Raw genomic sequence first — 93,711 nt, 5'->3', positions numbered from 1 at the left:
TCGGATCGCATCGTGAGATGCGATCCGGGTGAGGGGGATGAGCTCCATCGAGGAACCGTAACCCCTCACCCGGCGCTACGCGCCGACCTCTCCCTATGGGAGAGGTGAACAACCGCGATCACGCCGATTCAAACAATACTCATCATGCTCTAGCGCAGCGAATTCTCTGTCGACAACAGACCGGTGAAGAGGGGACGAACGTAGAGCCGAACTGCGTTCTCCGCCGTGATCGCTGGTGTCCACCGCTCCAACTCCGATGCAGCATTGACCATCGTCGACACGAGCTGCGCGGCAATGGAGGCGTCGAGCACGCGAACCTGACCCTGTTCCATTCCTTCGACGATGAACCTGCCGAAGCGTTCGGTGAGGCGGTTGAGCCCGGCCTGGGCATCCTTGCGCTGGCCGAGCGGGAGCGCACCCCAGGCGGTGATCCGCAGCAGGGGTCCCTGATCGGACAGTTGAAAGCGGACGAGCTCCCGCGCGCTCGTGCAGAGGCGGGCCCAGCCGGAGGGGCTGCGCTCGATGGCGAGCGACTGCATCCTCCGCACCACGTCAAAGGTCCGCTCGAAGCAGGCGATGATCAATTCGTCCTTGCTCGCGTAGTGATGATAGAACGATCCCTTGGTCAGGTTGAGGCTGCTCGCGATCCGCTCCAGCGATGCGCCGCGATAGCCCTGTTCATTCACCATCATGGTGGCCGCGCGCAAGAAGGCCTCTGGAACGACATCCCGTGCGGTCGCGGCTCGCGGCCAACCGAGCTCGGGCGCTGCGCCTTCCCGCCAGGACTTGGGCGAGCGGGCAAGGCCATCGATCAGGATCGCAGACATCCGTTCAGCCGCTGGCCGATAGTCGGACGGCTCATAGCGTGAGATCCACGCCCGCATCATATTAACGAGCGACAGCAGGAGGTGGGTCCGGGCATTTCGCGACAGGCGATCGTCCGCCGACTCGCCGGCGGGAAGGAGAGAGCGCACGTTGCGGAACAGATCGTTATAGGCGTCGAATACGCGACGCGCATGAGATCCGGTCAATGCGCGGATATCGTTGAAGAACACCAGCTCGTCCCGCGCGCCGGTGGCGATCTCCGCCAACAGATCGGCATAGCCGCATACGTAGCTGCGGAGTCTGTCTTCCGGCCGGTTCTCCCGTGCCGCGTCGAGGACCACGGTTTTGGTTGTCTCTATCGCCGCAAGCAGACAGGCCGCCGCGAGATCCTCCTTGCGGCGATAGTAATAGGTGATGCTGTGGGTCAGCAGCCCGACATCCCCAGCGATCTCGGCCAAAGTCGCGCCCTTCAGGCCATCGCGGTTGAACAGTCGCGCCGAGGTTCCGATGATCGCCTCGCGCCGCTTCAGGTATTTTTGCGTGTACGCAGCCGGATCACCGCGCCGCGTCGACCTCTCGGACGGCATTATTGTGCGGCCATGTCGTGCAGGTGGCAAGCCACGGCCCGACCGGCACCGAGGTCGCGCAACGCAGGGTCCTCGTGTCGGCAGCGATCGATCGCAAGCGGACAGCGCGTGTGGAAGCGGCAGCCGGACGGCGGATTCATCGCGCTCGGCACCTCGCCCGAGACCGGAACGCGCTTGCGGGTGGCCTCGACAACGGGATCGGCGACCGGCACGGCCGCCAGCAGCGCCTGGGTATAGGGATGGAGCGGCTTTCGATAGATCTCGTCCCGTGCCGCGATTTCGACGATCCGGCCAAGATACATCACGGCGATGCGGTCACTGACGTGGCGGACCACGGCGAGGTCGTGGGCGATGAAGAGATAGGCCATTCCGAGCCGCTGCTGCAGCTCGACGAAGACGTTCACGACCTGCGCCTGGATCGACACGTCAAGCGCGGAGACCGGCTCATCGCAGATAATCAGCGCGGGCTCGAGCGCCAGCGCGCGCGCGATGCCGATCCGCTGTCGCTGGCCGCCGGAGAATTCGTGTGGAAAGCGGTCGGCCATGTCAGGCAGCAGCCCGACCGTCCGCATCAGCTGCGCGATCCGTTGATCAAAGGCCTTTCTGTCGTTCGCGAGGCCATGAACCTCGAGCGGTTCGCCGATGATGTCGCGGACCTTCATCCGCGGATTGAGCGATCCGAAGGGGTCCTGATAGACCATCTGCATGCGCCGGCGCAGCGGACGCAGGCTGGACTTGTCGAAATGGGTGATGTCCTTGCCCTCGAACTCGATGCGCCCCCCAGACGGCTCCAGCATCCGGAGGATTGCAAGGCCCGTTGTCGACTTTCCGCAACCGCTTTCGCCGACAAGGCCAAGCGTTTCGCCGCGCTTCAACTGGAACGAGACGCCGTCGACGGCCTTTACCGTCGCCACCTGCTTGCGGAACACCGCGCCCTTGTGCACGGGAAAGTGCACCTGCAGATCATCGACGCGGAGGAGGACATCGGCCTCAGACATGTGCAGGTGTCTCCAGCCAGCAGGCGGTTTGGTGTTGCGGTCCGATTTCGGAAAGCGCCGGCCGCTCGCGGTGGCAAAGGTCGGTGGCCTGCTTGCAACGCGGCGCGAACGCGCATCCTGTCGGGAGCCGGGCGAGGTTGGGCGGCTGTCCGTCGATCGGCACCAGACGTTTATTGGTGTCGCCGTCGAGCCGCGGCACCGATGCCATCAAGCCGCGCGTATAAGGGTGGCGGGGATTGGCATAAAGCTCGCGCGCGGGCGCCTGTTCCACCACGCGCCCCGCATACATCACGACGACCCGGTCGGCATAGCGTGCGACCACTCCGAGGTCGTGCGTGATCAGGATCAGCGAGCAGCGAGAGCCTTGCGCGAGATCCTTCAACAGGTCGAGGATCTGCGCCTGAACCGTGACGTCGAGCGCCGTGGTCGGCTCGTCCGCGATGATCAGCCGCGGCTCGCAGGCCAGTGCCATCGCGATCATGGCGCGCTGGCGCATGCCGCCCGAGAACTGATGCGGATAGGCGCGGAGCCGCGATTCCGTATCCGACATCCGCACCCGGCCGAGCAGTTGTTTCGCGGTACCAAGCGCTGCATCCCAGGGCTTGCGTCGATGGACATTGATCGGTTCGGCAACCTGCAATCCCACCGTGAGCACCGGGTTGAGCGAGCTCATCGGCTCCTGAAAGATCATGGCGATTCGGTTGCCACGAATCTCCATGATCTCGCGCTCGGAAAGCTTGGTGAGATCGGTGCCTTCGAACAGGATCTCGCCGCTTTCGATCCGGCCGGGCGGCGAGGGAATCAGGCGCAGGATCGACAGCGCCGTCACGCTTTTGCCTGAGCCCGACTCGCCGACAACAGCCACCGTTTCTCCCACGCCGACATCGAAGGAGACATCATCGACGGCGGTCACCGCTCCCCGGCCGCGACCGAACCGGGTCACGAGGTTGCGTACGCTGAGGAGAGGTTTGGCTGCCGCCGTCATTTGCGAGGCCTCTAGTAACCAAGCTTCTTCTTGAGATCCTGATCGATCCAGAGTCGAGCATGGATCGGACCGGGTCGTTCGGAGCCGACACGCAGTTCGCCGCCATAGTTCTTCACCCACGGCCACCATGCCGTATAAAAGTAGTCGACGGGCAGCCAGATATAGGGGGCCTTGTCCACGATCTCGCGCGTCAGCGCCTTGATCATTTCCTGGCGCTTGGACTCGTCCCGCTCCAGGTAGACGTCGTTCATCTTCTTGTCGAATTCGGGATCGGAGTATTGCGACGGATTCCAGGTCTGCTTGGTGACGAAGCTCTTGCGGATCGAGGTCGTGGGATTGGTGTGGCCGTTGCGCATGAAATAGCCGGCGGCGTTGGTCTTCGTCGTCATGGCGGAGAGGAAGGCGCCATATTCCATCGGCTGGATCTCCAGCTTGACGCCGACTTTCTCCAGATAGGCCGCGACCAGCGGCAGCAAATCCATGTGATCCGGCGAGCAGGAGCAGACCTGGACCTTGAAGGAGAAGCCGTTGGGATAGCCGGCTTCCTTCAGCAGGGCCTTCGCCTTCTCCGGATTGTAGGTGAAGAGCTCCTTCACACTGTCGGGCATACTTTCCAGTGGCTCGTAGTAGCCGATGTAATCCGGATGCATGGGATAGGCGAACAGTTCGGCATTGCCATTATAATAGGAAGCCACGATCTCCTTCTTGTTGACCGCCATGTTCAGCGCGCGCCGCACGCGAATGTCGTCGAACGGCTTGGTGTCGACGCGCATGGCAAGGAAGGTGCCGCCGGTGCCGAGCGAACGCGACCACTGCAATTGGGGCGCACTCTTCTTCAATTCGTCTACGGCGGTCCATCTGATCGCTTCGAGAAGGTCGAGCTTGGCCGTGCGCAGCGCGGTGAGGAACGTGGCCTCATCCTTGATAGTGCGATAGACGATCTTGTCGACGAACGGGAGCTTGTACTCCTGGCCGGCGATCTTTTCCTTGTCCCAGTAGACCGGGTTCTTCGAGAATGTGACGGCGTTGCCCTGGATATAGTCCGTCAGCATGAACGGGCCGGTGCCGTTGGCGTTCTTCCAGTTGCCGGCGCCGGCGTCGACCACTTCCTTCGGCACGATGCCGGAATAGTAGCCCCAGCCGAAACGGTAATCCCACTCGGCGTGATAGTTGTTGAAGGTAAAGACAACCGTGTGCGGGTCCGTCGCCTCGACTTTCGCCACATGATCGAAATAGGTCGGGACCTTCTTCGGGCTCTTGTCGAGGCGGGTGTAGCTTTGCACGACGTCGTCGGCGACGAGCTCGCGTGAGGCCATTACGCCCGGCTTTTCGGGAAACATCACGCCTTTGCGGAGCTTGACCTCGACGCGGAGCGGATTTTCCTTCCATTCCCAGCTTTCCGCGAGTTCGCCCTTGACGGCGTCGCTCGGCAGCCAGGCATCCGGCACGAAGCTGTATTTGCCGCCGTTGCGCTTTGCCTTGGAAAGATCGCCGACAAAGAGCTGCTCGTACATCAGCCCGGTGTCCTGCTGGAATTTCCAGGTCCAGTCGGCGGGATCCCACGATAGCGGCGACAGCGTCACGTAGACCATGCCGATGTTGAGCGTGCCGCCGACTTGCGGCTTTTCGTCCGCCAGGGCAGGCGACTGCGACAGGCCAAGCGTAGCTGCGATGGCCAAACCTCGCGCGAGACTGCCGAACGTCGTCTTCCGATCCATGCTTCTCTCCCTCCTCTTTGTTTGTTTTGTATGCCCGCCGGCTATCGCGATCCGCGCATGCGCGGGTCGAGCAGATCGCGCAACGCATCGCCAAAGACGTTGGTGGCATAGACCACGATCGTCAGGCAGAGGCCCGGCGCCAGCGCCAGCCATGGACCCTGGAACATGTAGGTTCGGCCGCTGCCCGACAGCAGTCCGCCCCAGGTCGGCGCCGGCGGCGGAACGCCAAGCCCGAGGAACGACAGTCCGGACTCGACGAGGATCACGGCGCCGACGCGGGTGGTGAACAGCACGATGATCGGCGGCATGATGTTGGGCAGGATATGCCGCCAGAGGATGCGGCCGGTGGAGGCGCCGATCGACTGGCTGGCGTGCACATACATGTGCTCGCGCACGGAGACGACGGCGCCACGGATGATGCGCGAACCGGCGATGCCGAAGGCAAGGCTCAACACGCCGATGATTTGCGGCATGCCCGGACCGACCACGGAGACGACAGCGATCAGGATCACGAGTTCGGGAAAGGACATGTAGGCATCGACGAATCGCTGCGTGATCAGATCGAAGCGGCCGCCGAGATAGCCCGTCAGTGCGCCGATCAGCACCGAGATCACGGTTGCAAGAAACGCGGCCGAGAAACCGATGATCACCGAAAGGCGGGCGCCATACAGGCAGCGCGAGAACAGGTCCCGGCCGAGATTGTCGGTGCCGAAGAGATGCGCCCAGGACGGCGGCTTGAGCCGCTGTATGGGATTGATCTCGTTGAAGCCATAGGGCGCCAGCACATCCGCGAACAGGCCGGCAAAGACGAACAGCAGAAAGATGATCCCGGCCGCGGCACCAAACGGCTTCTCGCGGAACAGGCGGCCCAGAAACTCCAGTGCCGGGTTGCGTCTCGTCTCCTGACCGACGGAGGGATTGGCCTGTTCGATCGCCGTCATCTGGTCCTCACTCGCGGATCGAGCAGTCCGTAGCTGAGGTCGACCATGAGGTTGATGAGCATCACTGCGAGTCCCACCGTCAGGAACACGCCGGTGACGATCGGGTAGTCCCGCTGATTCACCGCCTCGAGCAGGAGAAGCCCCATGCCGGGGATGACGAAGATCTGCTCGATGATGATGGCGCCGCCGATCAGCAAGGGGGCCTGGAGACCCACCAGCGTAATCACCGGGATAAGCGCGTTGCGCAAGGCGTGGCGCATGATGACGAGGCGTTGGTTGAGACCCTTGGCGCGGGCGGTGCGGATGTAGTCCTGGCGCAGTACCTCCAGCATCATGGTGCGCGTCATGCGCATCGTGACGGCCGACAGGCTCGCGCCGAGAACCATGGCCGGCACGATGATCTGCTTGAGATTCTGGATCGGGTCGTCGGCGAACTTCACATAGTTCACTTCGGGCGACCAGCCCCACCAGATCGATGGGAACACCATGACCATGGTGCCCATCCAGAAGCTCGGCACGGCCAGTAAAAGAATCGAAAACGAGCGCGCGACGAAATCTCCCACCGTGTCCTGCCGGACGGCGGAGTAGACGCCGATCGGCAGCGCGATCACGAGACCCACCGCGAGCGCGATGACGCCGAGCTCAAAGGTGACGGGCAGGCGCTGCAGGACGAGTTCCAGGACCGGAGTCGATTGCCAGAGCGAGCGGCCGAAATCGCCTTTCAAGATGCCGGCGATCCAGATCAGGTATTGTTCGGCCATGGGCTTGTCGAGGCCGAGCGCTTGAACGAGCTGCTCGCGGCTCAGCTTGTCGGCCGCCAGATCGTTCTGGCTCAGCATCATGTCGATCACGTCGCCCGGAATCATCCGTACCGTGGCGAACACGATCAGACTCGCAAACAGCAGCGTGGGGATCAGCGCCAGCAGCCGGCGCACAATGTAGCCGTACAAGGGCCTACCCGCTGATCGTAGCAGCCATCAAGCATGCCGAAAGTTCGAAAAAAGTGTTCGCTGGCTTCACCTTGCAGTCCTCCCTCTTGCAATCGGTCTGTTGCCGATTTTTCGTGAGGAGAAATTTGCCGCTCAGCTTGCGTTGCAACGCGGCAATTTCAAGCGTTTCCCCACTATTGTTTGGATCGTATCACCGGCTAGCGCGCTTGCAACAGCTTCGTGGATGCGTCGACTGCTTCCGAGCACGCTGGCAGCTACCATACTCGGTTTTTGAAAATGCAGATGCGGCTCGTGGCCGCAGTGGAGACTCATAGCGCGTCATCATCACGCCAGAACCTGTCGCCGGGCGCGCCTTTGGCTAGCCCGGTGGGTGGGGCGTCTCGGAGAAGCGTAACAGGTGTGAAGTGGGATTGAAGCGCTATGGCTTTGCTTGAATCGGCGTGACGGCAGTTGTTCACCTCTCCCCGATGGGGAGAGGTGAGGCACCTTCGACCGGGCACCAACTCGAACCTGCCCTTATCACGCGCTAGCTCAACCGGAATATCGCCACGGCTACTCCGCGGCTTCCGCACCGCGTGACTCGTCCTTCCGCTCGAAAGGCGACTGCAACACGAGCATGGTCTGCGGTGGCCGGGCGATCTGGATGTTGAGCTCGTGGAAGCGCTTCTTCATGCGCCGGTAGAACTCGCGCTGCACCGGCCAGCGGCCGGAGTCCGTGCATTGGATCTGGCCGACGATGGTCGTCATGGTGGCATCGACCTTGTCGACACCCCAGAGGTCGAGATCGCCGCGGATCATGTGCTGGAATGCAGGATCCTTGCGCAGCTCGGCGCCGATCTCCTTCAGCACGGCGCCAACGCGATCCGGATCTTCCTTGTAATCCACGTTGACACTGACCGAGGCATTGCCGATGCCACGGTTGGTGTTGGTGACTGATGTCACCGAGCTGAAGGGGATGATGTGCACGGAGCCGTCGCCGGCCCGCAGCCGGATGGTGCGGATCGAGAGGTTCTCGACGACACCAGACAGGCCCGACACGGTGACGAAGTCGCCGACCTGCATCGCGTTCTCGAGCAGAAGGAACAGCCCGGTGATGACGTCCTGCACCAGTTTCTGCGAGCCGAAGCCGATGGCGATGCCGACGATGCCGGCGCCGGCGAGCAGCGGGGCGATGTTGACGCCGAGCTGGCTCAGCGCCGTCAGCGCGACGACGGTGAGGATGATCGACAGCAGCGTCGTGCGCAGCATCGGCAGGAAGGTACGCATCCGCGCCGCGCGGGCGTAGCGTCCTTCGCGCGAGAGCTGCAGCAGATGCTGCTCGATGGCGGCGTTGACCGCTTCCCAGATCGCAAGCGCGACCACGCCGGCGATCGCGACCGTGATCAGCGCCGATAGGAGGCGTCCGCCGATGTGATCGCTGGTGAACCATGCCGCCGCATCCAGGCCCCAGACCTCGAGCAGCGCGATCACGGTGATGACGGCGATCACGCCCGAGACGATGCTCCGCAATGCAGGGAAATACCGGTTGGCGCGTGCTTCGAGGCCCGGAAACTGGCGCGTGAATTCCGGGCTGATGCGGAACACGCGATCCAGCGCCGCCATCATCGCAATCTGTGCCAGCCGCGCGATCAGGAGCACGGCGACACTGGCGACGAAATAGCGGAACAGCAGCGCATAGCCGTTCTGCACCCGCAGCGCCCACACGGTCCATAGCGCGAGGTCGAGGACGATCGCGAGAATGTGCCAGACATCGGCGAAGCGGTTGCGCATCACCACCAGCGGGCCGCGCGCGCCCTCCGGCGCCCGGATCCAGTCGGCGACGCTGCGGCGGCATTGCAGGATGATGACGACCACGAACAGGTGCACCACCAGCATCACCAGCCGAACTACCGCGTGATAGGCCGGGCGGTACAGGCCGAGCAGCAGCGCGATGTTGGCGAGGGCGATGCCGAACACCGTGAAGGCGACGATCCGCCGCCACCAGATGTCGAGATAGGCGGCAGCCTCGTCGCGGATAATGAACAGGCTGGGCTGGCTGGAGGCCGGCGACATCACCGCCGCGGTGACGGCGAGGATGCTGCGGTAGATCACGTAAGCATTGACCATCGCCAGGATGACGACGCGGGGCGTCGGCGCCCGGCCGATGTCGGTTGCGAGCAGGAGATTGCCGATCGCCGCGAAGCAGACCACCGGCAGCAGGTCCAGGAACAGCCGTGCCAATGCAAAGGGAAGCCGGATGGCGAGTTGCCAGGCGTAGGTGAGCGTTGCATGCCAGCGCCGGACCGGCTGCGTTTCGTTGGCCGCACTCGGATCCCGTACGGTATCGACATGCCGCGCGCGTAATGGAATGTAGCGGTCGATGGCGTTGAGCGGACGCCGGATCGCGCGGCGAATGATCCATTCCGCCATGAAAGCGCAGGCGATGACGAGCACGAGCCGCCACGCTGTGTCGAGCAGCATCTGCTGCATGTACGGATTGGTGGTGAGATTGACCAGCCAGCCCCAGATCATCGGAAAATCGGACACCGCGCGGGCCGCGGTGGCGAGCTGGTCCGAGACGTCGCCGAACCAGTCCGAGACTTCGGCCAGAAGCTGCACGCCGAGATTATCGGTGAAGACCGGCGGCGACGCCGAACCTTGCGGCTGCGCTGGCGCGCCGGAGGAGGACGCTTTCGCAATGGTCTGCAGCGTCTGGATGAGCTGCGCCCGCTTGTGGTCGTCCTGCAGAATATCCAGGGTCGCTTGCGCCTGCGCCGCCGCTGTCGGCGGCTGCGGCGGAGGAGGCGGCGACGTGTTCGGGATCATCATCTGCGCTCGCGCAGGCGACATCAGCAGCAGACAGGTGAGCGCAATCGTGATGAGTCGGAGACAGTTGCTCGGCATGAAAACGCTGCGATGATGAGGGGTGGCGGGAATCGCGTGTATTTAACGCGGGTACGGCCATAGTTTGGCATGCCTGTGACAGGCGGCTCACTGCCTGCCAATGCATAGAGCGTTTTCGAGCGAAGCATGCCCTCGGACTTGATCCGAGGGTGGACACCGGTTCGCGTGAAGAAAACGCGTCAAAGCAAGAATCTAGAGCTTCGGTTCTGAAGCAATCAGAACCGAAAACGCTCTAGTCACAAGATGTTCCAGTACCCCTACGAAAATGCCGCTGCAGGAAGCCCTGCCACTACGCCGCCGCGAGCGTGGTTCCGTAGACGACGCCTTTTTCCTTCAGCCAGCGCCGGTATACCACGGAGGAGGCATCCGCCCGGGTCGGGATTTCCGCGCGCGGTTCCAGCGGCAACAGCCGCGGGCGCTGGTTTTCCAGGATGATGCGGTCCTGCAGGAAGATCATCTGCTGGAACTGGATGAGATCGGCGAGTTCTGAGGTGTCGTCGATCAGGAACCCCACCGGGTGGGCGCGGCAATGGTCGGGGTCGAGCGGCTGTACGAACAGGCAGATCACATCCAAGCGATCGGCGGCATTCGGGCAGGTCTTGTAGAGCAGCGTCGCGAAGGGGGCGGCGACCCGGTAGATATATTGCGTGACAATGCCGTCGCTTGCCGATAGCGCCGCCTGCGGCTGGAAGAATTCGCAGTCGGTGGCCCAGACCTCGTCGACGTCGCGGCGGATCTCGGTCGTGTAGTGGCGCACCTCGGTGTGCGGCTCGGCGCCGAGGATGTCGGTGTGGACGAACGGGAAATGCGCCATGTCCAGGAAGTTCTCGACGATGCGCAGGCCCGAAGAACGCACCGAGACCGCGCCGCAGATAACATGCCGCCGGTCCGCTTCGTCGGCTTCGGGAATCGGTAATACGTCGCGGTCGGGGTTTCCGAGCGTGGTCCAGAGGTAGCCGTAACGTTCGCGCACCGGCAGCGGATCGTCGCGATCTTCCGCCGAGACGATGATCGCGCTATCCGCGTCGCGGAACGTGGTCAGCTCAACGCCGAGCAGGCGATTGCGCCGCGGCGATGCCGAGATGTCGGTGAGCGCATCCAGCACATACCACTGGTTCAACGTGCCGGGGTCGATATTGCCATTCATGGTGCAAGCTCCGCTTCGTTGCGGTGGGGCTATTGCCGGTAGATTCGTTGCATGATCTTCGCGTGATCCGCAAGCGAGGCCTCGACGTCGTGATGCACAAATTCTCCGCGGCGGATGATGTTGCGCCCGTTGATGAAGGAATAGTCCACCTTGAACGGGCCGCACATGATCATCGCCGCCAGCGGATCGCGCTGGGTCCCGGAGAGCCCGAGCTGGTTCAATCTGATCGCGATGAAATCCGCGCTCATGCCGGGCGCGAGATAGCCGATGTCGTCGCGACCGAGCAATTTGGCACCGCCGCGCGTCGCCATGTCCAGCGCCTCGCGCGCGGACAGCGCTTTCGGGCTGCCACCAAATCCGCCGCGGCCGCCGGGCGCCTCGGAGAGATAGCGGTGCGGCGCGACGCGCTGCAGCATCTGCGCCAGCCGCGCTTCAAGGAACAGGTTCGAGGTGTCGTTGGAGGCGGAGCCGTCGACGCCGAGCCCGCACGTGACGCCGGCGTCCCGCATCTCGCGGATCTTTGCGATGCCCTGACCGCACCGCATGTTGGCGGAGGGGCAATGCACCATGCCGGTGCCGGTCTCGGCGAAGGTCTTGATCTCGTTGCCGTCGAGGAAGATGGCGTGCGCGAACCAGACGTCCGGCCCCAGCCAGTCGACCGAGCCGGCGAATTCCACTGGCCGCATGCCGTAGATATCGCGGCAATAAACCTCTTCGTCGAGGTCTTCGGCGAGATGCGCGTGCAGGTGCACGGCCTTGTGGCCGCGTGCAAGCTGAGCGGCTTCCTTCATCAGGCCCGGTGTCACCGAGAAGGGCGAGCAGGGCGCGAGCACGATCCGGCTCATCGCGTGCCGGCTCGGATCATGATAGGTCTGGATCAGCCGCTCGGCGTCTTTCAGGATATCCTCTTCCTTCTCGACGCAATTGTCCGGCGGCAGTCCGCCCTGGCTCTTGCCGCGGGACATCGCGCCGCGCGCGGCGTGGAAGCGCAGGCCCAGCTCCTGCGCCGCCTGGATCGTGCTGTCGAGCCGGACATTGTTGGGCTGGATGTAGAGATGGTCGGAGCTCGTAGTGCAGCCGGAGGCGATCAGTTCGGCCATCGCGACGCGGGCCGAGACATAGATCGCCTCGTCATCGAGCTCGGACCAGATCGGATAGAGCGTGGTCAGCCAGACGAACAATTCATCGTCCTGCACCATCACGCGCGTCAGGTTCTGGTACATGTGATGATGCGTGTTGACCATGCCCGGCATCACCAGATGTCCGGAAAGATCGAGCACCTCGTCGGCAGCAAGATGCGCCAGCTCCGCATTGCTGCCGACCGCCTCGATCACATTGTCGCGGACGAACAGCGCGCCACCCTTGATCTCGCGATTGGCGTCGTCGAACGTCGCGAGGTGATCGATGTTCTTTACAAGCAGCGTCGACATAAGCTCACCGCAGGTCACGATAATAGGGAATGCCGAGCGCGGCAGGTGCGGCCATCACCTGGCGCATGCGGTGCCAGGCGACAACGGGAACGACGATGAAGGCGATGGTGCCGAGATAGGGCAGCATCGAGAGAACGGGCGCGGCGATCGGCCAGTTGCGCGCCTGCCCGACGAAGCCGAGCGAGGTGATGACACCGAACAGCAGCGCCGCCAGCACCGCATTCAGCGGTCGGTAGCCGGCAAAGATCACCAGCGCCACCGCGATCCAGCCGCGGCCGGCGACGACGCCTTCCGACCATGACGGCACGAAGGCAAGCGTGAGATAGGCGCCGGCGCCGGCGGCGAGCGCCGCGCCCGCGGTTACATACCAGAAGCGAATCCGTTGCACGGCGATCCCTGCGGCGTCCGCCGCGGCCGGGTTCTCGCCGACGGCGCGCAGGTTGAGGCCGTGGCGAGTGCGGAACATCAGGACGTGCAGCATCACCGGCAGGATGATGTAGATCAGGTAGACCAGCACATTCTGCGTGAACAGCACCTGGCCGATCAGCGGGATCGAGCTGAGATAGGGGATCTCGACGCTCGTAAACGTCGCCGGCGCCGGGATTCCGGAATAGGCCTTGCCGACGGTCGCGGCAAAGCCCGTGCCCATCAAGGTCAATGCGAGTCCGCACAGCACCTGGTTGGCGCGCAGATAGACCGTGATCGCGGCAAACACCATGCCGACCACAAACCCCACCGCGAGCGCCAGCGCGAAACCGGCGGTCGGACTCCTGGTCGTGACGACGGCGGCAATCCCTGATATCGCGCCGAGCGCCATCAATCCTTCGACACCGAGATTGACCACGCCGACACGCTCGGCCAGCACCTCGCCGAGCGCGGCCAGCGCCAGCACGCCGCCGGCGAGCAGAGAGGTGTGCAGGATGCCCGCGATCAGATCCATCTTCAGGCCTCCGCCGGTTTGCTGCTGACGATGCGGAAATGCGCGAGTTCGTCGCCGACAGCGGTGAAGAACAGGATGAGCCCGGTGATGGCGAGTACAGTTGAGGTGTTAATGCCCTGGGTCTGCAGGATGATGCCGGAATTGAGGATCACGGCCATCAGCGCCGCACCGGCGATCACGCCGATGCAGGAGCCGCGCGCCAGCACCGCGACCATGATGCCGAGATAGCCGAAATTGTTTGATATGCCGCCCTGCAGGCGATGCACGGTGCCGGCGACCTCGAGCATGCCGGCGATGCCTGCGATCGCGCCGGAGAGCAGCATCACCACGATCAAATGGCGGCGGAACGGCATGCCGGCATATTTGGCGGTCTGCGGGTTGGAGCCCGCGATCCGTACCTCATAGCCCCAACGCGTGAAGCTGAAGGCGGCGGCCGTGATCACGGCCAGCAGGATCGCGATCGGAAAGCCCCAATGCACCATGCCGATGAATTCGGGGATGTCGTGCTTCAGTCGCGCGGTGGTCCCCAGCGCATGCCCGCCGGGATCGAGCCAGGGGCCGGTCGCGACATAATAGACCATCAGCGTGGCGACGAAGTTGAGCAGCAGCGTCGTGATGAGCTCGCTGACATCGGCATAGGCGCGCGCAAGCGTCGGGATCAAAATCCAGAGCAGCCCGCCGAGCGCGCCGGCGATGAACATCAGCGGCAGCATCACGACGGTGGGACCGGGGACGAACAGCGCCATGCCAGTCGCGGCAAAGGCGCCGGCATAGAACTGTCCTTCCGCGCCGATATTCCAGGCGCCGATTCTGAGCGCGACGGCGACAGAAAGCCCGGTGAGGATCAGCGGCGTTACCAGCAGGCCGACATCCTCAAGGCCAAAACCGGAGCCGAAGGTCGACTTCAACACCTGCTGCGCCAGCTTGAGCGGTTGCGCGCCGCTGGCCGCGAGCAGGAGACCGGCGATGACGAGCGCCATCAGGATCGCAATCGCGCGCGCCGCAAGCGCGATGGCAGGCGAGGCCGATGGCAGGCGTTGCAGACGGATCGCCATCGTCAATGCACCATCGCAGCCGCGCGCGCCGGTGTGGCCGCGCGCTGGCCGCCCATCATCAGGCCGATCTGTTCGATATCGGCGCCTGCGCTATCGACAATGCCCATGATCTCGCCGTGGAACATCACCGCAATGCGGTCGGAGAGGTTGAGCAGTTCCTCGAGCTCTTCGGAGATCACGACGATGCCGACGCCGGCGTCGCGCAGCTCGACGAAATAGCGCATCATGGTATTGATCGCGCCGACGTCGAGGCCGCGGCTCGGATAGGCGGCGACCAGAAGTTTCGTGGCGATCCGCATCTCGCGCCGCGCCACGAAGCGCTGCTGGTTGCCGCCGGAGAGGTTGCGGATCGGCATCGCATAGTTCGGCACCATCACGGCGGCGGCTTCTGCTATCTTGCGCGCCAGCGCCGCTGCCGCGCGCGGCCGGTACCACGGTCCGAGCGAGACCGGCGCGCGGTCATATTCGCGGATCACCGCGTTGTCGGTGACGCTGAGCGCGGGTGCCAGTCCGCTGCGCAGCCGGTCTTCCGGGATATGTCCGACGCCGAAATCGGCGAAGTCAGCAGCATCAGCGGTGGAGACATCGCGTCCGCCGAGCGTGATCTGTCCGGAGCTGGCCGCGCGCATTCCGGTCAGGAGCTCGCTCAACTCTTTCTGCCCATTGCCGGCTACCCCTGCGATGCCGAGGATCTCCCCGCCCGCGATATCGAGCGAGACCCTGTTCAGTACGGTATGGCCGGTGCTGTCCCGCGCCGTCACCTCGCGCAAGCTGACGACCGGCTCGTTGGCTTTGACGACTGCGTTCGGTCCCCGTGCGCGTAAATCGTCGAGCACGATCTCGTGCCCAACCATCAATTTCGCCAGCATCTTTTCGCTGCAGGCGCCGGTTGGTTCGGTCGCCACCTTGCGGCCGCCGCGCAGCACGGTGACGCGGTGGGAAATCTCCAGCACCTCGTCCAGCTTGTGGCTGATGAAGATCACGGCGTTGCCGCGTGCGACGAATTCCTTCAGCGCCTTGAACAATTCGCGCGCTTCCGACGGCGTCAGCACAGCGGTCGGCTCGTCCAGGATCAATACCCGCGCTCTTCGCGCCAGGACGCGCAAGATCTCGACCCGCTGCTGCTCGCCGGTCGAGAGTTCGTCGATCCGCGCGCCCGGGCGGACCGCGAGATTGAGCGAGGCCGAGAGCTGCGCGGTGCGCGCTTCCAGTTCCTGCGCACTGATCGCGCGCGGCGTTTCCGACCAGCCGAGATGGATGTTCTCGGCGACGGTGAAGGCGCGCACCAGCTTGAAATGCTGGTGCACCATGCCGATGCCAGCCGCGATCGCTTCCACCGGCGAGGCAAAGCTTTTCAAGTAACCGTCGATGATGATCTCCCCGGCATCGGGCTGGTAGATGCCGGTCAGGATATTCATCAAGGTGGATTTCCCGGCGCCGTTCTCACCCAGCAGTGCGTGGATCTCGCCGGGCCATACTTCGAGGTCCACGTCCTGATTGGCAACGACGCCGGGAAAATACTTGGCGATGCCCCGGAGCTGCACCAGTGGGGGCGTGCCGGGAGGACGTTCGGTGACACCGGGCATCGCCATCACGGTCAGCTTCAGAGCCCGGAGATGCCGGCGATCGGCCAATCCCAGTTGTAGAGCTCGCTCTCGCTCATGCGTTTACCACTGGCGACCTTCACATTGCCCTTGGCGTCCTTGATCTCGCCGACGAAAGGCGACCAGCCGCCGAGGATCTTTTCGCGCACGGCGTCAGCCTGCTTGCGCACATCCTCTGGCACGCTCTCGCCCCAGGCGTCGCGGTCGACGCCGGCGCCCATCGGCAGGATGGTGCTGGAGGGCGTCCAGGTGCCTTCGAGCCGCTTCTTCACCTCGTCGACATAATATTGCTTGAAGTCGATGACGATCGAGCTGATGTAGGCCTTCGGCCCGTAGCGGCGGATATCCGTGTTCCACATTACCGCCTTGGCGCCGCGCTTCTCGGCGACCTGCAGATAGCCGGCCTCGTCCATGATGCCGAACAGGAGGTCGCAGCCATTGTCGAGCAGCGCGGTGCCGGCTTGGGTCGCGGCCTGCGGATCGAACCAGGAATTGATGGTGATCACCTGCATCGTCGCGTTCGGATTGACCGAGCGCGCACCCATCAGGAACGCGTTGGTGCCGGAGAACACCGACGGCACCGGGAAGGATGCGACATAGCCGAGCTTGCCGCTCTTGCTCATCAGGCCGGCGGCGACGCCGGTGACATAGGTCGGGTACCAGTGCCCGACATAATAGGTGCTGAGATTGTCGAGCGGGTTGCGGCCGTCGCATTCGTAGAACGCGACCTTGGGCGAGCGCTTCGCCACGTCGTAGAGGAAGTCGCCATAGTTCGAAGTCGCGAACACCATGCAGGCATTCTCGGAGACGAACTGCCGGTACGTGCGCGTCGCATCGGCGGAGTAGGGGATGCTCTCCACGAACACGGTCTTCACTTGCGGGAACGCAGCCTTCACCGCCTTCATCCCCTGGTCGTGACTCCAGGTCCAGCCTTCATCGGTGACGGGCCCGGTGTGGCCGAAGGCGATCACGGCATCCTTCTCGGCGATCGCCGGCAGCGGTGCCGCGGCATGCGCGGAGCGGATCAGGCCCGGCGGCAGCAGGAGCGAGGAGCCGGCGGCGGCGCCGAGGTTCAGGAAGCGCCGGCGGGACAGATGGCGGAGGTCTGACATGGTTGAGCTAAGCCTCGTGTTGGAGCCCGTGTTCTGTTGCGGATCGTTGCCGTGGCCAAACCAGCCGGAAACTCCGGGCAATGCCGATCGTCGACACAGCGTGTCGGCGCTCTGTTACCGAAAGATTTCCGTAGCAAGGTCCATGCCGCAGTCCGCGCATCGGCGGCATCACCGGCCCATCCCGCACGCTTGCGCATAGTCAGCGTGTCTGTCGCTGGCTGTTTCGCATAGGCGCTTTTTTTCGATTGCGGTGATCGATCCAGCGCAACATCGTTCGGCAACGATGCCTTAAAAAACAAGCAGATCGCTGCTTCTCTGCTCAAAGGATATGCATGGGCAATCTTTCCGCTTGCCCTGATCGCGGCACGCTCGAATAAATCGAACCACAGGGATGTGAGCGCATGCAGGGAGCAACCGTTATCGTCTTCGCAGGGCAGTTTCGCGTCGACAGCTTCGTCGAGTTCGTCAACCACCGCGCGCGGCGGTTGCAGCTCGACGCGGTGGTGGAGGCGGCGACGCCTGATTGCATCGAGGTGGCGGTTTCAGGACAGCCGGAGCTGGTCGATGCGTTCGAGATGGCATGCAGCCTCGGGCCGATCGACTGCCTGGTGCGGGATGTCTGGCGGAAGAAGGCCTCGGCGTAAGTCTTGCAGCGCGTTTGCCGGGTTCGCGATGGAGATGGGTTGATGGAAGCAGGGTGGTATCCGGTCGCGCTGGCGGAGGGGCTGGAGCGCGGCACTTCTACTGGCACGCGGCTGTTCGGCCGCGAGCTCGTGGTCTGGCGCGACAGCGCGGGCGCTTCACATGTCTGGGAAGATCGCTGCCCGCATCGTGGCATGCGCTTGAGTTTCGGCTTCGTGCGCGACAACCACATCGCCTGCCTCTATCACGGCTGGCAGTACGATACGGCGGCGCAATGCAGCTATATTCCGGCGCATCCCGATCTTGCCGTCCCCAGCACGATCCGGGTTGCGAGCTGTCCTTCGATCGAACGGCTGGGCATCGTCTGGGCCTACAACGAACTCGACAGCGACGCGCCGCAGGACATCGGGTTTGCCGAGCGCGCGCCGGTGACACCGGTGCGCAGCCTCTATGTCGATGCTTCGGCAGCCAAGATTTTCGACGCGCTCGTGCTGGCCGAATGCCCACTGTTGACGATTGCCGGCGGCCCGACGCAGCGGTCGCGAACCGATGCGCTGGTCTCGCTCAAGAGCGGCGGCGATGAAATCCTGGTCGCGGTGCAGCCGCTGTCTGACGTGGAAACCGCGCTCCATATTGTCATCGCGGGATCGCCGGATATCTGTTCCGGCGACAGCCAGAAGCGTGTGTCCGCCTGGGGTGAAGCCTTGCGGCGTGAGATCGAAGGGGCGGCGCGGTACACCGGCGAACTGCGTCACGGGGTGACGCCGTGAGCGAGATGACCCTCTACGACTTCGAGCTCGACGAAAATTGCTACAAGGTGCGGCTCGTCCTGTCTGTGCTCGGATTGTCCTACCGCAAGATCGCGGTCAACATGGTGCCGGGCCGTGAACATCTTGGGCCCGCGCTGATGGCACTCAATCCGCGCGGCGGCCTGCCGATCCTAACTGATGGCGAGATCGTGCTGAGCGAAGCGGAAGCGATCATGACCTATCTCGCCAGCGCTTATGACAACTGTAACGCGTGGCTGCCCGCCGAACCGAAGGCGCACGGCCTGGTCGCAGCGTGGCTGCAATTTGCCAGCCGCGATCTCCATGCCGCCTTCCTCGCGCGGCGGCTGGCGATGTTCGACGAACCAGGGGATGAGGTGGCGCTGGGCTTTGCCGCGCGGCGCGCCTTCCGCCTGATGGAGGATCACATGACGGCACGCGAATTTGATCGCGCCGCCTGGTTCGTTGGCGATAATCCATCGCTTGCCGATCTCGCGCTGTTCCCGGCAATCGCGCTGAGCCGCGATTTCGGCATCGAACATGAGGCCTATCCGGCACTGCGGCGCTGGATGCGCCGCGTGCGGACTACCCCGGGGTTCGTGACCATGCCGGGCATTCCCGACTATTATTGAGGCCGATCACGCACGCGCAACGTAAGAGGCCGCCATGACCAGGCTCACCCGCTTTTCCGTCCAGCCGCTCCACACCATGACCCGCCGTCTCGCCGACGTTGCCTCGGGACGGGCGGCGCCCGATCTCGTCATCACGGGCGCGCGCGTGCTCTCAACCTATTCGGAGCGGATCATCGACAACAGGGAGATCTGGATTGCAGGCGGGCGGATCGCCGCGGTGAAGCCGGCCGGCGCGCACAAGGCTGCCGGCGGCGGTGCCGCGATCAAGGACGTTGCTGGCGGCATCATCGCGCCAGGGCTGGTCGATCCGCACATCCATATCGAATCCTCGATGGTGACGGCCTGCGCCTATGCCGAAGCAGCGCTGCTCAACGGCACCACGACGATCTTCTGCGACAGCCATGAGATCGGCAATGTGATGGATGTCGCCGGCGTCGAGGCGATGCTGGAGGATGCGCGCGAGGCACCGCTCTCGATCTTCCTGACCGTGCCGAGCACGGTGCCCGCCACCTCGCCGGAACTCGAGACCGCCGGCGGCGATCTCACCGCGGAGAAGATCGCCGGCCTGTTCGACCGTTGGCCGGAGGCGGTGGCGCTCGGTGAGAAGATGGATTTCGTCCCCGTGACGCTCGGCGACGAGCGCAGCCACGCGATCCTTGCCGCGGCGCTCAAGCGCGGACGGCCGGTGTCGGGCCATGTCTATGGCCGCGAATTCGTTGCGGCCTATGCGGCAAGCGGTGTCACCGACACGCATGAGGCGATCGACCGCGATATCGCCGACGATCTCTTGGAAGCCGGCGTCTGGATCTTCCTGCGCGGCGGTCCGCCGACCACGCCATGGCACTCGCTGCCGCAGGCGATTCGAACAATCACCGAACTCGGCGCGTCGCATAAGCGCGTCGCCGTCTGCACCGATGATCGCGATGCCGATGATCTCCTGCAATTCGGTCTCGACTGGGTGGTGCGTGAGGCTGTGAAGGCCGGCATGTCGCCGGAACAGGCGTGGTCGATGGGGTCGCTGCATGGCGCCACGCGCTTCGGTGCCGAGGGCGAGATCGGCGGCCTCGGCGGCGGGCGGCGCGCCGATCTGGTGCTGCTCGACGACTCGCTCAAGCCGCGCGCCACCTGGTATGGCGGCGAATGCGTGGTCGAGAACGGCAAGATCACGCCACTGCTCGATGCCGCTTTGTCGAAGCGCTACCGCTATCCGCAAGCCGCTTATTCGACGGTGAAATTGCCTGACGAGGTGAAGCTGACGCCGGTGCTGCCGACCGAGGCCTGCACCGTCAATGCTATCCGAACCGCGCTGCCCGGCATCACCCTGATCCACGATCGTGTCACCATCGAACCCGCCAATGACTGGCAGCCGCTGTTCGAGCGCTACGGCCTCTGCTTCGTCGCCGTGGTGGAACGCCACGGCAAATCGGCCGGCAATGTTGCCCACGGTCTCCTCAAGGATTTCGGTCTCAAGCACGGCGCGGTGGCATCGAGCGTAGGGCATGACAGCCACAACATCATCATTGCCGGCACCAACGAAGATGACATGCAGCTCGCGCTTGCTGCGATCAGGGATCATCAAGGCGGCGTCTGCGTCGTTGCCGACGGCAAGGTGAAGGCGATGGTGCCGCTGCCGATCGCGGGCCTGCTTTCCGACAAGCGGGTGACCGAGGTCGCCGAACAGGTGCAGAAACTCAAGGTGGCATGGCAGGAAGCCGGCTGCACCATCCCCTATATGGGCTTCAACCTGATCCCGCTGTCGGTGATCCCCGAAATCCGCATCACCGACAAGGGGCTGGTGCTGGTGCCGGAAATGCGGCTCGCGCCGCTGTTCGAGTAGCAGATGGATCCACACCGGCTCGGCCTGATCTCGACGCGCCTGCATTATTTTCAGCTCGTCGCCCAGCTCGGCTCGATCCGGCAGGCCGCGCGCGTGCTCAATGTCGCGCCGTCCTCGATCAGTCGCGTGATCGGTCAGCTCGAGGACGAACTGCAGACGCCGCTGTTCGAGCGCATCCGCCAGCGGCTGAAACTCACCAGCGCCGGCGAAATCCTGCTCTACCGCACGCGCGCCAGCCAGGGCGAGATGACGCGCGCCTACACCGAGATCACCGACCTCCAGGGTCTTCGTCGCGGCACCGTCACGGTGGCGGTGGTGGAGAGCATCGCGCGCGGGTTGTTGCTCGACGTGATGTCGACGTTCTGGGAGAGCTATCCGGCGATCACCGTCGACATCAAGGTGATGGGATCGGAACATGCGTTCGACGCGGTGGCCGACGGCGAATGCGACATCGGCATCGCTTTCGACATCAAGACGCCGCGCAACGCGCAGCGGCTCGCCGGCACGGTGCTGAATATGGGGGCGCTGATGCATCCCGGGCACCGGCTCGCCGGCCGCAGCGAGCTCAGGCTGTTCGATCTCGCGGGCGAGCGCGTCGTGCTGTCGGATGCCAGCCTTTCGCTCGGTGCCTCGATCGAGGAAGCGCTGAACGGCTCCTCGATCGATTTCGGGCGGCGGGCGCTGACCAACTCCATCACCGTCATGGCCGATCTTGCCATGCGCGGCAATGGCGTTGCGCTGCAGACGCGAATCGGCGTGCAGCGCGAGATCAGGAGCGGGGCGATGGTGTTCGTGCCGCTGCGCGATCCCAAATTGCGGCCGCGCAAGCTGGTGCTGCTGTCGCGCGCCAAGTCCGGCATGTCGGAAGCGGCCTCAAGCCTCGCCACCATGCTGACGCGGGCGATCGAGGGCCTGTCCGGCGGCTGAGACATGTTGCGCATGGCGCATCAGGCTGGTGAGAAATCAGGGCCTATTCAGAACATCTCGCGCCTGAGATTTTGCCCGAAAAGGGAATCTGCATGAAGCCATCCGCCGTCGACGCCGTGATCCGCGGCTTGAAGAAAGCAGGTGTCAGCATCGTTTGCTATCTGCCGGACTCGCTATTCAAAGAGCTCTATCCGGCGCTCGACGCCGACCCGGATATCCGCACCATTCGAGTCACCAATGAAGGCGAGGGCGCCGCGATCTGCGGTGGGGTGTTCCTGTCGGGCAAGCGCGCGGCGCTGGTGATGGAGAATTCGGGCCTGCGCGCCTCGGTCGAGCCGCTGGCGCGGATGGGGCTCGGGGCCGGCATCCCGGTGGTGATGCTGATGAGCTATCGCGGCGAGCTCGGCGAGAACAATTGGTGGGCGATCCCGCACGGCATCACCATGGAGCCGGTGCTGAACGCGCTGCGCATTCCCTATCGCATCGTGACGGAAGAGGAGCGGATCGAGCGCGCCATCACCGATGCGTTCAGTTGGTCCTATTCGGCCTATTATCACTCGGCGGTCGCGCTGGGCGGGAGCGTGGTGCGATGAAGCGGTTCGACTGCATGAAGGCGCTGGCGCGCCGGCTCTCCGATGAGCTCGTGATCCTCTCGCTCGGTGCCAGCGTTGACGAATGGTACAACGCCGCTCCGCATATGCGCGATGCCAGCCTGTTCCAGCAGCAGCTTGGTTGCGTCAGCGCGCAGGCGTTTGGTCTTGCGGCAGGCCTGGCGCATCGGCGCATCGTCTCGCTCGATACTGACGGCGGCATGATGTTCAACCTCGGCATCCTCGCCACCATCGCCAACGAGCAGCCGAAGAATCTGTTCATCGTGGTCTGGGACAATGAATGCTACCAGTCGATCGGCGGCCCGCCGACGCATACGGCAAGCGGCCGCGTCGACATCGCCGCGATCGCGCGCGGCGCGGGCGTGACGCGGGCCTATACCGCGCGCACAATCGAGGAATTCGACAGCCATTGCGCGGACGGGCTGGCGGCGCAGGAGCCATATCTGGTCGTGGCAAAAGTGTCCGGCACGGTGCAGCCCGACATCAAGCGCAAGCACAGCGATGGGCGCGAGGACAAATACATCTTCGTCCGCCACGTCGAGCGCACCGAGAACATCGTCATCATGGGCCCGAGCGAGCATAATTAGCGGATGGTGAGATTGGATCGATCTGCAGCCGCGTGGCTTCTGCACCTCTCCCCATCGGGGAGAGGTCGGCGCGTAGCGCCGGGTGAGGGCGATCAGGTCCCACGAGAGAGCGAGACCCCTCACCCGGATCGCATCTTGCGATGCGATCCGACCTCTCCCACAAGGGGAGAGGTGAGGCGAGTGCGCGGCCAGACTGTCTTACCAACCAGTGTTGCGCGATGACCGCGCTCCTCCCCGCCTATGATTACATCGTGGTCGGTGGCGGGTCCGGCGGCGCGGTGGTGGCGCGGCGGCTGGCCGAACGCAGTGATGCGAGTGTGCTGCTGCTCGAAGCCGGACCGTTGGACGCCGGCATTGCCGCGATCGAGGATGCCGCGAACTGGACCGCGCTGCTCAGCGGCCCCTACGACTGGGGTTATCGCTACGCGCCGCAGCGCGAGTTGAACGATCGCAGCATCGCGATTCCGCGCGGCCGCGTGCTCGGGGGATCGTCGAGCCTCAACGCGATGCTGTGGTATCGCGGCCATCCCTCCGATTACGACGCCTGGGAGGCGGCGGGCGCTGTGGGATGGAATTTCCGTTCCGTGCTGCCTTACTTCCAGCGAGCTGAGGATTGGGAGGGCGGCGCCTCCGACTATCGCGGCGCCGGCGGTCCTTTGCGCATCGAGCGGCCGCGCGATCCGCATCCGATCGCGCTCGCCATGCTCGCGGGCGCCGCCGAGCTCGGCATCCCCGTGATCGACGATCCGAACGGCGCGAGCAATGAGGGCGCCAGCCTTCCCAATCTCAACGCTAGCTACGGCAAGCGCTGGAGCGCGGCGCGCGGTTATCTCCACTCGATGGCGGAGAGGAACAATCTCACCATCCGCACCAACGCGCTCGCGATCGGTCTTTCGTTCGAGGGCCGCCGCGCCCGCGCGGTGCGCGCGATCATCGACGGCGCCATCGTTGAGACGCGAGCGGACTCCGAGATCATCCTGGCGCTCGGAGCGATCGACACGCCGCGGCTGCTCCTCATGAGCGGCATCGGTCCGGCGGAGGAACTGGCGCGGCTCGGCGTATCGGTCATTGCCGACCTCGCAGGCGTCGGCGAGAATCTGCAGGACCATCCGCTGCTGATGGGTATGAATTTTCGCGCCAAGGCGCCGCTCGGGCCGGTCCGCGACAATGGCGGCGGCAGCATGATGAACTGGAAGAGCGCTGCCACGCTCGCCGCGCCCGATCTCCACGCTTTCGTCGTGCAGGGCCGTCACGCCAACGATGAGGTTGCCGCGGCTTACGATCTCTCCGGCGACATCTTCGCGATGTCGCCGGGCTTGATGGGCTCGGCCAGCATCGGCCGCATGCGGCTCAACAGCGCCGAGCCGGGTGCGGCGATCGAGCTGCAGCCGAACTTCCTCGCCGAGCCCGCCGACCTCGAGGCGCTGATCGCCGGCATCGACACCATCATGGAACTCTCTGCTACCAAGGCCTTCGCCGATCTCATCGCGGCGCCGGCCGCGCCCACCCGTCTGCTATCGCGCAGCGAGAAGATCGCGTTCATCCGCATGAGCTGCTCGACCTTCTTTCACACCTGCGGCACCTGCGCGATGGGCGTAGGCGAGCGCGCCGTGGTCGACCCGGAGTTGCGGGTGCGCGGCGTCGAGGGGCTGCGCATCGCGGATGCCTCGGTGATCCCGATCATCCCGTCCTGCAATACCCATGCGCCCGTGGTGATGATCGGCGAGCGCGCCGCCGATTTGATCACCGGCATGAAACCTGCAGAGCAGGCGGCATGAACGCAAAGGACCAGATCATCGCCGCCGACTTCGTTCTCACCATGGACGAAGCCAACCGTGTTATCTCCGACGGCGCGGTGCTGGTGCGCGGCGCCCGCATTGCTGCGGTGGGCAAGAGCAACGCGCTCTGCGCCGCCGAGCCGGCGGCCGAGGTCACTTACCTCAAGAACTGCCTGGTGATGCCGGGGCTGGTGAACTGCCACATGCATTCCGGCTTCCTGCGCGGCACCGCCGAGCACCTGCCGGTGTGGGACTGGTTGCGCCTGCACATCAATCCGATGCATCGCGTGCTCCGGCCGCACGAGGCGGAGGCCGCGTCCTATCTCTGCTACGCCGAGAGCGTGCTCTCCGGCACCACCACGACGGTCGACATGTGGCGCTTCATGGATGGCAGCGCACGCGCGGCCAGCGCCATCGGCAACCGCCTCGTCGCGGTGCCCTATGTCGGCGAGCATCCGGACTACAATTATTTCGACACGCTCGACGACAACGAACGGATGATCGAGAGCTGGCACGGCAAGGAGGACGGTCGCATCTCCGTCTGGGTCGGGCTCGAGCATCTCTTCTATGCCGACGAAGCCGCGCAACGCCGCGCGGTCGAAATGGCGAAACGCCAGCGCACTGGTTTCCACACCCATTGCAGCGAGGCTGGAATCGAGGTCGCCGAGTTCGAGAAGCGCTACGGCAAGCGGCCGATGTTCGTGCTCGACGATCTCGGCTTGTTCGAGACGCCGCGGGCGATGATCGCGCATGCGGTCTGGCTCGACGACGCCGAGATCGCGCTGCTCGCCCGCCGCGGCGTTTCGGTCGCGCACAATCCCGTCAGCAACATGAAGCTCGCCAGCGGCATCGCGCCGGTCGAGGCGATGCTGCAGGCTGGCCTCGCCGTCGGCCTCGGCACCGACGGTGAGAAGGAGAACAACAATCTCGACATGTTCGAGGAGATGAAGGCGGCCTCGCTGCTCGGCAAGCTGAAGTCGCTCAATGCCGCAGCGCTGGATTCCTGGACCGCGCTGCGGATGGGCACGATCCTGGGCGCGCGCGCCATCGGCCTCGACCACGAGATCGGCTCGCTCGAAATCGGCAAGAAGGCCGACCTGATCGCGGTGCGCACCGACACGCCGCGGATGACGCCGCTGTTCGGCGAGGGACCCTATTTCAACCTGCAGCACAATCTGGTGCACGCCGTGCGCGGCGGCGATGTCGCGCTGACAATGGTCGACGGCCGGATCGTCGTCGAGGACGGCCGGTTGAAGACAGCCGATCTGCGCGCGCTGATCGATCACGTTCACGAGGTGGCGCCGGGATTGTTCGCGCGCCGCGCCGCCTGGCTTGCCGAGCACGTCCATGGCTCGGTGCAGTGGACCGGCGCGGCTGGGGGAGGCGATGGCCAAGACCACTGATCCCGTCGCGCTGAACGAATGGTACGCGATCGAGACATTGTCCGAGGTGACGGCAACGCCGCGCCTCACGCGCCTGCTCGGCCAGGATCTGATCATCGACCGCGACGCCGATGGCGCCCCGCGCGTACGGGAAATCGTCGCGGGTACACCGGCCGCGCCGCTGCCGACGCGCGAGCGCTATGGCTGCCTCTGGACCACGCTCGGCCAGCCGCGGCGCGAGATCTTCGACATCGCCGAGGCCGCGGAGGAGGACCGCCGCTTCGTGATTTGCGGCTGGGTCAAGCTGCGCACCTCCGCGCCGCGGGTGATCGAGAATTTCCTCGACATGGCGCATTTCCCTTACGTCCATCACGACATCCTCGGCGCCGTGCCGCACACGGAGGTGCCGAGCTATGAGAGCGAAATCCGCCGCGACGTCGACGAGGTCTGGGCGAGCAATTGCCGCTTCTTCCAGCCGCGAATCGCAGTGACGGAATCATCAGGCGATTTCGTGCAGCTCACCTACCGCGTGCCGTCGCCGTTCACGGTGATGCTCTACCGGGTATGCCCCTCGGCCCCCTCGCGGCTCGATGCGATCGCGCTGTTCATCCAGCCGATCGAGGAGGAACTGTGCCGCGCCCAGCCGGTGATGTTCCTGGTCGATGCGCAGTCGGCCTACAACGACATGCTGAAGTTCGAGCAGGTGATCTTTTCGCAGGACCGCATCATCGTCGAGAACCAGCGTCCCCTGCGGCTGCCGCTCGAGCCGCGCGCGGAAATCCCGACCCGGGCCGACGGCTCCTCCGTCGCCTATCGCCGCTGGCTCAAGGAAAAGGGCCTGCGCTTCGGCATCATCGCCGGATCGCCATGATCTCCTGAGATCTCTATAGGCGGGCTACGGCACTGATTCGCCGGCCGCCTCGTCATGCTGTTGCCCTTCGGTCCACCGGGACAGGCCTTTTATGCCTTTATTCCGTGGAATGACAGGGCCGTTAACGGATGATTAACCATGGCTACCGATCATTAACCATTCGAAAAGGAGCTGAGTCGGTCGCGATGGACGCACCTGTGCAGTCAAACCGTCAACTGGTCCGCATGCGGGGCCGATCCTACGTTGCGTTCGTATTTACCCCCGTGGTCCCGATCATGAACTGGCTCGGGGAAATCGACGCGACGCTCGCCCGTTCACCCGGATTCTTCGTCGGCAAGCCGGTGGTGCTCGACCTCTCGGCGCTGGACCTCAGCCAGAGCGCGATCCAGCATCTCGTCGCCAACCTCGAGCAGCGCAACATCCGCGTGCTCGGCATCGAGGGCGTCAGCCCCGACCATCTCACGAGCAGCCTGCCGCCGCTGCTCACGGGCGGCCGGCCCTGCGGGCTCCCGCAGTCTGAGCCGCCAAAGCCGCAAGCCAAGCCGGCGAAGCCGAAACAGACATCGCTGCTGCTCGACCAGCCGGTGCGTTCCGGCCAGTCGATCGTGTTCACGGATGGCGATGTCACCGTGTTGGGCTCGGTCGGCTCGGGCGCCGAAATCGTCGCCGGCGGTTCCATTCATGTCTATGGAACGCTGCGCGGCCGGGCGATGGCCGGCATCAACGGCAATTCATCGGCACGGATCTTCTGCCAGAGGATCGAAGCCGAACTACTGGCCATCGATGGCTACTACCAGACCGCAGAGGACATCGGCGAAAGCCTGCGCAGCCGGCCGGCCCAGGCATGGCTCGAAGACGATTCCCTCAAAATCACAGCGCTGAATTGATCGACCAAAGGAGGAGAGAAAATGGCCAAGGTTTTGGTCGTGACGTCTGGGAAGGGAGGCGTCGGCAAGACGACGTCAACGGCTGCGCTCGGTGCGGCTCTTGCGCAAGCCGGACAAAGCGTTGTCGTGATCGACTTCGATGTCGGCTTGCGCAACCTCGACTTGGTGATGGGCGCGGAACGGCGGGTCGTGTTCGACCTCATCAACGTGGTGCAGGGCGTCGCCAAGCTCTCGCAGGCGCTGATCCGCGACAAGCGCCTGGAGAATCTGTGGCTGATTCCGGCGTCGCAAACCCGCGACAAGGACGCGCTCACGGATGAGGGCGTGCGGCGGGTCATCAACGAGCTCAGGACCAAGTTCGACTGGATCCTGTGCGACAGCCCGGCGGGTATCGAACGCGGCGCGACGCTGGCGATGCGCTATGCGGACGAGGCGGTCATCGTCACCAATCCCGAAGTCTCCTCGGTGCGCGACTCCGACCGCATCATCGGCATGCTGGATTCGAAAACCGCCAAAGCGGAGCGGGGCGAGCGGGTCGAGAAGCACCTCCTGGTCACCCGGTACGACGCCTCGCGCGCCTCGCGCGGCGAGATGCTCTCGATCGACGATATCCTGGAGATCCTTGCGACGCCGCTGCTCGGCATCATCCCCGAAAGCCAGGACGTGCTGCGCGCATCCAACGTCGGTTGCCCGGTCACGCTGAACAGCACGAACAGCGCGCCGTCCCGCGCCTATATGGACGCTGTACGCCGCCTGATGGGCGAGACGGTGCCCATGACGGTGCCGGTTGAACGCAAGGGACTGATGAACAGGCTATTACGACGGAGGGCGGCATGATGAATCTCCTGCGGCTTATGAGCGGCCGCTCCGGCTCCGCGCCGGTCGCGCGGGAACGGCTGCAGATCCTGCTCGCGCATGAACGCGGGGTGGGTGGCAGCGGCGCGCCCGAACTGTTGGAGCTGCTGCGGTCCGAAATCCTCGCCGTGGTTTCCAAGCATGTGGATCTCGATCCGGAGAAGGTCGTGGTCAAGCTGGATCGGGGCAAGTTTGTCTCGATGCTCGAGGTTGACATCGAAGTGCCCAATGCCGCGCAACGATCCAAGCTGGTGGCTGCAACATGACGGCGGACAGCGATAGCCATATTGCCTGGCAACGGGCGCAGGTCAGGAAGCACCGCGCTGCGCTCAAGGAATTGGAAATCGCCCGGTTCGGGGGGGCCGCTATCCCGACCTTCAACCGAAAAACCGAGCAAGCGATCAGCGAGCTGAAGCGGAAGATCATGGAAGCGGAGCGCTGCATCGGCGATTACGAGCGGCGAACCAAGCGGCCGCTGGCCACCGACGGGCGAAGCCTCGCCAGCGTGAGCTGGAGCCACTGGGACGCCAACGGCACCACGCCGCAGCGCCGCCGCGCCTGACGCTTCCGTAGCCTGATACTTTCGTAGCCCGGGTGAAGCGAAGCGCAACCCGGGACGCCTCTATCCTCGTTTGCGAGCGGTCCCCGGGTTACGCGTTCGCTCCACCCGGGCTACGATTGCGTGCGGCGTGATGCCGCGCAACGCGCACACGCGTGTGTGAACTGCCCCCGAACCGCTATGACAGAGCCAGGGCTTTGGCATAGGCTGCTGTTGCTCTGACCAGAGCGGCAGAGAAAATGCGCATGCGATCGAGGATCGTCATCGCACGGGTTCCGGAGGTCGCATGCAGCTCATCGTCAACGGCAGGACGCATGAGGTTGACGTCGAAGACGAGATGCCCCTGCTGTGGGTCTTGCGCGACGTGCTTGGCGTCACCGGTCCCAAATATGGCTGCGGCATTGCGATGTGCGGGGCCTGCACAGTGCATGTCGGTGGTGAGCCGGTGCGTTCCTGCTCACTGCCGGTCGGCGACGTCAAAGCCGACGTCATCACGATCGAAGGATTGGGCACACCGGCGGCGCTGCATGCGGTCCAAAAGGCGTGGGTCGAGCATCAGGTCGCGCAATGCGGCTACTGCCAATCCGGCCAGATCATGTCGGCCGCCGCGCTGCTCAGCGCGAACGGCAATCCGAGCGACGACGATATCGATGAGGCGATGTCCGGCAATCTGTGCCGCTGCGGTACTTATCCGCGCATCCGCGCCGCGATCAAGACCGCAGCGCGTGAACTCAAAGGCCGCCCGACATGAGCAGGGCCGGCACCATCGCGCGGCGCACCTTCCTGATCGGTACTGCTGTGATCGCAGGCGGCGTCGCGTTCGGCGTCTATGCCTATAAGCGCGAGCCGATCAATCCGCTGCTGAAGGAGCTTGGCGACGGACAAGCGGCGCTGACGCCTTACGTGCGCATCGACCAGGCCGGCGTCACCATCATCACGCCGCGCGCCGATCTCGGACAGGGTGTCGCGTCAGTGCTTGCGGCTTTGGTCGCCGAGGAGCTCGATATCGCCTGGAACGACATCAGGATCGATTTCGGACCGCCAAGCAGCGCGTACTATAACGGCATCGCCGCCGCCGAGGGCCTTCCCGTTCCGGCAACCGACGACAGCATCAAGGCGCGTTCGGCGCGCGTGGTGGGCGATGCCGTGAGCAAGTTCCTGGGGCTGCAGATCACCGGCGGATCGTCGTCGGTTGCCGATGCCTATGAGAAGATGCGCATTGCCGGCGCGGCCGCTCGCGAAGTCCTGTTGCAGGCGGCAGCGATGCAGACCGGAATTCCAAAGCACCAGTTGAAGACCAGGGACGGCAGCGTGATCACGCCGCGCGGCGAGGCGCTGAGCTACGCGTCGCTGGCAGCGGAAGCCGCCAAGATCGAACCGCCGCGCAAGGTCCGACTGAAGCCGGAGTCGGAGTGGCGCTATCTCGGCAAGCCGATGCAGCGCATCGACATCGTCGCGAAGTCGACCGGCACAGCCACGTTCGGCATCGATATCAGCATGCCCGGCATGGTCTACGCGACGGTTCGCGCCAATCCTTCCATCGGCGGCGGCATCAAGGGATATGACGCGAGCGCGGCGGAGAAGGCGAGGGGTGTCATTGCGGTCGTGCCGATCAGCGGCGGCGTCGGCGTGATCGCCGACAACACCTGGCGTGCCTTCCAGGCGGCGGAATTGATCAAATGCGATTGGGGCCCGCCGCCCTATCCTCCATCCAGCGCAGCGATGTTCGAGACGGTCGCGGCGTCCTTCACAGGCGAGCGCCAGGATAGCCGGCTCAAGGATGAGGGCGATGTCGAGACGGCGCTGCAGGGCGATGGCGCGATCGCGGCCGAATACAAGGTGCCATATCTCGCGCATGCGCCGCTCGAGCCGATGAACGCTGTGGTCCAGCTCAAGGACGGACGGCTCGATATCTGGACGGCCACGCAGATGCCGCTGTTCTTGGTGGCGGCGGCGGCCGAAGTCAGTGGGCTCGCACCTGACAAGATTCACCTTCATTCGCTGATGTCGGGCGGCAGCTTTGGCCGGCGCCTCGAGGACGATTATGTCCGCCAGGCGGTCGAACTCGCAAAGGCGCATCCCGGATCTCCGATCAAGATGACCTGGAGGCGCGAAGAGGACATGACCCACGACTTCCCGCGACCGCTCGGCATGGCGCGCATGCGCGGCGCGGTCAGGGATGGCAAGGTCGAAGCCTATGATCTGAAGGTTGCCTGTCCGTCGGTGACAGCCTCTCAGATCGGGCGGCTGCAGATGCCGACCTTCGGGCCGGATATCGCGATCGTGGCGGGGGCCTGGGACCAGCCGTTCCGGATTCCGCATTATCGCGTCACCGGCTATCGCGTGCCGGAGTTGGTGCCGGTGAGCTCCTGGCGCTCGGTCGGTGCGTCGGCGAACGGTTTCCTGCACAACTGCTTCCTCGATGAGTTGATCCACGCGGCGGGCGCTGATCCGCTCAAGGAGTTGATCCGGCTGTGCTGGCACGAGCCGTCGCGCAAGGTGCTTGAAGCCGTGGGCGAGATGTCGAAATGGGGCAGCGATCCCGGCAAGGACCGCGGCCGCGGCATCGCGTTCACGCTGTCATTCGGCGTGCCGGTGGCCGAGGTCGTGGAAGTCTCGAACACGCCGCGCGGCATCCGGATCGACAAGGTGTTCGTCGCCGCCGATGTCGGCAAGGTGCTGGACCCGACCAATTTCGAGAACCAGGTTCAGGGCGCAGTGATCTGGGGATTGGGCCACGCCGTCAATTGCGAACTGACCTTCAAGGACGGCGTCGCCGAGCAGACGAACTTCGACGCCTACCAGGGCTTGCGCCTCAATCAGGCGCCGGCGATCGAAGTGCGCGCCATCGACAACGGCAGCCCGATCCGCGGCATCGGCGAGCCCCCGGTTCCTCCCGCCGCGCCAGCACTCGCCAACGCCATCTTCGCCGCCACCGGCAAGCGCGTCCGCGAGTTGCCGCTGAACAAGCACATCGATTTCGTGTAGCCGCGCCTCGTTGTTCCGAACCCAGCCGAAGTCAGCATTCGCTCCGTCAATCAGAAACGGACCAAAGTGACGCCGAGAACGAGAAGGGCTGCACCGGCGAGCCGGACCGGGTTTGCTGAATGTTGCGGAATACCAAGAACGCCGAAATGATCGAAAGCCAGTGATCCGATCATTTGACCGACGACAATCAAGGCAAGCACTGTCGCGGCACCGAGGCGAGGCACCATAAGAATTGCGGTTCCGATGAAGATCGCACCGAAGATGCCGCCAGCCCATGAAATGAAGGAGGTGCGCGCGACCATGGCCGCCGACAGCCATGGTTGATCGGAGGTTGTAGCAGCCGCCAGCATGACTATCGTGCCGACGAGATAGCTGATGAACCCTGCCCACCAGGGGGAGTCCAGCTCTGTCCGGAGGTTCGTGTTGAGAACTTGCTGGAATGCGACGCTGACTCCCGCGCCCACCACCACGAGACAGAACAACACGTTGACATAGCCTCCTGGCATCGCACCACCTCATCAAATGGGTATGAGCCGGTGCCATGAGTGGCTATCGCCGCAGTCGAATGACTGGCTCCCCGCGCTCTATCGCGCCTCCATTAAGGGAGCCGGATCGGCGCGTCTGGAATGTTTGTGACAGGCTTAGCCCAAGCGGTATTGGCCCGGCGTAACGCCAAAGACCCGCCGGAACCATCGACCGAGATGGCTCTGGTCGGCGAATCCGGTTTCCGCCGCGACCGCGGCAATGGTCTCACCGGCACGCAGCAATTTGCGCGCCCGATTGAGCCTGCTCGCGAGCCTGAAGGCGTGAGGAGGCATACCGGCGCGCCGGGTGAACATGCGGGAAAAGCCTTCACGGCTCATTCCCATTCGCGCCGCGATCTCTCCGACGGGTTTATCGCAGATGGTGCGAACGGGCGCGGCAGGGCTGGCCAGCATCTCATCCTGGCGGTGTTCGCGGATCACTGAAATGAGGTCGTTCCATCGCACTTGATCGGATTTGCGCCACTGGCGTTCGATTTCCTTCAACATCGGGCCGACCGCATATCTCCCCGCGGGGACATAGGCGTTAAGGCAGACCACTCCGGCAGGTTCTGCGATGGAACGATGAGGAATGCCGGCAGGAATCAGCGTGCCCTGGCCAGCAGCAAGATCGATGACGTTGCCTTCAACGACAAATCTTCGCCTGCCGGAAAGAACGAACGTGATCTGGTTCTCGTCGTGGAAATGCGTCGGCAGACCTACCTCGCGACCGTGCAGGGTGCCCAGCTCTACAACGTGCTCCGCCATTGGGCGCCAATAGGTCCATCTGCCGCTGGACGTGGCTGGCACATCACTGTTGAGGAAAAGACGCTCCATATTGGTTCATCTACTGCCATTCGGTTCTGAGCGCCAACGTTTATGTGATCGGCCCGTTTGGCAGCCCTTCGGAATAAGACGCGCCTGCACGCGTCACACCCCCACAACCCAATCAATATGGAGGCCAGAATGCGTAGGCCATCGTTTCACGGCGCCGTGACGGCACTGTCAGGCATGCTTCCGAGACCAGGTCTAGGCACTGCGGTTCTTGGCGCGCGCCTTCTCATCGCCCTTTCTCTTCCGTCGCATGTGCTTGCGCACGAAGCCCACCAGCCTGCGCAGCCGGCAGTTGCCGCCGACGAGGCTCCGTTTTGGAAAGAGAACGAGGCTGCGATGACCAGGATGATGAACGACATGGAGATCAAGCCGACCGGCGATGTCGATCGCGATTTTGTGGCGATGATGTCCCCTCATCATCAAGGCGCGATCGACATGGCGATCAGCGAACTGCGCTACGGCAAGAACGAACAGTTACGGCGCATCGCGCAGGAGATCATCGTCCACATATGACGATGTGAATGCAGCGTCGTAGGGTGGGCTAAGCGCAGCATGCCTACCATTGCGAGCGGAGTGCTGATGGTGGGCACGCTGCGCTTTGCCCACCCTACGATCGTGCGTCTCTCGCGAGCGTGAGCGCGGATGTGTTAGCGGGCTAATACGTTTGACGCTCTCACCTGCATCCGCATCGCACACGTTCCTTGGCGCGCCGCACAAATTCAGAAGCGTCCAACCTGATCCGAAAAATCATCATTGCATTGCTGCTCGCGCGTGATGTGATGAGGGCTTGAGCATCGCGGCTGCTGTCGACAACGAACGGCAAGAGAAAAAACCACCCGCTGCAACGGAGTCATTGATTGCCTTGTTTTCGGCAGAGTTCCGGCGCTCATTTGCACCGGGTCTGAATTCAAGCTCGGTGTTACACCTCAACTCAAGATGGAACTCGAGATGCACCATCCAGACCAGACACGTCGTTCGCTTCTGAAGGTTCTTGCCACCGGCGCCTGCGTTGCGGCCGCCTCGCCTGTTGCGGCGCAAGAGGATCAGCCCGGCAGCAGCGATCGGCCGAAGAAGGGCGATCTCCTCGTTATCTCCGAAGGCGACCGCGCCGGCCAAGTCATCAAGTCCGACGACCTCAAGCTAGGCGGCCCTCCGGTACGCGCCTGGCCGAAGGATCCCGCCACCTCGGTGGTCCGCAAAGGTTCGCGTTTGAATGAAGTGCTCGTCATCAGGCTAAATCCCGATGAACTCGATGATGACACGCGCGCGCGTTCGGCCGACGGCATCGTCGCCTATTCAGTGATCTGCGCGCATGCCGGATGTCCGACCACCGGTTGGGTGAAGGCGGCCGAAAGCGACCAGAAGGTCCTCAAGTGTTTTTGCCACAATTCCGAATATGACCCGCGGCACAGCGCGGACGTCGTGTTCGGGCCGGCAACCCGTCGTCTGGCGGCGCTTCCGTTGGCTCTTACTGACGGTTCGCTCACAGTGTCTGCGGCGTTCGTAGGAAAGGTAGGTGTTTGAGGCAAAGGATCAGGCAACGCGATCGTACTGGACATATGCAACTAAAAGTTGCGAAAGATCGTAAATGAAAAACAGAGCAGGGAGGTAGCATCTAATGAGCAGGAAACAATGGCTTCTTACGAGTGCAGCGGCGTTCGCGTGCCTTGTCTCAACCGCCGCGGTGGCTGGCCCGATCGAGAATTACAGCCCAGTGACCTCGGCGCGTCTCGAAAATCCCGAGCCGAGCAACTGGATGCTGTATCGGCGGACCTATGACGGGCAGGGCTATAGCCCGCTCGAGCAGATCAACACCTCGAACGTCAAGAGCCTGACGCCGGTATGGACTTTCTCCACCGGCGTGATCGAAGGCCACGAGGCGCCGCCGATCGTCAACAACGGCGTGATGTTCGTTGCAACCCCGATGGGGCAGGTGATCGCGCTCAACGCCAAGACCGGTGACGAATATTGGCGATACAAGCGGCAGCTTCCCGAGGACCTGTTCCAGTTGCATCCGACCAGCCGCGGCGTCGGCCTGTGGCAGGACAAGCTCTATCTCGCCACGACGGATGACCATGTGGTCGCGCTCGATGCCAAGACCGGCAAGGTGGTCTGGGATACAAAGGTGCAGGATTACAAAAAGGGCCAGTACATGACCCTGATGCCGCTGATCGTCGACGGCAAGGTCATCGTCGGCGGCTCCGGCGGCGAATTCGGCGTCCGTGGTTATGTCGTCGCCTATGACGCCAACAGCGGCAAGGAGCTGTGGCGGACCTTCACTATTCCCGCCCCCGGCGAGCCCGGCAGCGAGACGTGGAGCGGCGACGACTGGAAGACCGGCGGCGGATCGGCCTGGATGACCGGCAATTACGACAAGGACACCAAGACGATCTATTGGGGCGTCGGCAACGCCGCACCATGGCCCGGCTCGGCGCACGCTGGCGACAACCTCTACACCAGCTCGGTGCTCGCGCTCGATCCGGACACCGGCAAGATCAAGACCCACTTCCAGTATCACCAGAACGATTCCTGGGACTGGGACGAGGTCGAAGCGCCGATCCTGGTCAACGTGGAACGGGAAGGCCGTCCGTTCAAGGCGCTCATTCACCCCGGGCGCGATGCGATCTTCTGGGTTCTCGAAGCAAAGCCCGATCGCATCAACTATGTGACCGGCTGGCCGTTCGTGTACACCAATGTCTGGAAGGGCATCGAGAAGGAGACCGGCAGGCCGATCGTCGATCCCGAGCACAAGCCGGTGCTTGGCAAGCGGGTCGAATTCTGTCCGTCGCTGTGGGGCGGCAAGGATTGGCCGTCGGCGGCCTATAGCCAGAAGACCAAGCTCGTCTACGTTCCCGCCAACGAGAACTTCTGCGGCGGCTTCTCCGGCGAGAAAACACCGCTGGTTCCCGGCCAGCTCTGGCTCGGCACCAAGCCGGAGGATATCGGTCTGACCGTGCGCCCCGGCGCCACTCACATGGGCGAGTTGCAGGCTTGGGATCCAGCCAGCGGCAAGAAGGTCTGGTCGCACACCTTCCCGAAATCGCAACTGTTCGGTTCGGTGCTCGCGACCGCGGGTGATCTGGTCTTTGCCGGAGGCACCAACGATCGCAACTTCCGCGCCTTCGATGCCAAGAGTGGCGAGCTGCTGTGGGAGCAGAAGACCAATTCCGGCATCATGGGCATGCCGATGTCCTATGAGGTCGACGGCACGCAATATATCGCCATCCAGTCGGGCTGGGGCGTCGACGCGCAGCGCATCCAGGATGCCTTGGCCACCCAGAATGTCGGCGTGGAGAACAACGTGCCTCAGGGCGGCGTTGTCTGGGTGTTCGCGGTCAAGAAATAGCGACGCGGCGGAGCGGGGAGACAAAGCGGCGGACCGAAAGGTCCGCCGTTCTTTATTAGGAACAGGAAATTACTTGCCTTTGTTGTCGACCTTCGCCTTCTCGTCCTCGTTCATCTTCTTGATCGTCGGGTCGCGGCTGGCTTCGCCCGTGGTCTGGTTGGTGGTCGCCGGTGGGGCGTTGTTCGGCAGGGAATTCTGCTCTGCGGGCGTCTTCGCCGGCCGTGTGGCAGTTGCAGGTGGTGACGTGTTCGCTTGTGCGTTCGCCGCCTGCGTATTCAAAAGAAAGGCGCCCGCCAGTAGCGACACCGCGAGCGCCGGGAAATTGTGTTTCATCGATCTGTCTCCTCTCCAGATCGATGAAACGGTTGGTGCGAGCTTGCGTTCCGCCTCATGCCTCCAGTTGCTTGCCGATCGGCATCGCCCGGATGCGTTTGCCGGTCGCGGCGAAGATCGCGTTGATCAGCGCCGGCGCGAACGGGGGGACGCCGGGTTCGCCGACGCCGCTCGGGGGCGTATCGGGGCTGGCGGGCGGCACGATGTAGACATTGGTCACGGCAGGGGATTCGTCGATCCGGATTACCGGGTAATCGTCGAAATTGCCCTGCTGCACCTTGCCGTCCTTGAAGGTGACCTCGCCATATTTGGCGAGGCTCAGGCCCATGATCGCCGCGCCCTCGATCTGCGACTGGATACGCTCGGGGTTGACATAGGTGCCGCAGTCGATCGCGGTGTCGACCCTTGGCACCGTCAGCTTGCCCTTGTCGTCGACAGCAACCTCGATGATGGTCGCGATGTAGCTGACGAAGCTCCTGTGTACCGCGATGCCGAGGCCATGGCCCTTGGGCACCGAGCGTCCCCAGCCGCCCTTGTCGGCAACCACTTCGACCACCTTGCGCAGCCGTGCGGTGTCGATCGGGTAGCTGTCATAGGGCTCGCCGTAGTTCCAGGGATCCTTCACCGAGGACAGATTGACGATCCGCGGCGAACCGATCAGCTCCAGCAGCATATCCTTCGGATCGCGGTTGGTGGCTTGGGCGATTTCGGCGACCATGGACTGCACCGCGAAGGCGCGCGGGATGTTCGAGACCGAACGGAACCAGCCGATGCGGGTATGCGCGGCCGCTTCCGGATTCTCGCACTGCAGGTTGGCGATCTCGAACGGATTGTCGATCAATCCCATGCCGAGCTCGAACGGCGCCTGGTGAACGGTCCCGGCGGCGAACGTCGAGGCGATCGATGGAGCCACGCTGCGATGGCGCCAGGCGATCACCTTGCCACTCTTGTCGAGACCGGCCTCGATCCGCTCGACCGAGACGGTGTGGAGGAAGTCGTGGCGCACATCGTCTTCGCGCGTCCACTGCACCTTCACGGGCACCCCGAGCTCCTTCGAGAGCAGCACGGCCTCAAGTGCGAAGTCGCATTTCGACTTGCGCCCGAAACCGCCGCCGAGCAGCGTGACGTTGACGGTCACGTTCTCCTCGGGAATGCCGAGCGTCTTGGCGACGTCCTCGCGCGTTCCGCCCGGGCTCTGCACGGGGGCCCAGACCTCCGCCTTGTCGCCCTTGACGTTGGCGACCGCGACCGGCGGTTCCATGCTGGCATGGGCGAAATGGGGCAGATAGTACTCGCCGACGATGACCTTGTCGGCGCTCTTTAACGCCGCCTCGACGTCGCCTTCCTTGCGTACGATGAGGCCTGGCTTGCGCGCGGCTGCCTCGAGCTCGGCACGATAGGCGACCGAGTCGTATTTGGCATTGGCGCCGTCCTCCCAGGTCACCTTCAGCGCGTTGCAGCCCTTGATCGCCGCGCCGGTGTTGCGTGCGATTACGGCCACCCCGCCGAGCGGCTGGAATTTCGACGGCCACGGCCATCCCCTCACTTCCATCACCTTCTCGACGCCGGAGACCTTCAGCGCGTCGGCGGGGTCGAAGGAGGCGAGCTTGCCGCCGGTCACCGGCGGACGCGCGATGACGGCATACTTCATGCCGGGCAGCCGCACGTCGGCGCCATAACGGGCCGCACCCGTCGTGATGTCGTGCAGGTCGACAATGCTGATCTCGCCCTTGCCGAGGTAGCGGAAGTCCTTTGGGTTCTTGAGCTTCAGGCCTTCGATGCTTGGAACCGACTCCTTTGCCGCATCGGCCGCCAGCTCGCCGAAGCCGAGCTTGCGCCCGCTTGCGCTGTGGACGACTTCGTGATTGGCGGCCTTCACCTCGCCCGCCGGCACGCCCCAGCGTTTCGCCGCGGCCTGCTCCAGCATGGTGCGAGCCGAGGCGCCGATCTGCCGCATCGGGATCAGATAGTGCCGCGTGCTGCGCGAGCCGTCGGTGTCCTGGTTGCCGAACTTGACCTCATCGCCATGCGCCTGCTGGACGCGGACGCGCGACCAGTCGGCTTCAAGCTCTTCGGCCACGATCAGCGGCAGGCTAGTGCGCACACCGGTTCCCATCTCGGAGCGGTGCGCGACGATCGTGACGATGCCGTCAGGCGCGATCGAGACGAAGACACGCGGGTCGACCACGACGCCGTGCGGCATCTTCCCCGCGCCGGTCTCGTAGGCAAAGCTCGGACGTATCATCACAGGTGCAGCGAGCACGAACCCGCCGGCCAGCCCTAAGGTCTTCAGGATGCTGCGGCGCGAAACGTTCTCGATCTTGATGTGCTTCTCGAAACCGCGAAGCTTGTTGGGATTGGTGAGGATATTCATGTCACACCCCCGTCGATGCGAGATGAACCGCGTTCTCGATCCGCTGGTAGCAGCCGCAGCGGCAGATGTTGCCGGACATGGCTTCGCGGATCTGGTCGTGCGATGGTTTTGGATTGTCCGCCAACAGCGCAGCGGCCTGCATGATCTGGCCGGCCTGGCAATAGCCGCATTGCGGCACGTTGACCTGCCGCCAGGCCTTCTGCACCGGGTGATCGCCGGTCGGGTGCAGGCCCTCGATGGTGGTGATCTCGCGGCCGGCCGCATCCGACACCGAGGTGATGCAGGCGCGCACCGCCTGCTTGTCTATGATCACGGTGCAGGAGCCGCACAGCGCCTGACCGCAACCGAATTTGGTGCCGGTGAGCCCGACTTCGTCACGGATGAACCAGAGTAGCGGAAGATCGGGATCGCCATCCCAATTCTGTTCCTGACCATTAATCTTCAACTTGACCATGATCGTCCCTCGCTCTTCTTAAGCTGTTGATGTCTGCAGGCCACGAGCGAGAACATATTTCTCCCTGCGCTCGCGACCACTTCTGGGTCTCGTGCGGCGGGCAGGTCCTTGGAGATGTTTAAGGGGAGCCCGTTGCACGATCGGTAGTCCGTGTCCGGCTGCTCCTTTGCTATGTTCAAATGAAATGCGCCGCCCGCGCGCATCGGGAAAAACAAATGTTATCAGAAACCGATGCGACAGTGACTTCACAGCCCGGTGTTCTGCATTTGCCGTTTGTCAAAAGCGGGGCCGACAGTCGGTGATGTTAGATCGTCAGGATATTTTTGCAAACGCGGCCGACGAAAAATTCACCGCCGCGAGACAGACGCGGATCGGGAAAAGGCGGAACTGACCGATTCACGGGAGCAATATGAAGGATGGGCGCGTGCAGCGGAAAATGCTGCGGTGCGGGCGCCGATGGGACCGCTGGCGGTCAAGCACCGCCAGCGGGAGCGCGGGCAAATCAGGCAGCCTTGTTAAGCAGCCCTATCAGGCAGCCTTGGATTTCGCCACGTGAGTCGCGATCGCATCCATCAGTGCCGGCGACAGGCAGTCATAGGGCTCGAGTCCCAATTCCTTCAGCCGGCCGCGGATCGCCGGCATATCCTCCGGCTTGGCGCCGGACTCGATCACCGACGAGACGAACGCAGCAAATCCCGGCGCCGCCGAGCCGCTTTCCTGGAAGAGTTCGGGATGGATGAAGTCAAGGCCGTAGAACGGATGCGCCTTGTTCTCGATCCGCCCATACATATGCGTGCCGCAATCCTTGCAGGCATAGCGTTGGATCACGGCCGCGGGGTCGACGATCTGCAGCTTGTCGCCGTTTTCCAGGACCGTCAGGTTCTGTCTCGGTACCACCGCAACGACCGAGAACATCGCCCCTTCCGGCTTCCAGCATTTGGTGCAGCCACAGGCGTGGTTGTGGGCAACGTCGCCCTTGATCTCGACCTTCACCGGTCGGTCCGAGCATTTGCAGACCAGCGTGCCACCGGCAAAGTTGCCCGAGCCTTTTTGGACGCCGTTGTCAATCGACGGGTGGAGATGAACAGTCATGGGTCAATCCTCCTGGTGTTTGACACGTTGATTCTGGAACGGGACATCGTGATCCCGTTCCACCTTTTGCTGGAGCATGACCCTTCCGGGGAGCCGGGTCCGCTTCCGCCGACCTGGCACTCCGATTCGGATCACGCCCTAGTAGACGACGACCGAACGGATCGACTTGCCCTCGTGCATCAAGTCGAATCCCTTGTTGATGTCCTCGAGCTTGAGCACGTGGGTGATCATCGGATCGATCTGGATCTTTCCGTTCATGTACCAGTCGACGATCTTCGGCGTGTCGGTGCGGCCGCGCGCGCCGCCGAAGGCCGTGCCCTTCCAGACCCGTCCGGTGACGAGCTGGAACGGCCGGGTCGCGATCTCCTTGCCGGATTCCGCAACGCCGATGATCACGGAGACGCCCCAGCCGCGGTGGCAGGCTTCCAGCGCCTGGCGCATCACATTGGTGTTGCCGGTGCAGTCGAAGGTGTAATCGGCGCCGCCATCGGTGAGTCCGACCAGGTGCTGGACGATATCGCCGCCGACTTTCGTCGGATTGACGAAATGCGTCATGCCGAAGCGGCGGCCCCAATCTTCCTTGGAGTCGTTGATGTCAACGCCGATGATCTTGTCCGCGCCGACCATCTTGGCGCCCTGGATCACGTTGAGCCCGATACCGCCGAGGCCGAACACCACGACGTTGGAGCCTGGCGTGACCTTGGCGGTGTTGACCACGGCGCCGACGCCGGTGGTCACGCCGCAGCCGACATAGCAGCTCTTGTCGAACGGAGCGTCCTCGCGGATCTTCGCCACCGCGATCTCCGGTAGCACCGTGTAGTTCGAGAAGGTCGAACAACCCATGTAGTGGTAGATGGTCTGGCCCTTGTAGCTGAAGCGCGAGGTGCCATCCGGCATCACGCCCTTGCCCTGAGTGGCGCGGATCGCGGTGCAGAGGTTGGTCTTCTGGCTCAGGCAGCTTTTGCACTGCCTGCATTCGGGCGTGTAGAGCGGGATCACGTGATCGCCCGGCTTCACCGAGGTCACGCCTGCACCGACCTCGCGGACGATGCCGGCGCCCTCATGGCCGAGGATGGAAGGGAAGATTCCCTCGCTGTCGAAGCCGTCAAGCGTGTAGGCATCGGTATGACAGATGCCGGTCGCCTTGATCTCGACCAGGACTTCACCGGCCTTCGGGCCTTCCAGGTCGAGCTCGACGATCTCAAGCGGCTTCTTGGCTTCGAATGCGACGGCAGCGCGTGTCTTCATGTTGATCTCTCCGTAAAGCGTGTTGTCGCCCGCGCTCCGCAGCTTCAGTTCTTGCCCATGCAGGACTCTTCCGCCTGCTTATAGGCGGCGGGCTTCTCTTCATGCTTTGCGGGGCGTACGCGCCCCACCGCGTCATTGGCGCGGGCGCGCAGGTAGACATAGAGGTCGTCCATGTAGCAGGCGACGTTTGGATTGTCACCGAACGCCGGCATGACATTTTCCTGTGCGGTACTGACGTTCTTGCGCCCGCTGGCGACGACGCCGAGGAAGTCGGCGTAACTCATGGTCTTCAGCGAACTCGCCAATGCCGGTGCATAGGTCGAACCCATGCCGTCCGGGCCATGGCAGACATGGCATTCGGAATGATACCGCCGATATCCGGAGTAGGTGTACCAATCCACCGTCCCGTCGGCTGCGACCTTGTAGGTCGGGTTACCTTCCTTATCCAGATATTTGCCGTTCTCTTCCTTGACGGCGGTCGGATCGACCGCATCGTCGGCAAAGGCGAATCCTCCAGATACGGCGACGATCATCGCCGCAACCACAAACCAGCTTTTACGCAAGAGCATGTCCTCGAGATCAGATACAGGCAAAACCGGCGCGTGGATGGTCCACGCGCCGGAACGACGTTCGGCTCACTGCGGGAGGGAGAACACGGTGAGCGTTCCGCCGAGGGCGGTATAGTTGCTCAGCGCCGCATAGCCGCCGACTGCGCCGAGACCGGCAGTCGGATCGGTCAGCCCTGCAGCAAGGCCGATGCCCGCCCAGCCGCCGACACCCGAGAGTATGGCCACATACTGCTTGCCGCCCTGCTCATAGGTCGTGACGTTGCCGATGATGCCGGAGGGAGTCTTGAACTTGTAGAGCTCCTTGCCGGTCTTGGCATCAACTGCCTTGAGATAGCCTTCGAGCGTGCCGTAGAACACCACGCCGCCGGCGGTCGCAAGCGCGCCTGACCAGACCGAGAACTGCTCCTTGTTCGACCAGACGATCTTTCCGGTCTTGTTGTCCCAGGCGATGAAGTTGCCCATGTGGGTTTCGCCGGGAGGCGGATACATCGAGAGCGTCGCGCCGACATAGGGCTGGCCCGCGGTGTAGCTCACCTTGAACGGTTCATAGTCCATGCAGACGTGGTTGGTCGGCACGTAGAACAGTTGCGTCTCCGGCGAATAGGCTGCCGGCTGCTCGTCCTTGCTGCCGAGCGCAGCCGGGCAGATGCCCTTGACGTTGACATCTTCGCCCTGCTTGTCGGTCGAATATTGGTCGAGGACCTTCGGCCGGCCGTAGGTCGGCGAGCTCTTGTTCATGTCGACGCCGCTGGTCCAGTTGACCTTCGGATCATACTTCTCGGCGACGAGCAGTTCGCCGTTGGTGCGATCGAGCGTATAGGCCAAGCCGTTACGATCGAAATGCGTCAGCAGCTTGCGCTCCTGGCCGTTGAAGGGCTGGTCGGTCAGGATCATCTCGTTGACGCCGTCATAGTCCCATTCGTCATGGGGCGTCATCTGATAGACCCACTTGGCCATGCCGTTATCCGGACTGCGCGCGAAGATGGTCATCGACCACTTGTTGTCGCCTGGACGCTGCTTTGGGTTCCAGGTCGAGGGATTGCCCGAACCGTAATAGACGAGGTCGAGCGTCGGGTCGTACGACAACCAGCCCCAGGTGCAGCCGCCGCCGGTCTTCCACTGGTCGCCCTGCCAGGTCTTGAGGCTCGAATCCTTGCCGACCGGCTTGCCAAGAGCGGTGGTCTTCTCGGGATCGATCTTGATCTGGTCGTCTGGCCCTTCGGAATAGGCGCGCCAGACCTGCTTGCCGCTCTTCGTGTCGTAGGCGGTCACGTGGCATTGCACGCCGAACTCACCGCCGGAGATGCCGACCAGCACCTTGTCCTTCACGACCAGCGGCGCGGATGTGCCGGTCTCGCCCTTGCCAGGATCGCCGTTCTTGGCCGTCCACTCCACCTTGCCGGTCTTGGCGTCGAGTGCCACCAGCGAGGTGTCGGCCTGGTGCAGGAAGATCTTGCCGTCGCCATAGGCCACGCCGCGATTCACCGTGTCGCAGCACATCACCGGGATCACGTTCGGATCCTGCTTCGGCTCGTACCTCCAGACAATCTTGTTGTCCTGCGACAGGTCAAGAGCATAGACCTTGTTCGGGAAGGGCGTGTGCACGTACATCATGTTGCCGATGATCAGCGGCCCGCCCTCATGGCCACGCAGCACGCCGGTCGAAAATGTCCAGGCGACCTGCAACTTTCCAACGTTCGAGGCGTTGATCTGATTCAGCTTTGAGTAGCGCGTATTGGCATAATCACCCGCGGGCATAACCCAGTCCTTCGGGTTCTGCGTCATTTTGCTGAGTTCTTCGTTGGCACTGGCAGCACCTCCGCCGAGCGCCGCCACGGCGCCGATAGAGGTCGCGATTAGCACCTTGCGCATAGTGATTTCCTCCCAATGATGACCTTCCGCTTTCAATCGAAACGGCCCATTTTTTTGGTTCCTCCTCCTATCCCCTTCGTCGACGCGCGACTTGCCCAAGAGAGAAGGGCGGCTTGCTCAGAAGTGAAGCTCGAAGAACTTTTTTGCTTGCGGTGCAGCGCGGTGGCGCGCGGGCGTGGCCCCGGTCGCGGGAGTAGGAGACTGATTTTCCTTGACGGCACTTGAAGTAAAGTCGAGGATTAAACCTCAAGGTTGTCAGGAGGAACGCTGCTCAGGGGTCAAAGACCGCATTAAGATTGAGGTAACGGTACTTCACGGTGACCAAAGCCTCTTGCGGCGAGCAGTCACGCTTTCATCTCGAATCGGTGGCTGGATATGCCCGATACCGTCCGTTCGCTCACTACCTCCGGATTGACGCCGAAGAAGCAGGTTCAATGTTGGACAGACGCACTGACCGATCTATGCGGCCGGTTTGATGTCGATCCGATGGACGCCTCCTCGCTCGAGGCACGGGTCAACTACACCACAGTCTCGCGGCTGAAACTGTGCCAGATCGAGGTGAGTCAGCACCGTATCGCACATGTGAACGCGCGCTCGAAACTGAGCGACCATCCCTATATCAAGATCCTGTTCCAGACCCACGGGGTCTCCTATTTCGAGCAGGATGGCCGCCATTTCGAGCTCGTTCCCGGCGATTGCCTCGCCTATGACGTTTCCAGCCCGCACACCATCATCAGCCCGTCGCTGACGCGGCATGAGGTCGTGATCGTGCCGAAGGCGCTGTTGCAGGAACGTGGTTTCCGTTCGGCACGGATGCCGGCCTGCAAGCTCTCCGCCCGCAGCGGCACCGGCCGCATCGCCTACGATTTCGTGCATGCGGCCTTTTCCGAGGCGAGCCGGCTGTCTCCCTACAATGCGATGGGCGTCGCCGATTCGTTGATCGATCTGTTGCTGTTGCCGCTGCGTGAAGCCGAGACGACGTTCAACCATGGCGGTGCGGAGGCGACCTATATCCGAGCCCAGTTCTTCATCCGCGAACACCTGCGCGATCCGGATCTCTGCATCGACCAGATCTCGACCGCGCTAGGCTGCACCAAGCGCTATCTCCACATGTTGTTCAGCGAGCGCGGCATGACCGTGAGCGACTATATCTGGCGCGCACGGCTGCAGCATTGCCGTGAGGAGCTGGAAGCGCAGCCCGGCAAGACCATCACCGACGTCGCATTCTCCTGGGGCTTTTCCAGCTCCTCGCATTTCAGCCGCGTGTTCCGGAAGTATTTCGGCATCGTGCCATCAGCCGTCCACCGGCAGCAGCAGGTCGGCTCCGCCGCGGAGTTTTCGGCGACTTCGGATTAGATCATAAAGCGCGCTGTGGGCGGCCGGCGTGCGCTCTGTCATCCATGCAAGCTTCTCTGCTGCCCTTGTCGTAGAGGCTCTGCCAAGGGAGATGAGAGATGAAATTGCGTGGTCTTTTTGTCTTGATATTAGCCGCTGCGGTGTTTTCGGCCCCGGCTCTGGCCGCGCCGAAACGCGCCGACCCGATCAAGACGTTCGACACCGACAATGATGGCACTCTCGATCTGGCCGAGGTGAAGAAGGCGGCATCGGCGCTGTTTACCAGACTGGACCGGGATCATGACGGCACGCTCGATGCGCGAGAATTGCGCGGCCGCCTCAGCGCCAAGGAACTGGCGGCTGCCGATCCTGACCACGACGGAACGCTGACGCAGGATGAATATCTTGCGGTCGTGGAGCAGCGCTTCAACGCGGCCAATCCGGACAAGGATGGAACGCTTGACGCCAAGGAACTGGAGTCGCCCGCCGGTCGCGCCCTGCTGCGGCTATTGCGATAGGATGACAGGGTCTTTGTTTGAGCATGCTCTTTTCGGAAAACCGGTTTCCACTTTTCCGGACCATGCTCTCTAGCTGGCAGGCCCGTGTGCGCAGGCTGCGGGCCGCGGCCTGGAGCCACGCTTGTCGGGCGGAACGTTGCAATTATCGATCCGCTGCTCGTCCATCCATTTCTTGCCGAGCCGTTCCTTGCCGGTCAGCGTCGCCGGCATCTGCGTCCGCCCAGGCTGAGGCCGTTCCTCGGCGGCGGCTGGCGACGCAACAGCGATCATGATGAATGGAACGAGTAAGAGGCGGGATGACGTTCTCATGCGAGCCCTCGAAAAGCGCTTGCAACTGATGCGGCGTGAACGGCGGCAGTGAACAGCATCGGATTTCACCTCGCCACCCGGAACCTGGGACGCGTGCTTCGGTTCTTCCGTGATCCCGGCGTGCAGGGGCACGCGCCGATTCGAGAAGGAGACGAGACATGAGCACAAGACGCACCATCTTTGCGGGTTGCTCCATCCTGGTGCTGAGCGCCGGCGCCGCGCTGGCAGGTCCCTGCAATACCCAAGGCCAAAGCGCCAATAAGGATGCGGGTTCTGGCCCGGCATCGACCAGCAGCCAGACCACAACGGGCATGGCGAGCGACAAGGAGCATCCGCCGACCAGCACGATGAATAGGGCTACCGGAGATGTCGCCACGTCCTCGCAGGATGTGCAGCGGCAGATGCAGGGCGAGCCCACGGCAGCACAGCAAGCCGAAGGAAAGAAGTCCGAAGGCCAGATGGCGAACAAAGACAACGATTGCTGAGCGCGTCACGCCTCACGCTGTGTCGTGCGATCGATCGTTGAAGCACTCGCGTGCGAGTGTGTGCCCAACGTGACAGGCTTTGCCCAAGAGGGAACTTGTTTGTCCAGGAGGGAACTATCGGCGCTCAACTGCGGCACGGATGCGCTCGCTGGTCGATCTTGTCCACTTGCGCCATGCGCGAGCTGGCCATAGGTTCGACCTTGGCGTGAACCTCGCGCCAAGCCATTTGGGAGGATCGAATGAGCTGGAAGACTCCGAAGATCGTCGAAGTGCAGGTCGGCATGGAAATCAACATGTACGCCTGCGCATCACGCAAGTAAGCGTCAAGCGCCTGCCCGGCTCGCGCAGCGCTATCTGCGCAAGCCGCGGCAGGCGAATTCGTCAGGCTCACATTTGTTGGGCCTCTGTGTGAGACGCCCTTAAACTTCCTTCGTATCGAAAATGTAGAGATCGGCGCCGCCATCGGCAAAGTTGGCGAGATCCGCGCCTGCCGCCTTTCCTTCCGCCGATCCCATGCCTGCCTTCAGCGCGTCGAGCGAGTCGAAATACAGCGTTGCCGCAAGGTGGACGTTGCTCTCGCCCGCTGGCGTCCTGAGCGGAGCCGTGCTGATGTCGTATTTCTTCAGTCCCGGGATCTTCTTGGCCAGCGGAATGTGCACCGATGCGTAATACTTGTCGAAGGCCTCGGCGTTTTTCGGCGTTTTATAAAGTACCAGAACTCGTGCCATTCGGTTTATTCTCCCTGAAGCGATTGTTCTTCCGCCGGCCCTTCCCGGGTCTTGCATTGCAGCCGAAATGGTCCTTGCAATCAAGCTTCCAATCGCTGCCGCTCGACTGGACGTTGTGATAGGAATGTTCTTGTCAGCGCTGCTGACGCTTTCGATTCGCTCTCGGGACGAGAATGTCTTTTCGCGCAACGATGCTCCGGGCGGCTGCCGTGTGCTTTTTCGCACTGCTTGCTGCCGTCGGCGCGCGTGCCGATGAAATCGATACTGAGCATCTGTTCGGCTTCCTGATCGGCACCGACGTCGGGCATGTCGGCGAGCGCGAATTCCAGACCGAGACCACGGGAAGCTTTTCCAGGAATGGTGGCAGCTATCGTGCCGTCGCCCAGGAGTTCGAACTCGAATTCGTGCCGGCCCGCGACATCCGCATCGAGCTCGGCGGCGCCTTTGTGGCGCACCAGATCTACGGCATTCCCGGCTTTGAAGATCGGCGTCAATTGACCTGGCAAGGTCTTTCTTTGGATGTCCGTTACCGATTTCTCGACCGCGAGACGGCGCCGTTCGGCCTGACTCTCGCAGTGGAAAGCCACTCCGACCGGATCGACGAGACCACAGCCGATCGCATCCGCAATTTCGGCACTGAATTGAGGTTGGCCTTCGATCGCGAGTTGGTACCGAACTTCCTGATCGCGGCACTCAATTTCATCTATCAGCCGGAATGGACGCGTTTTCTTGCCTCGCGCGCTGCGCAACAGGAGGCGACGGTTGGCGCGGCCGTCGGGCTGATGGCGCAGATCAGGCCCGGCGTTTTCGTTGGCGGCGAGGCGCGCTATCTCCGCCATTATGACGGGATCGGGCTGAACGAGTTCGAGGGGCAGGCCTTGTTCATCGGTCCGGTCGCCTATCTCCAGCTCTCGGAACGTTCGCGGCTGACCGCGGCCTGGAGCGTGCAGGCCTGGGGGCGTCCTGCCGGATCGGCTGCGGCGCTCGATCTGGTCAATTTCGAGCGCCATCAGGCGCGGCTTGTGTTTGGCATGAATTTCTAGGAACCTCCCGCAGTGGTTCCGGCTTTCACGGTGAGGCGAAACCTGGCCTCGCCGCCCACGTAGCTTGCTGTGCGTTACTTCACCGAAGCACCAGGGATTTGAGGCATGAATCCGATCGATCTCATCGTGACCGTCTGTGCCGTGCTGTCGCCCGCCACCTGCGAGGAGACCCATCTGGTGTTCTCCTTCAACGGTTCGCTGCGGCAATGTGCGATGGCGGCTCCGCCCTACATTGCGCAATGGATCGGCGAGCATCCGAAGTGGACCGCGGTCAAATGGCGCTGCGAATATCCGCACAGCAATGATCGAGCGGAAAAGACGGCGGCTCCGATCGCGGGCTGAGCCTATTTGTTGCAGTCCTTCAGATCCTTGTCAGAGATCGAGAACACCGCGTCGGCCTTGATCTCGATGTCGCGGACGAAGCACTGCCTGGCGCCGGCATAACTCACCTTGGCGTCGTAGCGTCCGGGCTCGACGCCAACGAGGCGCAGCCGCTCGTCGTGGTCGACCTCCTTGTCCTTGTCATTCAGGGTCTGATTGGGACCCCAATCGTTCTTACCGACCGGCGAAAGTTGGAAGCCGGAGATGGTCGACGTCGTGAGATTCCAGAGCCTGATGCCTTTACCTTTGGTCTGCGCGCTGAGTTCGCTGGGCAGTGCGAGCAGCAGGAGGGCGACAGCAATCGATCGGCGCGGCATCGTGAGCTCCCAATCTTTTCTCGATATAATTTTCTCAATATGAAGACCACGTCTCATATCTTTGCAAGCCGCCGCCGCACCAGGTCGGCCTTGATGTGGTTGATCTCGGCAGCGCTCCGTCGCGCGCGCGGTGTCGGGATCGGCACTTCCTGCAGAATCCTGGCCGGCCGCGCCGACAGCAGGAACAGCCGGTCGCCAAGATAAACGGCATCGTCGAGATTATGCGTGACCAGCAGCGTCATCATCGAGCGGCTTTCCACCAGCGTTGCGATCTGCTCGCGCAGGTGAGCGGCGAGCGCATCGTCGAGTGAAGCCAGTGGCTCGTCGAGAATGAGGAAATCCGGCTCGATCGCGAAGGCTCGCGCAAGCGCGACGCGGCGCGCGAGGCCAAGCGAGAGCTCGCCGGGGAAATGGCTGCGATGCTCCGTCAGTTCCAGAATGGCGAACAGTTCCGAGAGCCGTTTCTCGTCAATATGTGGCGCAGCGAGCCGGATATTGTCCTCGACCGACCGCCACGGCAAAAGCCGCGGCTCCTGAAACACCATCCCGAGCCGCGCCGCTGTTGGACGCGAGACCTTTCCCTGATAGTCGTGGTCGAGGCCGGCCAGGATCTTCAGCATTGTGCTCTTGCCGCAGCCGGAGGGGCCGACGAACACGCCGACTTCGCCGCCGTGAAGCGAGAACTTGACGCCCGCGAGCACGTCGTGCCGCTCGCCCGCCGCACTCTCGAAATGCTTACCGGTGATGTCGACCTCAAGCTGCACGGGGCCGCCACCGGGATGCGCGAAGTTCGAATGGCTGCACCAGCACCGTCTCGATCACCAGTACGACCGCGGCAAAGGTCAGCGAATAGGCGAGCAGCAGCGGAATATCGAACAACTGAAAGGCGACGCCGATCTCGAAGCCGACGCCGTTCGGACGTCCGAGATATTCCGCAACCAGCACGATCTTCCAGACCAGCGAGAGCCCCGATCGCGCGGCAGCCGCGATATAGGGCCCAAGCTGCGGCAGGATCACGTGCCGGAACGCTCTTCCGCGCGGGATCGCGAACACGCTTGCCATCTCGTCCAGCGAGCGGTCGAGCGCCCGCGCGCCCTCGCGCAGCGTAACGACCGCGGTCGGAAGCTTGTTGACGGCGATCGCCGCAATCGCGGCGACCTCGGTGAGCCCCGCCCAGATATAGGCGAGCACGATGACGACAAGTGCGGGCAGATTGAGCAGCAGGATCAGCCAGGGATCGCCGATCCTGTCGGCGAGCTTGACCCGGCCCATCAGGTAGCCGATGGCGGCGCCCAGCGCCATTGCGAGCGTGAAGGACAGGGCGACCCGCGCCAGCGTAACGCCGAGATTGATGAACAGCGCGCCGGATGCCGCTTCTCTTAGGATCACCGCCAGCACCGCCGGCGGCGCCGGGAGCTTCACGTCACCGGTCAGGAGCGCTGCGAGCCACCACGTCGCAAGGAACAGGAGGAAGGAGAGAAGGCGCACCACGGCTCAATCTCCCGGAATCGCGTGATAGAACGTGCCGGGGTCAAGCTCGGTTGCCGATCCCACCAGCTCGCCGCCGCCGATCTTGGCGAGCACCCGGTAGAGCACCCGTGCGTCGGCCTCTTCGTCCGCGATCGGGCGGCGCGGAATGCCTTCGCGATAGCGGTCGCGATAGGCGTGCAGCGTTGCGGCGTCCGGGGCACCGGTCAGGCGCGCGATCTTCTCCCATTCGTCGTCGGACTTCGTGAGGATCTCCTTGGCAGCACGGGTCATCGTGATGAAACGCTCGACCGCATCCCGGTTCGCGTTGGCCCAGCCTTCGTCGAAGACATAGCCGACCATCGCGATGCGACCCTTGGCGCCGAGTTTCGGCAGGATATCCTCAATGCCGGCGACGCGGCGAAAGCCCTTGGCTTCCAGCGCGGCGCAGAAATTCCAGTAGTTGACGACGGCATCGACCTCACCGCCCACGGCCTTGGCCGCAAGCAGCGGTGGCGCGCCATAGACGATGGTCGCCGCCGACTTCAGGTCGAGACCGTCCTGCTTCAGCGACGCCTGCAGCAGCAGCCAACTCTTGTCGATCGGTCCGCCGGCAACGGCAAGCTTGCGCCCCCGGAGATCGGTGAGCGAACGGATCGGCGAGGAGGTCGGCACCATCACTGCGCCCAGCGCGCTCGAATAGGGATAGAAGGCGAGCTTGGCGCCGAGCGTCCGCTCGCGAGACACCCACAGCCAATCGGAGACCATGACGTCGGCATTGCCGGCGCGGAGCGCGATCTTGCCCGCCTCCGGGCTTGCGAGCTCGGTGGCCTCGATCGCAAGATTGGCCTTCTTGTCGAGGCCATGCGCGCGGATCACCGCCAGTTCCCAGGCAAAGGTGCCGGTTTTCTGCACTGCAACGCGGATCGTGTCTGCGCCAAAGCAGGCGGCGAACGGCGTTACCGCAAGAACCGCGGCAGCCGCCAGCGTGCGAATGATGGCACTCATTTTGTTGAGCCGTTTCCTCGAACGTGTTCTTTTCTATCGCGTAGTCATAGCATAGCTTGCGCCATTGAAAGCGAGAGGATCGTCATGACGATTGCGGGACCGGTACGACCTATTGTCGCCGCTTTGATCGTATTCGCGGCAACCGCGGCGATCGCGCGCGGCGAGGAGGTCAACGATTATCCGACCGCCGCCCGCGCGGAATACGTGTTCGGCTGCCTGAAGGCGAATGGCGAGACACGGCACGCCATCGAGCAATGCTCGTGCTCGATCGACGTGGTCGCATCGCTGATTCCCTATGACCGCTATGTCACCGCTGAGACGGTGCTCAGCCTGTCCCAGGTGAGGGGCGATATGGGCTCGCCCTTCCGCACGTCCGAACAGGCGGCCAATGCCCTCAACGATCTCCGCCGCGCCCAGGCCGAAGCAGAAGTCAGGTGCTTCTGAAACCCTTCAACTATCCGAATCGATCTTCCATTCGTGCTCGAATACGTGGCCGTCGGTGTCCTTGGCCTCGGCGCGGAAACGCTTGGCGCCGTTCGAGACATAGGTGAAGCGGATATTGGGGTCCTCGGAGATCGAGATTCCGCCTTCCATCTTCAGCACCAGGCTGTCGTCCTGCCAGAGCTGCAGCCGGTCGACATAGAAGGCGGGAATATAGAGCTGCGTCACCTGGTCCATCTGCAGGCCGGAATTGTTGGGATGGCCGATCATGACCTGCGCCTCCCGGGCTCCGCTTGTGGAGCCTTCACCAGCTTTCGAAAGCTGCCGATATCGGATCTGGCCGAGCCTGGCCTTGGCCTCCTCGGCGTTCTTGAGTGCGGGCGCAGCGCAGCCGCCGGACGCCTTCACGTAAGTCTTCACCACATAGAGCTTGCCGTCGGTGAGTTCGGCTACGGCATGGACGTCGGTGTAGTTGTTGATGCGCACGCGGGTCGAGATTTCCGTGACGTTGGCGTCCGGCCCAAGCGCGAACTTGGCCGCCATCGGCGCCGGGTTCTGGTCGATGACGAGGGTGAGCGTCCGCACGCGGCGGGTGTCGTCGGGCGCGAGCTTGCTGCGCAGCGTCACCGGCACGATGGCAGCATCCTCCGCACGAGCCGGCATCTCGAGCGCGATCACGTTGCTGCCGTCGCTCATCGGGCGATTGTTGAAGATGTCCTGGACCAGGCCGGGCCAGGGATCATAGGCCTCCGCGCTCACCGCGGGCGCAAGGCGCGCGCCAAATGCGATGATGCCCAGGAGGCCGGCGATATAGACGAGACGGAAAGGTGCTCCGGACATAGTCGTTCTCCCCGCGGCGAGGATGGAAGCAACGCCTCTACTATATGGCCTCGCCAAACCTATTCCCACTCCAATTGCGAAAATGCTGCAGTTGCGTTCCGGGCGTTGTAGTCGTCGAACAGTTTCCAGCGCGGCCGCTCCGATGCCGCGGCAGTTTCGGCAGCAGCGGTGATCGGCTTGCCCTTCGCGATCAGCGCACGCACGTCGGCGGCCAGCGTCTCGAGATAGTGGCGCTCATCGGCCAGGGCTGCCGGCCATTCGCTCACGGGCCCGTGACCGGGAACTACACGCTGAGCGGGCAGGGCGGCAAGTTCGCCGAGGATGGCGAGCCAGCCTTTGATGCTGCCGTCGACAACAGGGATATGGGTGATGAATACGAGATCGCCGGCGAACAAGGTCCGGGTGTTCTCATCGAGCACGGTGAGGTCGTTATCGCTATGCGCGGTCGGCCATGCCCTTAGTGAAAGCGATCGTCCACCGAGATCGAGCGCGAGGTTGCCATCGACGAGCGTCGTGGGCGGCACGATGCGCACGTCGTCCATCAGTTTCGCGCCCATCGTCCGGCGGAAGGCCTCGAGATAGAATGGGCCGCGCGCGGTCAGCGCGTCGGGAAGCTTCTTGTGGCCCACGAAAACGGTTCCATCACCCGCAAACGCCGCGTTGCCGAAGGCATGATCGGGATGGGCGTGGGTGTTGATGACATAGCGGATCGGCTTGTCGGTGCGGGCGCGGATGGCGGCCAACAGTCGCCGTCCCTCGCGGACGCTGCCGCCGGTATCGATCACCGCGACGGCGCTGTCGCCGATGACGAATCCGATGTTGGCGATGGCGCCTTCGTTCTCGCCGGTCATCAGGGCGATCTCGCCGTTATGCACGAATATTCCCGGCGCGACTTCGCTCACAGGCAATTCTTGCTCCTGCGCCCGCGCTAGGGTCGATAGGCAGAGTGCAGCGACAAGCGCGATCAGCGAGACGATACGAGCCATGTTTCCGCCCAAGTTCATGCGCGAAGCGACATCGCCGTTTCGCACTCACGTCACGCCCGTTTGCGCTGCAGCACGCCGGCGAGATCATCACGAATCTGTTGCACGCCGTGACGCGCCGGGCAATCTATGGTTAGCCCCAAACAAGAAAGAGGAGGAAGCGCGATGGCGGGTGCCGGACAATATCGCCGCTTGTTGCCGGCGCTGCTTGCGATAGCCACGATGGCAATCGGGCATGGTGCCGCTTGCGCGCAGACCAATGAAAGCGGCGATCTCTCGATCGAATTGATCGATCCCAAGGTTCTGCGCGTCTGTGCCGACCCGCGGAACTTGCCGTTCTCCAACGAGAAGGGCGAAGGCTTTGAGAACAAGCTCGCCGAGCTGTTTGCACAGAAACTGCAGAAGAAGCTTGAGTTCACCTATTTTCCGCAGGCGACCGGCTTCGTGCGGATGACGCTCGGCTCGCATCGCTGCGACGTCATCATGGGCTTCCCGCAGGGCGACGAGCTGGCCCAGGGCACCAATCCCTATTATCGCACCGCCTATGCACTGGTGACGAAGCAAGGCAGCGGCCTCGACGATGTGACCACGCTCGAGGACGAGCGGCTGAAGGGCAAGCATATCGGCATCGTCGCCGGCACGCCGCCCGGCACCAATATGGCCGCGGCCGGCCTGATGGCGACTGCAAAATCCTATCCATTGATGATCGATACGCGCATCGACTCTTCCGCGGAGGCGATGATGAAAGATCTCGCCAAGGGCGAGATCGACGCGGGCGTGTTGTGGGGGCCTATGGCCGGCTTCTATGCCAAGGAGGCTAATCCGCCGCTGCACGTTACGCCGCTGGTGAAGGAGACGACGGGCCCAAAGCTTATCTATCGGATCGGCATGGGCGTGCGCCCGGCTGACCAGAACTGGAAACGCCAGCTCAACCGCCTGATCCAGGAGAACCAGGGCGAGATCAACAAGATCCTGCTCGACTACGGCGTGCCGCTCCTGGACGAGAACGATCGGCCGATCGGCCCGGACACGGCGGCGAAATCGCCATGAGGCGGTGGCTCACGAGCCTGGTCGTTGCCGCCGCGTCGCTCGTCGTCGCGGCCCACGCGCAGCAGCAGGTCGCCGAGCCGCAAGACTACCGCACGGAGAATTATCGCGCGCCGGTGCCCGCGACGCTTGCCGGTGCACGCGTGCTCTCCACCGCGGAAGCGGAGGCGATCTGGCGTCACAAGACCGGCGCTTTCGTCGACGTGCTGCCGCGTCCGCCTAAGCCCGCCAACCTGCCGGAAGGCACGGTGTGGCGTGACAAGCCGCGGCACAACATCCCCGGCAGCATCTGGCTGCCCGACACCGGCTACGGAAAACTCGCTGACGTCACCGAAGACTATCTTCGCCACGGCCTTGAGCGCGCCTCGGATGGCAACAAGGCGGCGCTGCTCGTGATCTATTGCCAGGAAAATTGCTGGATGTCGTGGAATGCAGCCAGGCGCGCGCAAACTTACGGCTATTCCAACATCGCCTGGTATCCCCTGGGATCCGATGGATGGGAGCGCGCAGGCCTACCACTCGTCGAAGCCAAGCCGGAGCCGCGGACGGGTGAAGAGAAATAACTCCTGCGACTACTTCACTCAGGCGAAGCTGAACCTCGGCCGCGAGGGCCGAGGTTCAGTGTGATGACACTACTGCTTCTTCAGGTCGGTGATGGTCTTGGTGCTGCCGCCTTCGGAGGCGGAGAAGTTCACCTTGTCGCCGGCGTGGAAGGGTTCAAGCTTGTTGGTGTCAGTCACCTTGAATTCCTGTATTGCGCCGCTGCCTGCGCCGACCGTGCCGCTCTGCGTTTGCTGGATCGAGATGGTGCTATTCAGCCGGTCGATCTTGGTGATGGTTCCCGTCATGTTTTGTTGAGCCGAAGCCGCGGTTGCAAAGATTCCGAGGGCCGTCGCGCCCGCCAAGATGATCGTCGTTGTTCTCATCAAAACTCTCCGGGTTTCGAGATGGCTTGAGCGACAAGACGCTGGAATCACGTTTGGTTCCGGCATTCAGTCGGCGGAACCGGACAAAAGGTGAGTTTTACTGACCTTTTTGCGCCGGAACCGGCGCTACTCCATCTCTTGCTGGATCGTACGGCCAAGCGCGAACAGGCGCTGGTCGATCGTTGTCGGTACTTCGCAGACAAATCTGACCACACGTTGGCGGTCCTCGAAGATCCGTGTTTCCCACAGGAGCTGGTTACTGAGTTCGTCGATCTTGGCCTGATCGGGCGAGGACGCGTTCTGCAGCGCCTGCAGCGCGAGCGTATCGGCGCGGACCTTCTCGGCCGCCTCGCGTTGCTTGCGTGTCACCCGCTCGATGCCGTTCATGACCGAGGAACGCTGGGCGTTGAGCGAATCGAACAAGCCGGCGAACAGCAGCTTGCCGGCGGTGGTCTTGTCGGACGCGGAAGCCGCAAGGAAGTCAGTGATCGCCTTTTCGGCATCATCAAGCGGCGTGCGCCGCGCGGCCAGCTTCTCCACCAGCGCGCTGATCTTGGGGTCCTCTTTCCATTTGTTCTGGACGTCGTCGAGCGGCGGTCCCGCCCAGACCGCCGCGAGCGAAATCTCCGGCACTTTGGCCTGCGCGCAGGGCCAGTCGGGATAGCGCGGATCCGCGGCACGACCGGCGCCGTCCGAGGCCACGAGGAAAAGCAATGCTGCGACCGCAGTTCGCCCGATCATGTCTCCCCTCCCGCAGGCCCGCGCCGCGCCAATCCGCGCGAGGGATCATAGGCCAGGATCGCGCCGATCATGAAGACCGCCGTGCAGCCGGCGACGACGCCGAGCGAAATCCAGTTGATCTGGCCATACAACGCAAAGCGGATCAATTCGACCGCGTGGGTGAATGGATTGAACTGGCAGACATAGTAAAGCATCGGGCTGCCTTCCTGCACCCGCCACAGCGGATACAGCGCGGATGAGGCAAAGAACATTGGAAAGATCACGAAGTTCATGACGCCGGCAAAATTCTCGAGCTGCTTGATCCCCGAGGAGATCAGCATGCCGAGCGCCCCCAACATCAGCCCTGACAGCACCAGCGCCGGCAGCACGGTGAGATAGCCGATCGGCGGCGGCGTGATGTCCCAGAGCCATGCGATGACGAGGAAGGCATAGACCTGCAACAGCGACACCGCGGTGCCCGCCAGCAATTTGCAGAATAACAGGTAGCCGCGCGGCAGCGGGCTCACCAGCAGCGTGCGCATATTGCCCATCTCGCGGTCATAGACCATCGAGAGCGAGGATTGCATGCCGTTGAAAAGCTGGATCATCGCCATCAGTCCCGGCGCGATATAGACCTCGTAGAGGATGTAGGTCTCGTAGGGCGGAATGATCGAGATGCCCAGCACCTGGCGGAAGCCGGCGGCGAAGATGAACAGCCATACCAGCGGCCTGACCAGCGCCGAGACGAAGCGTTCGCGCTGATGCAGAAAGCGCAGCGCCTCGCGCCACACGATGCCGTTCAGGCAGGTGAGGTATTCGCCGAACGAAAAACCGCGCCGTGACGGCGTGACGGTGATGGAGCTCATGATGCCTCGCTCCCGGCTTTCCCTGCAGCCCCGGTCAGGCGCATGAAGGCGGTGTTGATGTCCTGCGCGCCAGTGTCCGCGATCACGCGTGAGACCTGGCCGCGCGCCAGCACCTTGCCCTGGTGCAGCACCACGAGGTCATCGCTTGCCGTGATCTCGTCGAACAAATGCGTGGCCCAGAGCACGCCGATGCCTTGCTCGGAGACGAGCTGTCGGACGTGGTTAAGGATGTCTGAACGGGCCTTGACGTCGAGGCCGACCGTCGCCTCGTCCAGCAGCAACAGGCGCGGCCGGTGCAGCAGTGCACGCGCGATCTCCAGCCGGCGCATCTGGCCGCCGGAGAGATCGCGCACCTTGCTGCCGGCGCGGTCGGAGAGCGCAATACGCGCCAGCACCTCGCCTGAGCGCAGCCGCGCCTCGCGCCGGCCGATGCCGTGCAGGGCGGCGTGATAGAGCAGGTTCTGCGTCACCGACAGATCGAGGTCGAGCGTGCGCGGCTGGAATACGACGCCGAGCAGCCGCAGCGCCTCGCCCGGCGCGCGGCTGATGTCGTGGCCGAAAATGCCGATGCGACCTGCCTGGATGCCGAACAATCGCGTGATCAGCGAGAACAGCGTGCTCTTGCCGGCGCCGTTCAGGCCGAGCAGCGCGGTGAAGCTCGCCGGCGCGACGTCAAAGCTCACATCGATCAGCGCGCGGCGCGCGCCATAGGAATGGCTGACGCCGTCGATCGACAGAGCGGCAACGCCGGCAGGATCGTGCCGGGCCGACATGTCCGGCGATGATTTGTCAGCGATGGGTATCTCGGCTGCTGTCATTGCGGTGCAATCGTAACGCCCCAGGGAAGTTCGCCGACCTGGATGGTCTTGATCACCTTTTGCGCGGCGACGTCGATGACGGAGACGTCGTTGGACACGCCATTGGTCACCAGCAGGTATTTCTCGTCCGGCGTGAACGCCATGTGCCAGACGCGCTGCCCGACCAGGAGATATTTGGTCACCTTGTGATTGACGGCATCGACCACCGCGATGCGGTTGGCGGGACCGAGCGCGACGAAGGCGGTCTTGTCATCCTTGGTCATGCCGATGCCGACCGGCTGGATCGCCTCGCTGCGCAGGCCGGGAATGTTGAAGGTGACCTTGCCAGTCACCACGTGCTTGACGGGATCGACGATCGACACCGTGCCGCCGATCTCGGACGAGACCCACAATTCCGAGCCGTCATGCTTGAACTCGGCAAAGCGCGGCCGGGCGTCGACCAGCACGTTGGCGACGATCTGGCGCGTCGACGTGTCGATGAAATGCGCCATGTTGGTGGTCTCGGAGGTGTTGATCAGGATCTTGCCGTCAGGGCTGATCGTCATGCCCTCCGGCTCGACGCCGACCTGGACGTCGCCGATGCGGGCGCGCTTTTCGAGATCGATCACGGTCACCGTGTTGTCGTTCTCGTTGGCGACGTACATGATCTTGCCCGCGGCATCCTGGGTGAACAGTTCCGGATCGGGACCGGAGGGTAGGGTATCCACCACCTCCTGCTTCTTGGCGTCGATCACCTGGATGGTGTCGTCGTCGCCGACCGCGACCATCACGAACTTGCCGTCGCGGCTGAATTCGATGCCGCGCGGCCGCTGGCCGACCTTGATGGTTTTCGTCACCGTCCAGCTATCGGTGTCGATCACAGAGACGGTGTTGCCCTTCTCGTTCGAGACGTAAGCCATGAAGGCGGAAGCGGGGGCGGCGGCCGCGAGCCAAAGGACCGTTCCGGAAAGCAGACAGCGGCGCCACATGCGCGATCTCTCCCTCATTGCAGCTTGCATTTCGTCTCGGGACGGTCGACGCCGAGCGTGTCGAGCTCGGAGACCTGGTGCAGGAAACCTTCCTGCGGCGACACCGAGACGACCATGCGCCCATCGACCAGAAGAATCGGCTGGCGAAGCTGCAGGTTCCAGTCGCGCAGCGTCAGCCGCGTGCCCTTGAACGCCGCCACCGAAAAATCCGGTCCCTTGAGGAAAGCAAGCAGCTTCTTCGGGTCGCCCGAGTTCGTGCGCGAGGCGGCTTCGCCGATCATGCGCGCGGCGGTCCAGGCCTGCATGTCGAGCGCGGTCATGCGCCGCGAATTCAGTTTCACGAAGCGGTTCTGGATCTGGACCGCGCCCCACTGATCCTGCGCTGCGTCCCAGCTCGTCGGCACGAGCCCGGCCGAGCCCGCGACCGGCCGCGGGTCCCAGGTGCGATAGGGCAGATAGGACGCGAAGACCTCGCTTTCATCAGCGGCAACCAGCACGTCATAGGCCGGGATCTGCTGGGTGAAGACCGGCATCTGCCGCTGGATCAGCGTCACGCCGCTGTCGGTGCGGCGGGCGCCGCCGGTGTCCTCGAAGATCTTTTCCTGCACGATCTTGGCGCCGAACCGCGTCGCCGCGCGGCGCAGCGCATCGGCATAGAGCTTGTCCTTGTCGTGTGAGCCGACCACGAGGAACCAGCGCTTCCATTGCTTCCACACCAGATATTGCGCCAGCGCATCCGCCAGCATCGAGCGCGTCGGCGCGACGTGGATCACGTTGGCGCGGCAGTCCTGCTCACGCAGCCGGTCGTCGATCGCGCCGGCGTTCAAGAGCACCGTGCCGCGATTGCGCAGTGCGTCCGCCGCCTGCAGCAGCGCATCGGGCGGAAGATCGGCGATGATGGAGCCATTGCGATCGGCGAGCGCAGTCGCGGCCTTCGCTACGTCCTCGCCTTCCTTGAGACGGACCTCTTCCAGGTTAAAGCGCTGGTTGAGGAATTTTCCGGTGGTGTTGTTGTCCTCGACCGCAAGCCGCGCGCCGGCGATGCCGTCATTCTCGGCGGGCTGCTCGATCAGCGACAGTGTCTGCTGCACGCCGGCGCGGCCGAGATAGCCGATGCCGATCTCGATCGGCTCGGCGGCACGCACGGGCACCGTCATTGCGATCAGACCGATTGCGGCGACCAGCCATCGGACCATGTTTCCTCCGAACGCCTCCTCGCCTTGACCGGCGATGGAGCTACTTGTGGGCTGCAAGATGACTGAATTGTCCTGGCTTGCAACCCCGCATTTTGTCGTTGCGACGTCCTCGATTCCGCCCGATCACGATCATGAGAGCGCGGTCTGCCGTCGCGGCAATGATGTAAATGCCGCCGTACCCGTGGCCGCAATGGAGATGGTTCAGGCCGTCAGCCGCGCGGCGTGCCAGCGCAAGTGATCGCTCATGAAGGTGGAGATGAAATAATAGCTATGGTCGTAGCCTTCCTGGCGTCGGAGCAGGAGCGGGATATTTGCCTGCGCGCAGGCCTGTTGCAGCAGTTCCGGGCGAAGCTGTTCAGCAAGGAAGGAGTCGGCATCGCCGACGTCCACCAAGAGGTCGGAAAACCGCGCGCCGTCGTCGATCAGCGCCACCGCGTCATGCTTGCGCCATGCGCTTCTGTCATCGCCGAGATAGCCGCCGAGCGCCTTGATGCCCCAGGGCACCTGTGATGGCGCAACGATCGGCGCAAAAGCGCTCGCGGCGCGATAGCGGTTGGGATGGCGCAGCGCCACCGTCAGCGCGCCATGGCCGCCCATGGAGTGGCCCATGATCGACTGCCGCACGGGATCGACCGGGAAGTTTGCCGCGACCACCTGCGGCAATTCCTGCGTCACATAGCTCCACATCCGGTAGTTCTGCGCAAACGGCTCCTGCGTGGCGTCGACATAGAAACCGGCGCCAAGCCCGAAGTCATAGGCGCCGGCGGGGTCCCCGGGTACGCCCTCGCCGCGCGGGCTGGTGTCGGGCGCCACGAAGATCAGGCCGAGATCGGCGCAGGTGTCGCGGTATTCGCCCTTCTCGGTGACATTGGCATGGGTGCAGGTCAGGCCGGAGAGATAGTACACCACCGGCAGCTTCGCGCCCGCCGGATGCGGGGGGACATAAACCGAAAAGGTCATGTCGGTCTTGGTTTCGCGGCTGGCATGCTTGTACACGCCCTGGATGCCGCCATGGGATTTGTTGGTCGAAACGGTCTGAATCGTCATCTCCAGCACTCCGGCGCTCTTCTATGTCTGCGCATAATCTTTTCGGAAAACCGCTGCCTGCAATTCCGCATCATGCGTGCGCGATCTTCAGGCGACGCCGCTCTCGATCGCCAACCGCACCAGTTCGGCTGAGGTGCGCACGCCCAGTTTCTGGCGCATGATCGAGGAGGTGTTGGCGACGGTCTTGTAGGAAGAATGAACCAGCCAGGCGATCTCGGACAGCGTCTTGCCGGCACTCAATAGGCGCAGGATCTCCATCTCGCGCGGATTGAGCTTCGACAGCGGGCTCTGCGCCGCGGCGGGGCCGGCAAAGGCCACGCGCCGCGCGATCGCGGGCGGCAGATAGACGCCGCCATTGCCGACTTCGCGGATCGCCTCGACGAGATCGTTGGGATCGCCAGTCTTCGCCACATAACCCTTGGCGCCAATCTCGATGGCGCGGGCGGCGAACACCGGATCGTCGTTCATGCTGAACATGATGATGCGCGCCGAATAGTCCCGCGCCAGCATCCGCCGCGCCAGTTCGAAGCCGGAGACGGTCGGCAAGTTGATGTCGACCACGGAGATGTCGGGACGTTCGGCGACAAAGACGCGCTCGCCGCTTTCCGCGTCGCATGCCTCAAGCAATTCGATCTCCGGCTCGTCGGCGAACACGGTGCGGCAGCCGGAAGCGACGATCGGATGGTCGTCAACGATCAGCACGCGCATGCTCGAAGTCCCGGATAGCTGCGTCAGTCCGTTGCTGCACCGCATCAGAATGCACGAGCGCGGCTCGCCCGCAGGCTGGCTCATGCATCTCCAGCGCGATTGCTGTACCCTTCGATTAGACAGACGCGGTATTTGTCTGTCAACGCTCCTCTTGATTGAGGAACCGAACGCGGGTGATCGTGGGCAAAGGCGATGTGGCAGAAACTTTCCTTGCGCGGGCGGATCAACCTGCTGCTGGCGCTCGTCCTCGCGCTCGGTCTCGCCATCAACATCGCCCGGCTTGTCGTCGAGGCAGGGCCCCGGGTCCAGGCCGAGGACCAGAGCGTCATTCGTTTGGCGCGGGAATTCGTGACCACGATCGTTGCCGGATTGAACGAGGCGCCGGATCCTGACGCCCGGCTCGACCAGATCGTTCGCGATCTGAGCCGGCTGCGTCACGTCAGCATCATGCGGCAGGACGGCGCGACCGCAAAGTCCGGGCAGGACGAGGCGACCGACAGCCGCGAGGAAGCGCGATCGCCGCCGGCCTGGTTCGTCGCGCTCGTCCATCCGGAGACAACGTCCGTTAGCGTGCCGATCTCGATCCGCGGCAAATCGGAATCGCTCGTGATCACCTCGCATCCGAATGACGAGATGGCGGAGATCTGGGACGGCATCGTCACCCAGCTCGCGATCGGTTCCGCGATCGTCGTCGTGCTTTTCCTGATCATCAGGAGCGTTGTCGGCCGTGCGCTGGCGCCGCTCGAAGAGCTGTCGCAAGCCATGGAGAAGATCGAGGCCGGGCAATACGATGTTCGGGTGACGCCGGGCGGCGCGCCGGAGCTGGCTGCGATCTGTGGCCAGCTCAACCACCTCGCGGCCACGCTCGGCGAGGCGATCGAGGACAAGCGGCAGCTTGCCGAACGCGCGTTTTCGCTGCAGGACCGCGAGCGCAAGGAGATCGCGCGCGAATTGCACGACGAACTCGGCCCGCATTTGTTCGCGCTGCGCGCTCACGCAAGCGCGTTGATGCGGCTACCTGATGCGCGCGAGGCAAGTCCGGACCAGGTGCGAAAGCACGGCGGGGCGATGCTGGAGCAGGTCAATGCGCTGCAGCAGTTCACGCGCCGGATATTGGAGAAGCTGCGGCCGGTCGGGCTCGCTGAGCTCGGACTTCACGAGGCGCTCTCTGCCCTGTTCCGCCTGTGGAAGGAATCGCATCCGGAGGTCGCGATCGAAACAACCATTTCTCCTGCACTCGGCGAGACCGGGGAGACGGCCGATCTCACGATCTACCGCGTCGTCCAGGAAGCGCTGACCAATGCCTTCCGCCATGCCGGCGCGACCGCGGTCACGGTCACCGTCGAGCCGGCGGAGCAGCCGGACAGCGTGCGGGGAAATCGCTGTTGTGCGCGGGTGCGGGTCCGCGACAACGGCCGTGGCCTCAGCCCCGATCACCAATTCGGCTTCGGCCTCACCGGCATGCGCGAACGCCTGTTGGCATTGGGCGGCTCGCTGACGGTTTCGTCGTCTGATGGCGTGACGGTGGAGGCGCTAGTTCCTACGGGTGCGCGCGCCTAGTTCCATGAGATGAGGTCGAATTGTATCCGCCAAGGGTGCTGCTCTTCACCTCTCCCATAGGGAGAGGTCGGCGCATAGCGCCGGGTGAGGGGATCTGCTCTATCGAGGGACCGTAGCCCCTCACCCGCGCCTTCGGCGCGACCTCTCCCTTCGGGAGAGGTGAACTTGCGGCAGGCCGATTCAACCTAATGACATCATACTCTAGCTGGTTGTGCCGCCCCAGACGACGTGAGACCTACACGACGTGAAAGTTGGACACTGAATCGTTTGCGAGCTGGGCGACAAGGTGCAGCTCCCAATCGATATAGGCCTGCATCGCGGCCGCCGCATTGTCTGTCCCCTCATACGGGCGCTTGTAGACATCATCAGGGTGCGAGATCCAGGAATGCCGGTCCCGCTCCAGCGGCTGATTGCTGCCGGTCCAGGCGCGCGTTCCGCCTTTCAGCACGGCTACTTTGCGCTGCGTCGAAGCGGTTGCATCCGCAAACGCGAACAGGGCTTCGTCGCCGTCGGCGCTGGTGAGAACGATCGCTCCTTCGCCGGGCAGTCGCGGCAAATCATCGGTGAAGCGCGAGGCCAGCACGAAATACGCCCCGGGGATATGGCCCGCGGCGTAAGCGGGGCTGCGCGCGAGATCAATGACGGTCCAGCTATCGGGGTTTGCGATCAGGTCCGCCACGTCGATCGTAGGGACCGAGGCTGCCGGCACGGGACGGCGCGGTGGCCGAGTGCCGGCCTCGGTCGCCCCAATCACCTCCGGCCCGACGATGTGAGCCTCCCAGCCCATCTGGATCAACCAGGATGCGGCCATGCGTGCGCGAACGCCGTCGTCATCGAACAGCACGAGCCGCGATCCGCGCACGGCAACCCATTCGTCCGTCGCCTGGACGAGCTGCCCGCCAGGTGCGGAGGCGAAGCCGGGCGGATGTCCGCGCTCGTATTCCTCCGGCGTCCGCACATCAAGCAGATAGAGCGTGCGTTCGTTCGCCTGCGCGACAAAGCGATCGAATGTGCTGCGGTCAAGCGAGGGGACGCCGACGCGCTCGGCCCATTGCGTCGCGCTGGCGAGTGCTGTGGAATAAGTCGCTTCGGGGCGCTCCAGGAACCGGTCGGTCCTGTCACGTTCGACCTGATGTCCGGCCAAGGTCCAGCCGATCGTGCCGTTTCGCAGCGCGAAGACCTTGTTGGGAAGCCCGGCATTGATCAGCGACTGCGTGCCGATGATGCTGCGCGTTCGGCCGGCGCAATTGACGATGATGGTGGTGCCGGGCGCGGGCGCGATTTCCCTTGCGCGAAACGCGAGCTCACCGCCGGGAACGCTGACGCCGCGCGGAATGCTCATGGTCCGGTATTCCTCGAACCGGCGGGCGTCGAGCACGACCAGATCGGGCTCCGTCTCGATCAGGGCCTTGACCTCGTTTGCCGACAGGGACGGCGTGTGGCGGATCGCCTCGACGAGTTCGCCGAACGCCTTGCTCGGCACATTGACGTCGCGGAACACCTCGCCGACTGCGCGGTACGCCCCCAGGCCGCCGTCGAGGATCGAAACGTCCCTATAGCCGAGCGCTGAAATGCGTATCGCCGCCCGCTCGGCATATCCTTCGCCGTCGTCGTACACGACAATGGGGGCGCCAAGCCGCGGGATCAGATCGAGAACACGCAGCTCGATCTGCGAAAGCGGCAGGGAGACGGCGAAGAACGGATGCGCCAGCGAGTAGGGGCCTTCCTCGCGCACGTCGAGCAGCGCCACCTCCTCGCCGGCCCGCCAGCGCCGGCGCAATTCGGTGGGAGCAATGAGTGGCGCCGTATCAGAGCGCTTCGGCTGCGTGCCAGAGATTGGGAATGGCTTCATTGGAGTATCCAGAGATGAATTCGCGGGCCAACCCCGTCTGCCGGTCGAATGTAGAGCGTCGTATCGTCCCGATGTTGCCGCCATAGACATGGATGCTGATCGAGGGGGCGTCCGGGAGGCCGTTCGAGATCGCATGGATGTCACCGATCTGCGGCGACACCGCGGCTACGGCGCCTCTCGGCAGCCGCACGGGTGGTCCGGCCTGCAGCGAGCCATCCGGCCGTCGTTCATAGCTCACCGAAACTTCCTCTCCACGCAGTACGCCGACCAATCCCCAGACGCGGTGATCGTGGATCGGCGTACCCTGCCCAGGTCCCCAGACGAAGCTCACAATCGAGAAGCGGTCAAGGGGATCGGCATATAGCAGATACTGCTGATAGGCTTTGCCATCGGCGACCGCAAAGGCCAGCGGAAGCCAGTCGTCCGCGCTCACCAGTGCCGCCAGCTTGGGGCCGAGCTGCGTCAGGATGGAGCTTTCGCTCTGCTCGCTTTCGACAATGCGGGCGGTATCTGCGACGAAGGATCTCAGGCTGGAGATGCCGCTCATCGTGCGGCCCCGAATCGTTCTGGAAAAACGCCCTGCTGCACAAATTCGCCGAGGGGGGCGCGATTGCTCGGCTGCTCGCGTTGGAGCAGGGCGGGCGGCAACTGCGCGCCGTCACCCTTGCGGCCGATCGCAATGGCGATTTCGACCGCAAAGCCGTCGGGCACCCCCAGCGTTGTACGGGCTGCATCAACGTCGAACCCGCTCATCCCGTGTGCCGCCCATCCAGCAAGCGCGGCCTGGTTGGCGAAGTTGGCCCAGGCCGCGCCGGAATCGAAAGAATGGGTACGTGAGAATTGAGATGCGGTCTTGCCGGGCGGCGTGAACTCTTTGCTCGACACCAGGTAAATCAACGCCGCAGCGTGCTGCGCCCAGCCGCGGTTGAACTCGATCAGCGGCGCGAGAAACAATTCGAACTCCGGCTGCCCGCGCAAGGCGTAGAGGAAACGCCACGGCTGGGAATTATAGGCGGACGGCGCCCAACGCGCGGCCTCGAAGAAGGTGTACAATTCCGCTTCGGAAATCTCGTCCTGTGCGAATCCGCGCGGCGACCAGCGGTCGACAAAGATGCGCTCCGCTGGATGTTCGGGCACGCGGGCCGTAGGAACCGGCTTGTGAAAGGTCACTTTATATCTCCCTGGCTCTCGCCACGCTGAAGTCGTTCGCGCCGATGTCGGATGATGCCGTTGCGGCGACGAGACAATAGGGAGGCATCGCGTGTCGCATGTCTCCTTCGACGCGATGGCGCGTCGGTATCCCTCGGATATCACGCCCGAACCAGCCCACGACACGGCCAATTCGGCAATGAATCGATTTTGGTAAAATTGCGCCGGGCGGGCGTCGATATTGAGAAAGTCATTTTCACATCGGGTGCTCCGCAACCCATTCATTTCAGGCAGATGCCCGCATTTGGGTTCAGCCGATCGCGTCCTGGGACGACTCCGGGATCGATTTTCCTGATTGAACTCGATCTAGAATAGCCGGCAAGCGCGCCGATGGATGCCGGCCGCGACGCGCCGGGAATTTTCCCGAAACTTTCGGGAACACTTACAGGTAGCGTATGGCTCGTCCTGCGCTCTAGTATCGCTCGAACCGGCGACAACGGCCGGACGGTGGGTGGAACGGGTGGTAAATGGCGGGCGTGCGGGTGCTGCTTGTCGCATCGATTGCGACGGGTGCTGTCGTTGTCGTCGGGAACGAGACCGGATTCGCCCAGAGCGGGGGCCAGCAGGTCGAGACATTGCCGCCGGTGGAGGTGACGCCTGCAGACCGCGCCAGGCGCGGCCGTCCTACGATGGCTCCCGTGCGCGCGCGGACAAGAGCGCCAAGGGTCGTTTATGTCCCGACCGCGCCGACGCCGACCTCGGATTCGGCCGCCGCGGTCGAAGCGGACAAGATTCCGGCGGCCGTCAATGTCGTCGACAGCAGGGAAATCGCGCGAACCGATTCGCTCAATATCACGACCGCGCTCGACCAGCGCGTGCCGGGCGTCATCGTCAATGAGGTCGCCGGCAATCCCTTCCAGCCGGATGTCCAGTTCCGCGGCTTCGTGGCGTCTCCGGTGGCAGGCACGCCGCAGGGCCTTGCGGTCTACCAGAACGGGGTACGGATCAACGAAGCCTTCGGTGACACCGTCAACTGGGACCTGATTCCAACCAGTGCGGTCAGGTCCATCGATGTTGTGACCAACAATCCAGCCTTCGGTCTCAACGCGCTGGGCGGCGCAGTCGTCGTCCAGATGAAGGACGGCTTTTCCTATCAGGGCGCCGAGATCAACACCATGGGCGGCTCGTTCGGCCGCATCCAGGGCGCGGCACAATGGGGCAAGCAGATCGACAATTTTGCCGTCTATGGCGCGCTGGAAGGTCTGCACGACAACGGCTTTCGCAACTTCTCCCCTTCCGACGTCCGCCGCTTCTACGGCGATGTCGCCCACAAGAACGACGTCAGCGAATTCCATCTCAATATCGGCCTTGCCGACAACAAGTTCGGCGCCGCGGCGACCGTGCCTGTCGAACTGCTGCAGCGATATTGGGGCGCGACCTACACCACACCGCAAACCACGGCCAATAAGGTCGGCTACTTCAACCTGACAGGAAAGGTGGAGGCGACCCCGACCTGGACCATCGAGGGAGCCGCGCATCTGCGCTTCTACAAGCAGAAAACGCAAGACGGTAACCCCACAGCGACAGAGCCCTGCGAGGCCGATGCCGGATTATTGTGCTTCAATAGCGATGATGTCCCGGCAAACGGCCTGAACGGCGTCCAGCTCGCCAATCCGTTTCCGGCGGGCGCGGTGCTTGGCGAGAACGACCGCACCACGACGAAATCGACCACGGGGGGCATGCAACTGGCGGCGACGAACACGGATCAACTCTTCGGCCATGACAACCGCTTCACGATCGGTGCCAGCTTCGACACCAGCGTCTCGAACTTCACCGCGAGTGCGGAGCTCGGCACCATCGGCCAGAACTACGTCGTCAGCGGCAGCGGCATCTTTCTCGGCCAGTCCGGCGATCCCGTCTCGATCGGCCCGGTCTCGCTGCGCACCACCAATCAGTATACCGGCATCTATGCGCTCGACACCTTCGACGTCACGAATGCGTTCTCGATCACGGCGGGCGGCCGCTATAACGATGCGCGCATCAGGCTTGAGGACCAGATCGGCACCGCCCTGAACGGCTACAGTATCTATGACCGCTTCAACCCGATCATCGGCGGCACCTACAAGATCACACCGGAGCTGACCGCCTATGCCGGCTACTCCGAAGCCAATCGCGCGCCGACGCCGCTGGAGCTGGGCTGCGCCGATCCCGCGCGCCCCTGCATCGTTGGCGCCTTCCTGGTCTCCGATCCGCCACTGCAACAGGTGGTGTCGCGCACCGTCGAGGCCGGCCTGCGCGGCACCAAGGAATTGAACATCGGCACGCTGTCCTGGAAGGTCGGCGGCTTCCGCACCACCAACAACAACGACATTCTCGCGATCCCAAGCCCGGTGCTGCAGGGCTTCGGCTATTTCCAGAATGTCGGTTCGACGCGACGACAGGGCGTCGAGGCCGAAATCCAGGTGAAATCATCCGCGCTGCAGATGTATGCGAGCTATGCCTTCATCGACGCGCGGTTCCTGGATGCGCTGCAGGTCGGCTCCAACAGTCCCTTCGCCGATGAAAACGGCAATGTGCAGATCCTGCCCGGCAACCAGGTTCCTGCGGTTCCTCGCCATCGCATCAAGGCCGGCTTCGACTATGCGCTCACCGATCAGTTCAAGGTCGGCGCGGACGCGATCTACGTCAGCGGCCAGTATTTTGTCGGCGACGACTCCAACCAGGCGCCGAAGCTGGCGTCCTACGCTGTGTTCAATGCCCATGCCTCCTACCAGCTCACCAAGAACGTCCAGATCTATGGTCGTATCGATAACCTCCTCGACAGCCGATACGCGACCTACGGCACCTTCTTCGAGACGGACCAGGTGCCCAATTTCGCCGCCGGCGGGGTAGCGTTCACCGATCCGCGCTCGGTCAGCCCGGCCCGGCCGCGCGCCTTCTATGCGGGAGTTCGGGCGACGTTCTAACCCCAATACCTGTAGGCGGCCCAGCCAAGCGCCAGCGCCGCACTGATCCAGACGAGGATGATGACGGCCATCGCGGCACGACTGGCCGGAGGCGAGGCTTCACTCGCCTTGGCGCGGCACTCGACCATGATCTCCTTCGGAACCAGCGAGATCGCGAGCCAGATGCCGAGCGGCACCAGCACGAGATCGTCGAGATAGCCGATCACCGGAATGAAGTCGGGAATGAGGTCGATCGGCGAGAGCGCATGTCCCGCAACCGCAATGGCGAGTAGCTTCGCGTACCACGGCACCCGCGGGTCGCGGGCGGCCAGATAGACAGCGCGACTGTCGCGCTTGAGCGTGCGCGCCCAAGTCTTGATGGCCTCCAGCATCTGCTCTCTTTCCACCTCTCCCGCTTGACGGCCGTTCGCAGGGAAGTTGAGCGTAACCCACTGCCTCCTGCGCCTCAAACTCCGCCGTCATTGCGACCCAACGAATCGCGCGAACGCGCGCCCGATGACAGGCTCCGCGAAGCAATCCATTCCTCCGCGTGCGACGCTATGGATTGCTTCGCTTCGCTCGCAATGATGATGTGGCTGGTTTGGGTGCGACAAATCAACCCGACGGGCAAATACCAAAAGTCTGTCCAGCCCTCGCGCGAAAAACATTCCACTTTCGCCGTCGGGCAAATCAGTGATTTAACTCCGCGCGTCTCACGGCGGATGAGGGGCGGGTCGCGATCGTCACGAACGTTGCGGTGAGATGCGGTGGACGCGGGTGTTACGACTGACGAGCGTGATATTCGCGGACGGCGAAGTCGTGTGGTCCTGGCGCCCCGACGCTGGCGCTAAGCTTCTTGCGAAGTGACGGTGGCAAAAGAGCCCGGTCACCGGGGAGAGCACGAAGTAAGCCGTAAACCATCGCGCAGGGAAAGCCGGAATGCTTCGGTTGAACCTGTGGTCCTACCCCCGTGCTTTTTGTTGCACGGGACCCACGGGTGCAACCTGCACCCGGCTTTCCCTGCGCCCTCTGCCATCGAGGAGGGTAACGGTCACGCAAACCTCGGGCGCAGCGCGCCGCGAGAACGCGAACTCACATCTGCCGTTTGAATCAGACGTAGGATGGGTAGAGCGGAGCGAAACCCATCATTCGTGCCGCTTGCTCCTTCGCGATGGGTTTCGCTCCGCTCTACCCATCCTACAGGCCTGCTGGATCGCCCGATCGAGCCGGACAATGACAGCGGAGAGCTGTTTGACATTTGAATCAGAACTGTCCGCGCGCTCATTGCGAGCCACCGGGTCGGCGCGAAAGCGCCGCCCGATGACAGGCTCCGCGAAGCAATCCACGCCTCCCCGTGGAGGGGACTCGCGCATCCCCTTACAGATGGATCACCCCGCGCCGCGCCGCATGCGCCACCGCATCGGTGCGGCCGGTGGCGTCGAGCTTGTCGAGCAGCGAGCTGACGTGGAATTTGGCGGTGTGCACGGATATCCCCAGCTGCCGCGCAATCGCCTTGTTCGAGGCGCCCTCGGCCATCAGCGCCAGCACGTCGCGCTCGCGCGGCGTCAGCTCGATCTCCGATCGTTCGCCCGCTGGCTGATCTCTTGAGACCAGCGCGATGCTCGCCGCTTCGCCCGGCGCGGCAAGGCGCAAGCCTGCGACGCCGCCAAGCAGCGATGCGAGCCGGTCCGCCAGCGCGGGATCGCCGACGTCGATGGCGACGACGAGGGGAGGCGAGGTCTGTTCGCTCACGTCTCCGGCCTTTCCCCGACCGTCAGCTTGACCCGTACCGGCTCGCCGCCCCGCTGCACCGCGACGTCGACGGTGGCGCCGACGCTGTCGGGCCCGAGCGCCCTGAGCAGCGCCCGCACGCCGGAAATCTTCTCGTCGTTCCAGCCGACGATCACGTCGCCTTGCCGGATGCCGGCGGCCGCTGAGGGGCCGGCCTTGTCGACGCTCATCACCATCGCGCCGATGCCGTCGTCGAGCTTGACCGGCTGCAGGCCGAGCCCGAGATAGCCGCGCGCGATCCGGCCATGGGTCTCCAGCCGGCCCGCCACGCGCGCGATCGTCGCCGCCGGAATGGCAAGGACGCGCCGCGCGCCGAGCACGGCCATGCCGATGGCATCGCCGGAGCCATTGAGCGCGAGCCCACCCTCGTGACTTGGCCTCAGGCGGACGTCGAGCTCGATCCGCGCATCGATGTCGCCGCCGCGCAGGCTCCGCCAGGTGCCACCGACCAGCGATATCAGGCCGAGCGCCGCCGCGGGCACGCCACGCTCGGCGGCGACGACCAGCGCCAATGATCCGAGCGCCGGTACCGCCGATGAAAATTTGGTCGGCGCGATGTTGGAGGTCTCGACCCGCAACAACGCGACATCGGTGGTGTGATCGCGTCCGGCGATGGTTGCAGCCCGCTCCGTTCCGTCGGCAAAGCGGACGATGACCTCGCCTTCTTCGGCGAGCGCCTCATCGGCGGTGACGACCAGGCCCGCTTTCCAGACAAAGCCCGAGGCGCGCGAGCGGTGCGAGTGCACGGAGACGACGGCAGGTGCGGCGCGGGCGACGATGTCGGCCATCGCGCCGGAGAATGTGGCAAGCATTGAGGGATCGGACATGGTAAAACTCCGTTGGATTTTCTCCGATCTGGGCACGCTCCTGCGCCGTTGGAAACTGCCCGGGTGGGCAGGCGTGAACCGCCGCGCCGGAACGGTATCCTTCTTGCATCAGATGTGCATTGCGGCCCTCGATACGAGGCCCAGCTTCTCAATTCTCCTTCCTGACTGGAATTCCCGATATGACTGACCTCTTGATCCGAAATGCCCGCTTGCGGGGCCAGGGCGACGCGCTTGCGGACATCGCGATTTCGGACGGTGTCATTGCCGAGATAGCGCCGCGCCTCGGCGGCGATGCCCGCCTGACGCTGGATGCGGCCGGAAACCTGGTCACGCCTCCTTACGTCAACGCACATCTGCATCTTTGCAAGGTGTGGACGCTGCCGATGATGACGGAAGCAGCGCTTGAGGCCTATCACGGCGGCGGCATGAGCGAGGCCGCGAAGGCGATCGATCTCGCCGCCGCGGTGAAGGAGACATACGATGCGTCCTGGATCATCCCGAACGCCAGGCGCGCGGTCGCGCTGGCGGCGCTGCATGGCAATCTGCACATCCGTGCCTTTGCCGATGTCGACACCAAGGCGCGGCTCGAGGGCGTCAAGGCACTGCTGGCGGTGCGCGAGGAATTCCGCGGCATCGTCGATCTCCAGGTCGTGGCATTCGCGCAGGACGGGCTTGCGCGCGAGCCGGGTGCCGACCGATTGATGCGGGAGGCGATGGTGATGGGCGCTGACGTCGTCGGCGGTATTCCCTGGATCGAATCCAATGCCGACGACATGCAGGCCCACATCGATTTCTGTTTCGATCTCGCCGCCGAGTTCAACGCCGACATCTCGATGTTGCTGGACGACGTCGGCGATCCCAACATGAAGACGCTGGAATCGATGGCGCGCCAGGCGATCTCGCGCGGCTACCAGGGACGCGCGCTGGCGCATCATTGCCGGGCGATGGCCCTCTATCCCGAATCCTATTTCGGAGAATTGACCGAGCTGTTGCGGCAGGCGCGCGTCAGCATCGTCAGCGACCCCCATACCGGTCCGTTGCACGCACGGGTCAAGGAGCTCCTGCAACAGGACGTCAATGTCTGCCTCGGGCAGGACGATATTTCCGATGCCTACTATCCATTCGGCCGGAACAACATGCCCGAGGTGGCGTTCCTTGCCGCGCATCTGTTGTGGATGACGAAGGAGCGGGACATCAATACACTCTACGATATGATCACGTCACGACCGGCAGCGGCGATCAATCTGGCGAAGTACGGTATCGAGGTGGGGTATTCTGCCAACCTCGTCGTGCTTGATCATCCTGATGTTACCGACGTGCTTCGCTTTCACACGCCTCCGGCCGCAGTCGTCAGCCACGGACGCATGATCGATCTCGCGTACATGCGCGATGTCGCGCAGCTCAAGCGATGATGTTTCTCGATGCAATCGACGCTTGTATTTCAAGAATCATTCTTGGAATGATTCTTGAAAGTTCTAGAGGTGTTCTATTGGCGGTGGCCTCCACTCCTCGCCTAAGCGTGATCCCGCTGGCGCGCCGTGGTCATTCCCGGCGCGCAGGGGGCAAGCTGCAGTCGGGGTGGTGGATTGAAGGTTCTTCGTGGGTTGGCTGTCGCCGCGTCGGCGACGGCATCGTCTTTGGTATTGTTGCCCCAGGCAACATTCGCGCAATCGAGTTCTTCGCAAACGACGCAACCGCTACCGCCGGTCACGGTCCAGGCGCCAGAAGCGCGCCGTCGCGCGCAGCCTGTGGCGCAGCGCCGCGTTCAGCGCGCCACGCAGATCACGCCGCCGCGCCACGTGCAGCCGTCACGCGGCAATACGACGGTAGTTGAGAATCCGCGCGGCCCGATCGATGGTTATGTTGCCGGGCGCAGCATGGCTGGCACCAAGACCAACACGCCGATCATGGAAACGCCGCAGGCGATCTCGGTGATCGGCAGCGAGCAGATCCGCGACCAGAAGCCGGGCAAGCTCGACGAGATCCTGCGCTACGCGCCGGGAGTCGTGGCTGGTACCTTCGGCGCGGATGTCCGCAACGACTGGTTCCTGATCCGCGGCTTCAAGTCCGACGATATCGGCCTGTTCCTCGATGGCCTGCAACTGTTCTACACATCTTACGCGAGCTGGAAGCTGCAGCCGTTCAACCTGGAGCGGGTCGAAGTCCTGCGCGGGCCTTCAGCGGTGCTTTACGGCGGCTCAAGTCCGAGCGGCATTGTGAATGCCATCAGCAAGATGCCGCCGGCCGAACCGATCCGCTATCTTGAAACCGGCGTCAACAATTTCGGCAACGCCTATGTTGCTTTCGACTTCGGTGGGCCGGTGCAAACGCAGGCCAATAACGGCCAATTATTCTATCGCGTGGTAGGCCAGGTCCAAAATGGCGGTACGCAGGTCGACTTCACTCCCAACAACAATTACTTCATTGCGCCATCGGTGACGTGGAAGCCCGATGCCGACACCAGTTTCACCGTGCTCGCATCAGCCTCGTATAACCAGACGCGCAGCCAGAACTTTCTGCCTTACGTCGGCACCGTCGTCGACGCGCCGTTCGGCCGTATTCCGACTAGCCTGTTCGCCAGCGATCCCAGCATGGATACCTTCAAGCGCGAGCAGGAAATGCTCGGCTATCAGTTCGAGCGCAATCTCTCCGACAGCGTCACGTTCCGGCAGAATGCACGCTTCGCCCATGTCGACGTCACTCTGGCGACGCTATACGGCCTCGGCTATGCCACCACGCCTGCCGCAGCCAATCTCGCGCGCGGCAATTTCGTGACCCGGGGCATCGCCAACCAGGCTGATCTCGACAGCCAACTCGAATATCGTTTCGCCACCGGGCCGCTCCGCCACACCATGCTGTTCGGGCTCGACCTGAAGCATTACAGCCTGGCTGATTGGCAGGGTTTTGGTTCTGCGACGCCGCTCAACCTGGTCAACCCTGTCTACACGCCGACCGCACCCTTCAACGGAGCTCCTTACCAGGATGCGACGCTGACCCAGAAGCAGCTCGGCGCCTATATACAGGATCAGGTCAAGCTCGACCGCTTTACGCTTGTGCTGAGCGGCCGCAACGATTGGGTTTCAACCAACAACGACAATCGTATCGGCCCGGATCAGAACCGTGACGACAGCCGGTTCAGCGGCCGTGTCGGCCTGATCTATAATTTCGACAGCGGGGTCGCACCCTATGTCGCTTATGCGACCAGCTACAATCCGATTGTCGGCCGCAACGCCGCGAACCAGTTGCTCTTGCCCGAAACCGGCGAGCAGACCGAGATCGGCTTGAAGGTCCAGCCTCTCGGCTTCAACGGCCATTTCGGCGTCGCCTTGTTCGATCTGAAACGCCAGAATGCGCTGACGACAGATCCGAACAACACGCTGCTGCAGACCCAGAATGGTGAGGTCACCTCGCGCGGCGTCGAAGCCGAAATTGTGGCCAATGTCATGCCGGGTCTCAAGGTGACCGGCTCCTTCACGACCTACAATCTATTCATCAGCAAGGACCTGAACCCTGCTTTGATCGGCAAGGCGCCGACCAACACGCCACAGCAGGTGGCGTCGACCTGGGCGGACTATACGTTCCAGGATGGGCCGCTGCGCGGGTTTGGATTTGGCGGCGGTCTGCGTTACGTTGGTGAATCCTTTGCGGACACTGCCAACACGCTGACTGTGCCAGCCGTCTTCCTTGGCGACGCGACGGTTCACTATGAATGGCAGAACTGGCGGGCCGCCTTGAATGTCGTCAATATCTCCGACAAGATCTATGTCGCAAGCTGCTCATCGTCGACCGCCTGCTTCTACGGTGATCGACGCCGGATCACGGCGAGCCTTTCCTACAAATGGTAAAAGGAGTAAGAAGCTGAAGGCACGCACCGTCAGGCTTTGGTCGCTCGTCCATACCTGGACCAGCCTGGTTTCGACCCTGTTCCTGTTGCTGTTGTGTCTTACCGGCCTGCCGCTGATCTTTCACCACGAGATCGACGAGGCGCTTGGTTATGCGCGGCAGCCGCAAGCTGCTGCCGGCCAGCGGCCGGTGCCTCCGCAGCGGATCGTTGAAGCTGCGCTCGCCGCCGACTCCGGCCGGGTGATGCAGTACATCTCCTGGGACAAGGATGAGCCCGGGCTGGTGATGGCTTTCACCAACGATGCCGTTGACGGCAAGCCGGACAATGCGACGGTGCGCGCCTTCGACGCGGTTTCGACCAAGCTGCTTGGCCCGGTCGGCACCGGCCCGATGCTGATCGTGCTGAAGCTGCACACCGATATGTTCGCGGGCCAGGCCGGCAAGCTGTTCCTCGGCGGCATGGGGCTGTTGTTCGCGGTCGCGATTGTTTCAGGCGTCGTATTGTACTGGCCGTTCACGCGCCGTTTGAGCTTTGCGACAATTCGCAAGAACAGCTCGCGTCGCGTCGGTTGGCTCGACTGGCATAATCTGATCGGCGTCGTCACCATCGCCTGGGCGCTCGTGGTCGGCTTGACCGGCGTCGTCAACACCTGGGCGGAACTGATGCTGGCGCAGTGGAAGTCGACCGAGCTCGCCGCCATGGTGGCGCCCTATGCCGGCAAGCCGCCGCCGGCGCATCTCGCGTCGCTGGACGATGTTGTTGCGCAGGCGACCGAGGCTGCGCCGGGTATGTCGATTGCGTTCATCGCATATCCCGGCACGCCCTTCACCTCCTCGCATCATTTTGCCGCCTTCATGCGCGGCGATACGCCGCTGACCTCGCGCCTGTTGAAACCGGTGCTGCTCGACGGCGAGACTGCGGCGGTTGCCGATACCCGCGCGCTGCCGGCCTATCTCCAGGCGCTCTTGGTCTCGCAGCCGCTGCATTTCGGCGATTATGGCGGGATGCCGCTGAAGATCATCTGGGCGGCGCTCGATGTGCTGACGATCGTGGTCATCGGCAGCGGTCTCTATCTCTGGTTCGCGCGCCGCAGCAGGAAGGCGCATGCCGCTGCCGCGCGGGCGGAAGGTCCCATGGCGCTCGCGTCGCGATGACCAGTCGCGCTGACCGCTCGCCCCGTTGGCTCAGCGTATTCGGCGCGCCGATCCTTGTCGCCGTGTTGACGTTGATCGGGCTTTTGGCTGCACTGATGTGGGGCGATTTCGGCCGCTACCTCTCATGGGTGACTGTCGCCGTGCCGGTGATCATATGCCTGTGGACGTGGCTGCGCGTCCGGCCATGGCGCTGGAACCGAAGAACGCTTAGATAACTCCACCTGAACAGGCGAGGTGAATCGAATGAGCGATTTGCAGGAAGGTGCCATGCCGCGGTCGGCCGGCGAGATCGCGAGCTATCACGCCCATATCTACTACGATCCGGCGACAACGAGGCCGGAGGCCGCGCGCTTGAGGACATGGATCGGCGAGCGCTTTTCGGTCACGCTGGGCCGATGGCACGACGTCAAGGTCGGGCCGCACGATCAGGCCATGTACCAGGTGGCTTTCGCCGCGGAGGTCTTTGCCGAGTTCGTGCCGTGGCTGATGCTCAACCACGGCAGCCTCAGCATCCTCGTGCATCCGAACACGAGCAATCCGCGCCGCGATCATCTCGTCGATCCGCTTTGGATCGGCCGCCCGCTCACCGTGCACGGCGAGAAGCTGCCGGAAGAGAGCGAACTCGAGCAGGCACCCGCGCCGAATACGACGCCGCATCTTCGGCCGTGAACCGCCTCGGTTGAAGGGTGGCAAAGCGACTTCTGGCTGAAGCCTATCAACACGCGGCGGCGGAAGCGTGCCCACCGTTACGAGCGGAGCGCTTGATGGTGGGCACGGCGCTGACGCGCCTTTGCCCACCCTACAAGTTCACAACTCAATTCGCGCTGTCGATCAGGTTTTCGAGTAGCCGCTTCAATTCGTTGGTGGACTTGTTGCCGTAGTTCTCGACGATATGCGCTTCCTGGCTCATCGCGAGCGAGTTCAATCGCTGGCACAGAATTTTTCCGCGCTCGGAGCAGAACATCAGCACCTTGCGGCGGTCCTTCGGATCCTGGACGCGGTAGACCAGGGCATCCGACACCATGCGGTCGACGATCTTGGTCAGCGTCGGGTGGTTGAGCAGCACGGCTTCGGCGAGCTCGCCCATCGAACGGCCGTTGCCGTCGAACAGGACCTTCAGGATTCGCCACTGCTCGACCGGCACACCCTCCTTGGCCAGCCGCGATTCAAGCTGCCGGTTGATTTCCCGGTTGGCTTGCGCGAGCAGGTAGGCGAGATGTTCAGTGAGCGGGGTATCTTGGCTTGGCGGTTTGGCCACGATTGAAGACTTTGTTTTGACCCTGATGAGTGAATGACCGGCGCTGATTGCCCGTTCTATATGCATGGCAATTGTTGAAGTTTCAATATTTTCGCCTAGGATATTTGTCGAACGGGTGGGACAACCGGCGGCGCCGTGCATCGATGCACCGCGCGACAAGGGGCGAAGTGTCGGACAGGAGTGGGCGTGCTCTCAACAGTCAGCGTCAACAGCGGCGGCGCCCCCATGCCGCCCTTCGTGTTCAGAGGCCTGTCGGCGCCAACGACCGATCCCTCCTGGCATCCCGCTGATGTCGGCTTCAGCAAGCGAGGTGGCGCCCACAACAAATTGAGGGTCGCGAACTTCCTCACCTTCTCCGGCTCGCCGGGAATCTGGGGGCCGGCCACCACCAACGCGGTGTTGCTCGCGGTCTCCGAGATCAATCGTCGCGGCGGCATTTTGGGCCGCGAGATCGAATTGACGATGCTGGATGCCGGCGGCCCGATCGAGGATGTCGTCCGCCGTGCCGCCGAGGCGGTCGCCCTTGACGAGGTCGACGTGATCATGGGCTCGCATATCAGCGCGGTCCGCGTCGCGCTGCGCAAGGTCACCGGCGGCCGGGTGCCCTATATCTACACGCCGGTCTATGAGGGCGGCGAGCGCACGCCGGGGGTGATGGCGATCGGCGAGACGCCGCGCTGGCAGAGCCGGCCCGCGATCCACTGGCTCGCCGATGTCAAGAAGGCCTCGCGCTGGTATCTGATCGGTAGCGACTATGTCTGGCCGTGGCAATCGCATCGTGCGGTGAAGAAATATATCGCCGAGTCCGGCGGGCAGGTGGTCGGCGAGGAGTTCGTCCCCGTCGGCGAGGACAATCATTCCGCCCATCTCGACCGCATCCGTGCCGCGCGTCCCGATGTCGTACTGATCTCGCTGATCGGCACCGACAGCATCACCTTCAACCGCGCTTTTGCCGAGAGCGGCCTGGCGGCAACGACGCTCAGGCTGGCCGGCGCGATGGACGAGACCGTGCTGCTCGGTATCGGCGCCGACAACACCGAGAACCTGTTCTGCGCGTCCGGCTATTTCATCGGCATCGGCTCGCGCGCCAATGATGATTTTCTCAGTCAGTATCACGCCACGTTCGGCTCCACCGCACCGCCGATCGGTTCGGTCGCGCAATCCAACTACGAGGGTCTGCGCTTCCTGCAGGCGGCGGCCGAGCGCGCGGGCTCGCTGGCGTTCAAACCGCTGCTCACTGCGGGACGCAACATCGTCTATACCGGCGCCCGCGGGCCGATCACCATTCGCAGCGGCCGCGCGGAGATGCCGATGTATCTCGCCGAAGCCGACGGCCTCGATTTCAAGCTGATCAAGACGATCTGACGCACGCAAGGGATTGCGTCCGCGCGCGCCGTTCTGCAAAATAATTCTTGAAAAGGAAAATATTTCCGTCTGTAATACCCGGGCGGCCTCGGGTGGGACCGCGTCTTCGCATGCATTCCGCGGCCGCGCGCCATCATCAAGCTTCCAGGGAGAGTGTCTTGTCCGTCGTGCTTCCGACCCCAACGCAACTTCGCGCGGTCGCCGCGCAATGCGGCCTCGCGCTTTCCGACGAGGACGTCGCTTCGTTCCGCGGGCTGATGCAGAGCTCGGTCGACGCCTACAACCTCGTCGCCGCGATGCCGGACGAGGTGCCGCCCGTGAAATATCCGCGCACGCCCGGCTATCGGCCGAGCCCGGAAGAGAATCCGCGCAACGCCTGGTACCGCAAGGCGACGGTGAAGGGCGCAGATTCCGGCAAACTTAAGGGCAAGAAGGTCGCGCTGAAGGACAACATCATGCTGGCCGGCGTGCCCATGATGAACGGCTCGGCGACGCTCGAAGGTTTTGTGCCCGATTTCGATGCGACGATCGTGACGCGCATGCTGGATGCCGGCGCGGAGATCGCCGGCAAGGTGCATTGCGAATCCTTCTGCATCTCCGGCGGCAGCCACACCAATTCCACCGGGCCGGTGCATAACCCCTACAAGATGGGCTATTCGGCCGGCGGATCGTCATCGGGCAGCGGCGTCGTGGTGGCGCTTGGCGAGGTCGACATGGCGATCGGCGGCGACCAGGGCGGCTCGATCCGCATGCCGTCCTCGTTCTGCGGCACCTATGGCATGAAGCCGACCTGGGGCCTCGTGCCCTACACCGGCGTGATGCCGATCGAGGTCTTCGTCGATCACACCGGGCCGATGACGGCCACAGTGGAAGACAATGCCTTGTTGCTCGAAGTGCTCGCTGGCGACGACGGCTACGATCCCCGCATCAAGGCGCCCAAGGTCGATGAATATACCAAGGCGCTCGGCAAGGGTGTGAAGGGATTGAAGATCGGTGTGCTCAAGGAAGGGTTCGAGCAGGCCGGAGCGGAGCCCGCGGTGAACGAAAGCGTTCGCGAGGCGGCGAAGCGCTTCAAGGACCTCGGCGCATCCATCAGCGACGTTTCCATTCCGATGCATCTGCTCGGCCCCGCGATCTGGATGCCGATCGGCACCGAGGGCATGACGCAGACCATGATGTATGGCGACGGCTATGGCCTCAGCCGCTCCGACCTCTACTCGACCTCGCTGATGGATTTCCACCGCGGCTGGCGACGGCAGGCGGACTCGCTTTCCGAAACTACCAAGCTGTTGCTGCTGTTCGGCACCTACATCAACAACACGTTCGGCCCGCGCTATTACGGCAAGGCTGTAAATATCTCGCGCCGGCTGACGGCCGCCTATGACGCGGCATTCAAGGATTACGATCTGCTGCTGCTGCCGACCACGCCGATGAAGGCGACGCCGCTGCCGCCGGCCAATCCGGGCCGCGAGGATTATGTCGCGCGCGCGTTCGAGATGATCTCCAACACCGCGCCGTTCGACATCTCCCATCATCCGGCGATGTCGCTGCCGTGCGGCATGGTCGATGGCCTGCCGGTCGGCTTGATGCTGGTCGGCCGCCACTTCGAGGAATCCACTATCTACCGCGCCGCGCATGCCTTCGAGCAGTCCGGCGACTGGAAGAAGATGTGAGGAAGTTATCGTTGCACTTCGGCCGGATCGCGATGCATGGGTAGTGCATTCGTCGCCGCTTTCGAAATCCTGAGCTTCGGCGCGATCATCGTCCTGGTCGTGCTGGGGCTCGGGATCATCGCCAGCATGATGGGCATCTTCAATTTCGCGCAGGGCGAGTTCGTCCTGCTCGGTGCCTACGTCACCTATCTAGCCTATAGCCATGGCATCCCAGTCTGGGTCGGCATGGCGGCCGCGCCGTTTCTGGTCGGCGCGCTCGGCTTCGTGCTCGAGGCGCTGATCATCCGGCGCTTCTACGCGGCGCCGATCGTCGCGATGCTCGGCACCTATGCGCTCGGCCTGATCATCCGCGAATGCGTGCGCGGCCTGATCGGCGGGCTCTATCTCTCGGTGCCCGAGCCGATCGGCGGCTCGATCGATCTCGGCACCGTCCACATCTCGGCATGGCGCTTCACCATCATCGTGATCACGATCCTGGTGATGATCGGCTGCTATCTGCTGCTGTCGCGCACCACGTTCGGCCTGCGGGTGCGTGCCACGCTGGAGAATCCGGCGCTGGCGCGGGCCTCCGGCATTTCCACCGCTGCGATGTACGGCACCACCTTTGCCTTCGGTGCAGCGCTTGCAGGGCTCGCCGGCGCGCTGCTGGTGCCGGTGTTCAGCCTGTTCGCCGATCTCGGCATCCGCTTCCTGATCCAGGGCTTTGTCGCGGTCATGGTCGGCGGCGTCGGCTCGTTCATCGGCCCGGTCGCGGGCGCAGCCGTGATCGGCACGCTGAGCGCGGCGCTGCCATGGGTGATGGCGCCCGTGATCGCCGACATCCTCGTGTTCGTTCTCGCCATTGTTTTCATCAAATTCCGGCCGCAAGGCCTGCTTTCGGGAAAAGGGGTCTAGTCTCATGCGTAGCGATCACTTGAAGTTAAGCCGGCGTCGTTTCCTGCAGAACTTTGCCTTTGCCTCCACCGCGATCGCGACCGGCGTAGGAAGCTGGGTGATCCGTCCCGAATGGGCCAATGCCGCCGAAGGCCCGATCAAGGTCGGCATCGCCACCGACCTCACCGGCCCGATCGCCTATGCCGGCAACGCCGATGCCAACACGGCCAAGATGGTGGTCAAGGAGATCAACGATGCCGGCGGCCTGCTCGGCCGCCCCATCGAGCTTTTCATCGAGGACACCGCGTCCAACGAGTCGGTCGCGGTCGGCAACGTCCGCAAATTGATCCAGCGCGACAAGGTGGATCTCGTGCTCGGCGGCATCACGAGCTCGATGCGCAACGCGATCAAGGACCCGATCGTGGCCCGTGGCAAAACGCTCTACATCTATCCGCAGCTCTATGAGGGCAAGGAGTGCACGCCCTATCTGTTCTGCACCGGGCCGACGCCGGCGCAGCAATGCGACGAGTTCATCCCCTGGCTCATCAAGAACGGCGGCAAGCGCTTCGCACTGCCGAGCGCCAACTACGTTTGGCCGCATACACTGAACGTCTATGCGCGCAAGGTGATCGAAGCCAATGGCGGCGAGGTGATCTTCGAGGAATATTACCCGCTCGACCAGGTCGATTTCAGCGCCACCGTCAACCGCACCGTCTCCAACAAGGTCGACGTCGTCTTCAACACGGTGATCCCGCCCGGCGTCGGTCCGTTCTTCAAGCAGCTCTATGAAGCCGGCTTCCTGAAGAACGGCGGCCGGCTGTCCTGCGTCTACTATGACGAGAACACGCTCAACATTAATCAAGCCAACGAGATCGAAGGGCTCGCGAGCTGCCTCGATTATTTCAAGGTGCTGACCAAGGACGATCCGGTCAGCGCCAAGATCCAGGCGACCTATGAGAAGGAATTCCCCGGCAATTTCCTGTTCGCCGCCGGCAGCGCCGCGACCGGCACCTATCGCGGATTGAAGCTGTGGGCCGCCGCCGTGAAGGAAGCCGGCAAGGTCGATCGCGATTCCGTTGCTGCCGCGCTAGATCACGCCAAGATCGCAGAGGGGCCGGGCGGTCCTGCCGAGATGGTGCCGGGCCAGCGGCACTGCAAGATGAACATGTACACCGCGGTTGCCAAGGGCGGCGTGTACGAGATCGTGGCCCGCAGCAGCGGGCTCGTCGACCCCAAGGAATGCTGAGTTAAGAATGGGCGCAACCGACCAGGCGGTTCGTACGGGGATCGACGAACAGCCGGACACCACGACGGCTGAGCACGGCGCGGGCGCCGCGCTGGCGTCACAGGCCAAGACGTCGCGCCGGGTCCTGCCGATCGTGGAGATCCTGGTGCTGCTGGTCGCAGTCTTCCTGCCGCTGGTGCTGCAGGATTATCTGACCGTCTTCGCCACCCGCGTCATCATCCTTGCGCTGTTCGCACTGTCGTTCGATCTCGTCTGGGGTTATGCCGGCATCATGAGCTTCGGCCAAGCCCTGTTCTTCGGCTCGGCCGGCTACGGCGTGGCGCTGCTGGCGCGCGATCTCAACGTCACGTCGATCTTTCTGGTGCTGCCGGCGGCGATGCTGATCGGGCTGATATTCTCGCTCCTGCTCGGCTGCTTCCTGTTGCTCGGCCGGAATCCGTCGAGCATGATCTTCGTCGCGCTCGGCACGCTCACCGGGTCCTATGCCGCCGATCGCCTGGCGCGCGGCTGGTACTATCTCGGCGGGCAGAACGGCATTCCTTCGATCCCGCCGATGTCGCTCGGCAGCACCGATATCACGGAGGGGCCGGTCTATTACTACCTCGCGCTCGGCATCCTGCTGGTCGTCTATCTCCTGTGCCGATTCCTGGTGCGCTCGCAATTCGGTCTGGCGCTCGCAGGTCTGCGCGAGAACGAGCAGCGCATCGCCTTCTTCGGCTACAAGGCGCAGCATCTGAAGGCGATCGTCTTTACCGTCGGCGGCACCATCGCAGGGTTGGCCGGCGGGCTCTATGCATTTCACGAGGGTTTCGTCTGGCCCAACATGCTGGGCGTCGTGATCTCGACCCAGGTCGTGCTCTACGTCCTCTTTGGCGGATCGGGTACGCTGATCGGTGCCGTCATCGGTACCGTGATCATCGAGGGCGTCAGCTTCTGGCTATCGGACAATTACCGCGACATCTGGCCGATCATCCTCGGCGTGTTGCTGCTCCTGGTGATCCTGTTCCGCCCGCTCGGCCTGATCAGCTTCGTGCTGGGTGAGCGCGAGCGCGTCGGCAGCTTCGGCGGAAGGGCGAAGGGAAGCAGCCATGCCGCTCCTTGAAGCCACCGGCATCAAGAAGGTGTTCGGCAAGTTGACCGCGCTCGACGGAGCGGGGTTGACGGTCTCCGAGAACGAATTTCACGGCCTGATCGGCCCGAACGGCTCGGGCAAGAGCACGCTGATGAAATGCGTCGCCGGCGCCGAAACGCCGACCGAAGGTACCGTGCACTTTGCCGGCAGCGACATCACCGCGCTGTCGCCGACCGAGCGCGCCCGCGCCGGCATGAGCCTGAAGTTCCAGATCACCAGCGTGCTGCCGTCGCTGACGCTTTACGACAACATCCTGCTGGCGCTGCAGGCGCAATGCTCGCTGCTCGACCTCGTGCTGTCGCGCACCCGCGGCATATTACACGACCAGGTCATGGCGATGCTCACGCAATTCCGGCTCGCCGATCGCGCCCATGACGCGGCGGCGACGCTGTCGCACGGCCAGCAGCAATGGCTGGAGATCGCGATGGCGCTCGCGGGCAAGCCGCGGCTGTTGCTGCTCGACGAGCCGACCGGCGGCATGAGCCTGGAGGAGCGGCGCGTCACCGGCGAACTGCTGCAACCGATCAAGTCGCACTGCTCGCTCGTGATCGTCGAGCACGACCTAGATTTCATCCGCGACATCTGCGACCGCCTCACTGTGCTCGATCAGGGGAAAGTGCTGGAGAGCGGCACCGTCGCCGAGATCCAGGCGAGCCCGGAGGTACAGGAGATTTATCTGCGCCGTGCCTGACAGTCAGTTCCTCGATATCATCAATCTCGACGCCGGCTATGGCCGCAGCCAGGTCCTGTTCGACGTCAATATGGGCATTCCCTGGCGCGGCGGCGTCGCCGTGCTCGGCCGCAACGGCGCCGGCAAGACCACGCTGATGAAGACCATCGTCGGCGAACTCGGCCTGACCAGGGGCGAGCTCAAATTCAACGGCAAGGATATCGGCCGCAGCCCGACCGAGCAGCGTGTGCGGCTCGGCATCGGCTATGTGCCGCAGGAGCATTCGGTGTTCGCGCGGTTGTCGGTGCGCGACAATCTCGCGGTCGGCGCACTCTATAATCACGACGCCACCGCCATCGATCGGGTACTGGCGATCTTCCCGAAGTTGGCGCAGCGACTGGACCAGCCCGCCGGCACGTTATCGGGCGGCGAGCGCAAGATGCTGGCGATCGGCCGGGCGATGCTCGGCGACCCGAAACTGCTGCTGTTGGATGAACCGACCGAGGGCGTCTGGATCGGCGTGATCGAGGAGATCACCGAGCGCCTGATCGAACTGGCAAAGGACATCGCAGTCGTCATTGTCGAGCAGCACCTCGACCTTGCGCTGCGGGTGGCCGACTACGCCTATGTCCTCGATCGCGGCAGGGTCGCGCTGCAGGGCCCGGCCGCCGCAGTCAGGGACGACCCGGAACTGCTGCGGTATCTGGCTCCCTAAAGGGAGACTTGCGCGGGCCTTTCTGTCATCACTTTTCGGGGGTGACCGGCCATTTGGTCTCGATTGTGCCCAAGTCTTGTTCCGTGATATCCAAAGTCAATTCGGTGAATCCTTATCTGGAGCCCGTCAGAGGCTCCGATGCGCCGAACGGGGTTAGATGGGTCGTATTGGGACAGGTGCAGCCGAGCGCCCGCGGGGTGGTGCTCGATGGGTGGGCAAGGCGACATTTTCTGTCGCCTCGTTTGCGTTGGCGTCTGCCCTTGCCGCCTGGATCGCAGAGATTAACCCCTTGGATTTGCTGCGTGGTTCGGCCTTGGCGAACACGTCCGCGGCGATTTCCTTCAACGATCGGTTCGGGGCGCGCTCGACGCTCGATTCCGCCTTCATCTACTACCCCTCGCGCCCGATGCTTCGTGGCAGCCGCACCGATTTCAACGCGGAATTCGCCCATATCCAGGGTTCGCTGACCGAGCAGCTTCGGGACACCCAGACTGACGAACCCGCGCAAGCCAGCCCGCCGAGCCCGGCGCCGACTCCCGCAGTCGCCGCGATTCCGCTGCCGCGGTCGCGTCCGGTCGATGCCAACCTGCAGGCAAGGAACGATCTGCCCCCCGCGCCGGCACCTGTGGCGCAGGCGGAGGAACGCTCCATTTGGCAGAAGATCACCGACTGGGTGCCAGGACGGGTGCAACTGGCATCTCTGGAGCCGAATGGCGGAATCCTTCCCGGCACCGGGCCGAGTCTGACCACGCTTGGTTATGACAGCACCACCGCCGTCTATGACATCACGGCGCGCACCGTTTACATGCCTGACGGCACCAAGCTCGAGGCGCATTCGGGTCTCGGCGGCCTGATGGACGACCCCTCCCGCGTGAATACCCGCAACGCTGGTGCGACGCCGCCCGGCATCTACGAGATGAAGCCGCGCGAGAAGCTGTTCCATGGCGTGCCGGCGCTGCGCATGACCCCGGTCGATGGCACGGATACGTTCGGCCGCGCCGGCCTGCTGGCCCACCCCTACATGCTCGGCCCGAACGGCGATTCCAACGGCTGCGTCTCGATCAAGAACTACGACCATTTCCTGAAGGCCTACCGCAACGGCGAAATCAAGCGAATCGTCGTCGTGGTCCGGCTCAACGACCGCCCGCCGCAGGCCGCAGCCACGCGCTCAGCGTCGCAGTCGTAAGTTCCTTCCACCTCGCCCGCTTGCGGGAGAGGTCGGCGCGTGAGCGCCGGGTGAGGGCTCTCTCCACACATTCGGACAGAGTCAATCGCGGAGATACCCCCACCCCGGCCCTCCACCGCAAGCGGGAGAGGGGGCGCAGCATCCGACGTGGATGCAACTCGACTTAACCGCCGATCTCCTTCCGCACCAGCGCGGCGGCGTCGCACATCGCCTTCAGCTTTCCGAACGCGACGTGCCGCGGCATGTACTTCATGCCGCAATCGGGCGCGACCACCAGCCGTTCGGCGGGCACCTGCTTCAGGCCGTTGCGGATGCGTCCGGCGACCGTCTCCACGGACTCGATCTCGGGATTGCCGAGGTCGAGCACGCCAAGCATGATTTTCTTCGACGACAGCTCCTTGAGCACGCCGAGGTCGAGCTTCGGCTGCGCGGCCTCGATCGAGATCTGGTCGGCCGTGGTGTCGTTGAGCTCGCCGAGGAAGGAATAGCCGGCGGGCTTGTTCGAGCCCGGCACGACGGCGGCATAGCCGAAGCAGAGATGAACGACGGTCGGCACCGTGATGCCTTGAAGCGCGCGGTTGATCGCCTTCACGGCATAGCGCTTGGCGAGGTCTGGATTGTTGCGCACCCAGGGCTCGTCGAGTTGGATCACATCGGCGCCGGCCTTCTGCAGCTCGAGCGCCTCGGCGTTGACGGCCTCCGCGAACGCCATCGCGAGTTCCTCATCATCCTTGTAGAACTCGTTCTTGGCCTGCTGGCTCATGGTGAACGGGCCGGGCAGGGTGATCTTGGCCGCGCGGTCGGTGTTCTGCCGCAGGAACTGCATGTCATGTAGTTCGACGGCGCGCGTGCGTTTCACCGGGCCGACCACGCGCGGCACCGGCGTCTGTGTGCTGCCGGTCCGGGCGGTGATGATAGCAGGATTCTCGTCGTCGATGCCTTCGAGCGCGGTGGCAAAGCGGTTGGAATAGCTTTCGCGGCGGATTTCGCCGTCGGTGACGATATCGATGCCGGCGCGCTCCATGTCTCTGATGGCGACGACGGTGGCATCGTCCTGCGCTTCTTCCAGGTGCTCGGCCGGCAGCCGCCACATCGCATGCAGGCGGGTGCGAGGCACGACCTTCGACAGCATGGCGCGATCGACCAGCCATTCCGGCTGCGGGTAGCTGCCGACAACGGTGGTCGGCAAGAGATGCGTCGGGAGGTTCATGATAGTCTCCTTGTTGTTCTTGGTTCAGCGAATCGCGTCACGCCGCGCGGGTTGCTGCGGCTGCGACTTCGTCCTTCACGGGATTGCGCAGCATGCCGATGCCGGAAATCTCGACCTCGACGACATCGCCTTCCTTCATCCAGAGCGGCGGGGTGCGATAGGCGCCGACGCCGCCGGTGGTGCCGGTGACGATCACGTCGCCGGGCGCAAGCTCGGTGAAGGTCGAGCAATAGGCGATCAGGGCAGGGACGTCGAACACGAGGTCCGAGATCGGTGCCGCCTGCACCTCGACGCCGTTGAGGCGGGTGGCGATGCTCTGCTTGCTGACGTCGGGAAGCTCGTCCGTCGTCACCATCCAGGGGCCGAATGCGCCGGTACCGACGAAGTTCTTGCCCGGCGCAAATTGTGAGGTGTGGCGCTGCCAGTCGCGGATGCTGCCGTCATTGTAGCAGGCATAGCCCGCCACATGCGAAAGCGCAGCCTCGCGCGAAATCCTTCGGCCGGCCTTGCCGATGATGACGGCCATCTCGCCTTCATAATCGAAACGCTCGGACTCCAGCGGCCGGATCATCGGCTGGCCCGCGCCGACCTGGCTGTTGGCGAAGCGGGTGAAGATCATCGGATGCGGCGGTGTCGGATGGCCGCTCTCGGCAAGATGCGTGGCGTAGTTGACGCCGATGCAAAGGATCTTGTCGGGATCGGGCAGGGTCGGCAGCAGCTCGACATCCCTGAGCGCGTAGTCGGCGCGTTCGCCCTGCAGCTTCCTCAACTCGTCGAGCGAGCCCTTCGCAAGCAGCGCCTTCAGCGTGGGAAAATCCTTCAGCCGTTTGCCGGCGTCGATCACGCCGGAATCGGTGACGATGCCATAGCTTGCGACACCAGCCGCCTTGAAACTTGCGATCTTCATGATTTGACACTTTCTTCGATGGAGGAAACGTAGGCGTCGATAGGCAGCACGATCTCGCCCGCACGGATCGGGACGCAGTCGGGCGGGAATTCCTGGCGGAAGCCGGCGCCGTGGGCGGCGGCGCGATCGAGGAAATCCTCGAGATGGTCCATCGCGCCGGTCGGCAGATCGTGCAACACCATCAGCGTCCAGGGCTGCGAACGGCATTGATTGAGCGCGCGGTCGACCCAGCCGTCCGGATCGTCCCAGTCGCGCGGGATCGCATTCCAGAGCACACAGCTATGTTTGTTGTGGGTGAGGTAGTCGACGACGGATGGCTTGAGCAGCCGGTCGTCGAGATTGCCGCCGCCACCAAACGGCCGGAACCAGCGCTGTGGATGGGCGAGGGCGCCCATCGCTGCGTGCGTGCGGCCGATCTCGTTCTCCGCAGTATCCGTATCCGCCTGCTGGCCGAGCGGAATGCTGTGGGTGAAGGTGTGGTTGCCGATCCAGTGGCCGTCGTCATGAGCGCGGGCCGCAAGCTTGCGCCGCGCGGGATCGCGGAGCTTCTCGCCGATCACGAAGAACGTCGTCTTGATGTTGCGCTCGCGCAGGATGTCGAGCACGCGCGGCGTGACCTCCGGCTCGGGGCCATTGTCGAAACTCAATGTCAGGTCGAACACGCTGGCATCCTTTACGTCGCCGGCTGCACGGCGCCGGACCCGACGTCGTCGGCAGCGCTCTGGCCGGCGCGGGTGCCGGTCTGCCAGATCGCAGCCTTGCGCTCGATCCACTTGATCAAGGCGTTGAAGGCCATCGCCATGAACAGCACCAGCAGCACGCCGGCAAAGACGTGCGGGCTGTCCAGGATGGTGCGGTAGCGCGAGATCAGGTAGCCGATGCCGGCGGACGAGATCAGCATCTCTGACACCACCACGCCGACGATCACAAGCGCGCCGCCGACGCGCAGGCCCGACAGCACGGTCGGGATCGCGGCGGGAATGATAACGCGGACGAGGCGCTGGCTCATCGTTGCGCCCATGCTGCGCGCGGCCAGTATGAGCTGCGGGTCGATGGTCTGGATGCCGGCCGCGGTTGCGAGCATCGTCGGCAGGAAACCGTAGATCGAGGCGAAGGCGATCTTGGATTCCGTGCCGATGCCGAGCCACACCGTAAACACGGGATAGAGGATCACGAGCGGCACTGCATAGAGGCTCGAGACCATCGGCATGATCAGCACGCGCGGTCGCGGCAGGCTGCCGACGATGGCGCCGAGCAGGATGCCGCCGCCGCAGGCGAACGCCATCGAGATCGCGACCTCATAGAGTGTCACCGCCAGCGCGTGGCCATATTCCGGCGCCTCGTTCCATCCGGCCCTGAGCGTCGAGGACAGCGACGGCAGGAACAGTTCCGGAATAAGACCGGTGCGCGGCAGGATTTCCCACAGCGCGATCAGGCCGATCACGATCAGATGCCGCAGCGTCTTCGCGCTCATCGCAAGCCTCACGCCGATTTGCGGATGTGCCGCCAGATGCGGTCGCGCAGCGTGCCGAAGGCATCGCCGCTCAGCATCTCATAGGTGCGCGGCCGCGGCAGCGGCACCTGCAGATGGTCGACGATGCGGCCGGGCCGAGCCGACATCACGATCACTTCGTCGGCGAGGTAGACCGCTTCGGTCAGGCTGTGGGTGACGAACACCACGGTCTTGCCGGTCGCCGACCAGATGCGCAGCAGCTCGTCGCCCATGGTCATGCGGGTCTGCTCGTCGAGCGCGGCGAACGGCTCGTCCATCAGCAGCACCGGCGGATCCTGCACCAGGCCGCGCGCGATCGAGACGCGCTGCTTCATGCCGCCGGACAATTCATGCGGATGGCGCTTGCCGAAACCGTCGAGCCCGACCAGCTTCAGCGCCTCCTGCGCCTTGGCGCGACGCTCCGCTTTCGCCACGCCGCGCAGCGCCAGCGGAAACTCGACATTCTCTTCCGCGGTGAGCCATGGGAACAGGCTCGCCTCCTGGAACACCACACCGACGCGGTCCGGGTCAGGCTTCGGGATCGGCGCGCCGTTGATGGTGATGCTGCCCGTGGTCTGCTGACGCAGGCCCGCCATCATCATCAAAAGCGTCGACTTGCCGCAGCCGCTCGGGCCGACCAGCACGACGAAGCGGCCCGGCTTGATCTCGAGCGAGACGTTGTCGAGCGCGACGACGTCCTGCGTTGAGGTCTTGAAGACCTGGCCGACATTCTTGACCTCGATCGCGCCGGCGCGGGGCGGAGGCTTGAGCTGTGTCACGTTCGCCAATGACTGCATCGCGTTTCCACCCATCTGATCAGTTCGTTGAAGGTCATCGCGATCGCCGCGACCATCACCACACCTGCCAGCAATTGCTTCATCTGGAAGTTCTCGCCCCAGGTCGCGATCTGGTGGCCGATGCCGTCGCGCGAGGCATACATTTCGGCGAGGATCACGCCGGTGAGGTTGAAGATCATGGAGATACGCAACGCCTCCAGCAGCACCGGCAGCATGCTCGGCAGATAGACGCGGAACGCGGTCTGCGCGCGCGTCGCACCGTAGGAGCGGGCGACCGTCAAATGCTCCACCTTCACCGACTCCACAGCCGTCGTGGTCGACATGATCACGATGAAGATGGTCGAGAAGAAGCCGAACCCGACCTTCTGCGAGAAGCCGACGCCGAACACCAGGATGAACATCGGCAGGAAGATCGATTTCGGGATGCTGAAGGCGAAGAACAACAGCGGCTTTGCCACTTCCGCAAAGTAGCGGTTTTCCGCGATCAGGAACCCGATCAGTGCGCCTGAGGGGACCGCGAGCGCGAATGCGGCCAGCACTTCGGTCGCCGTCACCATCAGATCCTTGCGCACGGCGGCGCGCTGCAGGAGATCGCCGAGCGTCACGAGCGTGTCGGACGCCGACGGCAGCAGCCGCGGATTGACGATGCCGGTGCGCGACAGCAGTTCCCACAGCGCAAAGATCGCGACCACGATCGCGATCCGCGCCAGCTTTATGGCAAGCGCGCCCTGCATCTCAGAACTTCGTCGGGACCGGCTTGAACTTGGTGGAGA

The 93,711-nt window shown here is 63.6% G+C and carries 93 protein-coding genes and 1 pseudogene (1 of these 94 running past the window's edge); 42 read left to right on the top strand and 52 right to left on the bottom strand.

Translation table 11 applies throughout. The annotated features are described in order from the left end of the window. Window positions 1–149: 149 nt before the first annotated feature. From AC5ZG1_RS26685 to AC5ZG1_RS26625, 13 genes are all read right to left on the bottom strand, one after another. Window positions 150–1,412, bottom strand: a complete 1,263-nt coding sequence (locus tag AC5ZG1_RS26685; RefSeq protein WP_496134549.1) for a TetR/AcrR family transcriptional regulator — start codon at window positions 1,410–1,412, stop codon at window positions 150–152. Continuing rightward, window positions 1,412–2,410, bottom strand: coding sequence for an ABC transporter ATP-binding protein (locus AC5ZG1_RS26680; protein WP_496134548.1), 999 nt, complete (start codon window positions 2,408–2,410; stop codon window positions 1,412–1,414). Before AC5ZG1_RS26680 ends, AC5ZG1_RS26685 begins: the two co-directional genes overlap by 1 nt. Continuing rightward, window positions 2,403–3,395: an ABC transporter ATP-binding protein gene (locus AC5ZG1_RS26675; protein WP_464349753.1), complete on the bottom strand. Its 993-nt coding sequence runs from the start codon at window positions 3,393–3,395 to the stop codon at window positions 2,403–2,405. The genes AC5ZG1_RS26680 and AC5ZG1_RS26675 overlap by 8 nt, the downstream gene beginning before the upstream one ends. A gap of 11 nt (window positions 3,396–3,406) precedes the next feature. After that, complete coding sequence (locus AC5ZG1_RS26670) at window positions 3,407–5,113, bottom strand: ABC transporter substrate-binding protein (protein ID WP_496134547.1); 1,707 nt, start codon at window positions 5,111–5,113, stop codon at window positions 3,407–3,409. A 41-nt stretch (window positions 5,114–5,154) separates the two neighbouring features. Next, window positions 5,155–6,054 carry an ABC transporter permease gene (locus AC5ZG1_RS26665; RefSeq protein ID WP_496134546.1) on the bottom strand — a complete coding sequence of 300 codons (900 nt, stop codon included), beginning with the start codon at window positions 6,052–6,054 and terminating at the stop codon, window positions 5,155–5,157. Next, window positions 6,051–7,004, bottom strand: a complete 954-nt coding sequence (locus AC5ZG1_RS26660; RefSeq protein WP_028162678.1) for an ABC transporter permease — start codon at window positions 7,002–7,004, stop codon at window positions 6,051–6,053. Before AC5ZG1_RS26660 ends, AC5ZG1_RS26665 begins: the two co-directional genes overlap by 4 nt. A 552-nt stretch (window positions 7,005–7,556) precedes the next feature. After that, a complete protein-coding gene (locus AC5ZG1_RS26655) occupies window positions 7,557–9,887 on the bottom strand; it encodes a mechanosensitive ion channel domain-containing protein (RefSeq protein ID WP_496134545.1) in 2,331 nt (776 codons plus the stop codon). Window positions 9,888–10,176: 289 nt separating this feature from the next. After that, entirely contained in the window at window positions 10,177–11,034 is an 858-nt protein-coding gene (locus AC5ZG1_RS26650) for an aromatic ring-hydroxylating dioxygenase subunit alpha (protein ID WP_496134544.1), read from the bottom strand. A gap of 29 nt (window positions 11,035–11,063) precedes the next feature. Further along, the gene (locus AC5ZG1_RS26645) at window positions 11,064–12,464 is read right to left on the bottom strand and encodes an 8-oxoguanine deaminase (RefSeq protein ID WP_496134543.1); all 1,401 of its coding nucleotides are present in this window, start codon (window positions 12,462–12,464) and stop codon (window positions 11,064–11,066) included. A 4-nt stretch (window positions 12,465–12,468) separates the two neighbouring features. Then, window positions 12,469–13,404, bottom strand: coding sequence for an ABC transporter permease (locus AC5ZG1_RS26640; protein ID WP_456642571.1), 936 nt, complete (start codon window positions 13,402–13,404; stop codon window positions 12,469–12,471). A 2-nt stretch (window positions 13,405–13,406) separates the two neighbouring features. Next, window positions 13,407–14,459: an ABC transporter permease gene (locus tag AC5ZG1_RS26635; protein WP_496134542.1), complete on the bottom strand. Its 1,053-nt coding sequence runs from the start codon at window positions 14,457–14,459 to the stop codon at window positions 13,407–13,409. A gap of 2 nt (window positions 14,460–14,461) precedes the next feature. Further along, window positions 14,462–16,051, bottom strand: a complete 1,590-nt coding sequence (locus AC5ZG1_RS26630; protein WP_496134541.1) for an ABC transporter ATP-binding protein — start codon at window positions 16,049–16,051, stop codon at window positions 14,462–14,464. 11 nt (window positions 16,052–16,062) lie between these two features. Next, a complete protein-coding gene (locus tag AC5ZG1_RS26625; protein ID WP_496134540.1) occupies window positions 16,063–17,175 on the bottom strand; it encodes a BMP family ABC transporter substrate-binding protein in 1,113 nt (370 codons plus the stop codon). A 401-nt stretch (window positions 17,176–17,576) separates the two neighbouring features. Between AC5ZG1_RS26625 and AC5ZG1_RS26620 the strand changes: the two genes are divergently transcribed. The 16 genes from AC5ZG1_RS26620 to AC5ZG1_RS26545 all read left to right on the top strand — a co-directional run bounded on the left by AC5ZG1_RS26620 (window position 17,577) and on the right by AC5ZG1_RS26545 (window position 32,498). Next, window positions 17,577–17,819 (top strand): hypothetical protein, encoded by a 243-nt coding sequence (locus tag AC5ZG1_RS26620; protein ID WP_496134539.1) that lies wholly within the window; start codon window positions 17,577–17,579, stop codon window positions 17,817–17,819. Between the two features lie 42 nt (window positions 17,820–17,861). Further along, a complete protein-coding gene (locus AC5ZG1_RS26615; RefSeq protein WP_496134538.1) occupies window positions 17,862–18,587 on the top strand; it encodes a Rieske 2Fe-2S domain-containing protein in 726 nt (241 codons plus the stop codon). Between the two features lie 5 nt (window positions 18,588–18,592). After that, on the top strand, window positions 18,593–19,216 hold the full coding sequence (locus AC5ZG1_RS26610) for a glutathione S-transferase family protein (protein WP_496134554.1): 624 nt from the start codon (window positions 18,593–18,595) through the stop codon (window positions 19,214–19,216). A gap of 34 nt (window positions 19,217–19,250) precedes the next feature. Continuing rightward, window positions 19,251–21,053 (top strand): adenine deaminase, encoded by a 1,803-nt coding sequence (locus AC5ZG1_RS26605; protein ID WP_496134537.1) that lies wholly within the window; start codon window positions 19,251–19,253, stop codon window positions 21,051–21,053. Window positions 21,054–21,056: 3 nt separating this feature from the next. Beyond that, on the top strand, window positions 21,057–21,980 hold the full coding sequence (locus tag AC5ZG1_RS26600; RefSeq protein WP_496134536.1) for a LysR family transcriptional regulator: 924 nt from the start codon (window positions 21,057–21,059) through the stop codon (window positions 21,978–21,980). Window positions 21,981–22,072: 92 nt separating this feature from the next. After that, entirely contained in the window at window positions 22,073–22,573 is a 501-nt protein-coding gene (locus tag AC5ZG1_RS26595) for a thiamine pyrophosphate-binding protein (protein WP_028162666.1), read from the top strand. After that, a complete protein-coding gene (locus tag AC5ZG1_RS26590; protein ID WP_496134535.1) occupies window positions 22,570–23,178 on the top strand; it encodes a thiamine pyrophosphate-dependent enzyme in 609 nt (202 codons plus the stop codon). The genes AC5ZG1_RS26595 and AC5ZG1_RS26590 overlap by 4 nt, the downstream gene beginning before the upstream one ends. Window positions 23,179–23,396: 218 nt before the next feature. Continuing rightward, a complete protein-coding gene (locus AC5ZG1_RS26585; protein WP_496134534.1) occupies window positions 23,397–24,956 on the top strand; it encodes a GMC family oxidoreductase in 1,560 nt (519 codons plus the stop codon). Beyond that, on the top strand, window positions 24,953–26,359 hold the full coding sequence (locus AC5ZG1_RS26580; protein ID WP_496134533.1) for an amidohydrolase family protein: 1,407 nt from the start codon (window positions 24,953–24,955) through the stop codon (window positions 26,357–26,359). The genes AC5ZG1_RS26585 and AC5ZG1_RS26580 overlap by 4 nt, the downstream gene beginning before the upstream one ends. Continuing rightward, a complete protein-coding gene (locus AC5ZG1_RS26575; protein WP_496134532.1) occupies window positions 26,343–27,209 on the top strand; it encodes an aromatic ring-hydroxylating dioxygenase subunit alpha in 867 nt (288 codons plus the stop codon). The genes AC5ZG1_RS26580 and AC5ZG1_RS26575 overlap by 17 nt, the downstream gene beginning before the upstream one ends. Before the next feature lie 185 nt (window positions 27,210–27,394). Continuing rightward, complete coding sequence (gene minC / locus AC5ZG1_RS26570) at window positions 27,395–28,096, top strand: septum site-determining protein MinC (RefSeq protein ID WP_028162661.1); 702 nt, start codon at window positions 27,395–27,397, stop codon at window positions 28,094–28,096. A gap of 21 nt (window positions 28,097–28,117) precedes the next feature. Continuing rightward, window positions 28,118–28,933: a septum site-determining protein MinD gene (gene minD, locus AC5ZG1_RS26565; protein WP_130225893.1), complete on the top strand. Its 816-nt coding sequence runs from the start codon at window positions 28,118–28,120 to the stop codon at window positions 28,931–28,933. After that, entirely contained in the window at window positions 28,933–29,217 is a 285-nt protein-coding gene (gene minE / locus AC5ZG1_RS26560; protein ID WP_028162659.1) for a cell division topological specificity factor MinE, read from the top strand. The genes minD and minE overlap by 1 nt, the downstream gene beginning before the upstream one ends. Continuing rightward, complete coding sequence (locus AC5ZG1_RS26555) at window positions 29,214–29,513, top strand: hypothetical protein (protein WP_130225894.1); 300 nt, start codon at window positions 29,214–29,216, stop codon at window positions 29,511–29,513. Before minE ends, AC5ZG1_RS26555 begins: the two co-directional genes overlap by 4 nt. Before the next feature lie 283 nt (window positions 29,514–29,796). Beyond that, the gene (locus tag AC5ZG1_RS26550) at window positions 29,797–30,261 is read left to right on the top strand and encodes a (2Fe-2S)-binding protein (protein WP_028162657.1); all 465 of its coding nucleotides are present in this window, start codon (window positions 29,797–29,799) and stop codon (window positions 30,259–30,261) included. Continuing rightward, entirely contained in the window at window positions 30,258–32,498 is a 2,241-nt protein-coding gene (locus tag AC5ZG1_RS26545; RefSeq protein WP_496134531.1) for a xanthine dehydrogenase family protein molybdopterin-binding subunit, read from the top strand. The genes AC5ZG1_RS26550 and AC5ZG1_RS26545 overlap by 4 nt, the downstream gene beginning before the upstream one ends. A gap of 50 nt (window positions 32,499–32,548) precedes the next feature. Here AC5ZG1_RS26545 and AC5ZG1_RS26540 read toward each other — a convergent pair whose 3' ends face one another. Next, the gene (locus AC5ZG1_RS26540; protein ID WP_208821213.1) at window positions 32,549–33,004 is read right to left on the bottom strand and encodes a DMT family transporter; all 456 of its coding nucleotides are present in this window, start codon (window positions 33,002–33,004) and stop codon (window positions 32,549–32,551) included. Window positions 33,005–33,139: 135 nt separating this feature from the next. Then, the gene (locus AC5ZG1_RS26535; RefSeq protein ID WP_496134530.1) at window positions 33,140–33,856 is read right to left on the bottom strand and encodes an AraC family transcriptional regulator; all 717 of its coding nucleotides are present in this window, start codon (window positions 33,854–33,856) and stop codon (window positions 33,140–33,142) included. A 174-nt stretch (window positions 33,857–34,030) separates the two neighbouring features. Between AC5ZG1_RS26535 and AC5ZG1_RS26530 the strand changes: the two are divergent. From AC5ZG1_RS26530 to AC5ZG1_RS26520, 3 genes and pseudogenes are all read left to right on the top strand, one after another. Next, a pseudogene (locus tag AC5ZG1_RS26530) lies at window positions 34,031–34,357 on the top strand (DUF305 domain-containing protein); the annotation flags it as partial. A 444-nt stretch (window positions 34,358–34,801) separates the two neighbouring features. Further along, entirely contained in the window at window positions 34,802–35,377 is a 576-nt protein-coding gene (locus tag AC5ZG1_RS26525) for a QcrA and Rieske domain-containing protein (protein ID WP_496134529.1), read from the top strand. A gap of 94 nt (window positions 35,378–35,471) precedes the next feature. After that, window positions 35,472–37,199: a methanol/ethanol family PQQ-dependent dehydrogenase gene (locus AC5ZG1_RS26520; protein ID WP_496134528.1), complete on the top strand. Its 1,728-nt coding sequence runs from the start codon at window positions 35,472–35,474 to the stop codon at window positions 37,197–37,199. A 69-nt stretch (window positions 37,200–37,268) separates the two neighbouring features. Here the strand turns inward: AC5ZG1_RS26520 and AC5ZG1_RS26515 are convergent, their stop codons facing one another. From AC5ZG1_RS26515 to xoxF5, 7 genes are all read right to left on the bottom strand, one after another. Next, window positions 37,269–37,532, bottom strand: a complete 264-nt coding sequence (locus tag AC5ZG1_RS26515) for a hypothetical protein (RefSeq protein ID WP_130225901.1) — start codon at window positions 37,530–37,532, stop codon at window positions 37,269–37,271. A gap of 55 nt (window positions 37,533–37,587) precedes the next feature. Next, window positions 37,588–39,906 (bottom strand): xanthine dehydrogenase family protein molybdopterin-binding subunit, encoded by a 2,319-nt coding sequence (locus AC5ZG1_RS26510; RefSeq protein WP_496134527.1) that lies wholly within the window; start codon window positions 39,904–39,906, stop codon window positions 37,588–37,590. Between the two features lies 1 nt (window position 39,907). Continuing rightward, window positions 39,908–40,360 carry a (2Fe-2S)-binding protein gene (locus AC5ZG1_RS26505; RefSeq protein ID WP_130225903.1) on the bottom strand — a complete coding sequence of 151 codons (453 nt, stop codon included), beginning with the start codon at window positions 40,358–40,360 and terminating at the stop codon, window positions 39,908–39,910. A gap of 528 nt (window positions 40,361–40,888) precedes the next feature. Next, window positions 40,889–41,452, bottom strand: coding sequence for an S-(hydroxymethyl)glutathione synthase (gene gfa / locus AC5ZG1_RS26500; protein WP_456642589.1), 564 nt, complete (start codon window positions 41,450–41,452; stop codon window positions 40,889–40,891). 138 nt (window positions 41,453–41,590) lie between these two features. Then, window positions 41,591–42,700, bottom strand: a complete 1,110-nt coding sequence (locus AC5ZG1_RS26495; protein ID WP_028162648.1) for an S-(hydroxymethyl)glutathione dehydrogenase/class III alcohol dehydrogenase — start codon at window positions 42,698–42,700, stop codon at window positions 41,591–41,593. A 44-nt stretch (window positions 42,701–42,744) separates the two neighbouring features. After that, window positions 42,745–43,233, bottom strand: coding sequence for a c-type cytochrome, methanol metabolism-related (locus tag AC5ZG1_RS26490; protein ID WP_496134553.1), 489 nt, complete (start codon window positions 43,231–43,233; stop codon window positions 42,745–42,747). A 102-nt stretch (window positions 43,234–43,335) separates the two neighbouring features. Then, on the bottom strand, window positions 43,336–45,141 hold the full coding sequence (gene xoxF5 / locus AC5ZG1_RS26485) for a lanthanide-dependent methanol dehydrogenase XoxF5 (RefSeq protein ID WP_130225905.1): 1,806 nt from the start codon (window positions 45,139–45,141) through the stop codon (window positions 43,336–43,338). Window positions 45,142–45,516: 375 nt separating this feature from the next. Here xoxF5 and AC5ZG1_RS26480 point away from each other — a divergent pair, with 375 nt between their 5' ends. Together AC5ZG1_RS26480 and lanM are read left to right on the top strand one after the other, a co-directional pair. Further along, window positions 45,517–46,497, top strand: a complete 981-nt coding sequence (locus AC5ZG1_RS26480; RefSeq protein ID WP_496134526.1) for a helix-turn-helix domain-containing protein — start codon at window positions 45,517–45,519, stop codon at window positions 46,495–46,497. Window positions 46,498–46,595: 98 nt separating this feature from the next. Then, window positions 46,596–46,994 carry a lanmodulin LanM gene (gene lanM, locus AC5ZG1_RS26475; RefSeq protein ID WP_496134525.1) on the top strand — a complete coding sequence of 133 codons (399 nt, stop codon included), beginning with the start codon at window positions 46,596–46,598 and terminating at the stop codon, window positions 46,992–46,994. A 69-nt stretch (window positions 46,995–47,063) separates the two neighbouring features. Here the strand turns inward: lanM and AC5ZG1_RS26470 are convergent, their stop codons facing one another. Then, window positions 47,064–47,303 (bottom strand): hypothetical protein, encoded by a 240-nt coding sequence (locus AC5ZG1_RS26470; RefSeq protein ID WP_496134524.1) that lies wholly within the window; start codon window positions 47,301–47,303, stop codon window positions 47,064–47,066. Between the two features lie 158 nt (window positions 47,304–47,461). Between AC5ZG1_RS26470 and AC5ZG1_RS26465 the strand changes: the two genes are divergently transcribed. Both AC5ZG1_RS26465 and pqqA read left to right on the top strand, forming a co-directional pair. Then, the gene (locus AC5ZG1_RS26465; protein WP_028162642.1) at window positions 47,462–47,788 is read left to right on the top strand and encodes a hypothetical protein; all 327 of its coding nucleotides are present in this window, start codon (window positions 47,462–47,464) and stop codon (window positions 47,786–47,788) included. 239 nt (window positions 47,789–48,027) lie between these two features. Then, on the top strand, window positions 48,028–48,108 hold the full coding sequence (pqqA, locus tag AC5ZG1_RS26460; protein WP_035689484.1) for a pyrroloquinoline quinone precursor peptide PqqA: 81 nt from the start codon (window positions 48,028–48,030) through the stop codon (window positions 48,106–48,108). Window positions 48,109–48,207: 99 nt separating this feature from the next. Here the strand turns inward: pqqA and AC5ZG1_RS26455 are convergent, their stop codons facing one another. Beyond that, window positions 48,208–48,516, bottom strand: a complete 309-nt coding sequence (locus tag AC5ZG1_RS26455) for an EthD family reductase (protein ID WP_028162641.1) — start codon at window positions 48,514–48,516, stop codon at window positions 48,208–48,210. Window positions 48,517–48,725: 209 nt separating this feature from the next. On the opposite strand from AC5ZG1_RS26455, the gene AC5ZG1_RS26450 reads away from it, so the two are divergent. Together AC5ZG1_RS26450 and AC5ZG1_RS26445 are read left to right on the top strand one after the other, a co-directional pair. Continuing rightward, entirely contained in the window at window positions 48,726–49,559 is an 834-nt protein-coding gene (locus AC5ZG1_RS26450; protein WP_245474708.1) for a DUF6662 family protein, read from the top strand. Between the two features lie 105 nt (window positions 49,560–49,664). Next, complete coding sequence (locus AC5ZG1_RS26445; protein WP_130225910.1) at window positions 49,665–49,901, top strand: hypothetical protein; 237 nt, start codon at window positions 49,665–49,667, stop codon at window positions 49,899–49,901. A 2-nt stretch (window positions 49,902–49,903) separates the two neighbouring features. On the opposite strand, the gene AC5ZG1_RS26440 is transcribed toward AC5ZG1_RS26445, so the two are convergent. The 4 genes from AC5ZG1_RS26440 to AC5ZG1_RS26425 are packed head-to-tail and all read right to left on the bottom strand — an operon-like array spanning window position 49,904 to window position 52,732. Further along, window positions 49,904–50,257: a hypothetical protein gene (locus AC5ZG1_RS26440; RefSeq protein WP_496134523.1), complete on the bottom strand. Its 354-nt coding sequence runs from the start codon at window positions 50,255–50,257 to the stop codon at window positions 49,904–49,906. 53 nt (window positions 50,258–50,310) lie between these two features. Further along, window positions 50,311–51,021 (bottom strand): ABC transporter ATP-binding protein, encoded by a 711-nt coding sequence (locus tag AC5ZG1_RS26435; protein ID WP_456642595.1) that lies wholly within the window; start codon window positions 51,019–51,021, stop codon window positions 50,311–50,313. Next, window positions 51,011–51,748, bottom strand: a complete 738-nt coding sequence (locus AC5ZG1_RS26430; protein WP_028162636.1) for an ABC transporter permease — start codon at window positions 51,746–51,748, stop codon at window positions 51,011–51,013. Before AC5ZG1_RS26430 ends, AC5ZG1_RS26435 begins: the two co-directional genes overlap by 11 nt. 3 nt (window positions 51,749–51,751) lie before the next feature. Beyond that, on the bottom strand, window positions 51,752–52,732 hold the full coding sequence (locus AC5ZG1_RS26425; protein ID WP_130225913.1) for an ABC transporter substrate-binding protein: 981 nt from the start codon (window positions 52,730–52,732) through the stop codon (window positions 51,752–51,754). Window positions 52,733–52,816: 84 nt separating this feature from the next. Between AC5ZG1_RS26425 and AC5ZG1_RS26420 the strand changes: the two genes are divergently transcribed. Next, a complete protein-coding gene (locus AC5ZG1_RS26420) occupies window positions 52,817–53,176 on the top strand; it encodes a hypothetical protein (protein WP_028162634.1) in 360 nt (119 codons plus the stop codon). Window positions 53,177–53,182: 6 nt separating this feature from the next. On the opposite strand, the gene AC5ZG1_RS26415 is transcribed toward AC5ZG1_RS26420, so the two are convergent. Together AC5ZG1_RS26415 and AC5ZG1_RS26410 are read right to left on the bottom strand one after the other, a co-directional pair. Further along, complete coding sequence (locus AC5ZG1_RS26415; RefSeq protein WP_496134522.1) at window positions 53,183–54,013, bottom strand: quinoprotein dehydrogenase-associated SoxYZ-like carrier; 831 nt, start codon at window positions 54,011–54,013, stop codon at window positions 53,183–53,185. Between the two features lie 59 nt (window positions 54,014–54,072). Further along, window positions 54,073–54,999, bottom strand: a complete 927-nt coding sequence (locus tag AC5ZG1_RS26410) for a quinoprotein relay system zinc metallohydrolase 2 (RefSeq protein ID WP_496134521.1) — start codon at window positions 54,997–54,999, stop codon at window positions 54,073–54,075. Window positions 55,000–55,161: 162 nt separating this feature from the next. Between AC5ZG1_RS26410 and AC5ZG1_RS26405 the strand changes: the two genes are divergently transcribed. Further along, window positions 55,162–56,046: a substrate-binding domain-containing protein gene (locus AC5ZG1_RS26405; RefSeq protein ID WP_496134520.1), complete on the top strand. Its 885-nt coding sequence runs from the start codon at window positions 55,162–55,164 to the stop codon at window positions 56,044–56,046. Next, the gene (locus tag AC5ZG1_RS26400) at window positions 56,043–56,606 is read left to right on the top strand and encodes a PQQ-dependent catabolism-associated CXXCW motif protein (protein ID WP_130229621.1); all 564 of its coding nucleotides are present in this window, start codon (window positions 56,043–56,045) and stop codon (window positions 56,604–56,606) included. The genes AC5ZG1_RS26405 and AC5ZG1_RS26400 overlap by 4 nt, the downstream gene beginning before the upstream one ends. Window positions 56,607–56,675: 69 nt before the next feature. On the opposite strand, the gene AC5ZG1_RS26395 is transcribed toward AC5ZG1_RS26400, so the two are convergent. The 8 genes from AC5ZG1_RS26395 to AC5ZG1_RS26360 all read right to left on the bottom strand — a co-directional run bounded on the left by AC5ZG1_RS26395 (window position 56,676) and on the right by AC5ZG1_RS26360 (window position 63,292). Further along, entirely contained in the window at window positions 56,676–56,969 is a 294-nt protein-coding gene (locus AC5ZG1_RS26395; protein ID WP_028162629.1) for a copper-binding protein, read from the bottom strand. A gap of 126 nt (window positions 56,970–57,095) precedes the next feature. Beyond that, window positions 57,096–57,710: a hypothetical protein gene (locus AC5ZG1_RS26390; RefSeq protein WP_496134519.1), complete on the bottom strand. Its 615-nt coding sequence runs from the start codon at window positions 57,708–57,710 to the stop codon at window positions 57,096–57,098. After that, window positions 57,707–58,555, bottom strand: a complete 849-nt coding sequence (locus AC5ZG1_RS26385) for an ABC transporter permease (RefSeq protein WP_130229619.1) — start codon at window positions 58,553–58,555, stop codon at window positions 57,707–57,709. The genes AC5ZG1_RS26390 and AC5ZG1_RS26385 overlap by 4 nt, the downstream gene beginning before the upstream one ends. Further along, entirely contained in the window at window positions 58,552–59,328 is a 777-nt protein-coding gene (locus AC5ZG1_RS26380) for an ABC transporter ATP-binding protein (RefSeq protein ID WP_456642655.1), read from the bottom strand. Before AC5ZG1_RS26380 ends, AC5ZG1_RS26385 begins: the two co-directional genes overlap by 4 nt. A gap of 41 nt (window positions 59,329–59,369) precedes the next feature. Beyond that, complete coding sequence (locus tag AC5ZG1_RS26375) at window positions 59,370–60,341, bottom strand: YVTN family beta-propeller repeat protein (RefSeq protein ID WP_496134518.1); 972 nt, start codon at window positions 60,339–60,341, stop codon at window positions 59,370–59,372. 14 nt (window positions 60,342–60,355) lie between these two features. Further along, complete coding sequence (locus tag AC5ZG1_RS26370; protein WP_496134517.1) at window positions 60,356–61,537, bottom strand: ABC transporter substrate-binding protein; 1,182 nt, start codon at window positions 61,535–61,537, stop codon at window positions 60,356–60,358. 201 nt (window positions 61,538–61,738) lie between these two features. Next, window positions 61,739–62,584 (bottom strand): S-formylglutathione hydrolase, encoded by an 846-nt coding sequence (fghA, locus tag AC5ZG1_RS26365; protein WP_496134516.1) that lies wholly within the window; start codon window positions 62,582–62,584, stop codon window positions 61,739–61,741. Between the two features lie 87 nt (window positions 62,585–62,671). Next, window positions 62,672–63,292, bottom strand: coding sequence for a response regulator transcription factor (locus tag AC5ZG1_RS26360; protein WP_130229615.1), 621 nt, complete (start codon window positions 63,290–63,292; stop codon window positions 62,672–62,674). 192 nt (window positions 63,293–63,484) lie between these two features. On the opposite strand from AC5ZG1_RS26360, the gene AC5ZG1_RS26355 reads away from it, so the two are divergent. Continuing rightward, window positions 63,485–64,852, top strand: coding sequence for a histidine kinase (locus tag AC5ZG1_RS26355; RefSeq protein ID WP_496134515.1), 1,368 nt, complete (start codon window positions 63,485–63,487; stop codon window positions 64,850–64,852). Between the two features lie 235 nt (window positions 64,853–65,087). Here AC5ZG1_RS26355 and AC5ZG1_RS26350 read toward each other — a convergent pair whose 3' ends face one another. From AC5ZG1_RS26350 to AC5ZG1_RS26340, 3 genes are read right to left on the bottom strand one after another with little or no spacing between them, the layout of a single operon-like run. Next, window positions 65,088–66,704, bottom strand: coding sequence for a rhodanese-like domain-containing protein (locus AC5ZG1_RS26350; protein ID WP_496134514.1), 1,617 nt, complete (start codon window positions 66,702–66,704; stop codon window positions 65,088–65,090). Further along, a complete protein-coding gene (locus tag AC5ZG1_RS26345) occupies window positions 66,661–67,251 on the bottom strand; it encodes a cysteine dioxygenase family protein (RefSeq protein WP_456642607.1) in 591 nt (196 codons plus the stop codon). Before AC5ZG1_RS26345 ends, AC5ZG1_RS26350 begins: the two co-directional genes overlap by 44 nt. Continuing rightward, window positions 67,248–67,874: a nitroreductase family protein gene (locus AC5ZG1_RS26340; RefSeq protein ID WP_456642608.1), complete on the bottom strand. Its 627-nt coding sequence runs from the start codon at window positions 67,872–67,874 to the stop codon at window positions 67,248–67,250. The genes AC5ZG1_RS26345 and AC5ZG1_RS26340 overlap by 4 nt, the downstream gene beginning before the upstream one ends. Before the next feature lie 506 nt (window positions 67,875–68,380). On the opposite strand from AC5ZG1_RS26340, the gene AC5ZG1_RS26335 reads away from it, so the two are divergent. Further along, the gene (locus AC5ZG1_RS26335; RefSeq protein WP_496134513.1) at window positions 68,381–70,819 is read left to right on the top strand and encodes a TonB-dependent receptor; all 2,439 of its coding nucleotides are present in this window, start codon (window positions 68,381–68,383) and stop codon (window positions 70,817–70,819) included. Here the strand turns inward: AC5ZG1_RS26335 and AC5ZG1_RS26330 are convergent. The 3 genes from AC5ZG1_RS26330 to AC5ZG1_RS26320 all read right to left on the bottom strand — a co-directional run bounded on the left by AC5ZG1_RS26330 (window position 70,816) and on the right by AC5ZG1_RS26320 (window position 73,416). Continuing rightward, window positions 70,816–71,190 carry a YkvA family protein gene (locus AC5ZG1_RS26330; protein ID WP_496134512.1) on the bottom strand — a complete coding sequence of 125 codons (375 nt, stop codon included), beginning with the start codon at window positions 71,188–71,190 and terminating at the stop codon, window positions 70,816–70,818. The genes AC5ZG1_RS26335 and AC5ZG1_RS26330 overlap by 4 nt on opposite strands. Before the next feature lie 985 nt (window positions 71,191–72,175). Beyond that, complete coding sequence (locus tag AC5ZG1_RS26325) at window positions 72,176–72,550, bottom strand: response regulator transcription factor (RefSeq protein WP_130224997.1); 375 nt, start codon at window positions 72,548–72,550, stop codon at window positions 72,176–72,178. Then, window positions 72,547–73,416: a S1C family serine protease gene (locus AC5ZG1_RS26320; protein WP_496134511.1), complete on the bottom strand. Its 870-nt coding sequence runs from the start codon at window positions 73,414–73,416 to the stop codon at window positions 72,547–72,549. Before AC5ZG1_RS26320 ends, AC5ZG1_RS26325 begins: the two co-directional genes overlap by 4 nt. Before the next feature lie 179 nt (window positions 73,417–73,595). Between AC5ZG1_RS26320 and AC5ZG1_RS26315 the strand changes: the two genes are divergently transcribed. From AC5ZG1_RS26315 to AC5ZG1_RS26300, 4 genes are all read left to right on the top strand, one after another. Further along, on the top strand, window positions 73,596–74,828 hold the full coding sequence (locus tag AC5ZG1_RS26315) for an amidohydrolase family protein (RefSeq protein WP_496134510.1): 1,233 nt from the start codon (window positions 73,596–73,598) through the stop codon (window positions 74,826–74,828). A 174-nt stretch (window positions 74,829–75,002) separates the two neighbouring features. Next, window positions 75,003–77,261 carry a TonB-dependent siderophore receptor gene (locus AC5ZG1_RS26310; protein WP_496134509.1) on the top strand — a complete coding sequence of 753 codons (2,259 nt, stop codon included), beginning with the start codon at window positions 75,003–75,005 and terminating at the stop codon, window positions 77,259–77,261. Next, window positions 77,218–78,414, top strand: a complete 1,197-nt coding sequence (locus AC5ZG1_RS26305; protein WP_496134508.1) for a PepSY-associated TM helix domain-containing protein — start codon at window positions 77,218–77,220, stop codon at window positions 78,412–78,414. The genes AC5ZG1_RS26310 and AC5ZG1_RS26305 overlap by 44 nt, the downstream gene beginning before the upstream one ends. Before the next feature lie 243 nt (window positions 78,415–78,657). Continuing rightward, entirely contained in the window at window positions 78,658–79,083 is a 426-nt protein-coding gene (locus AC5ZG1_RS26300; RefSeq protein WP_496134507.1) for a DOPA 4,5-dioxygenase family protein, read from the top strand. A gap of 145 nt (window positions 79,084–79,228) precedes the next feature. Here AC5ZG1_RS26300 and AC5ZG1_RS26295 read toward each other — a convergent pair whose 3' ends face one another. Continuing rightward, on the bottom strand, window positions 79,229–79,672 hold the full coding sequence (locus AC5ZG1_RS26295; protein WP_028162613.1) for a MarR family winged helix-turn-helix transcriptional regulator: 444 nt from the start codon (window positions 79,670–79,672) through the stop codon (window positions 79,229–79,231). A 186-nt stretch (window positions 79,673–79,858) separates the two neighbouring features. On the opposite strand from AC5ZG1_RS26295, the gene AC5ZG1_RS26290 reads away from it, so the two are divergent. The 8 genes from AC5ZG1_RS26290 (at window position 79,859) to AC5ZG1_RS26255 (ending at window position 88,532) form a co-directional block, all read left to right on the top strand. Further along, a complete protein-coding gene (locus AC5ZG1_RS26290; RefSeq protein WP_496134506.1) occupies window positions 79,859–81,037 on the top strand; it encodes a substrate-binding domain-containing protein in 1,179 nt (392 codons plus the stop codon). A gap of 158 nt (window positions 81,038–81,195) precedes the next feature. Continuing rightward, on the top strand, window positions 81,196–82,710 hold the full coding sequence (locus AC5ZG1_RS26285; protein ID WP_496134505.1) for an amidase: 1,515 nt from the start codon (window positions 81,196–81,198) through the stop codon (window positions 82,708–82,710). Between the two features lie 36 nt (window positions 82,711–82,746). Further along, window positions 82,747–83,604, top strand: coding sequence for a branched-chain amino acid ABC transporter permease (locus tag AC5ZG1_RS26280; RefSeq protein ID WP_130224990.1), 858 nt, complete (start codon window positions 82,747–82,749; stop codon window positions 83,602–83,604). Between the two features lie 4 nt (window positions 83,605–83,608). Beyond that, window positions 83,609–84,829, top strand: a complete 1,221-nt coding sequence (locus tag AC5ZG1_RS26275) for a substrate-binding protein (protein WP_496134504.1) — start codon at window positions 83,609–83,611, stop codon at window positions 84,827–84,829. A 7-nt stretch (window positions 84,830–84,836) separates the two neighbouring features. Continuing rightward, entirely contained in the window at window positions 84,837–85,931 is a 1,095-nt protein-coding gene (locus tag AC5ZG1_RS26270) for a branched-chain amino acid ABC transporter permease (protein ID WP_496134503.1), read from the top strand. Then, on the top strand, window positions 85,918–86,652 hold the full coding sequence (locus AC5ZG1_RS26265) for an ABC transporter ATP-binding protein (protein ID WP_130224987.1): 735 nt from the start codon (window positions 85,918–85,920) through the stop codon (window positions 86,650–86,652). Before AC5ZG1_RS26270 ends, AC5ZG1_RS26265 begins: the two co-directional genes overlap by 14 nt. Further along, window positions 86,645–87,346, top strand: a complete 702-nt coding sequence (locus AC5ZG1_RS26260) for an ABC transporter ATP-binding protein (RefSeq protein ID WP_130224986.1) — start codon at window positions 86,645–86,647, stop codon at window positions 87,344–87,346. The genes AC5ZG1_RS26265 and AC5ZG1_RS26260 overlap by 8 nt, the downstream gene beginning before the upstream one ends. 289 nt (window positions 87,347–87,635) lie before the next feature. Further along, window positions 87,636–88,532 (top strand): DUF2778 domain-containing protein, encoded by an 897-nt coding sequence (locus AC5ZG1_RS26255; protein ID WP_496134502.1) that lies wholly within the window; start codon window positions 87,636–87,638, stop codon window positions 88,530–88,532. Between the two features lie 163 nt (window positions 88,533–88,695). Here AC5ZG1_RS26255 and AC5ZG1_RS26250 read toward each other — a convergent pair whose 3' ends face one another. The 7 genes in view from AC5ZG1_RS26250 to AC5ZG1_RS26220 are tightly spaced (at most 37 nt apart) and all read right to left on the bottom strand, a layout consistent with a single transcriptional unit that may run on beyond the window. Then, window positions 88,696–89,742, bottom strand: coding sequence for a uroporphyrinogen decarboxylase family protein (locus AC5ZG1_RS26250; protein WP_496134501.1), 1,047 nt, complete (start codon window positions 89,740–89,742; stop codon window positions 88,696–88,698). Between the two features lie 37 nt (window positions 89,743–89,779). Then, the gene (locus AC5ZG1_RS26245) at window positions 89,780–90,649 is read right to left on the bottom strand and encodes a fumarylacetoacetate hydrolase family protein (RefSeq protein WP_496134500.1); all 870 of its coding nucleotides are present in this window, start codon (window positions 90,647–90,649) and stop codon (window positions 89,780–89,782) included. Then, entirely contained in the window at window positions 90,646–91,311 is a 666-nt protein-coding gene (locus tag AC5ZG1_RS26240; protein WP_496134499.1) for a polysaccharide deacetylase family protein, read from the bottom strand. Before AC5ZG1_RS26240 ends, AC5ZG1_RS26245 begins: the two co-directional genes overlap by 4 nt. Before the next feature lie 11 nt (window positions 91,312–91,322). Beyond that, a complete protein-coding gene (locus tag AC5ZG1_RS26235) occupies window positions 91,323–92,123 on the bottom strand; it encodes an ABC transporter permease (protein WP_208821523.1) in 801 nt (266 codons plus the stop codon). Between the two features lie 8 nt (window positions 92,124–92,131). Next, window positions 92,132–92,938 carry an ABC transporter ATP-binding protein gene (locus AC5ZG1_RS26230; RefSeq protein WP_496134498.1) on the bottom strand — a complete coding sequence of 269 codons (807 nt, stop codon included), beginning with the start codon at window positions 92,936–92,938 and terminating at the stop codon, window positions 92,132–92,134. Next, window positions 92,917–93,672, bottom strand: a complete 756-nt coding sequence (locus tag AC5ZG1_RS26225) for an ABC transporter permease (protein ID WP_496134497.1) — start codon at window positions 93,670–93,672, stop codon at window positions 92,917–92,919. The genes AC5ZG1_RS26230 and AC5ZG1_RS26225 overlap by 22 nt, the downstream gene beginning before the upstream one ends. A 1-nt stretch (window position 93,673) precedes the next feature. Beyond that, window positions 93,674–93,711, bottom strand: partial view of an ABC transporter substrate-binding protein gene (locus AC5ZG1_RS26220; RefSeq protein WP_496134496.1) — the final stretch only. It continues 934 nt past the right edge of the window; the window shows 38 of its 972 coding nt (coding positions 935–972); the start codon falls outside the window, past its right edge; its stop codon occupies window positions 93,674–93,676.

The sequence above is a fragment of the Bradyrhizobium sp. Leo78 genome, assembly GCF_059512425.1.
Note: the sequence above shows the minus strand (reverse complement) of the source record. Positions and strands in the feature narration are given on the sequence as shown.

Excerpts from the sequence above, each read along its gene's own strand:
- AC5ZG1_RS26675 (WP_464349753.1), bottom strand. The coding sequence starts at position 3,395 with ATGACGGCGGCAGCCAAACCTCTCCTCAGCGTACGCAACCTCGTGACC.
- AC5ZG1_RS26380 (WP_456642655.1), bottom strand. The coding sequence starts at position 59,328 with ATGTCGGCCCGGCACGATCCTGCCGGCGTTGCCGCTCTGTCGATCGAC.
- AC5ZG1_RS26670 (WP_496134547.1), bottom strand. The coding sequence starts at position 5,113 with ATGGATCGGAAGACGACGTTCGGCAGTCTCGCGCGAGGTTTGGCCATC.
- AC5ZG1_RS26575 (WP_496134532.1), top strand. The coding sequence starts at position 26,343 with ATGGCCAAGACCACTGATCCCGTCGCGCTGAACGAATGGTACGCGATC.
- fghA (WP_496134516.1), bottom strand. The coding sequence starts at position 62,584 with ATGACGATTCAGACCGTTTCGACCAACAAATCCCATGGCGGCATCCAG.
- AC5ZG1_RS26470 (WP_496134524.1), bottom strand. The coding sequence starts at position 47,303 with ATGAGAACGTCATCCCGCCTCTTACTCGTTCCATTCATCATGATCGCT.
- AC5ZG1_RS26280 (WP_130224990.1), top strand. The coding sequence starts at position 82,747 with ATGGGTAGTGCATTCGTCGCCGCTTTCGAAATCCTGAGCTTCGGCGCG.
- AC5ZG1_RS26630 (WP_496134541.1), bottom strand. The coding sequence starts at position 16,051 with ATGGCGATGCCCGGTGTCACCGAACGTCCTCCCGGCACGCCCCCACTG.
- AC5ZG1_RS26665 (WP_496134546.1), bottom strand. The coding sequence starts at position 6,054 with ATGACGGCGATCGAACAGGCCAATCCCTCCGTCGGTCAGGAGACGAGA.
- AC5ZG1_RS26370 (WP_496134517.1), bottom strand. The coding sequence starts at position 61,537 with ATGGTCCGATGGCTGGTCGCCGCAATCGGTCTGATCGCAATGACGGTG.
- AC5ZG1_RS26605 (WP_496134537.1), top strand. The coding sequence starts at position 19,251 with ATGACCAGGCTCACCCGCTTTTCCGTCCAGCCGCTCCACACCATGACC.
- AC5ZG1_RS26440 (WP_496134523.1), bottom strand. The coding sequence starts at position 50,257 with ATGCCGCGCCGATCGATTGCTGTCGCCCTCCTGCTGCTCGCACTGCCC.
- AC5ZG1_RS26420 (WP_028162634.1), top strand. The coding sequence starts at position 52,817 with ATGACGATTGCGGGACCGGTACGACCTATTGTCGCCGCTTTGATCGTA.
- AC5ZG1_RS26555 (WP_130225894.1), top strand. The coding sequence starts at position 29,214 with ATGACGGCGGACAGCGATAGCCATATTGCCTGGCAACGGGCGCAGGTC.
- AC5ZG1_RS26590 (WP_496134535.1), top strand. The coding sequence starts at position 22,570 with ATGAAGCGGTTCGACTGCATGAAGGCGCTGGCGCGCCGGCTCTCCGAT.
- AC5ZG1_RS26235 (WP_208821523.1), bottom strand. The coding sequence starts at position 92,123 with ATGAGCGCGAAGACGCTGCGGCATCTGATCGTGATCGGCCTGATCGCG.
- AC5ZG1_RS26375 (WP_496134518.1), bottom strand. The coding sequence starts at position 60,341 with ATGTGGCGCCGCTGTCTGCTTTCCGGAACGGTCCTTTGGCTCGCGGCC.
- AC5ZG1_RS26495 (WP_028162648.1), bottom strand. The coding sequence starts at position 42,700 with ATGAAGACACGCGCTGCCGTCGCATTCGAAGCCAAGAAGCCGCTTGAG.
- AC5ZG1_RS26480 (WP_496134526.1), top strand. The coding sequence starts at position 45,517 with ATGCCCGATACCGTCCGTTCGCTCACTACCTCCGGATTGACGCCGAAG.
- AC5ZG1_RS26550 (WP_028162657.1), top strand. The coding sequence starts at position 29,797 with ATGCAGCTCATCGTCAACGGCAGGACGCATGAGGTTGACGTCGAAGAC.
- gfa (WP_456642589.1), bottom strand. The coding sequence starts at position 41,452 with ATGACTGTTCATCTCCACCCGTCGATTGACAACGGCGTCCAAAAAGGC.
- AC5ZG1_RS26645 (WP_496134543.1), bottom strand. The coding sequence starts at position 12,464 with ATGTCGACGCTGCTTGTAAAGAACATCGATCACCTCGCGACGTTCGAC.
- AC5ZG1_RS26395 (WP_028162629.1), bottom strand. The coding sequence starts at position 56,969 with ATGAGAACAACGACGATCATCTTGGCGGGCGCGACGGCCCTCGGAATC.
- AC5ZG1_RS26520 (WP_496134528.1), top strand. The coding sequence starts at position 35,472 with ATGAGCAGGAAACAATGGCTTCTTACGAGTGCAGCGGCGTTCGCGTGC.
- AC5ZG1_RS26620 (WP_496134539.1), top strand. The coding sequence starts at position 17,577 with ATGCAGGGAGCAACCGTTATCGTCTTCGCAGGGCAGTTTCGCGTCGAC.
- AC5ZG1_RS26355 (WP_496134515.1), top strand. The coding sequence starts at position 63,485 with ATGTGGCAGAAACTTTCCTTGCGCGGGCGGATCAACCTGCTGCTGGCG.
- AC5ZG1_RS26625 (WP_496134540.1), bottom strand. The coding sequence starts at position 17,175 with ATGTCAGACCTCCGCCATCTGTCCCGCCGGCGCTTCCTGAACCTCGGC.
- AC5ZG1_RS26265 (WP_130224987.1), top strand. The coding sequence starts at position 85,918 with ATGCCGCTCCTTGAAGCCACCGGCATCAAGAAGGTGTTCGGCAAGTTG.
- AC5ZG1_RS26425 (WP_130225913.1), bottom strand. The coding sequence starts at position 52,732 with ATGAGTGCCATCATTCGCACGCTGGCGGCTGCCGCGGTTCTTGCGGTA.
- AC5ZG1_RS26545 (WP_496134531.1), top strand. The coding sequence starts at position 30,258 with ATGAGCAGGGCCGGCACCATCGCGCGGCGCACCTTCCTGATCGGTACT.
- AC5ZG1_RS26615 (WP_496134538.1), top strand. The coding sequence starts at position 17,862 with ATGGAAGCAGGGTGGTATCCGGTCGCGCTGGCGGAGGGGCTGGAGCGC.
- AC5ZG1_RS26225 (WP_496134497.1), bottom strand. The coding sequence starts at position 93,672 with ATGCAGGGCGCGCTTGCCATAAAGCTGGCGCGGATCGCGATCGTGGTC.
- AC5ZG1_RS26330 (WP_496134512.1), bottom strand. The coding sequence starts at position 71,190 with ATGCTGGAGGCCATCAAGACTTGGGCGCGCACGCTCAAGCGCGACAGT.
- AC5ZG1_RS26610 (WP_496134554.1), top strand. The coding sequence starts at position 18,593 with ATGACCCTCTACGACTTCGAGCTCGACGAAAATTGCTACAAGGTGCGG.
- AC5ZG1_RS26335 (WP_496134513.1), top strand. The coding sequence starts at position 68,381 with ATGGCGGGCGTGCGGGTGCTGCTTGTCGCATCGATTGCGACGGGTGCT.
- AC5ZG1_RS26315 (WP_496134510.1), top strand. The coding sequence starts at position 73,596 with ATGACTGACCTCTTGATCCGAAATGCCCGCTTGCGGGGCCAGGGCGAC.
- AC5ZG1_RS26270 (WP_496134503.1), top strand. The coding sequence starts at position 84,837 with ATGGGCGCAACCGACCAGGCGGTTCGTACGGGGATCGACGAACAGCCG.
- lanM (WP_496134525.1), top strand. The coding sequence starts at position 46,596 with ATGAAATTGCGTGGTCTTTTTGTCTTGATATTAGCCGCTGCGGTGTTT.
- AC5ZG1_RS26275 (WP_496134504.1), top strand. The coding sequence starts at position 83,609 with ATGCGTAGCGATCACTTGAAGTTAAGCCGGCGTCGTTTCCTGCAGAAC.
- AC5ZG1_RS26600 (WP_496134536.1), top strand. The coding sequence starts at position 21,057 with ATGGATCCACACCGGCTCGGCCTGATCTCGACGCGCCTGCATTATTTT.
- minC (WP_028162661.1), top strand. The coding sequence starts at position 27,395 with ATGGACGCACCTGTGCAGTCAAACCGTCAACTGGTCCGCATGCGGGGC.
- AC5ZG1_RS26525 (WP_496134529.1), top strand. The coding sequence starts at position 34,802 with ATGCACCATCCAGACCAGACACGTCGTTCGCTTCTGAAGGTTCTTGCC.
- AC5ZG1_RS26465 (WP_028162642.1), top strand. The coding sequence starts at position 47,462 with ATGAGCACAAGACGCACCATCTTTGCGGGTTGCTCCATCCTGGTGCTG.
- AC5ZG1_RS26385 (WP_130229619.1), bottom strand. The coding sequence starts at position 58,555 with ATGAGCTCCATCACCGTCACGCCGTCACGGCGCGGTTTTTCGTTCGGC.
- AC5ZG1_RS26360 (WP_130229615.1), bottom strand. The coding sequence starts at position 63,292 with ATGCGCGTGCTGATCGTTGACGACCATCCGATCGTCGCTTCCGGCTGC.
- AC5ZG1_RS26580 (WP_496134533.1), top strand. The coding sequence starts at position 24,953 with ATGAACGCAAAGGACCAGATCATCGCCGCCGACTTCGTTCTCACCATG.
- AC5ZG1_RS26350 (WP_496134514.1), bottom strand. The coding sequence starts at position 66,704 with ATGAAGCCATTCCCAATCTCTGGCACGCAGCCGAAGCGCTCTGATACG.
- AC5ZG1_RS26540 (WP_208821213.1), bottom strand. The coding sequence starts at position 33,004 with ATGCCAGGAGGCTATGTCAACGTGTTGTTCTGTCTCGTGGTGGTGGGC.
- AC5ZG1_RS26410 (WP_496134521.1), bottom strand. The coding sequence starts at position 54,999 with ATGGCTCGTATCGTCTCGCTGATCGCGCTTGTCGCTGCACTCTGCCTA.
- minD (WP_130225893.1), top strand. The coding sequence starts at position 28,118 with ATGGCCAAGGTTTTGGTCGTGACGTCTGGGAAGGGAGGCGTCGGCAAG.
- AC5ZG1_RS26455 (WP_028162641.1), bottom strand. The coding sequence starts at position 48,516 with ATGGCACGAGTTCTGGTACTTTATAAAACGCCGAAAAACGCCGAGGCC.
- AC5ZG1_RS26405 (WP_496134520.1), top strand. The coding sequence starts at position 55,162 with ATGGCGGGTGCCGGACAATATCGCCGCTTGTTGCCGGCGCTGCTTGCG.
- AC5ZG1_RS26245 (WP_496134500.1), bottom strand. The coding sequence starts at position 90,649 with ATGAAGATCGCAAGTTTCAAGGCGGCTGGTGTCGCAAGCTATGGCATC.
- AC5ZG1_RS26445 (WP_130225910.1), top strand. The coding sequence starts at position 49,665 with ATGAATCCGATCGATCTCATCGTGACCGTCTGTGCCGTGCTGTCGCCC.
- AC5ZG1_RS26400 (WP_130229621.1), top strand. The coding sequence starts at position 56,043 with ATGAGGCGGTGGCTCACGAGCCTGGTCGTTGCCGCCGCGTCGCTCGTC.
- AC5ZG1_RS26390 (WP_496134519.1), bottom strand. The coding sequence starts at position 57,710 with ATGATCGGGCGAACTGCGGTCGCAGCATTGCTTTTCCTCGTGGCCTCG.
- AC5ZG1_RS26595 (WP_028162666.1), top strand. The coding sequence starts at position 22,073 with ATGAAGCCATCCGCCGTCGACGCCGTGATCCGCGGCTTGAAGAAAGCA.
- AC5ZG1_RS26415 (WP_496134522.1), bottom strand. The coding sequence starts at position 54,013 with ATGTCCGGAGCACCTTTCCGTCTCGTCTATATCGCCGGCCTCCTGGGC.
- AC5ZG1_RS26230 (WP_496134498.1), bottom strand. The coding sequence starts at position 92,938 with ATGCAGTCATTGGCGAACGTGACACAGCTCAAGCCTCCGCCCCGCGCC.
- AC5ZG1_RS26510 (WP_496134527.1), bottom strand. The coding sequence starts at position 39,906 with ATGAATATCCTCACCAATCCCAACAAGCTTCGCGGTTTCGAGAAGCAC.
- AC5ZG1_RS26640 (WP_456642571.1), bottom strand. The coding sequence starts at position 13,404 with ATGGATCTGATCGCGGGCATCCTGCACACCTCTCTGCTCGCCGGCGGC.
- AC5ZG1_RS26655 (WP_496134545.1), bottom strand. The coding sequence starts at position 9,887 with ATGCCGAGCAACTGTCTCCGACTCATCACGATTGCGCTCACCTGTCTG.
- AC5ZG1_RS26490 (WP_496134553.1), bottom strand. The coding sequence starts at position 43,233 with ATGATCGTCGCCGTATCTGGAGGATTCGCCTTTGCCGACGATGCGGTC.
- AC5ZG1_RS26250 (WP_496134501.1), bottom strand. The coding sequence starts at position 89,742 with ATGAACCTCCCGACGCATCTCTTGCCGACCACCGTTGTCGGCAGCTAC.
- pqqA (WP_035689484.1), top strand. The coding sequence starts at position 48,028 with ATGAGCTGGAAGACTCCGAAGATCGTCGAAGTGCAGGTCGGCATGGAA.
- AC5ZG1_RS26650 (WP_496134544.1), bottom strand. The coding sequence starts at position 11,034 with ATGAATGGCAATATCGACCCCGGCACGTTGAACCAGTGGTATGTGCTG.
- minE (WP_028162659.1), top strand. The coding sequence starts at position 28,933 with ATGAATCTCCTGCGGCTTATGAGCGGCCGCTCCGGCTCCGCGCCGGTC.
- AC5ZG1_RS26515 (WP_130225901.1), bottom strand. The coding sequence starts at position 37,532 with ATGAAACACAATTTCCCGGCGCTCGCGGTGTCGCTACTGGCGGGCGCC.
- AC5ZG1_RS26345 (WP_456642607.1), bottom strand. The coding sequence starts at position 67,251 with ATGAGCGGCATCTCCAGCCTGAGATCCTTCGTCGCAGATACCGCCCGC.
- AC5ZG1_RS26300 (WP_496134507.1), top strand. The coding sequence starts at position 78,658 with ATGAGCGATTTGCAGGAAGGTGCCATGCCGCGGTCGGCCGGCGAGATC.
- AC5ZG1_RS26680 (WP_496134548.1), bottom strand. The coding sequence starts at position 2,410 with ATGTCTGAGGCCGATGTCCTCCTCCGCGTCGATGATCTGCAGGTGCAC.
- AC5ZG1_RS26635 (WP_496134542.1), bottom strand. The coding sequence starts at position 14,459 with ATGGCGATCCGTCTGCAACGCCTGCCATCGGCCTCGCCTGCCATCGCG.
- AC5ZG1_RS26320 (WP_496134511.1), bottom strand. The coding sequence starts at position 73,416 with ATGTCCGATCCCTCAATGCTTGCCACATTCTCCGGCGCGATGGCCGAC.
- xoxF5 (WP_130225905.1), bottom strand. The coding sequence starts at position 45,141 with ATGCGCAAGGTGCTAATCGCGACCTCTATCGGCGCCGTGGCGGCGCTC.
- AC5ZG1_RS26535 (WP_496134530.1), bottom strand. The coding sequence starts at position 33,856 with ATGGAGCGTCTTTTCCTCAACAGTGATGTGCCAGCCACGTCCAGCGGC.
- AC5ZG1_RS26585 (WP_496134534.1), top strand. The coding sequence starts at position 23,397 with ATGACCGCGCTCCTCCCCGCCTATGATTACATCGTGGTCGGTGGCGGG.
- AC5ZG1_RS26685 (WP_496134549.1), bottom strand. The coding sequence starts at position 1,412 with ATGCCGTCCGAGAGGTCGACGCGGCGCGGTGATCCGGCTGCGTACACG.
- AC5ZG1_RS26505 (WP_130225903.1), bottom strand. The coding sequence starts at position 40,360 with ATGGTCAAGTTGAAGATTAATGGTCAGGAACAGAATTGGGATGGCGAT.